Below are 115,343 nucleotides of genomic sequence, written 5' to 3'. Positions count from 1 at the left end.
GCGCAAGGTGTTGGCCGAAGAAAATGAAGTGCCGCCGTATGTGGTATTTAGCGACGCCACTTTGGTTGATATGGCGTGTAAACTGCCTACTACACGCAACACGTTATTAGAGGTAAGCGGTGTGGGCCAAACAAAATTGGAACGCTACGGTGAGGCCTTTATTCAGCTCATTGACGACTATATCAATCGCGACCATTAAAAGCTTCAGGGCCAATTAGGTCTTTATTTCCCAGTCGGCCGCAGGGTTTGCACAAAGTAAAGGTGCGCGCCTTGCGGATGAACACATTAGGCGTAAGCGTACTCACCACCCTTTTCTAACGCTGCTTTGTAAGCTTCTCTGGCATGAACACGCTTCACGTAACCCTGAATGGCAGTAAAGTCTTTCGCTCGCCCGCTGGCTACCAGCGACTCTAACGGAAATATCATTTGAACATCTGCGCCACTCGGTGCATCGCCGGCAAACCAAGTGTTCTTAGCGAGGTAAGATTCTACATAGCGCAAACTTTGAGCCAAGTTAGGACCATAATAGGCATTGAGAATACCGTCTATTAGCTTATTAGTGATGGGTTTTATGAAAAAGGGTTTAGAACCTTTCTGCCGTGCTTTTTCTAGCACCAAATTGGCCACCAATGGCGGCATTAATGAACCTTCCGCGAAGTGAAGCCAGAACCAATATTGTTGAAGTGCTTCGGGGTCTTGGGGAACAGCAAATGCGTCGGTAGCGTGATGACGAACTAGGTATTCCACAATAGCGCCAGATTCTGCAATTGCACCGTGCGGCGTAGTAAGAACAGGCGAGCGACCCAAAGGATGCACAGCCCGCAGCGAGTCAGGCGCCAGGTTCGTAGTGCTGTCTCGTTGATAAAATTCTATTTTGTACTCTACGCCTAGCTCTTCTAAAAGCCACAAAATTCGCTGTGAGCGAGAGTTATTTAAATGGTGAAGTGTTAGCATACCTCGTCCTTAATACGCTTAGTTTAACGCTATTGTTTTTGTGTTGTACTATATACACTTTTTAAACCAAGCGGGTTTACTAACGCCAATAAATTGTTAACTTCTATGCAAAAACTTACAAAAGAAGACATTCTACAACACGCCCTTGTTAACGAAGGCAGCGTAGAAATTCGCGCTGCGCTACCCGCTACCCCACTTAAAACTCAACAGTGGGTGGAACAATTTTGTGCATTATTTAATTTCAAACTTTCAGAAGCAGATTGGGGAGCTGACCGGTTTCAGGCAGTTGTCACCGCAAGTGCAAGCGACACAGATTTGCAGTGTATGCTTTGTATAGAATGGCTTTGCGAAGCGATATGGCTGGAGCCTATTGGTACGCAGCAGTCGCCATCGGTAATTTTTAATTACCTTTTGCAAGCATAACCCGTAAATTATCACTATACGTTGAGTTTGGCTTTTCGTTAAAACTAGTATTATTCTAAGGGTAGCATCCAAAGGATAAGAGGGCTTAACAACACATATTTCGCCTTTATAAACATCCTCTTACTATGTGGTTCAAGGAATTAACGAGTGGTAATAGCCCGGCTATTTAAGTACGTATCAGCTTTGCTCATCAGTTGGATGTTGCTAAGCCTAAACGTTTCGGCTAACAGTCAGCTTACTGTCAATGAGTCCTTTGAGCGGGAGATTATTAATCTCCATGCGCGTTTGTCTGTCGCCCCCACTAGCGCCACATATTTTGATGTTTTAAATGGCAACACTAAGGATACTTCAGCCAACGCCTCTTTTACCGATGAACGCATATGGTATTCCACCGAACTAATTCATACAGGCTATAGCCCTATCCCATTAGTACTCAATGTTGACCGCCTGAATGTGGACGATTTACAGATATTTCTTCTTGATAGTAGCGAGCGAATCATCAAGTCCTATCGGTACCAAGCAGGAAAAGGTGATTATTCTTTAAAGCAGCCACTTCCTAATATTAGGCTTGCATTTACTCTTCAGCCTTATCAAGACGCTCGCTTACTCATTGCGGTAAAAGACGAAGGGCTTAAGTACTTCCCTATCACCTTGTGGGAAAGAGACTTACTCGCACAGCATGACACCAATATGCTTACTTTGCTTGGAGCGATAACGGGGATCATGGCGCTAATTGCGCTCTATTTTTTGTTTTCTTACTTGTATCAGCGCATTGCCACTCGGTTTTGGCTTACCATGTCGTCGCTTGTACTTATCGCACTATTGTTTATAACAGCAGGAGGATTGGCAATTTGGCCAAGCTTAACTAACGGCAGCGAGCACTTCTATGCTGTATGTTTTTGCATGTTATTGTTGTGCATTGCCAAAGTAACACACCATCTTTTCACCCGTATTCCCATTGCTCTGCGGTCCCTAAGTTATCTTGTACCCGTCGTCGCTACCGCCTACTGCTTTATTGTGAATACCTATATAGCGTCTATCACACTTCTACTGTTAACCGCGGGCATGGGGCTTTATCACGTTTTACTAGCACTCGTATTTAAAGATAAAGGGAGTCGTGCAGTAAGTATCACTTATACACTTGCTTGGCTTTCCTTTTTCGCATTTTATGCACTGGTAACGCAAAACCTATTTAGTAATCTGGTTTATACCGTAGACGTTGCTATTGGAATGCTGTTCTTTCTTACACTCGGCTTTATGTGTTTTGGCTTTGCTGTCATCGCTAAAGAAGACGTGTTAAATCAGCGACAGCTTTCAACGCAAGCAGAAACAATATCAAGCTTAAATCACTTCTATGACTTATTTAGGCACTCAGCGGAAGGGCACTACACCTCAACATTGGATGGAAAGCTTATTTCCGTTAATCCGGCCATGTGTAACGTATTCGGCTATGAAAACGAAGAGAAGATGCTTGCCGAAGCAGAGAACACAAAAGTGTTTTACGCCAGTGCGGAAGACAGGCAGGTTTTACTCGGTGAAATATCACAAAACGGTCATGTAACCGGTAAGGAAATTAGAGGTCGGCGACGAGACGGAAGCGAGTTTTGGTTCTCCCTATCCTGTCAAATCCGAAAAAATGGCGAAGGCGACTTTCTCTACGGCTCTATTGTGGATATAACCGAAAAGAAGCAGTCAGACTTAAGCCTGCAATATTTAGCTACCCATGACTCGCTAACTGGCGTTTATAACCGACGCCAGTTTGAATCTATGTTTAAAGATAAAGCAGTGAACGCAAACGACACACCAGTATGTTTACTGTTTTTAGATCTAGACAGGTTTAAAGTAGTTAACGATACCTGTGGCCATAAAGCTGGCGATGTACTTATTAAGGATATTGCCCGTTTGATTGAGAACACCTTGCTTTCGGGCGCACAATTGGGCCGCCTTGGTGGCGATGAGTTTGGCATTATTTATTCAGGTATTGATGCCGACGCCGTTTATGTAAATGCGGTAAAAATCCTAAACGCCGTGCAGGCTTATCGCTTTATGTGGGACAACCGCATTTTCAACTTAGGCGTGAGCATAGGTATGGTGGTATGCGACGATACCGATGTCGACCCGGGCCAGTATTTAAGTATGGCCGATGCCGCATGTTACTTCGCTAAAGAGCAAGGCAGAAATCAGGTTCATAGATACAACAAAAATGACGAAAGTATGCAGCGCTACCAGCGCGAACTTGATTGGGTATCCTCTATTAACAACGCGTTAGAAGAAGGTCGCTTCGAGCTTTTTTATCAATCGCTAAGGCCATTAAGTAAAACCAGCGACGGGCACTACTACGAAGTTCTGCTGCGTCTTAGGGAAAAAGACGGGCAACTTGTCGAGCCTGCCAACTTTTTACCCACGGCTGAGAGATTTGAGATGAATGTCAGTGTTGATAAATGGGTAGTAACAAATACCTTCAAATGGCTATCTGAAAACCCTGAGCACCTTGCACAATTGAAACGATGCAGCATCAACCTTAACTGCCACTCACTGGCAGATAGAGATTTTACCTTGTTTATTCTCAATGCATTCGAAACCTTTAATATCCCGTACAACAAAATATGTTTTGAGGTTATTGAGTCAGTAGCCATCATTAAAATGGAAGTCACTCTTGCCTTTATGCGTACCTTTAACCGTCTCGGGTGTTCTTTTGCCCTCGACGACTTTGGCAGTGGCTTCTCTTCTTATAATTATCTTAAAAGCTTACCTGTGAGCCAGGTAAAAATTGACGGTATGTTTATTAAAGATATGCTAAACGACAGCGTAGATACGGCTATGGTTGCCTCTATTAACGATGTTGCCAAAGCCATGGGTATGCAAACTGTTGGCGAATTTGTAGAAGATGAAGGCATCATGGCACAGCTAGGCAAAATGGGCGTTGATTTCGCCCAGGGCTACGGTGTTGCTAAGCCCGCGCCTTTACGAGAATTTAAGCCCCTCTGATAACTATCCTTGATACACCCTTTGCGAAAAAAGTGATAGCACAAGCGTCAACTCGCGTATAATAAAATGGTAGACTTGCAAAAATAGAAGTCGTCCCCACTTATTGCCCACTGTCCAAAGTGTAGAAGTAACATGAGTAGCAAACAGCCTAAATACGAATATGTCAGTACCGCAAAATTACCCACAAGAATGGGTGATTTTAAAATACACGGCTTTGTTGAAGCCAGTGGTCAGGAGCACGTTGCCCTTTCTTACGGAGAGTGGAAAGAAGATGACGTAGTGCCTATTCGTATTCATTCAGAATGTTTAACCGGTGATTCTTTATTTAGTACCCGCTGCGACTGTGGTTTTCAGTTAGAAAAAGCAATGCAAAATATTGTAGATAACGGTCACGGTGTATTGCTTTACTTGCGCCAAGAAGGCCGAGGTATTGGTCTTTTAAACAAGATTCGCGCTTATAACCTTCAAGATAGCGGCATGGACACCGTTGAAGCGAACGAACACCTTGGTTTCGACGCAGACCTTAGAAGTTACGACATTTGCAAGCTAATGTTAGACACACTCAATGTTAAACACGTGGAGCTAATGACAAACAACCCTAAGAAGCTTGCTGCATTAAAAGCTCTGGGAATAGATGTTGTAGCAAGAAAGCCGATAGATCACGGTATTACGAAAGACAACAAACACTACCTTAAAACGAAGACAGAGAAGCTCGGTCACGCCTTCGACCCGCATGTTTTCAAATAGCTAGAGACATTGGCAAAGCCCATACAAACTAGCATTCATTATCTTCTAAAAGCGCCCACTACAACAATGTGGGCGTTTTCTATTCAGCTTCGGTTAATTATCGTTCGAGCATAATGTATACAGACTTACCACATTGCGCGTAAAAAGCAGCAGCTTTGTAACATAGCAATGTAAGGAGAATGTATGAAAAACATAGCCTTATCGATAGTTATAGCGCTGTCCAGTGCGCAGGCGCTGCCTGTACTTGCTCAGTCGAATACAAGCCTTGCTCAGGCTTCGTCTTCAGTTCAGCAATATTCTGATGCCGAATTAGATAGTGCACTTGCGCCCATTGCCCTTTACCCCGATACACTGCTTACCCATATTTTAATTGCTTCTACCTACCCTTTAGACGTAGTTTCAGCCGACCGCTGGCGTCAAAGCAATAAGCATCTAACGCCTGAACAAGTAGAGGGTGTGTTAGATGGCGTAAGTTGGGACCCGAGCGTAAAAGCACTCGCGCCATTCACCGAGCTACTTAACACCTTGGCCACTGATCTTGAGTGGTTACAGCAGCTTGGCGACAATGTGCTTATTGACCAAAGTCGAGTGTTAGATCGTGTTCAAGTGCTTAGGCAGCATGCTCATAACACAGGTAACTTGGTAACTAACGACTACATTGAAGTTGAAAGAGAACGAGAAAGCAGTCGAGAAATTATTTACATAGAGCCGCGCCAGAGAGAGGTGGTTTATGTGCCATATTACGACCCACATGTTGTATATGGTAACTGGTGGCACCCAATTTCGCCAATTCGCTGGAGACACCATGTAAGCTACCATCACCATAGCAATGTATACTGGTCTCCAAGCGTTCGCCTTTCTACCTTCTTCTTCTTTGGCAGCGTGCATTGGCATAACCGTCACGTAGTCATTCACCGCGAGCCCGTGCGCCGCTATTATCACGGTAGCCCACGTAAACGCGTGGTAAGTCGTGACTATCGCCGTTGGGAGCACAATACAGTGCATCGCCGGGCACGTTATTCTAATCGCGTGGTTCACAGTGCGCCTGCGCGCTATGAGCATGCAGGTGTAACGCGCGCAAAACGTGTTTCCAATAAACATATTAGAACGGCCAATCGCCCAGCGCATAACGACAATAAGCGCTCAGTAAGCTCTGTGACACGTACCAATAATGCTAAACCGATAAAGCGGACGATTGAGCCTAAACAAGTAACGCCGCTTAGAGAACCCCGTATGTCGAACAAGCAGAACTCTGTGAAGCGCAAACAATCGATAGAGCATGCGCTGAAACGCAATCAATCGGTGGCTAAAAATGAAAAACCAACGCGGAACAACACACTTAAAGCCTTGAAGCGTGACAAGCCAACTAGAACAGCCTCCTCGCCACAGTCTAGGAAGTATGCAAACAGGAATGGTGCGCAACATGGTTCAGTGAAGCAAAACGTAAATCGTCAACGGATTGAAAGGACGAGTCCACAACACCGTTCAGTTGCCCGTGAAAGTAGTAAACCTAAGCGTGTAGAACGAACATCTAGCCATAGATCGGTAAAACAGTCTCAGCGAGAAAGACCACAAAGGCAAATATCTCGGGTGGAACGCAGCGTTTCGAAAGGAAATAGCTTAAAGCGCTGATTTTAAGGGCTAGTTTTAAACGCTCGCCTTTAAATAAATACGGACAAGAACGGTTAGTTAAATAGCGGCTTGCAGATTCAGAGTGTGCACGCCGCTTTTTTTTACTGCGCTGACGCGTGGAATTTCAATAAAGCCTCTACAAAGCGAAGCGGAGACTGGGGGTCAAGGTTGAAATACAACGAGGGTTCAATGAGTTCAAGCTCCATTATCGCCCAGTGATTACTCTGTCTCACCAAATCAACCCGCGCATACAATGCATCACACGGCATAGCTGCCATTGCTTTTTCAGCGATAGCCAGTTGTTCAGTATCTACGGCGATAGAGTGTAAACTCCCGCCATGCTCTTCTTGTACGCGAAAGTCGCCTTTTTGTGGCACTTTCTTAATAGCATGGCTGAACTCCCCACCGAAATAAAATAATGAATACTCCCCTTCATCAACAACACTACTCAAGAACGGTTGAATCATAAAATCCCGCTGGTGAAATGTATCGTAAAGTACTTTCTGATTTACATGCCCCTCACGCCAGTCGGCAGCAGAAAGCTTGAAAGTATCATCAGCGTTAGCACTCAGCGTGGGTTTAATCACCACAGTGTCACAGCCAAATTGCGCAAACGCTTCCTCTATAACATTGTTATTAAACTCGCTTCCCCACATTGTTTCGACAATAGGAACCCCGTTGCTCCGCAAGTCTTTAAGGTAGTGCTTTTCAATATTCCACTTCATCAAGGATATCGGGTTTAATAACACCGCACTCGACGCCTCAATGCCTTCTAAACAAGCTAAAAATTTTTCAGCGTGCTGCTGATAATCCCACGTGCTGCGAACAATAACATAGTCAAACTTATCCCAATTCGGCGAGGCGCTATGCCAAGAGACAGTTTTTACAGTCCACCCGCGTTGTTCGAAAAACGGTATTAATAATTCATCATAGACGAAAAAATCTTCAAGATTATCGGTCGATAAAAAAGCGATAGCAGGCATAACTGAGTCCTCAATTTACACGGGCTTCGGCGCATTAAAGTTTTGTAATAATTTAAGTATCTATACCAAAGTCAAATAGCGTAGACACCGCAATCTGCGTAGACTGCAGCGAAATTAGCACACCTATAATTTTTAACCTACACTTAATCTAAATAACCATCGGAGATCGGCATGCAGTACCCTTGGCTCCTTGAAGGTCACAAAATTTTTCGCGTTGTGATTGTTATACAATTACTCATTGCTGTAGCTATTGGTGTGTATACAGGTGAACTTTTACCTGCGTTTATCTTAGGTGTTCCTATTGCAGCTTTGCCACTTGTACTCAGCCTTCAAAACCCTTACTCGGCGATAAGCCGCCATGCTATGGCAATCGGCGTTCAATTGCTAACTGCGCTTCATATTCATCAATCTTTCGGTTTAATCGAAGTCCACTTCGAAATTTTTGTACTTCTTGCCTTTCTTTCTTATTTCAGAGACTGGAAAGTGGTTGCAACAGGGACTGCGGTTGTAGCCGTTCATCATATTTCGTTCTTTTTTCTGCAGGCAGGCGGCGCGCCAGTAATGATTTTTGAAGAAGGTCATGTTGCCTTTACTATCTTGCTCATGCACGCAGCTTTTGCATTAACAGAAGGTGGCGTATTGATGTACATGGCTAAGCAAGCCCATCATGAAGGTGCAGGCGCCGCCGAGCTACGCCTGGCCATTGAAACCATGCAACAGACTGATGGCAAGCTTGATTTGTCCGTTGAGCTAAATCGCGGCAATAAAATAGTCAGGCCTTTCGCTGAACTTATTGATCAAGTGAAATCTCTCATCGAGCTTGCTTCTAACTTGACTGATGAAGTGGTAAAAGGGGCTTCAAATATGGAGTTAGCGGCTAATAACATGTTTGAAATTAGCAGAAATACTGACCAAGAACTTGCCATGGTGTCGGCATCGTCAGAAGAAATCGCACAAACCATGCAGCTTTCAACAGAGCAAACTACCCTTGCTAGTGATAAAGCGTCGGCAGCGCAAAGTGCCTCCCAGTCTACCCGCGACTCTATTTCTCAATCCAGTAAAACAATAGACTCGTTGCGCAACACGCTAAATGCTGCGGCGCAGACTAACTCGGCTCTTAACGAACAATGTTCCCACATTTCTGATGCCATGCGCTCGATTACTGCGGTAGCTGAACAAACTAATTTGCTTGCACTGAATGCAGCTATAGAATCGGCCCGCGCTGGCGAACACGGCCGCGGTTTCGCCGTGGTAGCCGACGAAGTGCGCACCCTGGCGATTCGCTCAAAAGAAAGTGCAGACCAAATTACTAGCATTACTGAACAGCTAGTAGCACAAACCGCCAGTTCGGTTGATCAAATGCAAACCTGTATACAACTGGTCGATGAAGCTGTTGTTTCAAGTGATAGTGCCACATCGGCCATGTCAGAAATCATGCAGCAGATCCGCGAAGCCAGCGAAAGTATGACTGAAATTGCCACCTCTGCTGTGGAACAAGAAACCGCGTCAGCTTCCATTGCGCAAAGCACCGCGCGATTGAGTGAACTTACCTCTGAAGAGCTTGCTACCGCTGAGTCGCTTGCAGGTGAAGTTGAAGTGTTGTCACAAATTTCTCAGCGTATGCGCAGCGCAATTGAACGCTTTAAGCTTTAGTGCAGACAATAAAGCACAGTGAAAGGCGCTACGCCTTATGCAAAAAAAGACGAGCTGGTTAATACTTATACTATGGGCGGTAGGTTTACTTACCGCCTTGCTAGTATACGGCCAGCGTCAACTCACAGACTTTGACCCTAATGGTGAGTTGCTACACCGAAGCACAGCACCAAATTTTGATTCATCCCTCGTTGATGTATTAAAAAGTCAGAACATCAACCCAGGGTCAGTCATTCATGTGGGAACGCAGTCCCGCTGCTATTGCGACACGCTAACAAAACCACACCAGTCTCAGTTGCTAGCAAAGATCGGGGATGACTATCACCAAGTCAGGTTAAACGTAGAAGATGTGCCTGAACTAGCGGCTATACTTGAGGCCGTGCCGGCCCTTATCGTGATAGATAAACAAGCGCAACTTCGCTATCTAGGCCCTTACGCCACAGGCTATGGATGCTTTACTGGCAAAAACCTCGTCGAACAGGTGGTAAGCTACACCACGCTGCATCCCTATGCAGGTGCTGTTATTAATACTGATGCTACAGGTTGTTTCTGCTAAATCACTGGCATAAATTATGTACCCCTCTTTGTATCTCGTAATATCAATTTAGATAGCGGAAAAAATGGGCAAATATTGCACGCTCATACCTATCTAGTGAAAGCTTTACAAGGAGTCCACTATGTCTAAGCACGCCACCCTCTATCGCATGGTCACTCCTGAGCATATTTGCCCTTTTGGACTCAAATCAAAAGACCTGCTCGAAAGAAAAGGCTATAAAGTCGATGATCACCATTTGTCTAATCGAAGTGAAACAGACGCTTTTAAAGAAAAGTACGGTGTGAAAACGACCCCGCAGACGTTCATAGACGAGAAACGTATTGGCGGTTATGACGACTTGAGAGATTACTTCAATTTAAAACAAGAAAGTGAATTTGGATCGCGCTACACACCTATTATCGTAATTTTTTCCTTAGCGGCACTCATGGTGTTTGCCCTTATGCTAAAGGGTGGCCTACCAGCAGGATTAGAGCCTTTTATATTGAATTTTATTGGAGTGGCTATGGTGATACTTGCCCTCCAAAAGCTGCAAGACTTAGTGGCTTTCTCAAACCAGTTTATCACCTATGATTTATTGGCAATGAAGCACGTTAGATACGCGTATATTTATCCTTTCGCAGAGGCATTTGCAGGGCTTGGCATGTTAGCAGGGCTGCCAGCTTTATTGGTTTCACCGGTTTCCATTTTTATCGGCGCTATCGGTGCCGTTTCAGTTATCAAGGCAGTCTATATCGATAAGCGAGAGCTTAAATGTGCCTGTGTTGGCGGAAATTCAGACCTACCCCTTGGCTTTATTTCACTGACAGAAAACCTTGCTATGCTAGGTGCGGGTCTTTATATGCTTGCAAGATGGCTAGCCTAGTCTGAAAGATTGTTGAGGCTAGATAACCCGTCGTCCTATTGAGTGTCTTCGATAGGACGACTCATGCCTTTTAGGTGAGACACTACGCTGCGTCCCAAGGCACTTAGGTCATAGCCGCCTTCTAGCATACTTACGATACGACCTTCGCAACATGCATCAGCAACGGCGCGAAGCTGTTGGCTCACCCAGAAATAGTCATCTTCTACTAGGCGTAGATGAGCCATTGGGTCCTCAGCATGAGCATCAAAGCCTGCAGAGATAAAAATCAGTTCAGGCTGAAAGTTGCGTAATGCATCGAACCAATGCTGCACTTTTTCTCTAAAAACGTCTCCCGTAGCACCAGCTTCAAGCGGTACCGAGAGAATATTACTTGCTGAAACCGGCGAGCCACTGTGTGGATAGAAGGGATGCTGAAAACTACTGCACAACATTATGCGCTGGTCGCCGGCGACAATTTGCTCGGTTCCATTTCCGTGATGCACGTCAAAGTCGACAATGGCAACCCGTTTTAGCTCATAGTTTTGAAGCGCGTAGCGAGCAGCTATAACAATGTTATTAAAAATGCAAAACCCCATAGCACTATCGTATGTTGCGTGGTGCCCGGGTGGCCTAGTAGCACAAAAGGCTTGCCGGTCATTGCCTTCCATTACCCAGTCGACAGCATTACACCCTGCGCCCGCCGACTCTAGCGCAGCGTTTAAGCTGTGGCGCATTAAACCTGTGTCTTCATCTAACCAAGCCACGTTGTCTTTGTTTTCTGAATAGAGCGTTTTTTCGTGGTCGTTAAAGATAGATTGAGCTGCAGGCTCAAACACACTTTTCACATAATATGGGTCGTGCGCTAGTTTCAGGTAGGCTTCAGCAATGGGAGTGGCGTCAGCATGCTCACACACCATATCGAGTCCTGAAGAAAGCAACTGGTCGTCAATAGCAAATAAACGGTCTGGCGATTCAGGATGATCCTTGCCTAAATCGTGTTTGGTGCCGTGCTTGCCGCGAAATATTTTAATTGTCATGCAGAGATGCCACGTCTAGTACTAACTCTATATCACTGGGGTCGCCAGTAAATTTCCGTTTAAATTTGGCTTGTTCGAAAATAGTGATCATGGGGCTATTATCGCCACGCACATAGGCCATCATTTTCGCAATGCCTCTTATTTTTGCTACCGTGATAAGCTCATTTAACAAGCGGCTTGCCATGCCTTTTCCTTGCTGGGTCTCTCGAGTAACAAAAGCAGCTTCGCAGGTATTGTCGTTTGGGTTGTAGTAAAAGCGCCCCACTGCGTGAATAGTAATGCGCGAGCCCTCTTGCCTGACAATACACAGCGCTGCATCAGAGCTTTGATCTACCGACACCAAGTTACACGACTTTTCACGGGACATTTGTTTCGGGTCGTAGTTGTAGCGCAGCCTTAACGTTTCTTTTGTGTGGGAATAAAAGAATTCTTGCAGACGCCTTTCATCCGCCGGATTCAGAGGTCGCATGTAAAACGTCTCGCCCTGAATATTAAGCTTTTTAAGCTGAATAGCTCCCAACTCTGGAATATCTGTGGGGTACTTTTCTTGATAATGGGGCACCCAATAATGCTGACGTACTTCTTCTAACAGTGCTGCACGGAACTTAGGGTGGGCCACGCGGATAAGCTCTAGCGCACGCTCTCGAATACTCTTACCTTTAAGTGACGCTATACCGTATTCGGTTACCACATACTGCACATTACCGCGGGAAGTTACCACGCCTGCGCCTTCGCTTATACGCGGCGTAATACGTGAAATAGTTTCATTTTTTGCGGTAGAAGGAAGCGCAATAATGGCTTTACCGCCTTTACTAATAGACGCACCAGTGACGAAATCAACCTGCCCTCCTATGCCACTGTAAAAGTCATAGCCCAGTGAGTCGGCTACTACCTGCCCGGTTAAGTCCACTTCAAGGGCACTGTTTATGGCAACCATATTGTCGTTTTTAGCGATATTAGTCGGCTTGTTGACATAGCTGCTTGGGTAAAATTCAATATGCGGGTTGCTGTCGATTAAATCGTATAGCTTGCGTGTACCAATGGCAAAACTGGTAACAATTTTACCAGGGTGGAAAGTTTTCTTTTTGTTCGTAATCGCGCCAGATTCCAATAGCTCGATAATACTGTCGGTAAGCATTTCGCTGTGAATACCCAAATCTTTGTGATTACACAGATATTTCAGCGTGGCGCTGGGTATTTTTCCAATACCAAATTGGAGCGTTGCGCCATCATCCACCAGCATAGATACATACTGGCCAATACGTTCTGCGACTGTATCTATTGGCGGCGGCGTCACCTCTACTAGTGGCTCTTCCGCTTCTATACACGCCGTTATCTCGCTAATATGAATATAAGAGTGCCCTGAAGTCCTCGGCACCTGAGGGTTAATTTGAGCAATGACTTTTTTGCTTTGCCTAATGGCAGACATTGCAATATCGACCGCTGGGCCTAGCGAGCAGTATCCAAATTCATCGGGTGGACTTACGTTAACCAGCGCAGCATCAAGTGCCAGCGTGCCATCGCTGAACAAACTTGAAATTTCAGAAAGGAATACGGGGGTATAGTCGGCGCGTCCTTCATCAACTGCCTTTCGCATGGCTTCGCCGCCGATAAAAAACGTATTCGCTTTAAAAAGGTTTTTATACTCGTCTTTTACCCACCTCGTATCACCTAAGGCCAGCATATGTACCAGTTCGATGTCGCTGAACCCTTCGCTGTTATCAATAAGGTGCTGCACTAGTGCGTGCGGTACTGCTGCGTTTCCGCCGACAAAGACACGACAACCCGACTTTATCAACGACGACCATTGCGGCTCTTGAGGTAAGTTAAATGCCATTTCCACCTGCCCTGTTTTAAGCAATATCCCATCATGCCATAAATACAGGCAATTTCATGTATTAACCTGATGCAACGCTATAAGCGATTAGTCTTACCCTTACAAACTCATACGCAGATACAAAAAAGCCTACATCATCGATAGTTACCCAGGCGGTTATCGATAAGTAGGCTTCTAACAGAGTTTTTAGCTTTTAATTGCTAGGCGTTGCTTTTTGATTAGATTGCTCAGTATAGACTGCCAAGCATAGATGCCTAACGAAGCACGGTAGCCTAGCTTTAGAAAACTGAAGCTAAGCAGCCGTTGCCATGACGCTTAGTACCCTAGTAGCGGAATTTTTCCAACCAATTTCTGAAAAAAGGTGAAATAACGGACTTACTGTTCGCAAGTCGATGCCCATCGTTTAGAAGCAACAGCTGCGCCTTTTGGTGGCGAGCATACTTAAGGCTGTTCTCAATTGGCACGATATCATCGTTCCAGCCGTGCACTAGACTAACATAGCCGTCGTACGGAAAGCGTTGAACTTTATAGTTGGGTAAATAAAGCGCTGGCGCCATCAAAAATACGCCTCTGGCAGAGATCTGACTGGCAGCGGCAAGTGATACATAGCCGCCCATGCTCGAACCCACTAATACAACGTCATTACACTTTTCAGCGATAGTTTCTTTCAATCGCTCTAAGCGGGCTTCGGGGCAGTCGAGATCTTGATAATCGATACTCTCAACACCAAAGCCCATATCGTTTGCTACATTCGAAAGCGTGGTTATCTTACTGCCCCATGGCCCGCTTTCTTTACCGTGAGAAAAAACAACCGTGGTCATTACCAATATCCCTATGTAAAAAATGAAAAATTTTTTCCCACTCTAGCGTACTTACTCGTTACTTGTCTTCCTTATGGAATAGTTTTTCTACCATAACGTAAAACATGGGAACGAAAAATATGGCTAAGAAGGTCGCTGCAAACATACCGCCCATTACCGCAATACCAATTGCATTTTGGCTTGCCGCTCCTGCGCCACTGGCAAGCGCTAGTGGCGTAACACCTAAGATGAATGCCATAGACGTCATCAATATTGGACGGAAGCGCTGAGCAGCCGCATTAGATACAGCCGTCATTAGGTCTTCACCGTTTTCGTACTGCTCTTTAGCAAACTCTACAATAAGAATGGCGTTTTTCGCCGCTAAGCCTACCGTCGTTAAAAACGCTACCTGCAGATAAACGTCATTAGGTAAATTAAAGATAAAGGCTGCGGTAACCGAACCCAATATCCCTAACGGCACCACTAGCATAACTGCAAACGGTACCGACCAGCTTTCGTATAGTGCAGCTAAGCAAAGGAATACGACTAAAATTGAAAGCGCATAAAGCATAGGCGCCTGAGAGCCAGCCTCTTGTTCTTCATAAGATAAGCCTGACCATTCAATGGCAAAACCAGCAGGCAATTGCTCAACCAATTTCTTCATTTCATCCATTGCTTCGCCTGATGAAATTCCTGGTGCTGCACTACCTTGTATGTTTACCGACGATATACCGTTAAAGCGTTCTAACTTGGGCGAGCCATATACCCACTCGGTTGTTGAGAAGGTGCTGAAAGCCACCATTTCTCCGTCGCTGTTGCGCACGAACCATTTCTCAAGATCTTCTGGCGTCATACGATGAGGAAGGTCCGCCTGCATGTACACCCGCTTAATTCGCCCTTTATCAATAAAGTCGTTCACATAGCTTGAACCCCAGGCAATTTGTAGCGCACTGTTAATATCACTTAGATTTAAGCCAAGCGCAGACGCCTTTTCACTGTCAATATTAATTTTGAATTGGGGCACATCGCTTAAACCGTTAGGACGAACACCCGCCAGTTTCGGATTTTGTGCCGCCATACCTAACAGCTGATTACGCGCATTCATAAGGGCTTCGTGGCCGTTCCCACCGCGGTCCACCAGCTGCATATCAAAGCCTGTTGCGTTACCTAATTCCATAATAGGTGGTGGCACAATAGGAAATGCTGAAGCATCTTGAATCTGGCCAAATGCGCCAAAAGCTCGGTTCATTACAGCAAAGGCCGAGTTACTCTCGTCACGTACACTCCAGTCGTTGAAGTTTAAGAATGCCATACCGGCATTTTGCGCTTGTCCTGCAAAGCTAAAGCCCACTACCGCAAACATACCGTTAACCGCTTCGCTCTCTTCTTCAAGAATGTAGTCTTCCACTTGCTTAATGGATTCGAGCGTACGACCCGCGGTAGCGCCTGGTGGCGTGCTTACCAACACCATCATTCGACCTTGATCTTCATCTGGAAGGAAGGCACCAGGAAGCTGACTGAAGATAAACACCATCCCGCCAACAAGTAAGCCGTATACAACGAAATAACGCTTAAAACGCTTCGCCATGTGGTTGGTCGTTTTCTGATAGCGGTCGCGCCCTTTGTTAAACGTGCGGTTAAACCACCCAAAGAAACCTTTATTTTTATCGTGATCCTCGGAATGCTGCTTCAATAACGTGGCGCATAAAGAAGGCGAGAGTACGATAGCCACCAACACAGAGAACGCCATCGCTGAAACAATAGTTACTGAAAACTGACGATAAATAGCCCCGGCTGAACCGCTGAAGAACGCCATCGGGATAAATACCGTTGATAGCACAGCGGCAATGCCCACAAGTGCGCCAGTAATCTGTGACATAGACTTCTTTGTCGCTTCAGCAGGCGGCAAGCCTTCTTCTTCCATGATACGCTCAACGTTTTCTACAACAACGATAGCGTCATCAACAAGAAGGCCGATAGCCAGCACCATGGCAAACATGGTCAATACGTTGATACTAAAACCAAAGGCCAGTAGCACCGAGAAAGTCCCAAGTAGTACAACAGGTACGGCAATGGTGGGAATAAGCGTTGCGCGCCAGTTTTGAAGAAACAGCAGCATCACTAAGAATACCAACACAACCGCTTCAATAAGCGTATGTACTACTGACTCTATAGAAAGCTCGATGAAAGGCGAACTGTCTACGGGGTAAACCACTTTCACCGTATCAGGTAGATTCGAGCGCAGCTCTTCAACGCGAGCTTTCACTGCTTTGATGGTGTCTAGCGCGTTTGCGCCAGAAGCAAGGCTTATCGCCATACCAGACGCGGGTTTACGGTCATAGCGAACAATAACATCGTAACTTTGCGCACCCAGCTCTACTCGGGCCACATCACGGACACGCACCTGAGAACCGTCTGTGTTCACACGTAGCACGATATTTTCAAAATCTTCAACGGTTTGAAGGCGACTTTGTGCCTGAATAGTGGCGTTAATCTGCTGATTTTCGATAGCAGGTAACCCGCCCAACTGACCTGCTGAGACATCGGTATTTTGTACCTGAACTGCGGCCTGTACGTCATTTGGCGTTAGGTTGAAGCTGTACAGTTTATCTGGGTCTAGCCAAATACGCATAGAGCGCTGCGCACCGAACACCCTTACGTTACCTACACCGTTTACTCGGGAAATAGGGTCTTGAAAGTTAGAGACGAGCATGTCACTCAGGTCATACTGCGTTATCGAATCGTCTTCAGAATAGAAGCCTACGGCTAATGCAAATGCACTATTTGCCTTGGTAACGGTAACCCCTTGCTGCTGAACCTGCGTTGGCAGTAAAGGTAACGCGCCCTGCACCTTATTCTGAGTCTGGACCTGGGCAATATCAGGGTCGGCACCTGGCTCAAACGTCAGGGTTATTGACATGCTGCTGTTAGAGCTACTTGCCGAAAAATAACGGAGATTATCGATACCCGTTAAGCTTTGCTCAATGACCTGCGTTACCGAGTTTTCAACGGTTTCTGCTGAAGCACCAGGATACGTTGCCGAGATAGTGACCGACGGTGGCGCAACTTTAGGGTATTGTTCAATGGGGAGTGAGGTTATCGCCAACACACCTGCCATCATTGTGATAATTGCCAGCACCCATGCAAACACGGGCCTGTCTATGAAAAAACGAGCCATATTACTTAAATCCCTTGTTTGCTATCGTGAGCCGCGTGAAGATGGTTGCCATTCTGACGGGTTAACTTTCGCCCCAGGCTTTACCTTTTGATAACCAGTTACGATGACTTTTTCGCCTTCATTTACGCCGCTTATTACCACGTACTGATCACGGTATATCTTGCCGATTTCTAAGTTTCGGCCTTCTACCTCGTTGCTCTGGTTCACTACGTAAACCGAAAGCGAACCGTCTGGCTGGCGAGTCGTCGCGCGCTGAGGAACCAAAAGCGCATTTTCACGACCGGTAATGACATGGCCCTTTACAAACAAGCCGGGAAGCAACACACCATCAGGGTTTGGCATTTCGGCGCGAAGGGTAACCGAGCCCGTAGATTCATCTACGGTCACTTCTGAAAATTTCACGCTGCCTGTTTTTTCGTAACGCTTGCCAGTAACTTCGTCTACAGTCAGCTCAACATCCATTGAGCCTTGCTTACGCATAGATTGACGAAGTGTAATAATAGAAGCGCCAGATTCCTGCATATCAATATAAACCGGGTCTAACTGAGTAATAGTGGCTAACTGCTGGGCTTGGTTCGTGGTAACCAATGTACCTTCGGTAACATATGAACGGCTAATTCGTCCGCTTATAGGCGCGTATACCTTGGTGTAGCCCATGTTTACCTTTGCCACATCAACTGCCGCTTCGGCTACGCTGATAGCGGCTTGCGCTTGGTCTTTTTGCGCAATTACATCGTCGTACTCCTGCTTACTTACTGCATTTTGTGCAACAAGGTCGTCGTAACGTCGCGCCTTAGCTTCCAAGGTCTTTAGATTTGCTTGAACGCTTTTCAGATCCGCTTTTACGCTGTTTAATTGGGCAAGGTAACGTGCCTCATCAATTTGATACAGCTGCTGCCCTTTTTCCACATGAGCGCCTTCTTCAAACAAGCGCTCAGTGATAACACCATCCACCTGAGGTCGTACTTGCGATTGGCGCGACGGGCTTACTCGCCCTGGTAACACCATTTCATGTACTACAGGTTGCTGTTTCAGCGTAACTACCGACACCGATGGTGCAGGCATACCTTGCTGAGCACCTTGCTGTGCTTGCTCGCCTTCATTCGAACACCCAGTAACACCTAATAGTGTTATTAGTGCTGCAGTAACATAAAAAATGCGACTCATAAATTTTCTATTTCCCAATAACTTTCACATAGAACGCGATTTGCGTTCTATACGGATAAATTAAACGTAAGTTTTGCTTCCAATGCGCCGATTCATCCTGCTCCTGTAACTTGGACATGAGGACAATCGGAAAAGACGTGGCATAGTTAAGCGATCATTGATACGAATCTACGCTCTTATAGGTCATATTGTGCGCATTTATCACATACAAGAAAAGTCAATGAAGCTGAAGTTACCGATGTTGTCGGTCAATTACCGAAGCCTGTATACATTATGCGAATAATACGAAGTTGAACGCCAATACACATTCTATTTAAACGAATAATAGCGGCTAAGAGTTTGATAGGCGTGAATGACCGCTTGAGCATCTTGCTGTGTTCCACCTTTGTCAGGGTGCGCCGATTGCAGCGAGCGTTTGTAGATACGTTTTAACTGCAGCAGCGTGACAGGCTCGTTCAGGGAAAGACCAAGTACAGCATGCGCTTTTTCAATATCACCTTGCTTATAGCTGACAGTATCTCCCTTCAGCATCCTTTCCCAAAACGCGTTTAGCAGGTTATCGACCGTATCGCGATCAGCCTTTTCAAAATTTCCCCAGTCGAGATAATACGTTGCAAGTGGGTCAGGGTTTTCTAGAGTCGTCACACCTAAACCATCATTGCTTTGCGTCAAATGACGCTCGTTAAACAGGTTTAACTTTATGCCAAGTGCGTGAATCTCTAACACACCTTCGTTTTGTTCTATCCAATACTGCCTCAATTGATACAGTGCATGAAACAGAATAAAGTGCGTTTTAAAAAGCATGAGCGGGTCTCGCAAAGCATCTTCTTCGAAAAGCTGATAAGGCGGCTTTTTTAACATATCGATAAGCGCATATTCAGTAATACCCTTAATGAACTGGCTTTTTTGCGTCGATAAGATATCAACGAGAAGTTCAGCTTGCATTGCGTACGTGTGGCTAGCGTCCGGTTGTGTATACAAAACCTGGTACCTATAACTTGATGCCGATAAAAAAGACAGGACCAGTGTACAAAGATGTTGCACGCGGGCCTAGTCGAATTTTTCTTTAACGAAAGTAAACCAATTTGCCGCTTTCGCTGTTAAAGTAGGTTGGTCAAACTAAAAAGAATAACTTTGGAGTTCCCTTGAAAGCACTCATTGCCCTTACCAGTATTGTTGGTTTTTTGATGGTGGTGTTACCCGGACCACTGTATCAGTATGCTGGTGTTAGTTTAGGCACCGCATTTACGTCACTTCGCTTTGGTGTATACGTAGGTGGTGCAGCGTTAATACTGATTATTTTACAAGTATTGATTAATCGTAAGAACGTAAGTTGGGGAAGCACATTTGTATGTGCTGTTCTTGCTCTAGTAGCCGTTGGCATGCCCGTTAGCATGATGAGTAAAGCTAGCGCCGTACCGCCAATTCACGATATCACCACTGATGTTACAAACCCGCCTGAATTTGTTGCCATTGCACCGCTTAGAGAAGGTGCGCCAAATTCTATTGCCTATGAAGGCGGTGATGTAACGAAGCAACAGCTTGAAGCATACCCTGAGATTAAAACTCAGCTGCTTCCTCAACCTATAAATCAAGTTTATATGGCTGCCGAAAAAGCCATAGAAGTTCTGGGTTGGGAGCGTGTAAATGAGGGCGCACTGCCAAACACACTAGAAGCCACAGATACAACGGCGTGGTTCGGGTTTAAGGATGATGTGGTCATTCGCTTGACAGTTAAAAGCGACGATACCCTTGTTGATATTCGCAGTAAGTCGCGCGTAGGTAAAAGTGACTTGGGCAAAAATGCTGAACGCATCGAAACCTTTATGGCAGAGCTACGAAACCAGCTAGGTTATCAATAAGCTCACCTAGAAAATCAAACGCAAAATAAAAAGCCCGACAGTGAATCACTGTCGGGCTTTTTACTTTATCAATCTATCAAACGGACTAAACACAGCCGTTAAAATCAGAACTCGGTTTTGTCGTACTAGTGCGCGAGTTTGAGTACCACAACGCCGGCCACAATAAGCGCCACGCCAAAGTAACGCGCTAGTGACGAAGGGTCGCCGTAAAACATCACGCCTACTAAAAACGTGCCAGCGGCACCTATCCCTGTCCATACAGCATACGCTGTACCTATGGGTATTTGCTTTTGTGCCATCCAAAGACAAAAACCACTGGCTGCCATGAAACCTATGGCTAGCAGAATTCCCATAATGCGGGTTTCCGCCTCTTGCGACATCTTAAGTCCTACGGGCCATCCAATTTCCAGTAAGCCCGCAACAATCAAATAAATCCAGCTCACTTATGTATCCTTCAAAACAGCAGGTTTGGCTTATTTGTAAAAGTATACTTATTCGTTGAAAGCAAGATACTCAACGCACCTTAGTATTTTGCTATTCAGCGTTTTTTCACTAAAGGCTCGCCAGCTGGATACTTACCATCCCCAAAACCGCAGCATTTAAACGGTTAAACCAACGCCAAAAATTGGGCCGCTGCATATGATGGGCAAAACGTGCTGTAAGCGTACTTAAACCGATAAACCACACAATAGACGCACCTATCGCACCACCCACAAACCACCATTTATTTTCCTGCCACTGGCTCGCCAGATTCCCCATTAGCAGCAATGTATCCAAATAAAAGTGTGGATTTAGCCAAGTTACGGCTAGCGCAATAAGTAGCGCTTTTTTAAACGACAGCTGCTTTTGTGCCATCTCTAATACAAGGGCATCATTAGCCAGCGAAGACTTTATTTTGTTAAACGCTATCCACAACAAAAAGGCTACGCCAGCCCATTTGGTTACCGTAACTAGCATTGGGTACTCTTGCAGCAATAAGCCGAATCCCATAGCGCCTAAGCTAATCGAAATAGCATCGCTTAGAATAAACAGTAAGACAAATAGTGTGGTCCACTGTTTTTTCATGGACTGCTCAATCAGAAAGCTGTTTTGCGCACCTACTGCGATGATAAGGGTGCCGCCCATTACAAAACCACTCGTTGCTGCCGCTAACATGCCAAATGCCTCTTAAAATAATAAATTGAAAGTACGGTTCTATTGCTCGATCTTTCGTTGCTTGGCTTTATGGTGCCTAACGTTAGGTGTAGCCGGCCAAACAAGAATTTGAAGTGGCGCTATTTTATACAGCTTGCGATACTTAATTAAATTAATGATAATTGTATTCAATAAGTAAAATTAATAACTTTAACTTTCCTTTCACAGGTTCTAAAAAATGCTCGATTACGATGCCCTTCGATGCTTTCATGAAGTACTGCGCTATGGTGGCTTTGAAAAAGGCGCTCAGGCGCTAAACCTTACGCAGTCTGCGGTGTCGCAAAAAATTAAACGTCTTGAACAAAGCGTGGGCGGGCCTGTTATGGTGCGAACAAAGCCCCTTCGTGCTACACCGTTAGGGCAAGAATTGCTAGCGCATATACAAAAAGTGAGTGTGCTAGAAGAAGCGCTGAATATAAAAAGTGGTTTAGAAGCCTCGGCGGTACCTATCAGCGTAGCGGTGAATAACGATGTGCTCGCTACTTGGTTTTCGCAAGTTATGGCAGCATTCAGCGATAAGCGGGCCAACCCAGTTCACATTGTTAACGCGGATCAAACCCAAACACGAGACATTCTTCAGCAAGGTCGCGTTATGGCATGTATTAGTCAAACAGGTACACCGGTTACTGGCGGGCAATCGGTAAGACTGGGCACCATGCGCTATCAACTTTATGCGTCACCACGGTTTATTGAGCGATATCTTCACAAGGGCATAACGCCTGAAAACGTGATGAATACGCCAGGCCTTTTATATGATGAATACGATGTTACGTTACTTACTGACTATCAAAGGGAATGTTTAAATATTTCGCCTACTTTTACCACGTGTCACTGGTATCCCTCGTCTCATGGTTTTGTAAAAATGGCGCTGGACGGCGTGGTATGGGCCCTACTCCCGACTCTTCAGGTGGCACAAGAAGTGAAAGAAGGCGAGCTTATTGCGCTTTTCCCAGACAAAGCGCTAGCTGTACCTCTTTTTTGGCACTATGCAACGCTCGAGTCGGCTGCGCTTGCCGACCTCACTAAAGCTGTAAAACAGGTCGCGAAGGGACAATTAAGGTAACGCCACATCAAGAGCTAGTAGCAAACACCGCGTTTTTACGCTTTTCTTTGACGCTATACATCAATTTGTCGGCTTTGTTTAGCAAACTCGGCAAGTCTTTGTAGCGTTCTTTTGTGATGTAAGCACCTACACTCGCCGTGGTGTTTATCACCACATTTTCTGTTCTGATATCACGCTCGGATAAGCTTTCCTCAATGCGGGCGGCCAATCGCTCAGACTGACCTTCACTATAGCAGTGACTTAATACCACAAACTCATCGCCTCCTAGGCGCCCCACGGCGTCTTGCTCGCGACAGCGACTCATTAAAATTTTTGCCACCACCTGCAAGACCTTATCTCCTGCGTGGTGTCCGTATTGGTCATTAATCTCTTTAAATTTATCAATATCAATGAAAAGCAGTGTTAAGTAGCCACCCTCTTTGTTGAAATTATTCAGCAGCGTCTGCGCTACGCCTTCCCAACCGGCGCGGTTTAACACATCACATAAAGAATCTGTAGATGCGCGTTTAAATGCACTAAGCCTGTCGTCATTAAGCTTTTTCACTTTTCTTGACGTTGCAATGGCAAAAATAAAGGCCTCGATAGTTATCCCTAATACAAGGGAGTATCGATATAAAAATGGCGATACTTCTGTAAAAACCAAACGGAAAAGCATGGACAAAACCATCACTGCAATCCCAAGCATGACCAAATTTGCACAATGCACCTTACGATAGGCAGCATAAACACAACTTGATAGCGTGCACGTCATAGTAATAAGTGTAATCAGACTCAACATGCTGTTAATTTTCATGGCATCTGAGCCTGGAAGAATCAACTGAACGACAGAAAGCGCGAGTGCTGCACATGCCATTCCAAGCATAAATTGGCGCTGCCAACCTTTTAGAAGCGTTTTAAAATCAAGTAGCTGATCTAAGAATTTCACACCTGCAAAAAGGGTAATTCCAGCAAATAGTAAATGCAGTTGGAAATTCGCAAGCAAAGCGACTTGCGGAAATACAATGTTCAACAGCCCTTCTTGGAGCAAAAAGAATACGCCAGCACTGAAAACGTAGAAGCTATACGAATACAGGCCATAGTTGCGCATACTTGCCCCCAGCATGCCTACGTATAGAGTAAGTGCCAAACAAAAGCCAATAAATAAGCTCATTGTGAGAGTGTGAATAGAAGCAAATTTATGAAAATCACCAAGCGGCGTCACCTTGACCGATACGCGGCGTTCCACCTGTGCGTTGATATCTAAATAAAAGCGGTTGTTTGAATTGTTGATTATGTATGCTTCAAAGGCACTAGGTAATCTTTCAACTTTGCGCATTTTGCTATCGTATAGCTGGTTGTAATTAATATAATTACGCGGGAAATACAGAACATACTGCGCATCGACATTACAGGTTAGCGCAAGTCGCTGATCACCCGCTTTAAGAAGAAAGGTTGTTGAAGTGGGTGCATCAATTTCGTTTTCGAAGTTACATTTAGCAAGCGAGTGGGAACTTGCTGCACATAAAACAAGCCCTATTAATAAGCGAATAAAATTACGTGACACACACCATGTCATAGATTTGCTTCCTACTGGTACCGCAGCCAAATCCATGTAGCAAAAATATCCCTGTACGGCTATTACACTAAGATAAGTTATGCTCGGTTATATTTAGGTATAAAAACCAACACATATTAAGCTTAGTTTATAAATTTAAGTTCGCTCGAAAAATTTTACTTTTATTTAACGTCGTTCAATGGCGGGTATGGCAAAGTAAGCATCTAAGTCTGACTCTTTTAATGCATCGAGTTTGCGCTTTCTCTGCGCTCTTTCATTAATGGTTTCCCCAAATACTTCCATGTGCAAATCGGCTATAAGGGCCTTACCTTCTTCTTTGCTGATTAAGCCTATGACTTCACCGGCGTGCATGAATCCTTGCACGCGATACTTTTCTGCCTCTACTTTTTTCCCATCTTTACTTGCCTTGTAAAGGCTTACCAATTGCGCTTTACAGGCGTCTAAAAATAGTTGTTTTTCAGTCTCGTTTTGCATTTTCGCATCCCTTTTATTTGCCTCTATACCTTAGCGGTATTTGCTAGTTTTAGATAGCGCCATCAAAGTTAGCTTAACGTCGCGTTGCCCTCGCTCTTAGTACTATCGATAACTGCAACTAAAGTTCATTGGTGAGAACGCCATATACCACCTACGCTTTATCAAGTGCTGGAAGTTAAACTTTCCAGGAAGTCACAGACAAACGTAAGCGAGCATCACTATGCGAGTAAAAATAGCCTTGGGAATGATAACAGTCTTGGCGTTTGCTCCCCTTGTTACAGCTAAGGGGGCAGCAAAAGGAAATGCTCATCATTGGGAAACGTCCCCTCACCACTTGTCTGCTCTTATGGGTACAACCTACACGAAAGAGTGTGGCAACGCGTTTACGTTGGGTATTGATTATGAATACCGGCTTAGTGACTTTCTTGGTGTGGGGTTTGTTGCTGAATACGCGTTTGAAGACCTAGACGCCTATACTTATTTATTTGTTGCCGACCTTCACATCACCAACAATTTTATCGCGCAAATAGGCCCTGGCGTTGAGTTTCACGGTAGCCATAAGATGGAAGTAGCCCGAGTGGGCTTATTGTACGAGTTTGAAATGTCGGGTTTTACCGTATCGCCCCAGCTTCATTACGATTACCACAGAAACCACAAAAGCGCCGTTGTTGCTGGGTTAGCAATTGGTATGTCGTTTTAAACCACCTGCCCTGCTGCCCAACCGCTACTCCACGCCCATTGGAAGTTAAAGCCACCGAGCCAGCCAGTAACGTCAACTACCTCACCAATGAAGTACAAGCCTTCTACGTTTTTAGCCATCATGGTTTTTGACGAAAGTTCGTTGGTGTCTACGCCACCAATGGTAACTTCTGCTGTTCGGTAGCCTTCGGTGCCATTAGGCTTTATTTGCCAATTTTCTAATGTGTCAGCAATAGCATCGCATTCGCTGTGAGTTAGCTGTTTTACCGGTACATTGCGCCAGTTATGATAATCAATAAAGCTTTGCACCATGCGTTTGGGGAATACTTTATTTAAGCAGGTAGCAAGCAGTGCATCTGGCGTTTCGGTGCGAGCAGTTTGTATAAGTGCCGTGGCATCATCATTAGGCAGCGTATTAATGCTTAAGCTGTCACCTGCCTCCCAATAACTTGAAATTTGCAGCATAGCCGGGCCGCTCAACCCACGATGGGTAAAGAGCATCGCTTCTTTAAACGTAGTGTCGTTACAGCTAGCGTACACGTCAACGGCTATACCGCTAAGCTCTGCCAGCGTCTCTTTGTCTTTATCGTGTAAGGTAAAGGGCACAAGAGCGGCCCGCGTGGGTAATACGTTCAGGCCGAATTGCTGCGCAATTTTATAACCGAATGGCGTTGCCCCCAGCTTCGGCATACTTAAACCACCGGTCGCGATTACTAAAGACTCACAGCTATATTCGCCATTGGAAGTAGTTAGTAAGTACCCACCCTCAACTTTTTCTACGCTTGAGATTTCACAGCGAGTGGTTATGGTGACACCTGCTTTTTTACACTCGTTAAGTAATAAGTCGACGATGTCTTTTGCGCTGTCATCACAAAATAGCTGACCTAAGGTTTTTTCGTGATAGGCAATACCATGTTCGGCAACCAAACCGATAAAGTCCCACTGGGTATAGCGGCTTAATGCCGACTTACAAAAGTGCGGGTTTTGCGATAAAAAATTGGCAGGTTCAGCATACATGTTGGTGAAATTACAACGACCACCACCTGACATAAGGATCTTACGGCCAACTTTTTTGGCATGATCGAGTACTTCTACGCTGCGTCCGCGCGCGCCTGCCTGTGCCGCGCAGAAAAGCCCTGCTGCACCTGCTCCAATTACAATAACATCGCGCTTAATCACTCTGTATTCACCTTACATCAAGCTAAAAATACTCACGCTCATTTAAGCGTAGGTTAAGAGTTCGGGATTATACGTAATAAGCCTTGCTGCACAACGCAAAGCCCAATCTTACTGTAAATTTAATCTAGTTCTTTAGTAGAAAATCATGGGTTTTAATACTTTTTAACAATACTAAAAGATTTTTAATTCGCCTATAACTACGCACCAGAATTGAGGTGCAACTCAATTTGAACGAACAAACGAACAAAACAAGCAGTAACTACTTCACAAATTACAGAGGATTGTATCCATGGAAGAGTTCTTAGCATCACTCGATATTAATGAGTACCTGCCTGCCGCATTAGCTTGGGCTATCAATATACTTCTAGCCTTGGCCATTCTAATTATTGGTCTTTGGGTAGCGAGTAAGGTGTATAACGCTATCGTCGCCATTGCGAATAGCCACCCTCAACTTGATGACACCCTTTTTAAGTTCTTTGGTAGCGTAGCGCGCTATACCATTCTTGCTTTTGTTGGCATAGCGGTACTTAATCGCTTTGGTGTACAAACAGCATCTATTATTGCGCTGTTAGGTGCCGCAGGTTTAGCGATAGGCTTAGCACTTCAAGGTACACTATCTAACTTGGCTGCAGGCGTCATGCTACTTATCTTCCGCCCCTATAAAGTAAATGACTTTGTCGATGCTGCGGGTAAGTTCGGTAAAGTAACTGAAATCGACTTATTTACTACTATTTTGCAAACCTTCGATAATAAGCAAATTATCATTCCAAACAGCCAAATTTGGGGCGAGCAAATTGTTAATCACTCTCATCATGAAATTCGCGGTGTAGATATGACCTTTGGTATTGCCTATAACGAAAACATTGATGCCGCTCGTGCCGTTATCGATAAAGTGTTGGCAGACCACCCGCACGTACTTAAAGACCCAGCACCATTTGTTGAAGTGTCTACTCTTAACGATAGCTCAGTAGACTTTATTGTGCGTCCATTCTGTCACGGTGAACACTACTTCGACATCCTGTTCTCAGTGCCAGAGCAGGTTAAGAAAGCGCTAGATGAAGCGAATATCGAGATTCCGTTCCCGCACCGTAAAGTGATTGTGGTAAACGAAAACGCATAGCGCGCAGGTAACAAATAACGTCCTAATAAGCAAAAGGGCAGCCAATTGGCTGCCCTTTTTATGTTCTGGTTTTAGTCAGTTATGAACCGACTTATGCCTTATCTTTTTTAGGAAACACCGCCAAGGGGTGCGTAGTAATTAACTGAACGAACGCTCGAGTATTTGGCTTAATGGCATTTTCATGACTTACTCGTACTTTAAGTTCATCGCCGCTGTCTAGCATAACTGCATAAAGTCTGCTTTCGCCCTCATAGCGCACCCACTCTACCGTACAGTTAGTTTCGCTGTGAGCTGCATCTAAACTTAAATCGTCAGGGCGTACGAGCAAATCTACATTGCCGTTAGCACCTTGAAGCGGCGTTCCAGGCACCTTGCCAATTTCAGTAACGACCGTTTTGTCTGTATTTACTTCGCTAGCATCAAAGGTTGCACTTAAGAAGCTTGCTTCACCCATAAAGCGCGCCACAAATCGGCTAGCTGGCGAAGAGTAGCAGGCTTCAGGTGTGTCTAGTTGCTCCAACACGCCTTTGTTTAATATGCCCACTCTATCACCAACACTTAACGCTTCTTCCTGATCGTGGGTTACCCAAATTGCAGGCACGCCCGCCTTTTTAAGCGCATCGCGAATTTCCCAACGCAAGCTGTCTTTTAGTGCTGCATCTAGATTTGAAAGGGGCTCGTCTAGCAGGACAAAAGAAGGTTCGTGCGCAAGGGTTCTTGCTAGCGCAACACGCTGCTTTTGCCCACCGGAAAGACGTGCAGGTTTAGCATCGCGGAAATTATCTAGGCCTAATAATTTAAGCCAATGGTCGGCAAGCTTAGTGTCTTTTAATCGAAAGCATACGTTTTGCTGAACAGTAAGATGGGGAAACAGCGCGAAGTCTTGGAACACCATGCCCACGTTACGCTTTTCAGGCGGCACGTGTTTGCTTGCTGTACTTTCCCAATTACCTAGGCTCATTGCGCCTTCTGAAATAGGGATAAGCCCTGCCAATGCCTGCAAAATAGTCGTTTTACCGCAGCCAGTTGGCCCCACCAACATCAGGATTTCGTCTTGCCCAAGCTCAAGATTTAACTTGTCGACAACGCGGGTAGACCCATAATTCACTGACAAATTACTTACACTAAGCATTACGAACGATCATCCTCGGTAACGGTAAACTGGGCTTTTCTTTCGCCCGACAGCATGAGAATTAATCCCACACCAGATAATAAAACAAGTAGAAGGCCAGGTACGGCAGCACGTCCAAAGTAACCCGCCTCGTAAACACGCCACATGTAAGTGGCTAAGGTTTCAAAACCTGTAGGCCCCAACATCAGCGTGGCAGGCAGCTCACGCATGGCTTCTAAAAATACTAAAGCAGCCCCTGCAATCATACCACGAAGGGTAAGCGGCAGCGTAACCCGTATAAAGGCTTCCCTTGGGCTAGCACCAAGTACGCGGGCAGCTTTAACCAACCCCGAATCTATATTCTCGGCGGTACTTCTAACACTTCCCACCGCAAGAGGAATAAAACGCAGTACATAGGCCATAACCAATAAACTTAAAGTTTGATACAGCGCAGGTAAGTACTTAAGGCCCACGTACACCAGCGCTGTTCCCATAACTATACCTGGTACACCAAAGCCGAAATAAGTAATACGCTCCATAAAGCGGCCAGCTTTGCCTGCAATAGCCGCGTGAGCAACCGGAATGGCAAGAAGCACGGCCACAATCGCGGCAATAAATGACGCATGGGCTGAATTCCATGCATAGCTTAATTCAAAGCCACCTGTGCCCTCTCGCACTAACCACAGCGTGAAAATAGCTAGGGGAAGTACAATAGCCATAAATACAACGGGCATGGTCGCAAGCAACATTAGGTTGCGCTGCCAGCGTGCAGGAAATAAAGATAAGTGCTTTCCTGGGCGCTCTTGTGCCCCACCTATTCGGCTTTCTATAAACAGAATAAGCCCAACAATCACCATAAGCTGCAGACTTAGCATGGCCGCCTGGCTCAAACCAAAAGCGTTATATTCAACAAAGATAACGCGGGTAAAGGTGTCGAAGCCCATTATTGCGGGTGTGCCAAAATCAGATAACGCGTAAAGCGCAGCAAGAAGTGCCCCCGCAGCAACGCTGTTTACTACGCGCGGTAGCACCACACGCCATAAGCTAGCACCTAACGACAGACCTAGCGTACGCGCCGCGTTAACTAAGCTTGCATCTAAACTCAACAGGCTCGAGCGTGTTGTCATCATTACAAAGGGATAGGTGTATAGGCTCATGACCAACGCCGAGCCCCACAAGCCGCTAATAGGGGGTGTGCTAATTCCTAGAACGTTTTCAATCTCTCCACCAATACCAAATGAGAAGTACATGGCGAATGCGCCAATATAGCTAGGCAACGCCAGTGGCGCAGCCAACAAGATAAGCCAGAACCGCTTGAACGGCATTTGCACATAGGCGGTTAAAAAGGCAAGGGGTACACCAATAAGCACCGAACCAATGATGGTAAGTACTACCAATGAAATAGTATTGCCTAGTACACGAAGGTTATGGGTATCGAAAAGCTGGGCACTATCTTGAGCTAAAGAAAACAAAACGCCGACGGGCAATAAAGCCATCAGCGCAATAAGTAGTGCCAGTGGATACGACTTTGGCCAGTTTGTCACAGTACGCCAACTTCCCTCATAAGGTTAAGTGTTGGGCGTAAATCAGCCAGTTTACGAAGGTCCATTTCAGGTGGCGAAAGCGTGCTTAAATCCGCCAAGCCTTGTGGTGGTTCAACCCCTTGAACCAAAGGTATTTCATATGCCTCGCGAGCAAGGTAAGACTGTACTTCGTGCGACAGCAGATACCGGATAAAGTTAACCGGTAAGTCACCGTCGCTTAATGCCACAATGCCAGACGCATTAACCAAGCAACCTGCATCGCCTTTGCTGTAAGCAAGGGCCACATTTGCGTTTGGTTTACCCGATTTAAGGCGAAGAGTGTAGTAGTGATTGGCAAAACCAATATCTACTTCGCCACGTTCAACGCCCATCACTACACCAAGTTCACCCGCATACTTTTTCGAATGCTTATTAATGCCTTTAAGCCATGATTTAGTGGCTTTATCGCCTTCCAAAATACGCATGGCGGTGACGAAAGACTGAAATGATGAATAAGCCGGTGCCCAGCCCACTTTCAAATCGCTATCAGCTAACGCCATCACGCTTTCCGGAATTTGTTCGGGCTTAACGCGCTCTGTGTTATACGGCAGTGTACGCACTCGCCCAGTTACCGGTGACCAGCTAGGGTACTGAAAATCTTCGCGAAGCTGCGAACGCAAGTCATCAGGCAATGGCTTTGCAGCGCCAGCATCAGTAACAACGCCAATAGAACCGGTGTCTACAGCCCAAAACAAATCAGCGCGTTTAACGCCCGCTCTTGTTTCAGCAACAATGGTATTTGCCAGTGCTGCTGAGCCGCCGCGTCTAACTTTTAGGTTCAACTTGGGGTTGCGCTTTTCAATGGCTTTTAGAACATTCTCATACAGACCGCCTTCGCCACGCCCTAAATAGAGTGTGAGATCACCTTCTAATTTAGGCAAAGACTCTACTGACACACTGCCAGTTTGGGTCATAGCGTGGGCAAAACTAAACGGCAAACCAGTTAATGCACCGGCTGCAGCTAAGCCTTGTAAGAATGTTCTACGTTGCATACCCCTTCCTTAAAATACGTCTTTACGACTTTGTTCTACTTCAACTAGCAGTGTACGAGCGCGATCAAGTTTAGCCTGCATAGACTCTACTACTTTGCGTACTGCATCTACGCCAGTATCTTTCGAAATGGCTTGCGGAAGCGTTACGTTAAAATCTTTTTCTAGGTCTTCAACCAAGGCTGCGTCTTTTGCAATCAAGTCACCCTCTACACCTTCAAAACGTTGAAGGTAGGTGTCGTGCACTAGTGTTGTTGCAACCTCGTGAAGCTGCTCTGCATATTTAGCAACAACGCGATCAAGACGTGTTTTGATATCGTCGATAACTTCAGGCCCTGTAGTCGGCTCTTTTTCAGTGGTTTGAACCTTGCCTACCAGACCTTTCTTCTGATATTGAGACGCAAGTTTAACTGCGCCTAGCGCCTGCCACAAGGCATGATTTAGCTTCTCTTGCTCTACGCGCACGTCAGAAACTGGCTTACCTTCATCAATAGCTACCTTTACACCATAAATACCTTGCCAAATAGAAGCATAGATAGGCACGTACTGGGTTTCGATAGCTGAGTGGAAGTCTACTTCTTCCCAATACTCAATTAGCGCGTCGGTTTTAAGCGATTTATCTTTTGCTTCATACGCATCAACAACACTGCCAAATTTACTTTCTAACCAATGTACTTCTTCGGTGTATTCACCAATATGCGCATGCAAGTTGTTTACGTGATCACCAATGGCACCGTTAGCAAGCGCCTGTGAAGAAAACATCGAAAAAGTAACGGCCGAAGCCATTACTAAAGCACTTATTTTTTTCAGTGTTATTGTCATATTTTTTCCTAAAACGTTTGTCTTTTCTCGCAAATGATACTTATTATCATTAATCAAGTAAAGGTAACTAAACGAGGCTACACGCTAAGTAACGCAGTACATGAACCTTTAATTTCACTGCATTTTCAACGCACAATGATGCAATTAAGTTCATTAACCCTCGCTGAACACTTTGATATTCAACGCAATTTGCAAAACGCTAGATCATAATTGGGTTACATTTTAATGAAAATAGCGACCAAGTATACGCATATATAAATTAATGAATATTCACAAAAGACTAAACGAAAAAAGCCCGCAACAATTGTTGCGGGCTTTGAGTATTTAACGCCTTTTAAAAATTAAAGGCTATCTAACATGGTTTGGGCATCGCTTACATCGAAACGACCAGGGTCTTCAACGTTTAGCTTTTTAACTTCGCCATCTTCTACAAGCATAGAATAACGAAGCGAACGTAAGCCACCGAAGTTACCTGTACTCATGTCTAAGCCAATTTGCTTGGTAAAGAAACCATTACCGTCGGCTAGCATGGTAATTTCTTCTGCATTGTTTGCTTTACCCCACGCATCCATAACGAATGCATCGTTCACACTTAGGCAAATAATACTATCAACACCTTTTGCCTTAAGCTTATCAGCAAGCGCTACATAGCCTGGCAAATGTGCTTGTGAGCAAGTAGGTGTAAAAGCGCCGGGTACAGCGAATAGTACAACGCGCTTTTCTGAAAACAGTTCGTTCGTTCCTGGGTTAGTTATTTCGCCATTTACTAAAAGGCTAAAATCTACTTCAGGCAAAGTGCCCCCAACTTGTATCATGCTACTCTCCTAGATTTTTTTGACACAAATACACATCAAATCTGTGTTTTTTGCTTTCAATAGCCATTGATGCTTTTATTCCTGCCAGCACATCTGCACTGTTTGGGCGTTTAACCACTACCCGGTGCGTAGCTAGCTCTAGTGCTGGCGGTAACAGCGCATCTGCGTCTGGGTCATGACCAAGCAGTTGCTGAAACAGCCGCATTTCCTTTTTCACCAAGGCTGACTTCTTTTTATGTGGGAACATGGGATCTAGATAAATAGCGTTCACATTCTCACCAGTGAAGTATTGCATTACCTCAGCGCTATTTCCATGTTGAAGCGACATTTTAGCTGCAAGTTCTGGAAAACTAAGTGCTAATCTGCGAATACCATCTTCAAGTAAGGCGGCAACCACAGGCGATCGCTCTATCATTGTGACCTTGCAGCCAACGCTTACCAAAACAAAGGCATCACGACCTAGCCCAGGCGTTGCATCTACCACATGCCACGCTTCATTACCTTTAAGGCCAATGGCTTTGACAATAGGCTCTTTGCGCCCGCCACCGTGCTGTTTGCGATACAAACTAGCTGGCGAAGCAAAATCTACCTCTACAGGGTTCAGTTTTTTCTCGCCCGCGTCAGCAAGACCCAGCACACCATTTTGCACCTGTAAGTACAAGCCTTCGACGGGCTTTTCACTGCTACTAACAACAGGAAAGCCCCATTTTTCGCTAATTGCGCTAATTAGCCCAGCGTCTTCACTATTTGCGTTAGCGCTGTTGCCGTTATCGCAATCAATCAAAGGCACACTTTTAAGCATGACCGTATTGCTCCTTATGCCCTATCCATCTATTGATGATTGCTTGGGCGTGAGACGGGTATTTGTCCCAAAGGGTATAGGCAATTTCCTGAACCTTAGGGATAAGCGCAGCGTCGCGAACCAAATCTGCTATTTTAAGCTCCGCCATTCCGGTTTGTTTCGTCCCCATAAATTCACCTGGGCCACGAATTTCTAAATCACGCTGTGCAATATAAAAACCGTCGTTAGACTCACGCAATACGCCTAGGCGCTGAGTAGCGGTTTTCGATAGCGGGCTTTGGTACATAAGTACACACTGACTTTCTACCGCACCACGCCCTACTCGGCCTCTTAGCTGGTGAAGCTGTGCTAATCCCAATCGTTCAGGGTTTTCAATGATCATGATGCTGGCATTAGGTACGTCTACGCCTACTTCAATAACGGTAGTCGCTACCAGTAAGTCCAGCTTACCGTCTTTGAAGTCAGCCATAACCTGCGCTTTTTCCGCAGGTTTTAACCGCCCGTGTACCAAACCAACGTGTAAGTCTGGCAATGCGGTACGCAGGGTAACTGCGGCATCTTCTGCTGCCTGACATTCCAACACTTCCGACTCATCAATAAGCGTACACACCCAATAGGCCTGTCTGCCGTTGTCTTTACAGGCCTGACGCACTCGCTCTATCACATCGGCCCTGCGTGTATCTGGTAGCACAACAGTTTGTACCGGTGTTCTGCCCGGCGGCAGTTCGTCTATGACCGAGGTGTCTAAATCGGCATAGGCTGTCATGGCCAGCGTTCTTGGAATAGGCGTAGCCGTCATGATCAGCTGATGAGGATAGCGACCTTGCTGTTCACCCTTATCACGAAGGGCCAAGCGCTGATGTACACCAAAGCGGTGCTGCTCATCCACAATAACCAACGCTAGCTGCTGGTAGTTCACGCTCTCTTGGAAAATAGCGTGAGTACCCACCAACATTTGAATGTCTCCGGCTTCTAAGCGAGCTAAAACTTCATTGCGGGCTTTACCCTTTAGCTTTCCCGCAAGCCAGCCGACTTCAATACCAAGTGGTTCCAACCAACCACGAAAGTTATTCGCGTGCTGTTCTGCCAACAGCTCAGTAGGTGCCATTAATGCTACTTGATGCCCTGCACCAATGGCTGATAGCGCTGCCAGTGCAGCAACCAAGGTTTTGCCCGAGCCTACGTCCCCTTGTACAAGGCGCATCATAGGCCGAGGGTGCTGCATATCTTTTTGAATGTCTTGTACTACTCTAGCCTGTGCACCCGTTGGTGAAAACGGCAGCTGAGCGAGCATTTTATCGATAAGCGGCTGATTCACACTAATAGGAATACCTGGCTGTGCGTCAGATAGCTTGCGTACTTTAAGCACGCTTAGGTGATGTGACAGAAGCTCTTCTAATATCAAACGATACTGAGCAGGATGGAGCCCTTCTTCCATTTCGTGTACATCTACATCGGGTGGCGGGCGGTGCACCAAATGAAGGGCTTCGTTTAAGCTAATTTGCTCGTGGTAAATACCCTCTGGCAGTAGGTCGGCCAGCGCACCTTTATCTAGAAGTTTTAAGGCCTGGTCGGTCAAGTTGCGGAGGGTTAACTGTTTTACACCGTCTGTGGTGGGGTAAACCGGCGTCAATGATTCTTCTGTGGGCGGCGCGTCTTCGTCCACTAGCTTAAATTCAGGGTGCATCATTTCAATGCCCCACTTGCCAGTACGCACTTCACCGAAACAGCGTACCGTGTTGCCCGGTGTCATAATTGACCGCTGTACGGCGCCAAAGTGGAAAAAGCGTAGGGTTATAGTACCTGTGCCATCACTCAGCTTCACCACTAGCATGCGTTTTTTGCCGTACTGAATGTCGGCGCTCATTACCTCGCCCTGCACGCTTACATGGGTAAACGGGCGGCACTCAGCCACACTGTAAATACGGGTTCTGTCTTCGTAGCGATGAGGAAGGTGAAACAGTATATCTTGAAGGGTAAACAAGCCTATTTTATTAAGTTTTTCTGCCACCTTTGCACCCACGCCTTTAAGCGCAGTTATGGGTGTAGTGGCCAGTGCTTGCATCAAACGACATCCTTCTTTTTAAACATAAATGGCTTAACCTTTAAAAAGGCACAAGCTGGTGTTATTCAACATGTTATAGGAAAAGAAGTGTAAAGGATTGTTGAGAGGTTGGCGAGTACGCTTTAGGCCAGTTTTTTACGCTGGCCTATACAAAGGAGACAGTAAAAGCAAAACTTGTACATTAGTTCTTAGTCGGCTTCTAGCGCGTTAGCTTCCGCCTTAGTAATTTGCATTTCTCGCCACCAACTATCGTCAGCATCCACTTCACCTATAGCGTTAATAGCAGGCAGTGGCAAACCTTTGCGTTGGCATAGTTTGTACAAGCGAGGATAACCGTTTTGAAATGCCAAAGCCTGACATTCTTCTTCCGGCAACTGCTGTGTATTGTACATACCCGCAATAGTGCGCTGGCGCTGTGCTTCATAAAGAACCAAAGCTGCGGCTACCGATACATTTAGCGACTGCACCATGCCCATCATGGGAATAACGATGTCTTGATCGGCAATGGCTTTCGCCTCATCAGAGGCACCATACTTTTCCTGACCAAACAAAATTGCGGTAGGTTTGGTGTAATCGACATCACGAAAATCGACCGCGGTGTCAGATAAATGGGTAACCAACACCTGCATGCCTTGGCCTTTTAATTCAGCCATCGCATCACTAATACCATCGTGGTTGGTTTGGCGCACCCATTGCTGGCTGCCCATAGCCGTACCACGGCGAAACTGGTATTTCTTTTCCCACACGGTGTGAACGCGATGAATGCCTACTGCGTCACAAGTTCTTACTATTGCCGAAACATTATGAGGCTTGTGTACATTTTCAAGGCATACCGTTAAATCGGTTTGTCTTTTTTCCAACACATCTCTAATGCGCTGGTAACGCTCAGGTGACATGGCTTACTCCGGCAGTTCCATTACACCATCAATTTCAATTTGTGCACCTTTAGGCAATGCAGACACCTGAACGGCAGCGCGCGCTGGGTAAGGCTTATTGAAGTAACGGCTCATAATTTCATTCACCGTTGCAAAGTGACCTAGGTCAATAAGAAAGATGTTCACTTTCACCAGGTCGTTTGTGGTGCCGCCAGCAGCGTCACACACCGCTTTAATGTTTTCAAAAACTTGTACCGCTTGAGCTTCAAAGTCGTCAGAAACCATTTCCATGGTTTCAGCAACCAATGGAATTTGGCCTGAAAGATAAACAGTAGTACCTGCTTTAACCGCTTGGCTGTAAGTACCAATAGCAGCAGGAGCCTTATCGGTCTGAATAATAGACTTAGACATAGTAGTTCCTAAATATTTGAGTAATTAGTGTCGTGATTGACTATGACGAGACACTTTTTGAACTTCCGGCATGGTGCGTATTTTCTTCATTACTCGCGCCAAGTGCACACGGTTGTGCGTGGTAAGTTCTAGGTCGATAAAGTAGATATTACTCTCTTTTTCTTCAGTTTGCAGACCAATGATGTTGGAATCGCACCCTGAAATAGTGTTCGTTAATGTTGCCAGTGTGCCCTGATGGTTTATCAGTTCTATACGCAGAGACGCTTTGAATTCACCTTGCGGGTTGTCATCCCATTGCATGGGTAGCACGCGCTGAGGCTCTTCACGGGTAAGCTTGCGAATATTGTTACAGCCAGTTTGGTGAATGGTCATACCGCGGCCTGGGCTTAATACCGCTACAATCTCATCATCAGGTATAGGGTGACAACAGCGAGAATAGTGAACAAGCAGGCCTTCTGTGCCACGAATGGCTACATTACCTTTCTTATCTGATAAGTCTGTTGTGCTCTCACCTAACAAACGGCGAGCCACGATAGCACTTAGTTCGTTACCTAAGCCGATATCTACTAACAAATCGTCAAAATTTGCGTGCTTGGTTTCTGCCACCACACGTTCAATATCTGCATTAGGAATATCATCTAACTTCACTGCACCTAATGCATGACGAAGTAGACGGTTACCCATGTTCACGGCTTCTTGAGAATGCTGCTTACGCAGATACTGACGAATACGGGTACGTGCGCGAGCACTCACTACAAAGTTCAGCCAGTTCGCATTCGGCTTCGCTTTTGGCGAGGTAATAATTTCTACGGTTTGGCCGTTTTCAAGGGGCTTGCTTAAGCTAAAGTTTCTGCGCTCTACGCGCACACCTACGCAGGTATTGCCTACATCAGAGTGCACAGCATACGCAAAGTCGACAGCGGTTGCGCCCATTGGCAATTCGATAATTCGCCCGTCTGGTGTAAACACGTAAATTTCATCAGGGAACAGGTCAGTCTTAACCGATTCTATGAATTCAAAGGATGAACTGGCTGACTGCTGAAGTTCAAGCAAGCTTTGCATCCACTTGCGTGCACGTAGCTGTGCAGTAGTGCCGTTATCGCCTGGCTCTTTATAAAGCCAGTGGGCAGCCACCCCTTTATCTGCCATTTGGTCCATTTCCTGGGTACGAATTTGAATTTCAACAGGAATGCCGTGCGGGCCAATTAATGACGTATGTAAAGACTGATAACCGTTGGTGCGCGGAATAGCAATATAGTCTTTAAAACGATTTTCAATTGGCTTGTATAAACCATGCATAGCGCCAAGCGCGCGATAGCAGTTATCTACTGATTTAACCACGATACGAAACGCATAAATATCCATTACCTCGTTGAACATGAGTTCTTTGTTTTTCATTTTTCGGTAAATGGAATACAGGTGCTTCTCGCGGCCTAGTACATCAGATTCTATCTCGTAGGCATCAAGGCGCGTGTTAAGCTCTTCGCGAATATTCTCGATGATTTCTTTACGATTGCCACGTGCCTGACGTACGGCAGATTTCAATGCGCGATGGCGCATCGGGTACATGGCCTGGAAACCTAAATCTTCAAGCTCATTTTTAATATCGTGAATACCCAAACGGTGGGCAATAGGTGCATATATTTCTAGCGTTTCGCGTGCGATACGACGGCGCTTATCTGGTCGAAGCGAGCCCAGCGTGCGCATATTGTGAGTGCGGTCGGCAAGTTTAATAAGAATAACCCTGATGTCTTGCACCATGGCCATCATCATTTTGCGGAAGTTTTCCGCCTGCGCTTCTTGTTTAGTGCTAAAGGCAAGTTTATCTAGCTTACTAACACCTTCAACCAGTTCGGCAACAGTTTCACCAAACGCTTCAGCCAAATCTTCTTTGCTGTAATGGGTATCTTCAATAACATCGTGAAGAAGCGCCGCCATGATCGTTTCATGATCAAGGTGCATGTCGGCAAGAATACCCGCAACGGCAACAGGGTGAGTAATGTACGGGTCGCCGCTTGAACGCATTTGCCCATCGTGAGCATCTTGAGCTAGCACAAAAGAATCCTGAACCAACTGAACACGCTCTGCTGGCAAGTACTCTACAACTTTCTGCTTTAAACCTTCAAACAAATACACAGTGAAGCGTTACCCTTATATACCTAGACACCTTAAGAATACGTTTAATTGTGCAATAAGCCAATACACCAAAAGCAAAGCGCCAGTGCTTTTTTCAAAGCACTGGCGCCAAAATATCGATAAAACCGTTAAAAAGAGGTCTTATTGATCAGATAAAATATTTGCTACTGATGCAAATTCAGCATGTTCTTGTTGTTCTTGAGCTTGAAGTTCTGCTTGTTCAAGCGTTGCAGCAGTTACAAAACCTTCTTCAATTTCACGAAGTGCTGTAACAGTTGGCTTGTCGTTTTGAACGTCAACCATAGGATCTTTGCCTTCAGTGGCAATTTGACGTGCACGGCGTGCAGCAACAAGCACTAGGTCAAAGCGGTTACCAATTTTATCTACGGCATCTTCTACAGTTACGCGAGCCATGTATTTCTCCGAAAATTAGGTTGAGCAAGTTATTCAAAAAACGGCCGCGTAGTATACACAGATACGTAGCGCGATCCTAGCATTTTGTTTGAAATTAAAGCACTCAGATCGTGCAAGATATACAGCGATCGGGATCAGTTTTAAACAAAACGCTTATTGTTTGGTTAAGCTTACGCGCTACCGAGCAATTCGTCCAATAGCACTTGATGACGCATTTGCTGTTTTACTGTTCGTAAACGCTGCGCTGTCACAATGGCTTCTAAGTCACTCAATGCAGTCGCAAAATCATCGTTAATGATCACGCTATCAAACTCACTAAAGTGAGACATCTCTGCTACTGCTTGTGCCATACGCCCCGCAATGACTTCTTCACTGTCCTGACCGCGGTTGTTTAAGCGCTGCTCTAATACATCGAGTGACGGTGGAAGAATGAAAATGCCGCATGTGTCTGGCATAAGCTTTTTGACTTGGCGAGCGCCCTGCCAGTCAATATCTAAAAACACATCAATACCGCGATGCAATGTTTGCTCGATAGTCACACGGGATGTACCGTAATAATTGCCAAACACTTCTGCGTACTCAAAAAATACGCCTTGTTCGATAAGTGCTTCAAACTGTTCTCGGCTTACAAAATGGTAATGCACACCGTCGACTTCACCCGGCCGCGGTTGACGTGTGGTATGAGACACAGACACCTGCATAGGCGTGGCTGCATTGCCTTCATACTTTTCCATTAGTGCCTTGATAAGGCTTGATTTTCCTGCTCCTGAAGGAGCAGCAAGAATAAATAAATTACCGAGTAGTGAAGCCATAGGATATTAAAATTCTATCAAAATGTGGTGATTTCAAGCGGCAATGATAGCATATGAAGCCATTGCGCCGTAACTGCGATTATCTGGTTTATCCATTGATGGTACATACTCTTTAGTCGCAGACCGGTGTTAGTAAAATAAATAACAATAATAATTTTCCAAGAGTTATGGGGTCAGAGTCGTGACTCTGACCCCACCATTCTTGGGAAGACAGAGATTGCCCGTGAGAAAGGATAACCATTGGTGATAAAGCAACAACAAAACTAGGAAATAAAGAATGACTCAGCAACTTCTGCCGTGCGTAGAGATAAACCCATCCACTACGCCTGATGCCTGCGTTATCTGGCTACATGGTTTAGGCGATTCCGGCCACGGGTTTGCGCCTATCGTGCCTGAACTTAAACTTCCCGAATCAATGGCGGTCAAATTTCTCTTTCCCCATGCACCTGAGCGCCCCGTAACCATTAACGGTGGCATGCGTATGCGAGCATGGTACGACATCAAATCATTAGACTTTGAAAGTCGTGCCGATTTAGAAGGCGTGAAAGAGTCTGCTGCACAAGTAGAAGCACTTATTGAAGCGCAAATTGAAAGTGGTATTCCCAGTGAACGCATAGTGCTTGCTGGATTTTCTCAAGGCGGTGTTATTGCGCTTCACTTAGCGCCTCGATATGACCGTAAGTTTGCTGGCGTTATCGCGCTATCAACCTACATGTGTGAGCCATCGCTACTTGCAAGTGAGGCAACAGACACCAACCGTGAAACGCCTATTATGATGGCCCACGGTGACCAGGACGAAGTGGTACCGGTATTTATGGGCAACGCGGCATTTAAAACGATAAATGAGAGCGGTTTTAACGCTACTTGGCAGACGTATACAATGCAGCATAATGTCTGCATGCAAGAACTAAACGATATCAGCGCTTGGCTTCAGAAGGTTTTAAACTAACTTTTACGATGCCTTACTCAACAATGCCATACCCAGTGTGATAGCTAGCTACAGGGCTAATTATCGCACTGCGTCAAGCAGCTTTTCGGCTATTACCATTAGATTTACTCGTCTCCGCTATACTTGGCATTAAGACAAAAAGCAGAAACTCTCATACGTAGCGCTATTCAGCAACGCGGTTTCTGCCCCCATTTTTTGCTTTATATAGGTTGTCGTCAGCCTGCTTTAAGCTAGCGTGTAGTTTGTCATCGGTAAGTGCGGTAGCTACACCAAAACTGGCAGTAATCTTGTGATTGATATCCCCTTCTATAAATGGGCTTTCTTCAACAACCGTTCTCATTTTTTCCGCAAGTTTTACGCCTTGGCTCAACGGCGCCAAAGGAAAGAGGACTAAAAACTCTTCACCACCGGTGCGCGCAATGACATCAGATGCTCTAACTGCACCTTTGATAACGGTAGTGAAGTGGATTAGTACCTCATCACCGATATCATGCCCATAGGAGTCGTTTATTTTTTTGAAGTGGTCTATATCGACAACCACTGCGGTAAGGGGGAAATAGGCACCAGGGTCTTTCATGGCACGTTCAAAAAAGACAGTTTCTAAAAATCGTCTATTCGGTAACTTGGTGAGTGGATCAGTATTTGCCTGTTTCATCCGCTCTAAGTTTTCACGCAGCATTTCTTTTCGACTTTTGTGCCAAAAATTTTCGCCAATAAAAGCAACGCAAATAAAACAGAATGTAGCGATCAAGAACCGTGAAACATGCTCATCAGGGTATTTAGCAACAATAGTGTCTTGGTTGTAGAGCATATAAATCGACAGCACCATGGTGACAGCAACATAGACCATGGCAGGCTTGAATCGCACCACTATTATTTGTACGAAAAGCAAAGGAAAAATGAAGTACAGTCCAGTGTTATTCAGCCCGCCGGTATAAATCAAGGCATTGATGGTAAAAAGAACAATAAGCCCTGCAAAATAATAGAACACATCACTTTTGGGGAAAATATGTGAAAGCGCAACGTTAAGGTAAATAACGGTTGCGGATGTAGCTAATACACTAACCAACAATGGGTTGTTGGTACCAAAATTGAGCCACGCCATAAATGCGATTATGGTGCCACCAACATAGGAAATAAAATACAACGTCAGTTTGCGTCTTTTTACTTCAGCTTCGTCTTGTTGTGCGTTTCTTAGTAATTGACCAATTGGCGTGTTGTCCATCTAACAACTCTACTCCCCGAATTTATAAGCAGACACTTCATCCAACTACAGCATAGACGTATATGTGCACAAAAACCAAATAGAAAACTGCGCCTAATTTCAAACATTAACCCAGAAAATGCGTATACTACGAAGTATCTCGTATAACGTTGTGTTACAGCGTTTAAGTTTCTTTTTTTACAGAGTTTGGAATAGCCATGAGTCACCTCAACACTACCCGCACCGTTCGAATTGCTACTAGAAAAAGCGCGCTAGCGCTTTGGCAAGCAGAGTATGTGAAGGCAAAATTAATGGAGCATTATCCATCAATGACCGTTGAGCTTGTGCCTATGAGTACCCAGGGCGATAAAATTTTAGACACGCCATTGGCGAAAATTGGTGGTAAAGGATTGTTCATCAAAGAACTTGAAATAGCTATGCTGGAAGGCCGTGCTGATATCGCGGTTCACTCAATGAAAGATGTCCCGGTAGAGTTTCCTGAAGGTTTTGGTCTGCACGCTATTTGTGAACGCGAAAACCCGTTTGACGCCTTTGTTTCTAATAACCACGATAGCCTAGATGCGTTACCACAAGGCGCAGTTGTCGGCACATCTAGCCTTCGCAGACAGTGCCAAATTCGCAAATATCGTCCGGATCTTGTCATAAAAGACCTGCGCGGTAACGTCAACACCCGCCTAGCCAAGCTCGACGCTGGTGAGTACGACGCTATTATCTTGGCTTCCGCTGGTCTTATTCGCCTTGAAATGGAATCTCGTATTCGCATGGCATTACCTGCCGACATTTCGCTGCCGGCTGTAGGCCAAGGCGCTGTAGGAATTGAATGCCGTAATGACGATAAAGAGCTAATTAACTTGCTACAAGCGTTAAATCATAACGATACCAACACCCGTGTTACCGCAGAGCGCGCCATGAATGAGAGATTGGAAGGCGGCTGCCAAGTACCTATTGGTAGTTTTGCTACCCTAGACGGCGACGTACTAACCTTAACGGGTATGGTTGGCAAACCAGATGGCTCTGAGCTGCTGTTTGCATCGGCTACCGCGTCACGCGAGAAAGCGACTGATATCGGTATTGAAGTGGCGGAAGCCCTCTTAGAGCAAGGTGCCGGAGAAATTCTTAAAGCACTTTATAACTAAGTTATATTTAGTAGAAGCGCGCATTTCTATAGGCAAATAGGAATGCGCAGCAGACTTAAAAGGATGAGAGTTAAATAAAATGCTTCTGTTCACGCGCCCACTGCCAAAATTAAAAGCGAGTGCTTCGGCTTTCGAACAAGCGGGCATTAATGCGGTCGGGATCGCCACTTCTGACATTATTAACATCTCTTCTGAACAAAAAGCCGCGGCAGAGTATTTAGCCCTAAATACAGTAAACGCAATTATTGTTACCAGCGTATACGCTGTGAATAGTGTTATTTCGGGGCTGCGTGACACAGCCACCCCACTCCCTTTGATTATTGCCGTTGGCGATGCCACTGCGCGCAAACTGCAGGCTGGCCTTGAAACGTTTTCTTCGGCGAATGTTGTTACTCCAAAGGTCCATACATCCGAAGGTATACTGGCAATGCATCAGCTTAATGAGGCAAACTGTAAGCATGTCGTTATTATTAAAGGTGAAGGTGGACGAGAAGCCATAGCAAAAGGATTAGACGAAAAAGGTATTTTAGTAAATAGCTTTTGCGTTTATAAAAGGGAGCAACTTACACGCCCAGTTTGCACAAAACGTTGGAAAATGGGCGAAGTTAGCGGCATTATCGCTACAAGCGAAGCAATGGCACTGCAACTGATAGAACAATTTGGTAACGCTTTGTTAGCCTTTAAATGGTTAACAGTGAGTGACCGAGTCGCCCAAACCCTTAACAGTAAAGGTGTTAAAGAGGTAGCGGTATGTCAGCGAGCCACCGATCAGGCACTCATCGCCTGGGTAAAGGATAACTGGGAGTATTGAATGGCCAACAATAATGAAAATAGCCCACAAAAAGAGGAACTCGTAAAAGTGGAAGCTGAAAAAGAAGTAATTGAGTCTTCTGCCACGCAGAGTGAATCGACTGAGACTGGCGCTAAGAAGAAGAAATCATCAGGCAATGGCCTGCTATGGTTCGTTGTAATCATTTTGCTCTTAGCCGTAATAGGCATGGCTGGCGCGGGCTACTGGTATTACATGCAGCAGCAATCGGCTAGCGCAGATTCTACCAACGCACAGCAAAGCAACACGGCAAAGTTAAACAATATCGAACGCGAGCGTAGTGACATCTTAGCGACGCTAGAAGACGTGTCGCGAACGAATAAAGCCTTACAAGATACGGTAGATGAACTTAAGTCCGAGAACGAGAAACTTAGCTTACAGGCCGAGTCTACCCTTCAACAGCTTAATAATATGGAAGGTCGCCGCCCTGCCGACTGGCTAATTGCAGAAGCTGACTATTTAGTTCGTATGGCGGGCAGAAAGCTTTGGCTGGAGAACGATGTTCGCACAGCAATCTTACTGCTAGTTAATGCGGATAAACGCTTAAAGTCTTTGGCCGACCCGTCGGTGCTACCCGTTCGCGCTACGCTAGCTGAAGATATTCAAACCCTTCAACAGCTAAACCCGGTGTCGCAAAGCTCAGTGGCGCTTGCGCTTACCGGCATGATTGCACAAATTGATAAGCTTCCCCTTGATACTTTTGAGAAGCCTGAAGACGCTAACGCAGAAGACACCACCTTGTCTGAGTCGGCTGACGACTGGCAGGACAACCTTGCGAAGGTGTGGCGTTCGTTGGTAAATGATTTTCTTACCGTTAAAACTATTGAAGGCCCGGTTGAGCCAGTACTTTCATTAGAAGCGCAGTTCTTGGCAAAAGAGCAGCTTCGTCTGCAGCTTATGCACGCACAAACCGCCGCACTTCAAGGCGATGCTGGCCTTTACAGCCAATCACTTCAATATGCACAAACGCTGCTTACAGAAAAATACGATACTGAAAAAAGCCAAGTAACCGGCTTTGTGGATGCACTTCAAAACCTAATGGCTACCGATGTATCGCGTCCAATACCTACAGAGCTAGCGTCACAAAAACCGCTAGAGCGTCTACTGGATAGCCGCGTTAAGCAAGTGTTCGGACAAGGAGCAAGTGCACTATGAAATGGTTAGCTATTGCCCTTGCGGTATTAGCCGCATTCGTTGTTGCGCTTATTGTTGGTCCAATGATTCTTGGCGATAAAGGTTACGTACTTATTTCCCTAGGCAGCACAGCTATTGAAATGACCGTGATCAGCTTTTGTATTTTGGTCATTGGTGCCGTTATTGCCTGGTATGTGTTATCCCGTTTTGTTTTGTGGGCATTAAGCTTAATTACAGGCTCACATAAATGGTTCGGCACCTTAGGTGAACGTAAGCGCAAGCGCGCGTTTTACGATGGCTTGCACGCCATGGCCGCAGGTGATTTTGATTCGGCACAAAAAGCGTTAGGCAAAACCACCAATGGTGATTTTGAAGGCGTAAACTATTTAGCCTCAGCGCAAATTGCCTTTGCCAACGACGACCTAGCCAAAGCTCGTTACTTTCTGGTTCAAGCCACCGACTTTCCGAAAGCGAAAGTAGCTGCAACGGTAATGCATGCACGCATTGATGTAGCTGAAGAAAAGTTTGAGGCTGCACTCGAAAAGCTTAACGAACTAGACGAGCAAGATCGTGACAACAAGCAGGTTGTGCAGCTAAAAGCGCAAATTCTTGCCAAGCTAGGTAAGTGGCAGGTGCTTCAAGAGAATTTATCTGGCTGGCGTAAAGCCTTGCCTAAAGCTGACTACACCGCGTGGAGCCAGCGTATTGCTAAAGGTAAGTTTGCAGAAATTGCCAGTAAGCAAGGTGCAGTTGAGCTTAAATCATACTGGGACACCCTGCCTCGTAAATTACGTCATGACGACGCTTATCGCGCCGCTTACATTCAACAACTTCTTGACCAAGGTATGCATGCCGACGCTCAAGGTTTGTTAGTTGAATGGCAAAAACGTGGCCCGAACAGCGCGCTATTCCCGCTGTTCACACAGCTTAATATTCCTGATGCATCGCCATCATTACGTTTACTTGAAAGCTGGATAAAGCAGGACGAAGAAAACGTTGAGCTTTATTCCACGCTAGGCCAAGTGGCGTTCAACTCTGGCGACGATGTGTTGGCGGAAAAAGCATTGCTTAAAGCCACTAAAATGCAGTCGCGCAAAGAAGATTTATTACTTTTGTCTGCAATTAGCGAACGCAAGCACGACACAGCCACTGCACTTCAGCTTTATAAGGAAGGCCAGCAACTAGCGAGCTAAATGAATATTCGTTTAGCTTTCTGGTAGTACTTGTATTCCTACTAAAGTTGAAGATATAGTAAAAGGGAATTCTCAATTCGGGCTGCTTAAATAAAAAACAGCCCGAACTGAAACAAACAACTTGTCGGAGTGCTTCACTGTTAACCCAGTAAGCTGAGACCGCGAAAGTGGGATCCGTAGAACCTGATCAGGCTAATACCTGCGAAGGGAACAAGAAAATACAATGTGCACAATGTTAAACCGAGGTTTAGCGTTGTGAAGCGAAGTTGTTTTGCTGTTGATGATACAGACACACCCATTACGGTGTGGCTAGTTACTCAAGGTAAACTGCTCAAGTTTATCATCAAGTGAATATCAACGGTGTAAAGGGCTGTAATCACCAGTACCTTCACCAACAATCTCGCTAAAGTAACGGGCTTATCCCCTTCTACACTTACACACTGTATTCTCCTTCACTCCTGACAAGCATTTTTAGAACCTAAATTTAAAAGGTAAAATGCTATGTCGAACAGACGCGAACAACGCCAACAAGCTCAGCAATTCATAAATGAACTAGCCGGCGAAGCTTACCCCAATTCCACACGCTACTACGAGTGTGGTAGCCGCAACGATATCCGCGTAGCCATGCGCCTTATCCACCAGCACGATAGCCTAATCGGTGGCACCGAAGAAAACCCTATCTTAGAGCCGAACCCACCTATTCCAGTGTATGACACCTCAGGGCCCTACGGCGACCCGCAAGAAAACATAGATGTACATAAAGGTTTAAGCCCGCTTCGACAAAAGTGGATTGAAGAACGCAGTGATACGTTCGAGCTAGAAGGCGTATCATCAAGCTTTGCAAAAGAACGTGAAAACGACATTTTTACTGAAGATTTCCGCTTTATTCGCAGCCGCAAACCTCTAAAAGCAAAAGCAGGAAAAAACGTCACTCAGCTTCACTACGCAAGACAGGGCATTATTACCCCTGAAATGGAATACATTGCCATTCGTGAAAACATGGGCCGCCAAGCTATTAAAGATGCGGAGCTAACGCAGCAGCACAAAGGCGAGCACTTTGGCGCGAATTTGCCCAATACCATCACGCCAGAATTTGTACGTCAGGAAGTGGCAGCAGGCCGCGCCATTATTCCCTGTAACATTAACCACCCCGAACTAGAGCCAATGATTATTGGCCGTAACTTCTTGGTGAAAATTAACGCGAATATTGGTAATTCAGCAGTCACCTCGTCTATCGAAGAAGAAGTAGAAAAGCTGGTGTGGTCAACGCGCTGGGGCGCCGATACCATCATGGACTTATCTACCGGCAGAAATATTCACGAAACCCGCGAGTGGCTGCTGCGAAATAGCCCGGTACCTCTTGGCACCGTACCTATCTACCAAGCGCTGGAAAAAGTAAACGGTGTGGCTGAAGACTTAACCTGGGAGATGTTTAAAGACACCCTAATTGAGCAGGCCGAGCAAGGGGTAGACTACTTCACTATTCACGCTGGCGTATTGCTAGAGTACGTGCACCTTACCGCAAAGCGGGTTACTGGAATTGTATCTCGCGGCGGTTCAATCATGGCGAAGTGGTGCTTAAGCCACCACCAGCAAAGCTTTTTGTACGAACACTTCCACGATATTTGCGAAATATGCGCGAAATACGATGTAGCACTATCGCTAGGTGACGGTTTGCGCCCTGGTAGCGTGGCCGATGCCAACGACGGCGCGCAATTCTCTGAGTTACGTACCCTCGGTGAGCTGACTAAAATTGCCTGGAAATACGATGTTCAGGTAATGATTGAAGGCCCAGGGCATGTGCCAATGCATATGATTAAAGCGAACATGGAAGAGCAGCTTAAGCACTGTCACGAAGCGCCGTTTTATACCCTTGGCCCGCTTACCACAGACATTGCACCTGGCTACGATCACTTCACCTCAGGTATTGGTGCCGCCATGATTGGTTGGTACGGCTGCGCAATGCTGTGCTACGTAACGCCTAAAGAGCATTTGGGTTTACCTAACAAAGAAGACGTAAAGCAAGGGCTTATTACCTACAAAATAGCGGCCCACGCTGCTGACTTGGCAAAAGGCCACCCCGGTGCGCAAATACGCGACAATGCTATGTCGAAAGCGCGCTTCGAGTTTAGATGGGAAGATCAGTTTAACTTAGCACTTGACCCTCACACTGCCCGTGCCTATCACGATGAAACCTTGCCGCAGGCTTCTGGTAAAGTTGCGCACTTTTGCTCTATGTGCGGCCCAAAATTCTGCAGCATGAAAATTTCTCAGGAAGTACGTGACGTCGCTAAACAAGCAGAGCAACAAAAGTTTGAGAAAGAAAAAGGCATGAAAGACATGGCTGATGCGTTTAATCAATCGGGCGCTGAGCTTTATCACACTACAGATAGCAAGGTAGAGCTGCCATGACAAACAGCCACCTAACCACACCCATACTAGAGCCACCTAGCGCAAGGCTGCCGGTGGTATGGTGTATAGGCGGCGTTGATTCAAGCGGTGGCGCGGGTATAACCCGCGACGCCATCACGCTTGCCGATTTAAGCGTTCATGCCTGTGTGCTCACCACACAACTTACTGTGCAATCAAACCAGCATCTGCTTAGTACAGAAAGCATGAGTGCATCTGCTTTAAACCAGCAGTGGCAAGTGCTTTACGAAGATACGCCACCACGCGCTATTAAAATTGGCGCGATCGCAAACGATGAGCAAGCGCTTTTACTTTGCGCACGTATTCAGTCGTTAATAAAGCCTCGCCCGTTTGTGATATGGGACCCTGTGCAGTCTTCTTCATCTGGCGGCATGTTAAGCGATTTAAGCGAAAGCGTTGTTGACGAGTTGCTGAACACAGTAGATTTGGTTACCCCAAATATCGACGAGCTCGCTTGGCTGTCTAATTTGCTGGTAAACGACGATACCAGCCTAGCGTCAGCAATAAACCGGCTTATTGGAAAAGGGGCGAAGAGTGTTTACGTTAAAGGCGGCCACGCCGAATGGCAGACTCAGGCATATGACACCTTTGTTTGTGCCTCGCACACCCTTCACTTTAGTCAGCCGATAATCAATAACGGTAAACTTCGGGGCACTGGCTGCATGTTAGCAAGTGCAATTGCAGCATTTATCGTTCACGACTATTGCATAGAAGATGCCCTCACCCTAGCAAATGCTTATGTGTGTGAAGTAAGGCGAAAGACCCTTTGCGAGTCTGATACGGACAGCACTGAGGCGCATAATAATGGGGCTAATTTGCCCACGTACTTCCCGCGAACTAACAGTTTCCCCGCCCACGCCGTAAGCTTTCCAAAGGTAAACTTTCACCAAGGTAGCGCTGTTTTTCACAATAAAGATTTGTGCCTAGAGAATTTGTCGAACAGCGACCTCCCCTCAGAAAGTGTGCTAGGTAATGTAGCCCGTTTCCCTACACTCACTCAGTCGAACCTAGGCATATACCCCGTAGTAGACAGCGTTCAGTGGATAGCTCGGCTTTGGCCAACGGGCGTAAAAATCATTCAACTGAGGGTAAAGGAAGGGTCAGAACAAGACATTCGCCAACAGATAAAAGAGGCCATTGAGTTAGTGGAACACACCAACTGTCAGTTATTTATTAACGACTATTGGGAGTTAGCCATAGAGCTAGGAGCTTACGGCGTGCATTTGGGCCAAGAAGATCTTGATACTGCAGATTTAAACGCTATTCGAAGCGCCGGGCTAAGACTGGGCATTTCAACTCATGGTTTCGCTGAGATTCAGCGTGTTCGCGCTTTAAACCCGTCTTACATTGCCCTTGGTCATATATTTCCAACCAATACCAAAGACATGCCCTCTAAACCCCAAGGTGTAGAGCGCTTGGCAAAATATGTGAAGCTGTGTGAAGGCATACCCACAGTTGCCATTGGCGGTATTAATTTATCGCGCATTAGAGACGTGGCTAAAACTGGCGTTGACGGTATTGCCGTGGTTAGTGCCATTACACATGCGGAGCATCCGCTTAAAGCCTACCAAGCATTGGTTCAGGAGGCAGGTTTTGCTTGAGCACCAAGACATACAGCGTTACAGCAGGCAGCTCTTGCTCGACTGTATCGACCACGACGGCCAGCTTAATTTAGCAAACGCACACGCCGTTGTTATTGGGCTGGGCGGTCTAGGAAGCTTAACCGCCCGCTATCTTGCTGGCGCAGGTGTTGGCAATATTACTTTGATAGATGGCGATACTGTCGATATCAGTAACTTGCAGCGCCAGGTTAGCTACAACGAAATGCACCTAGGCAAACTTAAAGCTAAGTCGCTGTATAACGAACTTCGCAAAGTTAACTCTCATCTAAATATTCAATTTAGAAGTAAGTTTGTTGATAGTAATAACTTACCAACCTTAATTTCATCGGCCACCTGTGTGCTGGATTGCACCGATAACATTAGGGTAAGGCGCCAGATTAATGCTGCGACCTACTGCGCCTCTATTCCGCTTTTTATCGCAGCCGCCAGTGGCCTTACATGGCAAGCACTGAACTTGCCACAAAACTCTACTTCCTGTGGTTGTTACGAGTGCTTAGTAAATAAGGTTTCTGTGCGCGAAGACTGCCTGAGCAAAGGCGTACTTGGCCCTGTTGTTGGTATGGCTGCTTGTCATCAGGCAACACAGGCTTTGTTGTTTTTAGCAAAAGGATTTAAAGCCGACATTAAGTGGGGGCACTACCTAACTGGGAATGCAGGCCTAGGTTCCCTACAAAGCTTTGCATTGCCCCCCTCTTCCACCTGCGAGGTTTGCAATGACGCAAATTAAAGTAAACGTAAACAATCAACCTATGAACGTGATCTCGCCCATCTCACTTAGCGAGTTAATCGCCCTTAAACAACTGAATGACGACGGTACCGCCATTGCTAGGAATGCTGCCATAGTAAGTAAAACAGAATGGCCGACCACTTATCTTAAAGATAACGACACCGTTGATATCTTCACCCTAGTTGCAGGAGGCTAATATGCTAACGCTTGCAAACCACACTTTTTCATCACGTCTTTTAACCGGTACAGGAAAGTTCAGCAACGCCGCCACTATGAAAGACGCGGTGGCCGCTGCACAAAGTAACATTGTTACCCTGGCAATGAAGCGCGTGTCGACTAATAGCAAGCAGGACGAAACGCTAACGGCGCTTCGAGAGTTAGGAGTTACCCTGCTGCCTAATACATCGGGAGCTAAAAATGCCCAAGAAGCGATATTTGCCGCAGAACTTTCTTATGAAGCGCTAGGTAGCCCATGGATAAAGTTGGAAATTCACCCCGACCAGCGCTACCTGTTGCCTGACCCAATCGAAACCCTTCAGGCCGCCGAGGCTTTGGTAAAAAAAGGGTTTAATGTGCTGCCTTACTGTGGCGCAGACCCCGTTTTGTGTAAACGCCTAGAAGAAGTAGGCTGCGCTGCTGTTATGCCGTTAGGTGCACCCATTGGTAGCAATCAGGGCTTACAAACTAAGCCTTTCTTACAAATTATTGTTGAACAAGCCTCTATTCCGGTCATTGTAGATGCAGGTATTGGCAAGCCTAGTGAAGCCATGGCGGCAATGGAAATGGGCGTAGATGGGGTGTTGGTGAATACGGCTATTGCCACTGCCCAAAACCCTGTTGCCATGGCAGAGGCCTTTGCAAGCGCTGTAGAAACAGGCCGAAAAGCCTATGAAGCAGGACTAGGGATTACAAGCAATTTTGCACAGGCCTCTAGCCCACTAACTGCCTTTTTGGAGCCAGCGGTATGAAGGTAGCACAGGCGCTAATGCAGCAAGACTTAGCTCATCTCGCTATGTCAATTAACAGTAAAACTGCGCGTGACGTAGAGCGCGCATTAGGTAAAGAATCACTCTCACTCGATGACTTTATGGCGCTAATCTCTCCGGCAGGCGCAAGCTACTTAGAAGCCATGGCAAGTCGCGCGCAAGCACTCACCCGCCACCGGTTTGGCAATACCATGCAACTATTTGTGCCTTTGTACCTGTCGAACCTGTGTGCCAACGAGTGTACCTATTGCGGCTTTACCATGAGTAACAAAATCAAGCGCAAAACCTTATCTATAAGTGAAGTGCTTACCGAGATTGAAGCTATTAAAGATATGGGCTTTTCTCAGGTATTGCTGGTAACTGGCGAACATGAAACCAAAGTGGGCATAGACTATTTTGAGCAAACCCTTAGCGCCATTCGCGACAAGGTAAGCTACCTTATGATGGAAGTGCAACCGCTTAAATGGGAACAATACCAAACGTTAAAACATCTGGGATTAGATGCTGTGCTGGTATATCAAGAAACCTATTCGCCCCAGCACTACGCCAGCTACCACACCAGAGGTAAAAAGCAGGATTTCTTATGGCGATTAGAAGCCAGCGACCGTATTGGGAAAGCGGGGATCGATAAAATAGGCATAGGTGCGTTACTTGGTTTAGGTGACTGGAGAGTTGATAGCGCTATGACCGCACTTCACGGCAAATTAATCCAGCAGCATTATTGGCAAAGCCGTGTATCTATTGCCTTCCCGCGTCTTCGAAGCTGTGAAGGTAATAGCAATGGCGGCAACGCTCTTACCAATAACAAACTACCTAACGAACGTGATCTGCTGCAGCTGATATGTGCTCATCGCTTGTTTAACCCGCAAGCGGAATTATCTCTGTCGACCCGCGAGTCGGCAGTATTTAGAGACGGCGTAATGCCGCTTGGGATAACATCAATGAGTGCTGCATCTCAAACTCAGCCAGGCGGTTACAGCGAACCCTCACAGGCTTTAAACCAGTTTGATATTGATGATAGTCGCTCGGTGCCAGAAGTGGTAAACGCAATTGCTAGAAAAGGCCTAGAACCTGTTTGGAAGGATTGGATGCCATTTGAAGTACGAGCATAAATGTTTCCGTTGAAGCGGCATTTAAACGCTGCTTTATCACGCATTAAAAGATTAGTTTTTTTAGGGCAAAACAAATAAAAAATTTGTTTTGCTTTCATGTAAAACCCTCCGTAGAATCCGCCCAAATTTTAGCCAGATGCTATTTTGAAGTGTCTGGCTTTTTCGTCTTATTTATCCCATATTACATTTATCAGAAGTTAAGGAATTGGCGTTGGATACTTTTGAATTTATTCAAATTCGAAAATTTATTGTGAAGCTTGGAAAAATGCTTCACAAATACGGTACGCCTGCATTTCGGCTAGAGGCCTACCTTGGCGATGTGGCAGAGTATTTAGGTGTACATGCTTCTTTTATCTCTACTCCAACCTCGCTCACTTTTGTTATCTGGAGTGACCGTCACGAAGACGAATACAACCACTCGGCGCGATTGCAGCCAGGCGATTTAGATATGAACGCGCTGTCGCTAACCGATGAATTAGCCAGCGAGCTACTATCGGGAAACCTTTCGCTAGCAGAAGCCGATAAGCGCCTAAATGAAATAGATGCGATGGGCAGCCCCTATGGTAAATTATCTACCGGTACGGCATTTGCCATGGCCACCGGTGCATTCGCTATGCTAATGGGTGCAAGCTGGAGCGAAATAGGTTGGTCTGCTGCGCTGGGAATTGTGGCCTATTTGTGGACGTTATGGGCAGAGCGCTCGAAGCGCGTAAACCTAATGCTAGAGCCTGTTACCGCATTTGTAGGCGGCATTTTAACCTGTGCCATAAGCCAGTACGTTGACCCGGGCATTAATATTCCCTTGGTTGTGCTTTCATCAGTGATTGTATTTGTGCCTGGGCTTGCGCTGACGATGGGCTTAGCCGAGCTTTCATCGCGAAATATGGTGTCGGGAACCGCTCGCACAATGGACGCCATTATGCAACTATTTAAACTGTATTTCGGTGCATTCTTAGGTGTTTCGGTAGGTTTTAGCGTGTTTGGTGAAAACGTGTATACCCCTGCTGAATCCCTGCCCTATTGGGCAACTTGGCTTGCCGTGTTCTTACTGTGTATTGCGCTAGTTGCTATATTTAGAACCCGTATTAAGCACATACCTTGGGCACTGGCAGCTGCGTTTATTGCTTATAGCGCTACCGCGTGGAGCTCTGATTACATGAGCCCGGGGCTTGGTGCATTCGTAGGCGCATTTGCGCTAGGCATTTTTGCTAATGCGTTCACCCGCATTGCCGATCAGCCCGCCACCATTGTTGCAATGCACGGGCTTATTGTTCTGGTGCCGGGTTCTAAAACCTATATTGGCTTGAACTCGTTTATGACCGGCCAAGACTTTGTAAAGGCCGACCATTTGGGCCAAGAAGTGTTTCTGATCTTTATGTCGCTAGTGGCTGGGCTTATCTTTGCTAATGTGGTTATGCCCACCAAAAAGGCGCTATAACGTTAATGCAGTAACCTGAGGGTTTCGCGTTAGAGCGCGGCTGGTACCATTAGGCTGCGCACAATTGCAAGCGCAGCCTAACAAGTGGGCGAGACGTGCTATTTAAGCAACTTGATTAACGCTCGCCCTAAACGAGCGTTAAGCGCGCCAGCGGCAATGGCTTCAGCCGAGTTTTCCATAAACTTGGCCGACAAACTGCCACCAATTTGATTGGCTACTTCGTCGGTAGCCAAGTCGAACACGCCCTGTGCCGCAATGTTTTGTGCCAGTACTTTTAACAGCTTCCAGTTACCCGCTGTGCTCGGCCTTAACCCGTATACTCGCGCCATACGGCGAATAGTGCGAAAGCTAATCCATATTACTGCAAAGGTTTGAATAAGGTTGTTTGGGCTAATAAACGCCAGGCTTCCTGCGGTCACCGACTCTTTACTTAGTACCTTATGTGCTTTTTCTTGAACGGGCTTTAGCACCGTATCTTCGTACAGGCCAAGGCGTTCTGGCCCCGTCATATCGTCTTGACGCTGCTGCTTGTAACGGTCGAAACAATGGGCCGCGTAAGACCCTCTAGAAAAGCGTTTGCCGTGCTGACTTAACACGCGGTCTATTTGTTGCGGCGATGTTTCACTTCCTTTATTAGCCAGTAGTTCCCGGATAACACCAGCATCTTCCATCGCTGTATTTACTTGCTTATAGCCACGCCACTCTTTAAAACTTAAAAAGCTGAAACAGCTAACAAACCCCACCAGCAGCGCACCCAAAACGCCTGTACCAATGGGGTGCTCGGAAAGGTTAGCCGCAAGGGTGGTATAGGCTTCAAATACAAAAAAGCCAATTAACGACACTACACCAAAGCCCAAGGTGGCGGCACCTAACGAAAAACCGTCTTTCTTAGCTTCAACTTCCCACACATCTTCACCAACCTGCTGCGGAAGCTTGGTTTCAGGTTGCGCAATATCTAAGGTTTGCGTTTTAACCTTGGTTTTATACTGTGGCTTGTTCACCGCACTATTTTGTTGGTCTTCCTGAAACGCTGTTTGAGAATGCGTGTCTGCATTATCTTGCTGATCGCTATTCGCGCCATAAAGCGCGTCACTTCTAGAAACGGACGAACTGGGCGAATTACTAATATCGGACGAGCTAGACGGCTCTGTGCTTTCATCAAATGTATAAGGTTTATCGCTCATTCTTGTTCTCCTTTGCCCAGTAAAAACTGAAGCAATCTGTCTACGCCCTTACCTGCTAAAATACGCGCTTTAAAATCGCTGGGCACACTCACATTAGGTACTGGGAAATGACTGCCCTCTTCCATATCTTTTAGTGTGCTGGGTATGGGTTCAAACGTAGATTCTACATAGCGGCCTTCGCTGTCTTTATAGCGAATAGCGTCTTCATTGCTGCCGTCGTCTGTGACTTGCATGCTAGACACTAAGAAATGTTCAAACTGAATAGGTTTACCGTCGAACCGTGCTCGTGCCCCTTCGGTAATCTGGGTAAGCAAATTAAGTAAATTACCGCGCTGACTTACCGGCACCAAGTCAGACTTAGTGGCGACAAACGCCACCTTGCCTATTTGTTCTTTTTTCAGCACATTGCGCGAAAACCAATTGCTTTGCCCGTACACGAAAGTATCGGCCAAATGGCTTAGGGTTTCCTTTAGCTGATACAAATGCTGTCTGCTATGGTTAAGCCCTTCAAACAAATCTACCAAAATAATTTGCTTATCGGTTTCTTTGAAAATGGACTGTTTTAACGGCGTTAACCACCCGCTTTGAAACTTCGAAAAATGCTTATCAAATATTTTAAACCACGGGTGCGACACGTCGCTGGTAATGCTAGACGGTAGCGGCGTAAAGCCAAAAGCCTGCCAATCAAAGTCGCTCGACTCCAATAAGAAACTGCCCGGCTGCAGCAAAGATATACCGTTCGCTTTAGCTTCAACCAAATAATCACGGTAGGCGTTAACTAACAGCTGAATGCGCTGTTCTGTAGGTTCTTGCTCAAAGTCGAACTGATTAACAAAAGCTTTCCACTGGCTGGCAAAGTATTGTTGCGGCCCGCTGCTAAGCTGCGCCCATGCAGAGTCTGACCAGTGAGCATAGGTTTTACTTAACATAGGAATGTCAGTAACCCACTCTCCGGGGTAATCAATAAATTCAAACACCACTTCGCTATGGGGCAAAACATGGCGCTTTAGCGAAGCCGTTTCTTTTAAACGTACCACTAACTTAAAACCAAACGCTTCTTCAGTCGCTTTAGGCCACTGACCGTTTTCAAGATCACCAATGTTCTGCAAGTGCGGAAAAGGTTTATAGCCTTCAATGGACTCTATGCGCATATCAAGCACATGGGAAGGCGGCAAATATCGCAACAAAGGCAAACATGCATAACCCTCTTCACTACGGCTTTTCAGCATGGTGATAAGGCTGGTAAATAACATGGACTTACCGCTTCGACTCAGCCCAGTAATAGTGAATCGGTGCGTTTCTTTGTTAAACGCACTACTTAGTTTGTCGCCGGTTAGCGACGCTAATTCCCGAGTTTTGTCAAAAAGCGTAGCGATATTTTTCTGCATTATTGTTTTATATTCTGCCTTTGCAGCTCCTATACCTTTGAGCCTATCTCAACAAACACAATGTGCCGAGAGGGGCTGCACTTACTTTAATATAAAGTTCGCGATACAAGAGTAATGAGGTTTTGTACGTTTAAAAGCAAGGGCAGTGCCATTTAAACACGCCACTTAGCAGGCAAAGCCAGGTTTCCCTTGGCCTGCAAGTTAATGCTCGCGAGTTTGATTGAAGAGCTTTTTCTTTATACGATTTTTGCTGGAGTGCCAGTGGTTCTTAGGTTTGCGAGGTGCATTCTCGATAACATGCTCAAAATCAATATCCGACTTTTTCGTTGGCGGTACATGTGCACAAAAGAATGTATCAATTTGTGACTGCGCCAGCTTTTTTAAGCTTTCACGGTATTGATTCGGGTGACACAACGGATACGGTGGAACGAGTTCGCCCTTTACCTGCACTAGCACGTCAGCAATGTAGGCCTGCTGCGTAGGAATGTGCGCAAGGGTTAGGTCATGATCGGTATGACCTGGCGTGTACATTACTTGCCAATCGGGAAAACCCGGCAACCGCTGATTGTCGGCAAGCGTGATATCTGGTGCTAATATTGGATTATACCAAATAGGCATTCTAGGCTTGCCAATGCGGTTTGCCACCCACCAGGTTAGCAGCAAATCAATGCCGTGAGCCGTACGCCCGGCAAAGCCCGCATACCACTTAATCGCCTTAGGGTGCGATGCAACCTGTGCCCCTGTGCGCTTGCGCAATTTAATGGCGCCACCGGCATGATCGGGGTGCATGTGGGTAACCACAACAAGCTTTAAGTCGGTTAACGGGCGGCCTAGGGTTTGGGTAATGTATTTGCATACATTGTCTACATCGGCCCGGCTACAGCCATCAAGCAATAGTATGCCGTTGCTGTCTTCAACAAGATAAATGTGCTGTATATAGCCTGCTAATGTGTGAATTTTCATTACCGCTTCCTTTTCACCCGAACCTGCAACGCTTGCTAAAAGTACTGCCTAACAAGTTTAAGCACTTACTTCTAGTTACCCACGTATTACCCATATATCTTGGCGCTTTTTACTGTGAAAGTTGCCAGCCATTACTACGTAAAACCTTATGCTAATACCCGTGTGTCACCAGCATTGATTGGGTTAAATCCTATCAGAATCTATCTGGTAAGACCAGATTCAGCGAACAAGTGTAGCATTAAATCCCGCAGCCACATCAACCCCGGCTCGCCTTCTTGCTGGCTATGCCAGTAAAGGTGTGTTTCCAATGCGGGTATTTGATAAGGCAGCTTAGTGCTTATCAGGTTATCGTCGCTTACTGCATCGGCTACAGAACCCGGCAAGGTTAACAAAGCCTCGGTATTAGCAACCACATCTGCTGCCGCGCGATAGTTTTGGCAGCGCCACAAGGAAGGCCGGCTTACTCCCAACTGTTGCAGGGCAATCTCTTCCACTGACGCCCCTTTAGCGCGGTTAGAAACCGTAATATGACGGGCTGCCACGTACTTTTTCTTATCTAAATTCTGGGCCAAGGGGTTTTGCTTATTCATAAGCACTTTGTAGGTATCGCGACGCAATAACGAGTGTGAAATAGGCGCAGCAACTGCACGGCCAATATCAATGACCAAATGAAGGTTCCGGTTGGTCAAGTCAGCTAGCATAGTGTCTCGGTGTAAGCGAGTGCTTACTATTTCAATATTAGGCGCTTGCTTTTCTAAGGTTGAAAGTAGTACGGGCAAAACCCCTAACTCTAGCGACTCTTGCATGGCAACAACAAAGCGTTGATGACTGTGTAGCGGGTTGAAATCGGCAAACTCGCCTAGCGCCTTTCGAATATCGCTCAAGGCTTTTAAGATGGCTGGCGCTAATCTTTCACAAGCAGCGGTAGGCAACATGCTTTGCTTTTCTTTTACAAAAAGCGGGTCGCCTAAAATATCCCGGAATCGGCGCATGGCATGGCTAACTGCAGACGGTGTAATATGCAGCGCTTCAGCCACACGGGTCATGTTTCTATGCTGCCATAGCGCTTCGAAAACCTTGAGTAGGTTCAAATCTAGCTTTTCAAATTGCCTGTTTTCTAACACACGCACCACCATGAATGAAATTCACACCATCTAAGGATTATATTTCATTTCATTCACTGAGCAAGTTTCTCTAGTATGAAGTTAACGAAGCACTTTCGCACACCTTAGGCGATATCTAAGGCATATGAATTTAGTGCGCACTTAACAAGTAGGCTAATCATGTGATGCAAAGCCTTAATACGCTGCTTGCAAGCATTACAAACTAAAGCGAACAATTAAAAAATAAAGGTACCCTATGGATTTTTCACATAACGACAAAACCAAAGCCTTATTAGAAAAGCTGGATAACTTCATTGCTGAGCATATTGCGCCAATTGAAAATGAGGTTTACGACTTTCATCATAAAGAGAATAACCACGGCGACTGGAAAAGCTGGAAGCTGCATCCTGGCACCGAGGCACTAAAAGCCAAAGCACGCGAAGCTGGCTTAGCGAACTTGTTTCTGCCCGATGCTGAACTAGGCCAGGGTCTTACCACACTAGAATATGCGCCAATGGCTGAGCGCATGGGTAAATACTTGTTTGCCCCTGAAATATTCAACTGTAATGCGCCAGACACCGGCAACATGGAAGTGCTTTATCATTTCGGCAACGATGCACAAAAAGAACAGTGGCTAACACCCTTACTGGCTGGCGAAATTCGTTCAGTGTTTGGCATGACCGAACCTGATGTTGCCTCGTCAGACGCTACCAACATGGCGGCAACCATCATTGAAGATGGTGACGACGTCGTTATTAACGGCAAAAAGTGGTGGTCGACAGGCTTAGGGCACCCTAACGCAGCATTTACCATCTTCATGGGTTTATCGAACCCCGACAACGACAAGCACAGCCGCCACAGCATGGTGATAGTTCCTCTAGACACACCCGGAATTACCATTAAGCGCATGCTAGATGCCTACGGCGATTACGATGCGCCTTACGGCCATGGCGAAATGCACTTCGACAATGTACGCGTAAGCAAAGACAACATTATCATGGGTTTAGGCAAAGGGTTTGCTATAGCACAAGGTCGCTTAGGCCCTGGCCGTATTCACCACTGTATGCGCGCTATCGGTATGGCAGAAAAAGCGTTAGAACTTGCGCTTAAACGCGGTCACGAGCGCGTAGCCTTTGGTAAACCTATCATCCGCTTGGGCGGCAACTTAGAACGTGTGGCTGATGCTCGCATGACTATTGAGCAAGCGCGACTGCTTACCCTTCACGCGGCGTGGAAGATAGATAACCTTGGCGTGAAACACGCTATGACAGAGATCTCGGCTATCAAAGTGGTAGTGCCTAATATGCTTCAAAGTGTAGTAGATATGGCGCTACAAATTCACGGTGGCGCAGGCATGTGTAGCGACTTCCCACTAGCACGCTTTGCGGCTGGCGCAAGAGCCCTTCGCTTAGCTGATGGCCCTGACGAAGTGCACAAGGGTATGGTGTCTAGGTTAGAACTTAAAAAATATCAATAAGCTTTCTACAAGGGCGTTTGAAAACAAAGCAAGCTTGATAGAAGCCTACTTATAAGGCGCCCAATTTAGGGCCAGAAACAAAAATGCCGTTTCAATGAAACGGCATTTTTTATTGCTTTAAGGCTTAGTAAGTATAGCGCGCCTGCACGTACCACATACCACCATTGAAACCAAACGGGCTAGCTTCTGAGTAAAGCTGACCTAAGCTTCCTGCGCTTGGGTTTTCTTCTGGGTATTCGTCGAACAGGTTATTTACACCAACAACAAGATCAAGGTTTTCGCTATAAGAGTACTTGGCTTCTACGTCTATCAAAATAGCCGCATCAATACCATCTACACCATTGCCTGTGTCGTCCCAACCACCGTAGTAGTTAGCGCGAACTAGAGTGCGAAGTGCGCCTTGTGTGTGTGTCCAAGAAATATTACCGCGAAGGTTTGGCAGTAAGTCTTCAATTGCAGCAACACGGCCTTCGCCAATTGGGTTAAGTGTGCCTACATCGTCCACTTCGGTTTCGTTGTAGTTCGCAGCTAACGTAATACGTGAATTACCTTCCCATAAATCGAAGCTGTAGTTACCTACAATATCGATACCGCGTGTAGTGGTGTCGAAGCTGTTAGAGAAGAAACGGAACTGTGATAGGTCGTCTAGACCGATAAAGTCTGAACGGTCGATAATGCCCGATGCATCAAGCTCGGTCAGCGCTTCAGATACAGTTGCGTAGTCGGTACCGCCACCAGCGAAGTTAAGCGCATCTAGGAAGTTTACGTTGGCACCTAGTGCTACACGATTTTCCATTTCAATGTTGTAGAAGTCGATGGTCCAGCTCATATCTGCCACATCAATTGATGCACCGAATGAGAAGTTAACCGCTTCCTCTGGCCCTAGCTCTGGACGACCGTTGCCTTGACTTTCAATGAAATCAGCCGCTAGCTGACCTGCCGCCGATGATAATGGCAGTGTACCTTGGTCAATTAGCACACCATTCACGTTTTGCGTGGTAACGTTAGTAATGCTTGCCTGCCCCGCTGTTGGCGCGTGGAAACCGGTTGAGTATGCACCGCGTAAACGGAAGTCGTCCGTTACGTGGAAAATACCGGCCAGTTTAAAGTCGGTAGTATCACCAAATTCACTGAAGTCTTCACGACGCAGCGCTGCTTGCAAGGTTAGTTGGTCTGTTACGTCAGCTTCCAAGTCAATATAGACCGCGTTACTGTCTTGTGACGAGCTAGTATCACGAGGAAAACCACCAAAACCGTTCGAGCTAGACGAGAAGCCTTGGCTTGCTAGCGGACCAAGCGCATAAGACGCTTCATCACCGGCAAATAGATCGAACTCTTCTTTACGGTATTCAGCACCAAACGCAACGTTTAGGTCAGATGCTAAGCCAACATCAACACCGTACACAAAGTTAAGGTTAACTAGTGTTTCGGTTTGCTCTTGGCCACCTGGCACAAAGTCGCGAGGCGTATCTGGGCCTAACGAAGCGTTGATAGTGTTCTTAATAAAGAAATCTGTGCGGTTAGAGCCACGCTGCGCGCTGAAGTCGTAACCTAAGCCGTTACCAATTTCTAAATCACCACGTACACCTACGGTAAACGCCATGTCTTCGTTGTCACCACCAAAGCGAGGTACAAAGCCCGTTGGAATAGTTTCAATGAACGAGAAACAGTTATCGTCAGCCTGTACTTGGGCTAGGAAAGTTGGATCTGGGAATACATTGCCCTCACCGCCAATAGGAATACCATCGATACAGCTTCCACCTACGCCAACACCGTCAAGGTCACCAACTAGTACTGAGTGTACGCCGTCTGGGTCGGCTAAACCTGTTAGTGGGTCAACCAATGGACCTGCGTATACACCGCCGCGCTGGCTACCTTCCGTTACCGGGTTACGGTAGAAGAAGCCACCAGTAACCGTACGTTTACCGTAGTTACCAAATAGGTAAAGCTCGGCTTTGTCGTTTAGCTCGTACGCTGAGTTAATAAAAACTTTATAGTCGTCTTCTACGTCTGGCTGGCCCCAATACTGTGGCACTTCATTGGTATAAGTGTTGATGGTAGAAAAATCTGACTGGGCTAAATAGCCAGCATCAACCATACCTTGTACGTCGTCACGTACAATTGAGCGTACAGTACCTTCAACATCACGAATTTCACCTGTGATGTTCACAAAGCCGTCGGCACCTAGCGAGAAACCAGCGTTAGCAGAAATAGTGTAGTTGTCGCCATCACCTTCATAAGTAGAACCATAGTTAGCGCGGAACTCAAAACCTTCATCGTCGTCGCGAAGCAAGAAGTTAAGTACCCCTGCGATAGCGTCTGAACCGTACTGAGACGATGCACCGTCACGCAGTACTTCAACTTGTTTTAGCGCAAGCGAAGGGATTGCTGAAATATCCACACCCTGCGCACCGTCAGAAATACCACCACCTAAGAAAGAGATAATAGAGCCGCGGTGACGGCGTTTACCGTTTACCAACACCAACACGTTATCAGGTGACAGACCGCGCATGTTAGCCGGACGTACTATGGTAGCCGCATCACTGATTGGCTGGGTGTTTACATCGAACGACGGTACATTCGTACGCAACATATCTTGCACGTCGCTAGACGAGTTTTGGCGGAATTCATCACCCGTAATTACGTCTACAGGTACCGGGGAATCAGCCGCAGAGCGGTTGCTCATGCGCGTACCGGTTACAATGATATTTTCAACATCTTCTGCTTTTTCTTCTGCTTCTTGTGCAAAAGTAGGCGCTGACATTGCCGCAAAAAACGGTAACGAACTAGCAATAATGGCTGAGGTTATTCGATTAAGTTTTTTCCCCTTAGGGAAGTTACCTTGATCCAATGTGTTTCTCCTTCAAGACTTGTTGTTTTTTAAGCGTTTTAAGGTTTTTGATTATTTTTATTATTGGTGTAGGCAACACTTATTAGCGGTTGTTGAATAGAATGTGGTACAACCAAACTAATATGCATCTTTAAATTAGAATAAATTAACTAAAAAATATACCTTATTGAGATAATTATCACTCATTAGACGAATATTATATTAGCCTTTAGGATAAAAGAACGCTTTGTTATTAAGAGGAGCGCAGAAAGCGCCACACGCAACAGCATGAAGCGCTTATAAGAACAGATTAATTATTGGTAAGATTTTGAAAGACTACCTTGCCGTTTACCACCGTCATTACAACGTTGGCCTTCAAAATATCGCTAGGTTCTGCTGTCATAAAATTAGTGTCGAAAACAGAAAAGTCGGCATACTTGCCCACTTCAATAGAGCCTAAAATATCTTCTTGAAACGACGCATAGGCAGGCCATAGGGTGAACATGCGAAGCGCATCTTCCCGAGATAACGACAATTCTGGGTGCCATCCTTTATCTTGCGTACCGTTAAGCCTGCTACGGGTAATAGCTGCGTAAAACTCAATGCGTGGGTCGCCCACTTCAACTGGCGCGTCTGATCCCCCTACCAAGATCACACCTTTATCAACCAGTGATTTCCATGGGTAAGCGTATTCTAAGCGGCTGTAGCCCAAACGGCTTGGTGCAAAGTTTAAATCACCTATGGCATGACTTGGCTGCATTGATGCCACAATGTTCATGTCTGCCAGTCTGACTTGCTGTTTAGGTGGAATAATTTGCGCGTGCTCTAAGCGCCAGCGTAAGTCTTCGGTTTTCCACTTCGTTTTTGGTAGCCCATTCCATGCTTCTTCATACCAATTAAGCGTGGAATATAAAGCGCGATCGCCAATAACGTGGGTCATCACTTGGAAACCCTGCTTTAAGGCCTGTTCCAATACGGGCATAAGTTCAGCTTTTGTGGTGCGGTTCATAAAACCGCTATGATCGGCATCGCTATAGGGCGCAAGAAGCGCAGCACCACGAGAACCTAAGGTGCCGTCGATAAACACCTTTATCCCATTTAAATAAAACAGCCCTTGTGCGAGTGTTTCTGTGCCATTTTGAAAAAGCTTATCAGACTCGCTAATAGGTATAGCAATATAAACTCGGTGCAGCATCTCGTCATTGTTGGCCAGTTGCTTTAGCTGCTGAACTTCTCGCCACTTCATTCCAGCGTCGTGGGTTGCCGTCCACCCTTGCGACACATTTACCTGCATACCGCGCTTTAAATTATCTTGTATATATTGGTCGGACTCGGGCGGTAAAATATTTCTAAAGAAGTCCATTGCCGTTGCCAAAACATAACCGGTGGGCGTGCCATCGTCATAGCGTTCAAACTTACCGCCTTCAGGGTCGGGGGTGTTTTTGGTGACACCCGCAAGGGCCAACGCTTTTGAGTTTACCACGGCTGAAACACCGTCGGCGCGGGGCATAAACAGCGGCTTATTTTCAGTGAATGGGTCTAGGTCGGCAGCACTAAGAAAACGCTGTTCATCTTGCCACTCACGCTCTATCCATCCACGGCCTAATACCCATTCACCGTCTGGCACGGTTTGAGCGAAGGCTTTAATTTCAGCCACTGTGGCCTTTAACGTAGGTATACCGAACAAACTGAGGGTGCGGGTGCGTTTTCCTATGCCTTCAAGATGCTGATGGCTGTCGGTAAAACCTGGAAAAAGCGTGCTGCCTTTCAAATCAATACGCTTTTCAGCACCGCAGTACCAAGGCGCTGCGTCGGCCTCTTTCCCAACAAACACTATGCGACCGGTTTCAACTGCTACCACTTCGGCCTGCCAGTTTTTATCGTCAGCGGTATATATAACACCGTTATAAAACACTATATCTGGGCTGTTACAGGGTTCAGAGGTTTGTGCCAAAACAACATGAGATACAAAGGCTACGGTGGTGATAACGCCATTTAGCATTGAGCGCGATAACACGGTTGAAAACATTGAGTTCACCTACTTTATTGTTATTCGCTTTCATTGGTAAAAAAGCGAGAAGCGGCCAGTTAAATGAACCCATGTTTGTTTCAACATACGTTTTTAAAAGTCCATTTTTTATGCCGATTAAACACACTAGCAACTGCCCTAATTTTAATCAAGGCAGTGGCTTGGTGTTATAAGAGTAAGAATTACTGAAGGGTAGTTTTCAGGATTGTCGTCAGTGCTGCGCGCCTTTATACATTCATGAAGCGCGTTTAATTAAAAGCTATACGAAGCACTTAGCTGGGCGTTAATACCTGCGCCGTAGTAACCCACAGTGTGTAGGCTGTTAATGTACTTCTTATCGAAGATGTTATTGATGTTCATGCGAACGGTAAGATCTTCAGTAAACGCGCGTGATGCGTACACATTACCCAAGAAATACGCACCTTGTTCAACGTTATAATCCACATTGCTTATTTCAGACTGCCAGCGACCACCAAAGCCTACTTCCACCTCTGGTGCTTGTGGCACTGTGTACGCTAGCTGGAACGTTACTACGTCACGGGGCGCCCATAAGTTAGCATCATTGCCCTGCTCATCCTCTACTTCGATAGCAGTATAAGACGCATTAACACGCAGTGCATCGGTGACCTGCCCGGCTACTTCAATTTCAAAACCATCAGACTCTACTGAAACGCCTTTGTAGTAGTACTGAAGCGTGTCTGGGTTAGTGCCTGCGTAGGCCGCCAAATTATCTTGCTCTGCAGTAAAGTAAGCGAACGTGGTTAATAAACGGTCGTCAAACCATTGGGCTTTCACGCCCGCTTCAAAGTTTTGACCTTTAGTTGGGTCTAGGTACTGGCCGTTAATGTCGTACTGTTCTTGCGGCTGGTACACGTCTGAATAACTTACGTACGCGTTCACATCTTCAGTGATTGCGTAAGTAGCACCAACATAAGGGCTGGCTTCGCTTTCAGAGTTATCGATAACCGCGCCAGCGTTTTGCCCTGTTCGCTCAAAATCGATGGCGTTAAAGCCAGCAATAACATGCATTTCATCAGTAACGCTAAAACGAGCTGAGCCAAAGTAACGGGTTAGGTTTTGCTCAATGTTTGAGTACTCGGCAGCTGCTAGCCAATCTGGCTCGGCAATGGCATCTAGCGCATAAGGGAACGCAGGCGTTGGGCCATAGGCAGGAGTTGCAGCGTAATCAAATGCGTGAACAAAAGACACATCGTCGCTGGTAGCGTGGCTTACCCCAAAGTTCACTTCGTGATTACGGCCAAATAGGGAAAAGTCACCAAATACACGGCCTTCAACAAGATGAGAATCGCGCTCTGAGTCATAACGACCCGGCCAGCCAACTAGGCCTAATCCCGTATCTTTATCAATAGCGCCGTAGGCGTAAAACAGTTTGCTTTGATCTTCAAAGTCGCGGTAGTTATAGCTAAGTAGTAACTGCCAATCGTTATCGAACACGTAGTCTAGCTCTACAAACGCATTGGTAGTTTCGGTATCCCATTTCGACCACTCTTGTGCTGTGGTATCACTAATGTCCCACTCGGCTTGGGTGCCATCGGTATAGTTAAATACTAGCCCGCCCCAGGTGTTGCCGTCGGTATTCGCATCTTGATAAGACAACCCAAAGGTTACGGTAGCGTTGTCGGTTAACTGGCCGTCGATTACACCGTACACAAAGCTGCGATCGTTTTCCAGGCCGTCTAGGTGCGACTCTTTATCTTCAACGCTAGCTACTACACGGGCGGCCCAGCTGCCGTCTTCGGTAAGCAGCATTGAATAGTCGCCCTGTACGCGCTTAAAGTTGTACGAGCCAATGCTTGCGCCAATTTCACCACCCTCTTCATTGGTTGGGCGCTTGCGCACATAGTTAATGGTACCCGACGCATTACCCACACCGGTTAGCAGGCCATTGGCACCACGAATAACTTCAATTTCTTCATAACCGTAAGCTTCAACAGAGCCGGTAACAATGCCCCAGTCGTTCGGCAGGCCTACACCGTCTATTTGCGTGTTTTTAATTTCAAAACCACGGGCTGTATAGTTGGTACGGTTAGTTTCCCACTCTTCTACATTAATACCCGGCGCAAGCTTTAGCGCATCATTAATATTAAACGCACCGAACGACTGCATTAAGTCTTCAGAAAGAATACTAATAGATTGCGGCGTTTCGCTAATTTCCATGGTTAAGCCCGTTGCACCGCGGCTAACGCGATTTTGACGAACGCCAACAATACGAATTTTTTCAACGTCTGCTTCTTTAACTTCTACCGTATCGCTTTGCGTAGTTTGCGCATTTACCGACAATGCAAACGCGATAGGCGTTAGTGCAAATAAACTGCTTAATTTCATGGTTTTCTCTGTTATTGGTTTTGAAGGGTTTGTATGTTTTCGGGGCAGGAGTATAAAACACCTTAAACTTAATTTAAATGATAATTATTGCCATTTACAATTAAACAAAAAGTGAAATCGCTAAACGCTGGCTGCGCTGAGGGTAATGCGATAATCTGTAATTTAGATCAGGGAGGCATCTACGTTTTGACCAGCAGTACAAAAAACACCGTTACGCATTACAGCGAAAAAGCGCAGCACTATTACGATTTGTATAATTCGGTAAACGCCGAAACAGTGCACGGCGATTGGAAAGCGTTTCTACAAAATGCCAAAGCAGGCACCGCGCTAGATGTAGGCGCAGGCAGTGGCCGTGATGCCAACTGGCTAGCCGAGCAAGGGTGGAAAGTAACAGCCGCAGAGCCTGCCGATAAGCTAAGAAACCTTGCACAAGCCAATTCACATAACAGCGTTACATGGTGTAACGCCAGCCTACCCGCGCTTACCGCCCTACCCCAACAGCCAAAAACATACGACCTAATACTGCTTTCAGCGGTATGGATGCACTTGCCGGAAGCGGAACGACCACCTGCGTTAAAACGGTTAGCTGAATTACTTTCAGAAAACGGAAAAATGTACATAAGCCTTCGGTTCGGCCCAAATGATGAAGCACGGCCTATGCACTCTGTAAGCTATGAGGAAGTGGCAACCTTGGCGAAAAATAATGGACTAACTGCACGCAATTTAAACCCTGTTCCAAGTCAGGATGGTTTGAGTCGAGATGATGTAAAGTGGGTTACGGTTGAAGTGTGTCAACATGACTAATGATTAAACTTTATCATTTGTACTTTAGCGATATTGATGATTCCACATTCATAAAATTCCTTTCTAATTATTCCTTTAAAGAGTTCTGTAATGAGGTAAAGAAGAATGTCTGACTTTTCGATTAATAATAAACATTATCAGTATATTTCAGCTCCACACTTAACTGGTGATATTGATTGGCATGATGCATACATCGAGAAGATAAAAAGAATTTTAAATGGAAAAGGTCTTCAAGGAGATCCAATTTCAGTACCAGCCTATCCTTTAGTTGAGTATCGAGACCAATCTGAAGCCGTTTTCGAGTTCGGAAGTTATTGGGAAGGTGCCATTTATTATTTGAACACGGTTTTAGATGCGACCACAACGTCGATGCAACTCGCTATAGTTAAGCGTTGTATAAATGAGGAATATACCTCTGACAATGAAACACTATTCTCAAAAATTTGGGATAGTCATGGCCAATTAACCTTCCTTAAAGCTTTTTTGATAAGAGAGTTTTATAGGTACCAAGAGGGGTATGAGGACAGTTGGGAATGGGAAAAAAGACCAAACATGATCCCACGAGGAATTAGTGACGATTTAGAGTGGCTACGGGACTTTATATTTAGTTATAGCAACGAACGTAAGAAACATCCGAATCCTTTCTTTGGTGGTGATAACCCTCTTCATTTAAGATTAATCTCACTTAGAAATGGAATAAATAAAAGTGAATAAGTTCTATGAAATCAACCCAACTAATGAAAATTATTGGAGAGCAATTATATTGTTTGGAAGGAACGTTGCCTCTTATAAATTCGCTCTCGCTAAAGCCCTCTATGACTTTCGAAATACTAAAAATGAGATAATAAGTATTGAAGAACTTGCTCCTAGGTTTTCTGCTCATATATGCTCTCACTTAAAAGAAAACGATAAGCAAACAACCACCAGTTCGAGTAGGTACTTGGATTATTGTAGACAGTATAATCGTGAAGAGATTTCGCTAAACGAGCTCATAGAGGCTACAGCAAGATTTGGTTTTAATCATGTATTTGGGGCATTTCACAATGTCCATAATAAAAATATAAATAATCGTTTTTTCTATGACGAAAGAAAATCCATGGGAGGGCTTCTACTAACCGACAACTTTTTTAAAATTGCAGAATCCGCTAGCTTTGATGATCTTAATCAAGAAACTGATTCTAGGTGGAGACTTGTCGAAACAGCTTGGTCGCTTGGAATCTCAAAAAACGTTGTTCAAATAGCGTTCGACCAAGAAACTGATTTACTTCATACCCAAAACAATAATATGAAGAGAGTAGATATAACTTCCAGTCGCAGCGCACTCAACGGATATCAAAAAGGAAAGTGCTTTTATTGCTTTCGAAAAATATCACTTAAAAAATACTCCTTTGAAATAGCAGAAGTCGATCATTTCTTTCCGCACCGACTAAAGGACTGTGCCGACAAAAAGGTTATTGATGGTATAGCGAACTTAGTTTTAGCATGTAAAGAATGTAATCGTGGCACTAATGGTAAATTTGACCGTATCCCTACTATAAACTTACTGGAAAGGCTACATCTACGAAATGAATATTTAATAAAAAGTCACCATCCTTTAAGAGAAACACTGATGCTACAAACTGGCGTTACTGAAAAACAACGTATTGGTTTCTTGCAAGATGCATATACCTGCTCCAGCCTCTCTATAATACATAAGTGGGAGCCAGAGAGGGCCGGAGCTTTAGGATTCTAGTATATAGCGGTGGGGGCTAATACTAATACCAATATCTCATCGTTTCAGGAATTTCTTCTAAAAAATATGTTTCAAATGATACTATATTTCTTTTATTAATTAAGTGAGCTTCATTTTTTACATTTTGATGAACTACTATGATTACGTTGTGTCTTCCCATTTGCTCTGCTTTTGAACTACTTATGTTATCATCCATTGTAAGTAAATGTATGCATGGTAAACCGGTTCGCTGAAGTTCTTCTATAACTTCTTGCCACCGCTCTCTTAAAGTTGTTTTCATCGTTCCAATAATAACTTTGTCACGTCTTTGATCAAAAGCTTCAATATTGGGTAATAGCGAATCGACTATTTTTCCAAGACCTTTATCTTTAAAAGCTATTTTACCTATTTGTTTTTGGGAGGAGAACTCGTAGTCATATGTTTCATATAGTTTGTAAATAATCGCTTCAAAGGTTTTTCCTGCCCTAGATCTTCGCGATTGAGTATTACTCAAACATAATTCATATATATATGGACTAATACGGCCAGCGTACTCACCACATAAACGCTGTATTTGTTCCACAACCTTCTTAGGCTGCGCTTGGAAATCTATTGTTTCGTGTAAAATAGTATCGAAGATGTCGGCAGGTGTACTAAGGTTACTAGTGATGTGTCTCAATATTGCAACGTTAAACTCAGCTTCTTCTGCCAAAAAGTACTTGTAAGCAGTTTCACGAAGAAAGTGTATTAATTCTGAGATTTCGTTTGTTTTCTTCACAAGCTCGATTTTTGGGCGATGCTCTTCAAATACCTGCTCGACAGTAAGCGATGGGGGGCTAATAAGTTGCTTCCGGTACTTTTTTATTAAGCTCTTGAACTCAGCCTTCTCTTGTTCGGGTATACTTATAATCTTATTCAAATCTTTGTATTTCATAATCATTCCATTGTTACGTGCAGCTAAAGTATAGTCACCTTAAATTGTGAATCCAAGACAATTGGTATTACACGTTGGCAAACAATATTTGAATGATGTAAAATCCGGGTCAAAAACCGGATAAAATTTGCGATGAATAAGAACATGCCAGATATCGAAATAGCTGATTTTGTTAAACTGACAAGAGTTAATTTAGGGCTTGGTAGAACCGAGTTTGCTAACCTACTAGGTATGAATGCGACTGGTGAGCGGACTGTCCGAGGTTGGGAAACAGGCGAACATAAACCTTCTAAAAGAAAACTAGAAGACATAGCCTGTTTAGAAGAGCGACTTCGTAGTATAAGAGACTGTGCCCCATTCAGTGCAAGCGAAGCAAATTTTGATTTCACTTTCGTTGATTTGTTTGCAGGGATAGGTGGCATTCGAATACCTTTTCAGGAGGAAGGTGGAAAATGTATTTTTACGTCCGAGTGGGATAAGTTTGCACAGAAAACTTATATCGCTAACTTTGGTGAAGTTCCTAAAGGGGATATAACGAAAATTTCATCCACAGATATACCTGAGCATGACGTTTTATTAGGGGGATTTCCCTGCCAAGCTTTTTCACAAGCAGGGTTAAAGCGTGGCTTTAATGATACTCGAGGCACTATGTTCTTCGAGATTCAAAGAATTCTCTCTGAAAAACGACCTAAGGCATTTTTACTAGAAAATGTAAAGCAGCTTGTGGGGCATGACAAAGGCAGAACGCTAAAGACAATTCTTTCGATACTAAGAGGGGAGCACTCGCAAGACATACCAGCTGATGTGCCTATGTCTAAAGAAGCAAGAAAAGCGTTAACTCAAAAGCTCAATTACTGGGTTGACTTCAAAGTTATAAGGGCCAAGGACTTTGGCGTCCCGCAAAATCGAGAGCGAGTCTTCATTATAGGGTTTGATAAAGATTATTTTTCTAGTAAAACGCATTTTGAAAACATCTTCAACTGGCCATCCCCCGAAGGAAAAGAAACAAAAGTAGGGGATATCTTAGAAGACATAACAATCATGAAAGAGGATAGCTATACCATCTCAGACACCTTATGGGCGGGCCACAAAAAGCGCAAGGAAGCCCACAAGAAAAAAGGGAATGGGTTTGGCTACTCTCTTTTCAACGCCGAAAGTGAGTACACAAACACTTTAAGTGCTCGATATTACAAGGATGGTTCCGAAATATTAATTGACCAAAAGAATATAGGAAAGAACCCTAGAAAACTCACACCGCGAGAATGTGCACGATTGCAGGGCTTCCCCGAAAATTTTGTCGTAGATGCTGTATCGCCCACTCAAATTTATAAACAATTTGGCAACTCTGTTTGCGTTTCTGTTGTAAGGGCGTTAGCCCGAGAGTTAGTAAAAACCTTAAAATCAGCAGAGCAAGCGCGCCAGTTTTAAAGGCAGAATTGTTACCTTCGAAAGAGACAATATATGTAAACTGTAACTTCAAAAAGCCCAAAGGTCCGCACAACCGCTACCTATCGAACAATTTTATCGGCGTAGGCCATTGATTATAATAAAGATGTTGAGTGGTAATAAAATAAATGCGACTATAGTAGAATCAAAATTGTATATCAGGGAGGATTTCAATTGAAATCAGAGTTCATTGATGCACGTCGTCAGCTAGTTGATTATTTTAGGGCTCAACTTATTGGCCCAGTTAATGGCCCTCAAGAGCTTCTCAAAGACGATATACCGCATAAACGTTACTTGATGGGTACGCTATTTCCCATCTCTGCACTCCGCGACGAGACAGATGAAACTGAAGATACTAAGTCGAGCACCGAAGCTCTCAGTAACGATTTTAAGCCATCATCTATGTCGCTGTCGTTTGCTGTAGAAGAAAATTCCTGTCTACAAGTTACTATCTCCTGTGGCCGATACACCAAAGGCGATTCAAGCGAATGGCGACGCGAGCCACTTGAGCTTACCATTCCACTCCAAGTAAATAAAAACCTAAAGTTGTGTGAAGAAATCTTTGGGAATTACGGTCGTCTTGACGTAAATACTAAAAGTTTTGCGAAATCAAAAATCGTAACTTTAGCTTTAACGAATAACATTAAGTCTGGCGATACATTAAAACCCGAAGAGTGTCTTTATCAATGTGGCATCGAGATAAATGTTACAAAAGGTAAACTTAGAGAGTACCCGACCAGCGATAGATTTAAACTTGACGAGGAGCAGCAAGACCTCGCTCTTATATATAGAAATCTTAAACCATGGGCTGTCGGCCATGGCATTTCCGTCGAATGGGATGAAAACACGACTCCGCCTAAAAAGCTAGTAACATCCCCAATGCCTTGTCATGAAATTAAAGGCTTTACAACCGATTTGGACAAGCAGCAAGCAAAAAAACTAAATACGAATATTCTATCTATAACTCGTATAGCAGACGAGAATGAAGCTAGCGCCACCGAACTTTTAGCCGGCTACGAAGAGCTGATAGATTTGTATACTGACTGGATTGATAGTTTAGACAATGAAAAACTACCATCGCAATATAAAGAGGCTAAAGAAAGAGTTATTGGACGGCTACGAATAAACGCTGACCGTATGTATGATGGCATTGAACGTTTGCGCAATAACTCTAAAGCTCTTCTCGCTTTTCGTTTAGCGAATCGTGCTATGTTAATGCAAATGGTTCATAGTTCGTTAACAAATACTGCGAAAGCAAGGAATTGGGGATATACTAAACAAGACTACTTTACAGAAGACATCAGAGCTAACTTCACTTGGCGACCTTTCCAGTTAGCGTTTCAGCTATTGGCATTAGAATCAATGATACCAGATGCAGAAGGTAAGCTCTCTTGCACTCACGACGATGTCGACCTTCTTTGGTTTCCCACGGGAGGCGGAAAAACTGAAGCATATTTAGCTGTTGCCGCTTGGGAAATGCTTTACCGCAGATTAGCAGAAGGTATGAGTGGTGGTGGAACCGCAGTAATAAAACGGTACACATTAAGACTTCTCACATCTCAGCAATTTCAGCGAGCAGGATCATTAATTTGTGCTTTGGAACAAATACGCCAGTCTGAAAGCGCACTTCTAGGCAGTGAACGGTTCACCCTTGGTTTGTGGGTTGGTAGCGCTAGTGCGCCCAACGATTTTCAAACTGCTTATACACTTTTTAAAACGCAGCGCAATGCACAACAACCCGAGAACCCCTTTCAACTTCAATCTTGCCCATGGTGCGGTACGACAATTTTCCCAACACGTCATAGTGAGCTTTGCGAAGATTATGGAGTAAAAAGCACAAAGACTAGCTTCCAGTTTTACTGTCCAAGTGACCATTGTGAATTTCACGACGGCCTACCAATTCAGGTTGTCGATGAGGCCATGTATGCTTCACCTCCAACCCTTTTAATTGGCACTATAGATAAATTTGCAAGGCTGACTTGGAAGGCCGAAGCTAGTGCTTTCTTTGGTAATGGTGCGAAACTTCCACCCAGCCTAGTTATACAAGATGAGCTTCATCTTATTTCAGGACCCCTCGGTACTATAGCTGGTATATATGAAGCAGGCTTTGACACAGTTTTCGACCTAATGGGAAGAAGGCCAAAAGTAATAGCTGCAACAGCAACCATTAGAAGCGCGGCACAGCAAGTAAATAGGTTATTCGGACGCAAAGTAAACATATTCCCCCCATCGGGAACAGATCAAGCTGACTCCTTCTTTTCTAAAGAAGATAAAGTTAACCCCGGTAGGCTCTACATTGGAATGATGCCAGCAGGGCATACCAGCCAGACCGCTATGGTCCAAATTGGCGCGGCAATGCTACAAGCGCCAGTTGAACTAGGGCTAGACGGGCAAATATTAGACAGCTATTGGACGCTCCCTATTTATCACAACTCGCGTAGAGAATTAGGTAAAACAATGACGCTGGCGCAAGATGATATTCCAGCACGTATCAAAGTAATTTCTAAGAATCAGAATGATCTTAGAGAAGTTGAAAACGTTGAAGAATTAAGCGCGAACGTCAAAGGTTCAAGAATTCCTGAAGTGTTGGCAAAGGTAGAGCAAACTGTGGGAAATGATGCTGTTGATGCCCTGCCTTGTACAAATATGATCTCTGTCGGTGTAGACATTGGGCGTCTCGGATTAATGTTAATCGCAGGTCAGCCAAAAGCTACAGCTGAGTATATTCAGGCGTCTAGTAGAGTTGGACGCTCTAAAAAGCGGCCTCCGGGCCTTGTGGTAACTGCATATTCAGCTTCAAAGCCACGCGATCGTTCCCATTACGAAACCTTTAAAACCTATCATCAAGCGCTTTATCGCTATGTCGAGCCCACTAGTGTTACACCTTGGGCAATGCCTGCCATTGAAAGAGCGCTGCACGCAGCGTTAATAGCAGCTGTGCGTATATCTGGATATTTAAGAGACAATGAAAGTGCTGTGTATTTTGATAAAGCGTCATCAGAGTTTATTACAATTAAACAGAAACTTGAGGCTAGGCTATTACTAGCCATGAATGGGGTCTCTAAACGAGAAAAGGACGCAGTTTTCAAACACCTTAACGCGTTAATCGATGACTGGCACGATAGAGCAACAAGAGACGAAAACCCAATTAACAGATACTTCTCTAATTCGGTTCAATTTAGACCGCTATTCAAATCTTTTGAAAGCGATAAACACGAAGAAGCATGGAAAACACTCAACTCGATGCGAAATGTTGATACTGAAACTTCGATTCTTGTTCGAGGCGAATACAATGACTGATATTTCACGAAGCTACCGCAGTTCCCAATTGATTTCACCGTTTGGCCCAGGCGCAATCGTCGATATAGGGGATGAGTCACTGTTAATGATCGATATTAATCAATGGCCAAAGAAACTTGAACATATTAAGTTGGAGCGCCTTACCAAAGCGATAGGTATTCGGGCACTCAAGAAGCCTCCTGTAATAAAAGACTGGCACACAGAGAAACACGCCGAAAACTCACTGATGTCATATCGTTTTCCAAGGTGGTTATTTTGCCCTAGGTGTCGCCACCTGCGAAGATGGAAGTCAGACGATAAAACTAACGACCTTGGCGCCCCTATTTGTAAAAATAGTTCATGTCAGGGCCGAACGATGATGCCAATGCGCTTTGTCGTAGCTTGTGAATCTGGGCATTTACAAGACGTTCCTTGGGATCGGTGGGCACATATGAATGAAAAATCCATGTGTGAAAAGCCGGAGAGTAACCTTTATTTTGAAGCCAAGGCTGAATCGGGAAGCGGTTTAGGATCTTTACAAATACGTTGTAAAAACCCTAATTGCGGTGCAAGTAATAACCTTGCCAATATTATGCAGAAAGGGGCACTAAAAGTTCGCTGTTCAGGCAAACAACCTTGGGAATACCAAGCGAACAATGAATCTACCTGTGATGAACAAGAGCTTCATGTATTACAACGTGGCGCTAGCAACTTGTATTACCCCATTATTCGTTCAGCACTTGATATTCCAGCAACTTCTAAGCAGGCAAATGGCTCAATACTTGATATTTTCAAAGGCTCCGATGATTATGAAGACCTGATGAACGCCCTTGCTAGAGGGAAGAGACCGCGAGCTCGATTGATAGCTGATGAAATCGCTGAAGATTTTGGCATTGAAGGCGGCGCTGATGCAGTCTTGGAAGCCGTAGAAGCTTCCGCTGCAAAGGGGGAAAAATTCACTATCCCTTCAGACGAGGGATTGAGAGTCGCAGAATGGCAAATTCTAACTTCGGGGAATTTACAAGCCTTACTCTCGAATACTTTTCAAGCGCGCGTAGCAAGCACGGAAGGTGCAGACACTTTTAATTGTGAAAGATTAATAAAAAGAACCGTATTAATTGACAAGTTGCGAGAAGTTCGTGCTTTTTTAGGATTTAACCGCGTCAAACCTAATGAAGAAAAAGCGGTTATTATGAATGATAACCGCACTGAGTATAGCTGGCTACCCGCTATAGAAGTTTTTGGAGAGGGTATTTTTATAGAATTCAACCAAGATGAGCTTGAAAGTTGGAAACTAGATAACCAAGCTTTTGTGCAGTTACGAAGAAAAAATGCACAAACAATCTGGGAGTCACTAGTCAATCACTACCTTCCAGAGCCGACGGCCAAGCTTATCGTTCTTCACACGTTTGCACACCTACTCATCAGACAACTAAGCTTTGAGAGCGGTTATTCTAGTGGTGCGCTTCGAGAGCGCATCTATGCAAGTGAAGGTCAAGCTGGCGTACTAATATATACAGCGGACGGCGATTCAGAGGGTAGCCTCGGTGGACTTATTCAACAAGGGGAAGCTAACCGACTATATCCTGCAATTATTGCAGCTTTAGAAGCAGCCAGTTGGTGCTCTAACGATCCTGTATGTAGTGAGTCAGAGTCACTAGGGATTACTGGGCTAAATAGAGCAGCATGTCATTCATGCTCTTTAGTTTCCGAAACAAGCTGCGAGTTCAACAACCTACTGCTAGATCGTAAGCTCCTCATTGGTGATCACAATGGCGCTGGCCTATTTTCTGAAGTGTTAAAGAAAGCGGCGGAGGGTGATGACTAATGCGAATGCCTAACTCTCGCCAAATTTCAGAAGAGCAACAGGATGTATTTGAAGATGCACCTATAGATGGTACCGTACTTGTTACAGGACCTCCCGGTACCGGAAAAACTGTAATAGCTTTTCTCAGAGCTAATGCGGTAGCACGAAAAAAATCCAAAGCTGCTGTTTTAATGTATAACCGTGTATTAAGGCGTTATACAGAAAATGTGGCCAAACAAATGGAAGGAAACATATCGTCAAAAACCTTCCATAGTTGGCTTTGTGAGTGGTGGCAATCGCTAAAAATTGCTCAAGTTAGCGGTGAAAGCGAAGAAAGCACAGCAACCGAAAAGGTATATTACGATGTACCTTTTCAAGAAAAAGAAGATTTTAAGTCGCTTGGTGGCAAATGGGACAGCGCTCGACAACAGTGGTATGTAGAGAAAAATGCTGGCACGGCTAACCCTAAAGCGTTAGAACAATGGCAAGAAGTTGATTTCATGGTTGTTAACTGTTCATATTCTGACCGCCAACTGGTTAAAGCAGCAGGTGCGCGTTGGGATGGTCCAGCCAAAAAATGGTTAGTATCCAGTAAAACTTTTAACGAAGATCCTGAAAAATTCGCTAGATGGCGCTGTGAGAAAGAACAAAAGGTAGGGGGATCCAAAAAAAATAAAAATTACCGCCCTCCAGAACTAAAACAATGGTTGTACGACTGGGATACTATGATAGACCAGTTTTTAGAAATTGACGAAAAACAAAAAAAAGATTGGGGTTACCTAATTATCGACGAAGCACAAGATTTCAGCCCTGAAATGTTTCGATTTTTGAGACTGGCCGCAAGAGAGCTCCCTGAAGGCGGGATTACTATTTTGGCAGACGAAAATCAAAGGTTACAGGAAGGCCAAAATTCTAGCATCGCTGAGATTAGTAGCGCGTTGAAAATTAAGGACGAAAACAAATTCCAGTTAACAAAAAACTTTAGAAACACTCGTCAAATTTCTGATCTAGCTTCTTTCTTTTTCGTTGGGCTAGATACTGGCAAGCCCCTACCACCTTCTAGAGTCGGTAATGTACCGAAGCTATTTAAGCTGCCTGATGCAAAGTCACAAGCAATTGAAATTTCGAAGCAGTTGAAGTTTAGAGGAGCTTTAGAGGTTGGCGTAATAGTTGATTCAGAGGAAGATCGAAAATTTTTTAAAGATCATCTTACCGAATCACTACCGTCATATCGCGTTCAAACCTATACGAGCAAATCATCAAAGGGTAGTGATAAGCTGGTTTTTGACGACACGCGGCAAGGTGTAATTACCGTACTCAATCGCAGAAGCTGTAAAGGCCTTGAGTTTGATACTGTATTTATACCATGTATGGAAAACTTTAAATTTGACGATAGTAACCTTGATGTCTTTAAGATGAATATGTATGTAATGTGCTCGCGAGCGCGCACTGAGCTAATACTAATGATTTCTGCAAATGATACGTGCGACACTTCTGTGCTCGATCATTTACCTTCTAAAGATACAGGTTTGATAGAATATCAATAGTTGAACTGGTGACCAAAAGCTTATGAACTCAAAATTTATTATTCTCAACCGAAAAGCATTTACAAGACTAGTGTTGGCATTCGAAATCTTGCCCTCTTCAATAGCCTTCAGCATCGAAGGACGTAAATTGCTTGAAGAAGCTGAAGTTCAAGCTTTAGTGGGCCTCAAGGCTATAAATAATCAGCATATTATAATTCAGCTCGCAACATCAATTACGCAGCCTTATTGGCCCATAAAGCTTATCCAAAAGGTTATGTTTGTGGATGAAGAAGCACTTGAGAATTTTAAGCTGAGAGCATATAGCAATTACAATGTTGAGACACTCGAACTAGGTTTGATAGAACCCACTGAGAGCCACAAAATTACTGGCCAATTTTTAGAGCCTGAGGTTGACTATAATACGGCCAAGACCGGAGAGTTACTGGAAGTCGATGCGTTTTGTGGTCTTATCTTCGAGGAATTTTGCAAAGGTTCACTAAGTGAGGATGAGGTGCTCAAAATATATAGGGAAGATAAATTTCCTGAGATCGAAATCCTAGGGATAGATGGTAGCGATGAGCTGCAAGTATTTGTAGCTCAGTGCATTTTGCATAGTTGCTTAAAATTCAACAATGACGCAGGTTGGAATGCTCACGAAATTATAAACGATATAATTAAGACTAGAAGTGAAAAGTTAAGTGAGCTTACGCAATGGCTCGCTACAGCTGAGCTAGCGCTGACAGGCGACTTATCTAATGCACCGTTCGTTGATGGTGGAAAACCAGCTCTCCGTGCTGCAATTTTAGTTTTACTTAATCCCGAACCTCGCCAAATAAAAGCGCTGAGGGCAAATAATTCCATTGAGGTCGGTGACGAAGTAGAGCGCCTTGCTATGAAGTTTGCAACCCTTAGATTTGGTTTCAGTTATCTTGACCATAGTAAGAGAGCTCAAAACCCATCTGCACGTTCTTTTTTGGATGATTTCAGAGCAAGTATTCTTAATAAAAATTTGCACTCATCGTTTAGTGTCACTTCATTAAATGAATTAGAAGCCAATCAAAAAGCGAATTCACTTGAAGCATCAGATTTAAAAGAGTCTGAACTAGGCTTACTACCTTTAGAAGAAAAAGACTGCTTATCATGGTTATATGCGGACAACACTAAATCAAGCGAGACTATAAAAGTGTATCGTATATCAGGGCTTAACCCTAGAGCAGGTTGCGACTTGTCACTCCATGTAGATGCTGAGAAAAACTTAAAGCTAATGATAGTAGATGCTTCGCGGCCTAAGGCAAAAATGGTCGGGCCTAGTGCAGCGTTCAAACTTTTGAAGCTTCAGGCAAGCTTGCCCGCAGACTCTAGGTTCGAAGCAGATGATAGTAATTTATGGTGGGTCGCACCAGAAGGGTGGTGGGAAGCGAATGACATGAAAGAAGGCCTTGTTAGGGTCATAAAAACAATAAACGACGTTGAAAGAGTTGCAAATAAGTCCCCATTCTTATCTTAATTTTTATAAAAATTGGAATACGGGACTTAAGCCACAGTTTGGCTTGAGAGTTTTAGAGCTGCAATGAATACAGAAAAACTTTCGAATGGGATGAGTGCATGGATGTAAAGGTAGCAATTTCTTCTGAATGCCTAAGTGCGTTTGCTAAAATTCCTAGAAAAGCGCAGAGCGGGGTTTTAAAGTTTTTTACAAAATTTCAGAATGACCCCAAGTCTCCTGGTATTAACTATGAAAAAATTATTGATGCGGCAGACAAAGCATATCGTTCAGTTCGAATTGATCAAAATTTCCGAGGCATTGTCCGAAAGCCTGAACAAGGGTCCACATTCCTCTTACTATATGTAGCTAAACATGACGATGCTTATAACTGGGCCAGGCGCAAAAAGTGTCAAATAAACACCTATAATGGTGCTATGCAGGTATTCGAAACTGTAGATAAAAAAAGTGACTTTGACTCAAACGTCATAAAAGTTAGTGACCAACGCCGTTTATCGCAACTCACCATTACGTTAAGTGAAAAACAGCTTCTTAAACTTGGTGTTCCAGAAGAGTACATCGACATCGTTCAAGCCATCACAAATGAGCAAGAACTTGAAAAGCTTCAGGATAAATTGCCTGTAGAAGCTTTTGAAGCTATTTATTTGGCAGCAATGGGCGAGAGCTGGGAACAGCTAGAGGCAGAATACTGTAAATCTACTAAAGATAAAGTTGACCCTAACGACATTGAAAAAGCACTATTGCGTAATGCCTCCAAGCGCATATTTAAAGTAGTAGAGGGTGAAGAAGAATTACGAACTATGCTTGACCGCCCGCTAGAGCACTGGCGTATTTTTTTACATTCTTCACAAAGGAAGTTAGTAGAAAAATATTGGAACGGACCAGCTCGCGTTTTAGGGGGAGCCGGAACAGGTAAAACAGTAGTAGCGATGCACAGGGCTAAATGGCTTGTGAACAATGTACTTAAAGACGATGAAAAACTACTATTTACTACCTATACATCTAACTTATCTGTCGATATATATCAAAACTTAAAAAAAATCTGCTCTCTCGAAGAGTTACAAAGAATAGAGGTAAAGAATATAGATAAATGGATTGCTCAGACGCTAAAAGAGGCTAGGTACAGCTTTAAACTGCTATATAAAACGATGAGTAATTATGATTTTTTCTGGCAGCGAGCACTTAAGCAAATTTCACCTGATGTTACATTGCCGAAAAGCTTTTATCAGGAAGAACTAGATAGGGTAATTATTCCGCAGCAAATCAACACTATAAACGAATATTTACGAGCTGCTAGAGTAGGAAGAGGCGTTAGATTGCCAAGAACGACACGGAAAAAAGTCTGGCCAGTTTTCGAAACTTTTAAGAACTTACTTGAGGAAAAAAGCTATAAACTATTCAATCAAGCTACGCTCGATCTTGCAAATCTAATAAGCAAGGGAAAGCTAAACTGCAAGTATAGAGCAGTTATAGTTGATGAGGCGCAAGACATGAGCACTGAAACGTTAAAAATGTTAAGGGTATTAGTGCCGAGCCAGAATAATGATTTATTTTTAGTTGGGGACGGGCACCAGAGAATTTACGCAAACCAAGCTGCTTTAAGTAAATCTGGGATAAATATCAAAGGCCGTGGCAACAAACTTAAAATTAATTATCGTACAACAGAACAAATTGAACGCTACGCAAAATTAATTCTCGAAGGCATTCAAATAGATGATTTAGATGGCAGCCTTGATAGTAATACGAACAACTATTCTTTGACACAGGGAATTGAGCCAACAATCGGACTGTTTAAAGACACTACCGAAGAGTTTAATTGGATATACACAAATATTAAGGCCCTTCTTGAAAATGGAGTTGAGCTAGCAGATATTTGTGTAGTAACAAGAACTATAGGGTTACGTGATAAAATAGCTGCATATTTGAAGCAGGCAGGTTTAACAATAGTCGAATTAAAGCAGAACGGCGATGAGAGGACACTTCCAGGTGTACGTTTAGCAACGATGCACCGTGTAAAAGGCCTTGAATTTCGGTATGTCTTCATCTCATCGATTAACGAAGGGGTAGTTCCACTTAAACAAGCACTCACTTCAACTGACGACCACATTGAAAAACAAGCCCGCGAACTAAATGAAAGAGCACTACTGCATGTAGCAGCAACACGCGCGATTAAGCAGTTATACTTATCTAGTAGTGGGACACCGAGCAGTTATTTATCTTACATCGTTTGACGTCTGCCTTAAGATTAGGTGCAGAGCGTACGTAAAATCTTAAATTACCACGCTACATCTAACTTGATAAAAATAGTGGGTTAACTCCAATTATCCACAATCTTGTTGCTAGCGAGGATAAAAATCACGCTTTCCAAAGTTGTTATCACATCTTCAAAAGGTACAGCAAAACTCTTGTAGTCTTCGCTTTTTAAGGCAAGCAAGTTTGAAAGCAATACCTCTGCTCTGTCTAGTTGTAAGTTTTTTCTATATATTAATTGATATAACTCATTTACTGACATCTGGTTCATAGAACTAACCTTTAAATCATTTTATGAGAAGATATCAACTTTTTACAGTTAGGATAACTGTACCTAGGTACCATAATGTTATTCAAACTTTCAGCCACACACGAATCACTGGAAGTTCCAATGTTTAAACTCCCATAAATAGCCTCAGCTCTTGATAGGAAAAGGCACTAAAAGCTTATATAGAATGGGAAGTTAGAGTCACTTATGAAGGTGTACTAAAGTTTGATATAATCGATATCCTGCAGCAAGAAGGAGTAACAAAGAGAAGAACAAAAGAGAAGAAGAAAAAACTAATATAAGTTGAGAAGTTGTTCCAGTTGTGAACAGTCCAATCCCTGCTACTATTGCACTCACAAAAAAAGCTAAAGCGGTAAAAGATAAGCTATCAATTAATACCTTCATGTGGCCCGTTTTACTCATTTCTTTAACTAGCTTGCTACCAGAAATAGAGATTAAAATTGCCAATGCTGCAATCATGATACTCATAATAGTCACGGAATTAGTTGCAACGGCACCAAGAAGACTACTAATTTTGTTTTTATCAAACCCATCGATTGCGAAAAAAACTATACATGCAATCATAGACGACATCACGACCCTTATGTACGGCCAATATCTATATTTTTGTTTCTTTTCTGCCATACCTATTTTCCAATTAAGACCTTTCGAATATGAACCTCATGCTCCTCTCTTACTTTGTCTAACGAAGTAAGGATATCTTTTTCCAAAGGGTACCTGCCGTACATAGCTATCGCGCAAGTTTTTCCTCTTATTCTGTCGGCAACTAAATCTATAGGGTCAGAGCCATCCTCAAACCATACTTTCCCAACTCGTACTTTTATGTCGTCTGTGTTCGTAAAGGCTAGCATTCCTGCTTTTACGGTATCAGCTAATACTTGGCCTAAGCCTCGCCCTTGGTTATTTGCAGATATTGTCAAGGATAGCGAAACCCCCTCAGTCGATGTCAACAGCCGCATAACATTGTTTGAAAAATCATTACTGTTATACAGTTGAGGGTTCTTAGGCGCAGCTACACTTAACGCAAGCTTCTTGGCTCGCAAATCATTGTTTAATAAGCGTTCTGCCGCATCTAACGTAAGTATAGGATTGAACATTACAGTCTCCCCCAGCAACGCTGTGAATAGCTGTGCAACTTGGTGAATATTACAGGCCGATGAGTTGACTTGGAATGTAATTACGTTCAGCCGAAGATCATATATAAAGTAGTTTTTTTCAATTAAGCCTTCCCCTTCCATTAACATTATATTTTTTTCTTGAAGGGAAGTCCTGCTTCCGATATGAGGGAGGTCGTTTTCTCGAAACTTAACAAAAACACCGTGAAGAATATTTTCGTTCCTTACGACGTTTTTGATTTGAAATACGTATTGACCGAGTTTATGTTCTCTAATTAATGATGTCTTTGCACACTCAATTAATAAGCCAGATACGCTCACATCCCTTTCATTATCCCCCAATATTGCAGGGGCGTAAAAATCAACAATATAAGATTTTGTGAGTGTAGCCAAAGGTGAGTCCTTTCAGTTATATGTACGCAATGAATATTACATTGTTGTCGTTATGAGTTATAGCTTTTGCGGCGGTCAATATTAACACAGCCCACACAAACACCAAATAGCCCTATCAAAGCTTTCACCATGGTCAAAATAAGGTTAGCTTAGTAAGCTTTCCTTTTTTTATAGATAGCGCAGGCACAGGCTAGAATTTCTCTAAAGCCATTTAACTCTCCTTCGAATACTTTAAACATATCTCGCTATGAATTTGCCACCCGCTTTTTTAATACGGTAATTATTGGCGCTAATTGAGTTTATAATAGCTGTTAAACCGTTTTTGAATTACATCGACCAACGTGAGTAAAACATGGCCCATAAAGTACGTTATAAGTTTAAAGGTGTGGCGAAAGAGATAAATTTTTCTTACAGCCGCCATCAAAATATGCATGAAGCTGTGGCCGATGCCGAGGGAATAGACCTTTCCCAGTTTCTGCAAACTGAACAGCAACTTGCTGCTATCAGCAAAGACAAAAAAACCGTAAGAAACTTCAGAGATACCGAATTTGCAAAGATGGGGTTTTCTGATTTGTACTTCTTAAAGAACGTTCAAGAATAATGGTGGGCCGATAGGGTTCGAACCTCTGACTACGGAGCACAAAACCATCAGTTAAATTGTCAGGGTCTACCCTCAACCAACTCATGAAAAGCCTCAATCGCCCTATCAAAGCTTTCATCGTTGTCGAAATATAACTGACTTAGTCGGCTCTTCTTTATTTTGTAAGTAGCGCTGGCAAAGGCTAGCGCTTCTTTAAAACTGCTAAATTCTTCATCGAATACTTTGAACACCTCGCGCTGTGGTTTTGCCACCCGCGTTATGCTGCCGTTTACTTCATAGTCGAACCCAGCAAATTGAAGGCGTGAAAGGGTTTCTTTGCCTAGTCGCATGCCGCCTTTTAGGCTTATTTGAAATGCCGCGTCCATTTCTTCTATTTCTTCCATGCTCCAGTGGTTATATACCCTCACGGCCTTTTTGTATTTTTCTGCCAATCGCTTTTTTAAGGTGTTTATTCTGGGTTCTAGGGTGCCGTTGTTTTCATTTTTTAATAGGTCGAAGCATTCGTTGCATGAAGGTACAGAGATGAAATCAGCCTGCAGGTTCCCGCTTTGCCAGTCGTGAATGAATTTTATGGGCGGGATAAAGTCTTGGCGTGCAGTTTCGCAGCCGCAATAAAAACAGCACCCGAAGTCTTCTGAATTCACGGCTCTTAGTGGCTGGTAGAATTTTTGGTAATTCTTTACTGACATGCTGCCATTTGCTTGAACGTTGTTGCTAAAAAATAGGGCTATTTGAAGTGGCTACGTTAACACAGCACGCCTTTTGTGAAAGTTAATTGTGGCGCGTTAAAATGAAAAAAGCGCCACCTTTTGGTAGCGCTTTGCTTTATAACTTAATCACTTTTTATAAGTTAACACTTATTTATGACCTGTTCGGTAAAGCCTACAGTCGCGATGGCTTACTGTGCGGGTCGCCTTCAATATGGTCTTTCGGCCCGCGCGGTTTGGGTTTTGCGGCAATGGGCACGTCTTCTTCGGCCTCCTCACCTTCCTCGTCAATGTCCCAACTGCCCTCTTCGCTCCATGGGTCGTCGTCTGGGAACTCACCAATGTTGATTTCTTTTACCGAATAGTCGGGCTGGTAACGCATGTCGTAGTTTGCGGCCCGTACAATGGCAACACACAACATAAAGGCCACAGCTAATAGCGGTACGCCCCCGATTATTGATGCGGTTTGCAGGGTTTCTAACCCACCCACAAACATAAGCACTATAGGCATGAAAGATAGCGCAAAGGCCCAGAATAAACGGTTCCAGCGCAGTGGCTCTTCGTCTACTTCTTTTTGTACTACGGCAGCCAAAATGTAAGAAATGGAATCGAACGTAGTGGCGGTAAAGATTAGTGCCAGTAGCGTGAATACAGAAATAACTAAATAGTCGAGCGGCAGCGTATGCAGCATGGCAAAAATAGCGGCTGTTGGGCTTTCTTGATTCAGTATGGTAACTACGTCTAGTTCACCCGATAGCTGTAAATACAGGCCGTAGTTCCCCATTACCATGAAGAATAAAAAGCAGCCCATGGTGCCGAAGAACATAGAGCCTGCCACCATAGTACGAATAGTACGGCCCCTTGAAATACGGGCAATGAATAAGCCTACGCTTGGCGCGAACACCAGCCACCAAGCCCAGTAGAATATAGTCCAGTCTTGTGGGAAGTGGGTGTCTTCAAAGCCGTTGAATTCGGCGAAGGGCTCTAGCCATGTGGCCATTTTAATGATGTTACTCATTACCCGGCCAAGGGCGTCTAAGCCGGTATTGGCCATAAATAGCGTGGGCCCAACAATGAAGATAAATAGCAGTAACCCTACGGCCAGCCAAAAGTTAATGTCTGACAGCAGCTTAATGCCTTTTTTAAGGCCAACATACGCGCTGTACCCGAATATGGCGGTACAGGTTATTAGCACCACCACCTGCGTAGTTAGCGATTTAGGTACACCGAATAGTTCGTGCACCCCTTCGTTTATCATAGGTGCCGCCAAGCCTAACGTGGTGGCCCCGCCGCCTAGCATGCCGAAGATAAAGCTGATATCGATAATTTTACCTAGCCAGCCGTGAGCCATTTTCTCGCCTATTACCGGCATTAGGGCTTCGGATATTTTAAGTACGCTGTGATTACGTACGTAGTAGAAGTAGGCAATGGGTACCGCAGGAATAAGGTAGATAGCCCAGGCTAACGGCCCCCAGTGGAATATGCCGTAGGCCGCGGCCCATTTTGCGGCTTCTGGAGTCTCGCCTTCTATATGAAACGGCGGCGCTTGGTAGTAGTACACCCACTCAATCATTGACCAGTATAAGATAGACGCCCCAATGCCGGCGCAAAACAGCATGGCGGCCCAGGATACGGGCGAGAACTCAGGCTTTTCTTCAGGCTCGCCCAGTTTTATTTGGCCGATATCGCTGAACATGATGTACACCATAAAACCACCTGCACCCACACCGAGTAACAGGTATAAAACGCCAAGCTTACTGGTAACAAACTCTTTGGCCGTGGCTACCCACTGTGCGCCTTGGTCGGGCCAAATGATAAGGGGGATGGTGACGGAAAGAAGAAGAATAAGAGAGCCAAAAAACGTAGGCTTATCAATTACGCTAAACGCGGTTTCCTGTTCAGTGCCAGCCTTTGATGAGGCTGCATTTCGGGTATTACTACTCATACACGATCCTTTGTTTTATTTTTATAGACGCCATTATGCTGTACCGCTTTAAACGGGCATTCTTTTAAAATAGTTTAACAGAATAGTGTGAAATGAGGTGGGCAATGATTTTTTAGCGCGCATGCGCGTTGTTCACAAAGAGTTTTAAAAAAGGATTATTAACGAAGAGTTTGCACGTAAGTGCTTTAGCCCAAATCAGTTGGGCTAAAGCGTTTTCATGTAGACCATACGTTATTTATTCACGTGCTGAGTTTCGGGCTTAGCCAGCCACTCTCTGCCTTTTAGCATGCCTTCCCAATAAATGGGAGGAAGCAACTTTTCTTTTAAATACCATGCTAGACGCGACGGCTTCGTGCCATCCAATACCCACGCCGGCATGCTGTTAAGAATTTTGCCGCCGTAGCCAAATTCGGCCAATATCACTTTGCCTCGCTCTACAGTAAGTGGGCAGCTACCATAACCGTTGTAGATGGCTTTATCTGTTTTCACACCACGCTCGTAAAGTAAGTTGTTGGCAACCACTGGCGCTTGCATACGCGCCGCCGCGGCAGTTTTAGCATTAGGCGCGTTTATGGCGTCGCCAAGAGCAAAGATATTTTCAAACGATTTGTGCTGTAGCGTTGATTGGTCGACATCAATCCAACCATTGCCATCAACAAGGGGGCTGACTTTGATAAAATCTGGCGGGGACTGGGGCGGAACCGCATGCAGCATGTCGAACTCAGTTTCAACGAGCGGGGCGTCTGGGTTTGCTACGCTCTTAAATGAAGCCACTTTTGCTTTGCCATCAACCTTTACCAGCTGATGTTCAAAGTTAAGGTTTGCGTGGTACTTCTTAATGTATTCCATAAGTGCCGGCACGTATTCTTTTACCCCAAAGAGTACGGCGCCCGTGTTGTAGAACTCTACGTTAATGTCATCTAGCACGCCTTCTTTAAACCAGTGGTCACAAGACATATACATGGCTTTTTGCGGCGCGCCTGCACACTTAATAGGCATTGGCGGCTGTGTAAATACTGCCTTTCCTTTTTTAAGGTTTTTCACCAATTCCCATGTGTAGGGCGCTAAGTCAAAACGGTAGTTTGACGTCACACCATTTTCACCTAGGGTTTCGCTTAAGCCTTCCACTTTATTCCAATCTAGCTTAATGCCGGGGCAAACCACCAAGTGTTCATATTTAATGGTGCGGCAGCCGTCTACCACAATCATGTTTTCTTTTGGCGCGAAGGCCGCTACGCCGGCTTTTATCCATTTAACATTGTCAGGAATAACAGAGGCCACAGTGCGCACGGTGTCGTTGGCGTTAAATACGCCCCCGCCTACTAGCGTCCAGCCTGGCTGGTAGTAGTGCACTTCATTGGGCTCTACTATGGCGATATCTAAAACTGGGCATCGCGACTTCAAACTAGATGCAACAGCAACACCGCCCGCGCCCGCCCCTACAATGACTACCGCATGAGAGTGATCGGCATGGTCGCTGGGCGTTTCACCGCCGTTTTTTAGGCGTCGCACTACCCCGCTTAGGTCATAGCCGGCCTTCTGCGACAAACAGAGTATGTCTTCATAAGAAAGTGTTTTAGTTGCGGTCATGGCCCATAGCGTAATAGAGCGAGTACCTGTTCGGCAGTAGGCAAATACGGGGCCTTCTAACTTCTGTAAGTTGGCTTCAAATGTTATTGCGTCTTGCTGAGTTACTTTACCGCTTACTACTGGCTGATATACGCAGGGTAAACCCAGCGACGATGCTTTTGCCTCTATTTCCGCAAAGGTAGGCTGATCTGCCCCTTCACCATCAGGGCGGTTACAGATAATAGATTTAAACCCTGCTGCTTTTATTGCCTCCAGATCATCCACTGAAATTTGAGGGCAGACAGATAGCTGTTGTGTTACGTTGGCATATTGCATAACCCACCCCTTTAAATGGCATTCACAGGAATTTTAATGAACTGCTTACCGCCTTCAGATTTTTCGCCAAACTGGCCGTTGCGAAGGTTTGCTTGAATAGCGGGTAACAGTAATTTGGGTACCGCAAGGGTTGCATCTCTTGCCTCGCGTTTTTCCACATATTCCTGAAGGGTTACGTCTGGGCGAATTTGCTTGTTCGTTTCTTTGGCTTCTTTGATAGATACTGTTGATAGCGGAGCTGCACCATCTTTAGGGTAGTCGTGACCAAGGTAAACAGTAGTATCGTCAGGCAGGGTGAAGAAGCGCTGGATAGTGTTGTAAAGTTGCTCGGCACTGCCACCCGGGAAGTCGCAGCGCGCCGTTCCTAAGTTAGGGGCGAACATGGTGTCGCCTACAAATATTTTGCCGTCTACCAAGAAGCTTGCGCAGGCTGGGGTATGGCCCGGTGTATGCCATACTTTTACTTCATATTCACCGATATTGAAGGTGTCGCCTTCTTCGAACAGCACATCAAACTGACTGCCATCGCTCGGCGTATCGTTGGCCGTCTCAAATACGTCTAACCAGGTATCTAACACTGTTTTAATACCTGAGCCAATACCAATTTTGCCGCCAATTTTAGACTTCAAATAGTGCGCCGCCGTAATGTGGTCGGCGTGCACGTGGGTTTCTAAAATCCATTTATTCTTAAGCTGGTTTTGATTGACGAAGTCGATAACTTTGTCGGCGCTTTCCATTGACGCGCGCCCCGAAAAGATATCGTAATCGGCAACCGAATCTATCACGCCACACTCTTTGGAAGCGGGGTCGAATAGCACGTAAGTAAATGTGGCCGTTTTGTTATCGTAAAATGTTTCAACGTTCATGGATGTTCTCCTAAAGAAGTTCTTTGGTCATGATGAAAACGGCAATAACTAGAGTGAAGAATGCAAAGAACTTCTGCAAAGCTGCACCGTCTAGTTTTCCCGCTACCTTCGTGGAGACAGCCATCCCAATAAACGTGGCTACCAGCATAAGCGGCAGCAAAGGCATCTCCAATTGAATTCCGGTTTGTAGGTCGCCAATGAAGCCAAGTAACGACTTTAAGGCGATAATGAATAGCGACGCGCCCACTGCATTCTTCATGGGCATGCCTAAAATAAGTACCAAGGCAGGTATGATGAGGAAGCCCCCACCCGCGCCGAGTATGCCGGTAACAACACCAACTACGGCGCCTTCAACAATTATCAGCCCAACGTTGGGTTGTTTATTCTCAACAACCTGGGTTGCTGGCGCCGATTTGCTGTAAGCCTTTTTCAACATCATGGCGGCCGAGGCCAACATCAGCATGGCGAACAGCACCATGATGCCCAGATTTTTATCTATGGTTAGCGATTGAAAAGCGATAGTTTCGGGAATGGCGGGCATGAGAAAGGCCCGTGTTAGATAAACAGCAATGATGGAAGGCACAGCAAATAAAATAGACGCTTTAACGTCAACAAGACCTTCTTTGAAATACCTTACTGCGCCAAATGCGGCCGTGGCACCAACAATAAGCAATGAATAGCCGGTGGCGACATCTGGCGTAACGCCCATTAAGTAAACAAGGATAGGCACGGTAAGGATAGAGCCCCCTCCGCCTATTACGCCTAAAACCATTCCCATAAGAACAGCAGCGATGTAGCCAAGAATAATCATATCGACACCTTATTTCATTTTGTTATATCATAGAACAAAATATATAATAATGTACATCTCAAATATATATTTAATTTTCGTGCTGCTGTAATATCAAGAAAGTTGAACTTAGCGTTTATGATAAATCCCATGAAAATCAATACTTTTACTAATTTAGCGTTTCGCGTTTTGATCTATCTTGCGCTGCGAAAAAATCATCTTGTGAAGACAAGCGATATTGCAGATGCGTATTTCGTGTCTTTCAATCACTTAAAAAAAGTCATTACGCTGCTTATTGAGCAGGGGTATGTCACTGGCACAAAAGGTCGCGGTGGTGGTATTACGCTGGCCAAGGAAGCAGAAGAAATTAATTTAGGCGATGTTTTTCGCCTCACCGTAGAAGACGTGGCATTGGCAGAATGCTTTGCATCACCAACGAATAAATGCGTGATCTCGCCCGCGTGTCGCTTGAAGTCAATTCTTCAAGACGCGGCTGATAAATTCATCAGCGAGCTTGACCAATTTACGCTGCATGATTTGGTAAAAGACAGAGAGGGAGCACTCGCCATGCACCTTGCCATCGATTTTATAGAAGTTGAATAGCAGGCCTTATTTAGGCTGCTGTTTATAATATGTTTTATATAAAAATGCTTTTTGAATAAGGCATTACACAAGTAAGTTTAGGAGAGAAAATTGGAAAACTGGACATCAACGCCCTTCGAGCCGTTTGCCGGTTTGGCAGGTGGGCTGCTGATAGGTTTATCAGTGGTTTTATTACTGCTTACCCTAGGCCGTATTGCGGGCATTTCAGGTATTGCCGCAGGCGCGATGACACAGCGCGGCATTGAACGCTACTGGCGCTTGGCGTTTTTAATAGGGGTTGTTTTATCTGCCGTGCTTTACATGGTGTTTGTTGGCGATTTACAGGTTCAAACGCAAATGAGCTCAGCGTGGTTGGTTGTGGCCGGCTTACTCGTAGGCTTTGGTACACGCCTTGGCTCTGGGTGTACATCGGGCCATGGTGTGGCTGGCCTTTCACGGTTATCTCCCCGCTCTATTGTTGCCACGCTCACGTTTATGGGTGCGGCTGTACTTACCACCACAATTATCAGGCACCTGTAAATCACCGAGGAGAGAATATTATGAGAGCAATTATCGCCTCGCTACTTTGTGGGCTGTTGTTTGGCTTAGGCCTGCTAATTTCAGGTATGAGTAACCCTGCCCGTGTACTTAACTTTTTAGATTTAAGCGCCAACTGGGATGCCACGTTAGCGTTCGTAATGGGCGGTGCTATTTTAGTAGCTGCGCCAGGTATGTACTGGGTGCGCAAGCGCAACAAGCCGATGTTTGCGAACAAGTTCGATATACCAACTAGCAAAACTATTGATGCTAAATTGATATTGGGCTCTGCCGCTTTTGGCATTGGCTGGGGCATTAGCGGTTTTTGCCCCGGCCCTGCCGTAGTTGCCATTGCGTCGCTTCAAACTGATGTGCTGATGTTTGTTGGCGCGATGATCGTTGGTATGTTGGCGCAGCATTGGCTGAAGCCTAAATCGGCTTAAAACATAACACCACTATCCTTGCGGCTTTATCCTCTAGAGGGGATAAAGTCGTAATTATCCCCTCTAGAGGATAAACCGTGGCAGCCACTTACAGAAAGTGCAAATGGCTCTCTTAACGATTTGCGGCTTTCGCTTTCAATAAACTTCCCCCCCATGCAGCCATAATAACGGCAATAACGCCAAAACAAAGCAGTGACTGAGCAAAACTGGGGCTACGCAAAGATTGAGGCGACGTTAGTGACACGTGGGTACGCTTAAAAGTGAAGTAGTGAATTTCAGTATAACGACTTTGCGATGTGTTGTGATCAAGAAAAGAGCGTTAGTCATTACCTACTCAGGTTTGCCTTTCTGCCGAGGAGCATTTTGAAAAGATTGTCGATAACAACCCGCCGTCATGCCTATGTGTTTTTTGAAGAACCTTGAGAAGTAGGGGTAATCCTTAAAACCAAGGCTGTAGCATAGGTCTTGTATTGGTTGTTGGGTGTAAACCAATTTCCGTTTCGCTTCGTCAATTAATCGCCTTTGAATAATGTTTTTGGGTGACTCTCCTAAATTTTTATTACATAGGCGATTTAAGCTAGACATAGAAACAAATAGTTCGCTGGCATATTTGGATAAGGGCCAGTGCTCTAGGTAATGCTCTTCTATTAGCCTTTTAAATTTGGTCAATATGCGCGCTTCGTGTGGCCCAGCACTGTATTCAAGCTGCTGCTCAGCTGCTAGTCGTTGAAGGGTTAGCAACACAAGCTTTGTTAACAACAGCAATGATTGGTCTTGATTTTGTAGGGCACGCTTTAGCTCGTCGCGAATATCAATGAAGTATCGCGTTAACCTATTAAACTGCTGACTGTCTTCTTGAAACACATGAGCAGAATGGAAAAGGTTGTTTATGGCGGTGTCTTGCGCACTTTGCATTTCTTCACCCAAGATAGCGCTTGTAACAGACAGTACAAAACCTTTAATGTTTGGCTGAAACGTAAAGCCATGTACTACCCCCATAGGAATAGTTACTGCGCATTTCCCCCTTATGCTGAATGTTTTTTTGTTTAACGTAACGTTTGCCTGCCCATCTAAAATGTACAACACTTGAAATAAATGTGCATGTCTGTGCGGTTTTATTACCCAGTCCAGGCTTTCACTTCGCGTGGAGATATCTTCCAAATGCACCGCTCCCGGCCTTTCTATAAGCCCACTTTCCCCATATAGGTCGTAGTTTGGATATTGATAAATTTGCGATGTCATTCTAAAAGCCATATTAAACACAATTATTAACTTGATTGAAAAGTACAATAGAATGAGAGAAAAGTTAATAATTTGTTACCACATTTAACTTCACACTATTTGCACAATATTCGCAAAGGTAGTGAAGATGAAAACATTAACAACACAAGTAGCTATTGTTGGCTCTGGCCCTTCTGGTTTATTGCTTGGTCAACTCTTAGCTAAGCAAGGCATAGATAACATTGTTATAGATAGAGCAAACAAAGATTATATTTTAAGTCGTATTAGAGCGGGCATTTTGGAACAGGGATTTACCGAGCTTGTGCGAGAGGCCGGCGTTGGTGCTCGCATGGACAAAGAAGGTGAAGTGCATGATGGTTTCGAGATTGCCATTGATGATAAAACGGTCCATATCGATTTAAAAGCGTTGGCAGACGGCAAAGCTGTGATGTGTTACGGCCAAACCGAGATCACTAAAGATCTTATGGAAGCACGCGAGGCCGCAAAGTTAACCAGCTTCTACGAAGTTGAAGATGTGACTTTGAACGACATTGATACCGCATCGCCCAATGTGGTTTTCAAAAAAGGGGACGATGTTTACAAGCTAAATTGCGACTATATCGCTGGATGTGATGGTTTTCACGGTGTTTCTCGTAAAACTATTCCTGAGTCGGAAAGAACAGAGCACGAGCGAGTTTACCCATTTGGCTGGTTAGGAGTGCTTAGCGATACGCCGCCTGTTAGTGAAGAACTTATTTATTGCAAAAGCCAACGGGGCTTCGCTTTAGCAAGCAGACGTTCTTCTACGCGTTCGCGCTATTACCTTCAGGTGCCTGCCACTGACGCGGTAGAAAACTGGACAGACGAAATGTTCTGGGATGAGCTTAAAAAGCGCTTACCTGCAGAGGTTGCCCAAAAGCTCATAACTGGGCCAAGCATTGAAAAAAGTATTGCTCCTTTGCGTTCTTTTGTTTGCGAACCTATGCAATACGGTGCACTTTTTCTTGTTGGAGACGCTGCACATATTGTTCCCCCAACAGGCGCAAAAGGCTTAAATTTAGCAGCATCCGATGTGGCAACTTTGTACAAAATACTTTGTCGCGTTTATCTTGAAGACGACAACTCACATATTGAAGACTATTCAAAAATTGCATTACGAAGGGTATGGCACGGCGAACGATTTTCGTGGTGGCTCTCGAACATGCTGCATAATTTCGATAATGAGCATGTCAACGATATGGGCCCAGAGACATTTCAGCGATTCATGAACTCTGAGCTGGATTACTACACGTCTACCGAGGAAGGGAAAAAGGTTATTGCCAACCAGTATGTAGGCATGCCCTATGAAAACTTAAGTAATTAGTCGCAGACGTTCAGTTACGTTTATATTCATCTAGCACTTCAAGGAAGCGTCTTTGAAGTGCTGTTGGCTGCCAATCGCGTCGTAGTGTGTAGCCTATTTCTCGACAGCTATCTGGCAAGGGGTTGGGGCTTACATAAAGCAAACCAGCATCGACCTCGTCTTGAACTTGCCTTGCAGATAACAAGGTTACTCTGTCGCTTTTTAACAAGATCCCGCGGATCGCCATCATAGTACTGCATTCGATAATATCTTTGGGTACCGGCATAGCTTCAAGCTCGAACATGCGATTAAAAACCTTTCGCGTTGGCGTACCGGCTTTGGGAATAACCCATTGCCATTTACTTATGTTGGAAGCGTAAGTCCCCTCTTCTATGGCCGCTAAAGAAGGATGGTGCTTGCGCGCTACAAGGTGCAGTTTATCGTCGAACAATTTGTGCTGCGAGATTGTGTTATCAAGGTTGGGGGCACGCAATGCCCCTACAATGATATCAACTTGCCCTTGCAGCAAGCCAACAAGTTGTTCCTCATATGGGCCGTCAACGATACTCACTTCCGCTTGGGGATATTCCTCTAATAACCGCAACACCGCCATAGGTACTATGTTTGCCCTTGCCAGCGGCAAACTGCCTATACGTATTTTGCCAGAGCGCTGCCCAACGAACTCGTTGACTTCCTGCTGCCCTTGTTCAATTTCAGCTACAAATAAATGAGCAAGACGAGCAAGCTGCTTTGCTCTCCACGTTGGTTCAACACCAGTGGGAATTCGACGAAATAACTTTTGTTCAAGCGTAAATTCAAGGTCTTTGATCGTTTTACCCAGCGTTGGCTGTGTTAAACCCAGCTTTGTCGCTGCGTTGGTGTAATTTCCGGTATCTACAACCGTAATTAATGCAATAAGTTGACGGGTTGTAATAAGCCGTAAAAAACCTTCCTTTCTCTTCGCACTTTTTTCAAACACGTTATTGGCAAAAGACAGTAAGTAGTCGAACGCTCTTGTTACCCGCTTCAAAAAAACATCGCCTACATCTGTTGTAAACATACCTGACTGGGTGCGTTCGAAAATTGTGTGGCCAAGCTGAGACTCCAGCTTGTTGATACCTTGCGTTAAGGCCGATTGTGATAAATGAATATGCTGAGACGTTTCGGTTAGCGTACCGAACTCTCTAACTTTCATAGCACTAAGCAAGTGACGCGTATTAAAAATCAACGTATGCCCCTAATGTTTTTTAGTCATTATAGAAAAAATTAATAGCAAAGGGCAGCAATCTAACGTTCTTTTCAGCGCCGAGTTATCCATAATCGAGAGACTTCAATATTAAAGGAATATCCTAATGGCTATTTGCGTAACAGACTGCCCACGACCTTCCCTGTCAACCATTGAAAAATATCAGGGGTCGGAGGTTGCTACCGTTCACGAAGCGCAGGGTAGAAAGGGGCTTTTAGCGCAAGATATGCGCCCTATTTACCGACCTGCTCAAATAGCCGGCCCTGCGGTTACATGCCAAGTAGCGCCAGGAGACAACTGGATGATTCATGTCGCGGTTGAGCAGTGTCAGCCGGGAGATGTATTGGTTGTTACGCCAACCAGCCCTTGTTCAGATGGCTTTTTTGGTGACCTGTTGGCTACATCGTTAAAAGCAAGAGGGGTAAGAGGGCTGATTATTGATGCTGGTGTTCGCGATATCGCTACCTTAACTGACATGAAATTCCCCGTGTGGTCTAAAGCCGTGTTTGCGCAAGGCACCGTAAAAGAGACGATTGCTAGTGTTAATGTACCTGTTGTTTGTGCAGGTGCTTTGATAAACCCTGGGGATATTGTTGTTGCTGATGATGATGGCGTTGTGGTGGTTAAACAAGAAGAAGCAGATGACACGTTTGAAAAGGTTAAGCTGCGCGTAGAAAACGAAGAGTCGAAACGCAAACGTCTTGAACAAGGTGAGCTTGGTCTGGATATTTATAATATGCGCGAACGCCTGGCAGCTAAAGGCCTTCGCTATGTAAAGCACGGTGAGCAATAGCACTTATGAAAGCCGTAACTGCGTGCCTAATGAGGGGCGGAACCTCTAAAGGACTCTATTTTTTAGCCAAAGATTTACCCCTTGATGTTCATCGTAGAAATGCCTTTTTATTGTCGGCTATGGGCTCTCCCGATAGCCGGCAAATAGACGGTGTGGGCGGTGGTCACCCGCTAACAAGTAAGGTGGCCGTTGTAAACCCGTCGTCTAATCCAGCAGCCGACGTTGACTACTTATTTTTACAGGTAGCGGTTGATAAAGCCCAGGTCAGCGATACGCAAAACTGCGGAAACATTCTTGCTGGCGTGGGTGCGTTTGCTATTGAGCAGGGGCTAGTAAAAGCGCAGGACACGACAACCGATGTACGTATTCGCATGGTGAATACCAACACGTTCGCTGTAGTAAGAGTTCAAACGCCTAACGGCGTGGTCAATTACGAAGGTAGTGCGAGTATTGACGGCGTACCTAATACCGCCGCCCCTGTTTATATTGACTTTTTAGATGTTGCAGGCTCTTCCTGTGGGAGCTTATTCCCCACTGGAGCTGCTCAAAATACCGTAGAAGAAATTAACATTACGTGTATAGATAATGGTATGCCGGTCGTGCTTATTGATGCTCACTCGCTGGGACTTAAGGGAAGCGAAACACCAGAACAATTAGAAAGTAATGCCGCCTTAAAACAAAAAGTAGAAGCTATCAGGCTTAAGGCTGGCGAAATGATGCAGTTAGGCGATGTCACGGCCAAAACGGTCCCTAAGATGACGATCATTTCTGCCCCTCTAAATGGCGGAGATATCAATACTCGTACCTTTATTCCACACAGAGTACACGACGCTATTGGCGTTTTAGGCTCAGTTAGCGTTGCGACGGCTTGCTTGGCAAAAGGCACCGTTGCCTACGACCTTTATCGCCGCCATTGCGCTAAACGTGATAACGAATTGCAATCTGCTGTGCCCCTTGCAATTGAGCATCCAACGGGAGCGTTCAAGGTAGATATGGAGGTCGCAAATGCTGATGCATTCGAAACATTTGAAGTGAAGCGCGCCGCTTTACTGCGCACAGCCAGACTGCTCATGCAGGGAACGGTGTTTGCTCCCGACTCTGACCCTACACTAGCTCATGAATAAAAACGATAAAGAGGACCGAAAATGATCATTGATTGCCACGGACATTACACCACTGCACCCGAGCCACTACAGCTTTTCAGAGAGGCGCAAATTAAAGCGTTTAAAGACGGCAAGGCGCTGCCTGAAGTTCCTTATATTAGCGATGACCAAATTCGAGAAAGTATTGAGAAAAACCAGCTTAAGTTACTAAAAGAGCGTGGTTCAGACATGACAATATTTTCTCCGCGCGCATCTGCGATGGCGCACCACGTTGGCGATGAAGCAGTTTCAAAGCAGTGGACCAGCGCATGCAATGACCTGATTAAGCGCGTTGTCGATTTATACCCTCAACACTTTATTGGTGTGTGTCAATTACCCCAGTCACCCGGTGTTCCAATCAAAAACTCTATAGATGAGCTAGAGCGCTGTGTTAATGAGCTGGGCTTTGTAGGCTGCAACTTAAATCCAGACCCCTCCGGTGGCCATTGGACATCAGCGCCTTTAACGGACAAAAGCTGGTATCCGTTCTATGAAAAAATGGTAGAACTAGATGTACCAGCCATGATCCACGTGTCGGGCTCGTGTAACGCGAACTTCCACGCTACGGGTGCTCATTATATGAATGCAGATACCACGGCATTCATGCAATTTTTGCAGGGTAATTTATTTAAGGACTTCCCCGAACTGCGCATTATTATTCCACACGGCGGCGGCGCCGTACCTTATCACTGGGGGCGTTATCGTGGCTTAGCTGATATGCTAAAGCAGCCTCCACTCGATGAACATGTAATGCAAAACGTGTATTTTGACACCTGTGTTTACCATCAACCCGGGATAGACCTGTTATTCGATGTTATTGACATTAAAAACATTCTATTCGGCTCAGAAATGATTGGCGCAGTGCGAGGTATTGACCCTCAAACGGGTAATTATTTTGATGACACAAAACGCTATATTGATGCGTTGGATATTCCAACAGAAGATAAGCAGTTAATATTTTCTGGCAATGCTCGTAGGGTATACCCTCGACTAGATGCCAAACTAAAAGGAATGGGGCTATGAGCAAATTTACCGTTGATCCAGATTGGTTACACTGGCACCCATCACCGTCGAAACCACAGTTTACATTACCGCAAGGCGCGGTAGATGCGCACTGCCATGTGTTTGGCCCTGGTGAACAATTTCCTTTTGCTGCTGAGCGAAAATACACACCATGTGACGCATCTAAGTGGCAGTTGTGGGCGCTGCGTGATTATTTAGGTTTTAGCCGAAATGTTATTGTGCAGGCGACATGTCACGGTGCCGACAACCGTGCATTAGTTGATGCGCTAAACAACTCTCAGGGACTTGCGCGAGGCGTTGCCACCGTAAAACCTGATATTTCAGATGAAGAGTTGTATGCACTACACGAAGCTGGCGTACGAGGCGTGCGCTTTAACTTTGTTAAACGTTTAGTCGATGCCCTGCCGTTTGATGCATTAAATACAGTAGCGCACCGCATTAAAGAACTTGGCTGGCACATTGTTATTTACTTTGAAGCCCAAGAACTACCAGAGCTTTATTCGTTTTTTACCGCACTGCCTACCACGGTTGTTGTTGATCACATGGGTCGTCCCGACGTGAGTAAACCGGTAGACGGTGAAGAGTTTGGGTTATTTCTAAAACTAATGACAGAGAACACCAATTTTTGGTCGAAGGTGAGTTGCCCAGAGCGAATCTCACTGGCTGGGCCGAGTAACGGTTACCACGATGTCATCCCTTTCGCCAGAGAAGTGGTTGAACGCTTTCCAGACCGTGTTATTTGGGGCACAGATTGGCCTCACCCGAATATGAAAAGTCACATGCCGGATGACGGAAAGCTGGTTGATTTCATTCCGCTTATTGCCTCTACAGAAAGATTACAGCGCAAACTTTTGGTTGATAACCCAATGAAGCTTTATTGGTCTTAAGGCTCGATACTGCTTTTTGAAATTGAGGAAGATTTTATGAAAATTATAGTTGTAGGTCCTGGCGCTTTTGGCATAAAGCACTTAGATGCATTGAGCAAAATTGATGATGCTGAGGTTGTCGGTTTAGTGGGCCGAAACCCGCAAAAAACGCAAGCGGTTGCCGATGAGTACAAGATTCCCCATGTGTACACTACACTTGAAGAGGCACTAACCTCTGATGCCGATGCCGTTATTCTTTGCACCCCCACCCAGATGCATGCCGAGCAGTCTATTTTATGCATGCAGGCGGGCAAACACGTACAAGTTGAGATACCACTCGCCGACAGTTGGGAAGACTCTCAAGCCGTTATGGATGCACAACTAGCGTCTAATTTGGTGTGCATGGTGGGTCATACTCGCCGCTTTAACCCGTCTCATCAATGGCTAAATAAGCGTTTGCGCAAGGGTGAATTGAATATTCAGCAAATGGACGTTCAAACCTATTTCTTTCGTCGCAAAAACATTAATGCGAAAGGTGAGCCTCGTTCTTGGACAGACCATTTGCTTTGGCACCACGCTGCTCATACGGTTGATTTATTTGCCTACCAAGCGGGCTCGCCTATTGTAAAAGCGAACGCCGTACAGGGGCCGATTCACCCTGAACTTGGTATTGCTATGGATATGTCAATTCAGCTTCAAGCTGAAAATGGCGCCATTTGTACCCTTTCACTATCTTTCAATAATGATGGACCGTTAGGTACATTCTTCCGATACATCTGCGACAACGGCACTTATATCGCAAGATACGACGACCTTGTTAACGGCCATGAAGAACCAATTGATGTGTCTAACGTTGATGTATCATTAAATGGTATTGAGCTACAAGACCGCGAATTTATTAGCGCGATAAAAGAAGGCCGCCAACCCAATGCTAGCGTAGCGAGCGTATTGGGCTGCTATAAAGTGCTTCATGACCTTGAGCAACAGCTAGCGTAATTGGAGGCGATTATTAAAACGCGTAATCTTTTGGGTAAACAGGTGGGTGAGATTGGCTTTGGTTGTATGAACTTTAGCCATGCCTATTCTGGCAAACTCAGCGAAAATGATGCTATCGATTTACTACACAAGGCTTATGATTTAGGCGTCGATCATTTTGATACTGCGGCATTATATGGCTTCGGAGAAAATGAGCGCATTGTCGGAAAAGGGATAAAACCCTTTAGAGACAAGATTTTGCTGGCCAGTAAGTGCGGGATGACTGGCGTGAACGGCAAGCGCACTATTGATGGCTCGCCTAAAGCTATAGAGGCTACGCTTAATAACGCGTTAAAAAGCTTACAAACCGACTTTATCGACTTGTACTATTTGCACAGGATTGACCCTAACGTGCCGGTAGAAGACAGTGTTGGCGCGTTGGCAAATGCGGTTAAAGCAGGCAAGATTGGCGCGATTGGTTTATCTGAAGCGTCTGCCGAAACGCTTGTTAAAGCGCACGCCATTCATCCAATAGCCGCGATGCAAACAGAATATTCACTGTGGACACGTAATGCAGAAATTGCAGTTCTGAAAAAATGCGAAGAACTAGACGTTGCTTTCGTTGGCTTTAGCCCTTTAGCACGTGGATATTTAAGTAATACATTTGCTCATATTGATGACTTAGATAGTGGTGATATTAGGCGGGGAATGCCTCGGTTCCAAGGTGAAAACTGGGTGCAAAACCGACGTATATTTACCCAATTTGCAGCCTTAGCAAATGAAGCTGAATGTACACCCGCGCAACTGGCCATTCATTGGGTTTTGAAACAAGCAGACTATATACACGCTTTACCCGGCACCCGCTTTATCACTCATTTAGAGGAGAATTTGCGGGCGAGCGAATTAACCATTGATAGCAATATATTAGTGCGCGCCGGTCAGTTAATTAATCAAGAAACGGTGCAAGGCCCAAGATATCCGGCCGCTGCACAGGCTGATATAGACACAGAAGAATTTTAATACTGCTAAATAAAAAGCGGCGAGTACTTCACATGTACTCGCCGCTTTTTTGTTTTACGCTATGCTTACGGCGTTATGTACGCCGCGTTATCTTAGCGGTTATCTAAAACCAACACACCTGCGCCCGTATTTGAAATAGGTGCATGGTAGTGCTTGTGTATCACGTTAACATCGTCTTTTAGCGCACCGCGCATGACCAGCCACATTATGGTTTCAATACCTTCTGTTCCCGCTCGTTCCATAATTTCAGCATTGGAGAACTGCGTCATCCATTCAGGTTCTTCAGCTATCTTATCCATGCACTCAAGATCAAAGTCGACGTCTATAATACCGGCTCGTTCGCCTTGAAGCTGGTGCGACATGCCGCCCGTACCCAATATCACAACTTTATGGTCTTCAGGATATGACTCCAGTGCTTTACCCAACGCCTTGCCTAGTTTTAAACAACGGGCGGCCGTTGGTACTGGGTGCTGTACTGTATTTACAGCAAGCGGAATAGCTTCTACCGGCCACTCTTCGCAATCGCCAAACAACGCGCGAATAGGATTAACGAAACCATGATCGACTTTCATTTCTTGGCAAGTGCAGATATCTATTTCTTGTTCAATAAGCGACTCTGCGATATGCCAAGAAAGTGGTGCATTACCCTTAAACGGGTTAACCGGCTTTAAACCCCACCCTTCATCAGCATTGTGATACTCATCTGCACACCCTAAAGCAAAGGTCGGAACGGTATCTAAGAAAAAGTTTAAGCCATGGTCGTTGTATACAACAATAACCAGGTCTGGCTTTACTTCATTTAACCAGTCTTTCGCAGGCCCGTACCCGTCAAAAAACCTTTTCCAATAAGGCTCTTGCTGAAGACCTTCAGTAATAGCGTTACCAACGGCAGGTATGTGCGAACTGGTTATTCCACCAATGATTTTAGCCATTCCAGTAGTCTCCTTTTTTCTTAATTTTTTCTATAAGACCGTCGCTTTTGGCCACCAAGTTCTGCTTAAATTCTTCCGTTGTAATACCTTGAAAAGCGGCACCTGCGTCTTGTACAGACACACCGCGAGGAATAGCCATTTTTGCCATGAAGTATATGTTGGCGCCTAATCGAAGCATTTGTAGAAAATCAGAATTTACCACGACGTCTTTATACTCACCTTTAACCCCATACTTGTCACAATATGCTGCAGGGTCTTTATCAAATTCCGTTCTGTTTTCTTCATTGTTAAAAGAAAACAGTAGCTTATTGAGAGCATAAGCAGGGTGAGCGCGCTTTCCATCGAACACATAGGTACCAGGAATGTCCTCGTAATCTTTTTTCTGCCAAGTCATTAGACGTATTCCAAATTAAAACGTACCTTTATTATATAAATGCGCCCTGCTTTTATAATGGCGAAAGCGCATCAATATTTGTACATTTCATAGATTTTTGTCGAAGGTGAGTAAACGCATGGTTTTGGTACAAATACAGCACTAACCATTATGGGACAACGGTTAACGCTGTATTGAGAAAGCCCCAACGGCTTGAGGGGGTAGGCAGCAGTAATACTAGGTCGCAGAGCCTTTTTTTTAACCTTTTAGGGCCTATGTTTAAGAATTTGTTCTCGCAGCCACTTGTGTAGCGGGTCGTTATTTAAACTTGGGTGCCACATCATAGACTCATTCAACTGTGGCGTTTTAAACGGAATATCATAAATCTTTATAGGGAGATGTTTTGCGTTAATTTCAGCAAGACGCTTTGGTGCTAGGGCCACCCTTTCGGTATTTATCACTGTAAAAAACATACTAGAAAAATCGTTGACGATGACTTCTACGCGGCGGTTAACTTCATCTGAGTCTACCATCCATTTCTCTATGCTCAATTGACTCGCTTTTTCATAGCCAATGGTTACATGGCCAATGTCTGAGAATTGTTCTAGGGTAATTTGGCCATTTAGCTTGCTGTTGTTTTCATCGGCTATACAAACGAACTCATCATCTAAAACTTCTTGGGATGAATAGCCATCGAGCATGAAAGCAGAAGGGGCAATAATAAGGTCAGCGCCTTGTTTTGCGAGGCTGTCTAAATCACCAGCAAAAGTAGACATAAATTCAAATGTTATGTTCGGCGCTATTTTCGTGACGTAGGCCAATAAATCAGCCAGCACCACCTGCATTACATAGTCTGACGCAATAATTTTGAAATTGCGATTTGATAATTCTGGTGTGTTTATTTTCTTATCTATAATGCGGTTTCTAATAGTGCTTAGCACTTCGCTGACTGGCTGCTGCATTTCAGCGGCAAGTGGCGTGATGTGCATTTGCTTACCCATTTGTACAAGCAAATCATCATCAAAATAGTCCCTCAAACGAGATAAAATACCACTTGTTGCCGACTGCGAAAGGTGCAGTCGATAAGCGCTTTTCGTAATGTTTTTTTCTTCTAGCAAAACTTCTAACGCCACCAGCAGGTTTAAGTCTAGTTTTTCGTACCGCATTTCTACCCCGAGAACTTATCTACCTATTTTGTACCAACGGTTTTTGAGATATCACGTATCGGCACAAACGATTTTTGCTTAGTAACTCTGAATACTACCATCTTCTGTTAACAATAATTAAAACTTTTAATTACGAAGAGACTTTATTCAATGAAGTTAGCGTCACTCAAAAGCAATGGGCCTGATGGCAAGCTAGTACTTGTTTCTAAGGACCATAGTTTGTGTACAGAGGTTAGTGATATTGCCCCTACTATGCAGTTTGCACTGGATAATTGGGATGCGTGTTATGACAAGCTTAACGAGCGATATCAGTTACTTAATAATGGGAACGCGAATAATGCGTCTCACTTTAAGCCCGAGCAATGTTTAGCGCCCCTACCCCGCGCTTGGAGCTGGCTTGACGGCTCTTGCTATTTAAATCACGGGCACTTAATGCAAAGAGCCTTCAACTTAGATCCTATTGAAGGCGCCGACAAATACCCTTTGGTTTACCAAGGCTCTGGCATTTCGTTCAGGGGTCCACGCGAACCGCTTTTTGCTGCAAAAGAAGAACACGGTATCGATTTTGAAGGTGAGTTCGGCGTCATAACCGGCCATGTTCCTGTAGGCGCATCACAAGAAGAGGCCAAGCAGAGCATTCGCTTGGTCGTCATGTTAAATGACGTCAGTTTCCGTGCCCTAGCCCCTCGCGAAATGAAGACGGGATTTGGCTTTGTACAAGCAAAAGGCGACACAGCCTTCGCACCTATTGCCGTTACGCCAGATGAACTTGGTGAGCATTGGCAAGACTCAAAAGTCTGTGCACCTTTAGAAATCCACCGAAACAACGAGTGGTTTGGTGCACCAGATGGCGCAAAAATGTTCTTTGGGTTTGACCAACTCATTGCGCATATAACTGTAGCACGAAGCCTTCCACCTGGCTCAGTCATTGGTTCGGGCACGGTATCTGATAGCACTCCTAACAAAGGCCAAGCCTGTCTGTCAGAACTCCGCGCGAAAGAACTTGTTCAATTTGGCGAGCCCAAGACGCCTTTCTTAAAAGTGGGCGAAACAATAACGATGCGAGCGCTGGATAAAAATGGCTCCAGCTTGTTTGGCGACATTATCCAAAACGTAGAGTTGGAGACCTCAAATGTTTAACCCAAGAGAATACGAAATTATCGATTTGTCGGTGACGTTAGACAATAACCCCCACACCGACCCACCGCCTTTATTGCCCAAAATCGATTATATGGACCACCAGGAAGGCTGGCCCGAAATGGCGTCAATGTTTCCGGGGCTGACCCTCGACCAGTTACCAGGCAACGAATCATGGGCGGCAGAAAGACTTGCAATAACCACCCATAGCGGCACCCATATGGATGCGCCTTGGCACTATGCATCGACTACTGATGGCGGTAAGCCTGCATTCGGTATTGATGAATTGCCCCTGGAGTGGTGTTTCCAACCGGGCGTTAAGCTGGACTTTCGCGACTTTGAAGACGGTTACATTATTACTGCCAGCGATGTGGAAAAAGAGTTGCAACGCATTAATCACGATTTACAGCCGCTGGACATTGTTGTGGTTAACACCCGTGCAGGCAAGATATTTGGTGAACCAGGTTACTTAGACGCAGGGGTCGGCATGGGCCGCGAAGCCACAATGTATTTGCTTGAAAGAGGCGTAAAAGTGGTGGGCACTGACGCCTGGAGTTGGGACGCTCCCTTCAAATACACACGTGAACGCTTTGCCGAGACCGGCGATGCCTCCTTAATTTGGGAAGGCCATAAAGCAGGTCGGGATATTGGTTACGGTCAAATGGAAAAATTGAGCAACCTTGAAGCGTTACCCGCAACTGGATTTTTGATCTCTTGTTTTCCTTACAAAATTAAACACGCTTCTGCAGGCTTTGTTCGCGCAGTCGCATTTATAAAAAAATAAATTATCAGAGCTAACTTGGCGCATTTGCGCCGCAGAAAAATCAGGAAACTACAATGTTTAAATATTTCCCGACAAACTATGTTTGGAACCTGTCAGTCGACCTGGCCATAGAAATGGGTGCACGTATTGGCGAAATTGAAGAAATGTGTGCGCCATTAAAAGAAGCGGCAAAACAACCCGACAAAGAAGGTGTGCAGGCATTTCGTGATACCTGGGCAAAAATGGCAAATAAACTCGTCGGGCTTGCTGAAGAAGATGAAAGCCGAGGCCGGTTGTTTTCAGCGGCTGAAAAATACAACCGTGCTTCCTCGTACTTAATTACGTGCGAACGCCTACAAGCCCACAAAGCGCCAGGACGCCTTGAGTTGTATAAGCATCAGCTCGAGCTTTTTCAAAAATCTATTACCCTGGGCAAAGAAAACTGCGAGCGCGTGGAAATTCCTTATGAAGGCAAACACATATCAGCACTGTATGTTAGAGCCGAAAATGTAGAAGGCCCTGCCCCAGTATTAATCCAAGTTAACGGCTTAGACTCAACCAAAGAAATGAAATATCGCGTTGGCTTACCGGGTTGGCTTGCCAAGCGTGGGGTTTCTTCGTTGATTTTAGATCAGCCTGGAACAGGTGAAGCGTTAAGACTGCAAGACCTTCACGCCCGTTACGACAGCGAGCACTGGACGTCTCCAGCTGTTGATTGGCTTGAACAACGCGAAGAGATAGACAGCAATCGCATTGGCATGGAAGGCGTATCGTTAGGCGGTTATTTCTGCCCTCGCGCCGTCGCTAACGAGCCACGTTTAGCCTTGGGTGTGTGCTGGGGTGCAAACCATGACTGGCGTGATGTTCAGAAGCGCCGCTTAGAAAAAGAAGGTGACTTCCCGGTACCGCATTATTGGGCACACGTAAAATGGGTATGGGGTGCAGAAACCATGGAAGAATTCATGGAAATCGCCGAGAAAGTTCACTTAGACGGGCAAATTGAAAAGATCAAAGTGCCATTTTTGGTCACCCATGGTTCGAAGGACTCACAAATCCCTCTTAAATGGGCAGAAAGAACCTATGAGCAGCTTGTAAACAGCCCGAAACGCGAACTTAAGATTTTTACCGAGCGAGAAGGTGGTGTTCAACACTCGAGTTTCGATAACAGTGCTAACGCGGGTCAATACATCGCGGACTGGGTTGCTGAAACCTTTAACGCGCGTACTGCCTAGAAGGAAAAAACGATGAATATTATTGGCTTAGACAAGCTAGTCTTTGGTGTAGATGACACAAACGCAACAACACAATTCGTTTTGGATTATGGGCTTAAACAAGTAGATGAGCACAATTTTGTTGCTCAAGACGGTACCGGCCTAGAAATTCGGTTGAAAGACGACCCTTCGTTACCTGCGCCGTTAGAAACCGGCGCTAGCATTAGAAAAACGGTTTACGGTGTTCCGGATCAAGCGAGTTTAGATGCCATTAACGCTGAATTGTCTAAAGACAGAGAAGTAAAAGTACTTTCTGACGGAAGTATTGAAGCTGTCGACGATTTAGGCTTTGTATTAGGTTTTCAAATTACCCTTCGCAACACAACAGACTTACGGTCAGAAAAAATAAATGCGCCGGGCGATATTAACCGTGGCGTGAATGTGAACGGAGTCGACGAATCAACGCCACCGAAGATCCACTCATTATCTCACGTTGTATATTTTGTGCCTGACTCAGCCGCTATGGAACAGTTTTACGAGCAGCGCCTGGGCTTTAAAACCACTGACCGATTTAACGGTGTTGGGGCGTTTATGCGCCCAGCAGGGACAACAGACCATCACACGTTATTCTTTATCAAAACCCCACCCCATATGAAAGGTATTGAGCACTTTACGTTCCATCTTGGCGGCCCGACAGATGTTGTCAGGGCGGGTACTAACATGGTGAACAAAGGTTATCAGAGCTTTTGGGGGCCCGGTCGCCACATTTATGGATCGAATTGGTTTTGGTATTTCAAAAGTCCGTTTGGATGCAATATGGAATTTGATGCCGATATGGACCAGCATGACGATACGTGGCAAGAGCGCGCAGCGAATATGGGGCCAGACTACTCTCAAATCTTTTTGTTAGAGCATAGAGAGAAGTGGGCACCTTCAGGTGGACCACCTGCTAAATAGACTGCCGTTATGGACGAACACTTAGTGTGCAGTACCCAAGAGATTCAGGAAGGGAAGGCAAAAGGGTTCAAGATAGGCGAAAATGGTAAAGATACGTTCTTCGTTACTCGAAAAAACAACCAGTTTTTCGCTTATTTAGATGTTTGCCCTCACTACAACAGTACTACACTTCCATGGAAGCGACATGAGTACACTGATGTAAAAGGCGAGCATATTGTTTGTGCTGCACATGGCGCGCTGTTCGACATAGCGACGGGTGTTTGTATTCAAGGACCTTGTAAACATCAGCGAATTCAAAAAATACCCATACGGATTGAATCGAACCAACAAATTTGGATTTCAAAAAAAACAATAAAGGCCTTTAAATTATGAAATCAAGTGTGAGCAATGTTTTAATAATTGGGGGCGGTTTTTCAGGTATGACCGCCGCTATCGAATTAAGAAAGCGCAATATAGAAACAGACTTAGTAGAGATAGATGAAAACTGGCGTACAGACGGCGCGGGTATCAGCATTGGCGGTGCAACCTTACGAGCATTCAAAACGATTGGGATATTGGATGAATTTTTAGAGCAAGGCCATGCACATAACGGATTGGATGTATTTGCGCCGCACGGCTTGCATTTAGCGCATGTCCCTACGCCCTCTGTTGCCAACGCTGAGGGCATACCAGGCGCAGGTGCAATTATGCGACCTACCCTTGCAAAGATCCTTGCCGAGAAAACCCTGGCGTCTGGCGCGAATGTGCGCTTAGGCTGTACCTATAAAGAAATGGTTAATACCGACGAGGGCGTAGAAGTCAGTTTTACCGACGGTACGACCAAAACCTACGACCTAGTTATCGGTGCAGACGGCGTGCACTCGCAAGTACGTAAAGACGTATTTCCTGAAGTTGAAGCACCAAAATATATCGGCCAAGGTGTGTGGCGCGCTGTGCTGCCAAAACTTCCTGAAGTAAAAAATACAATGATGTGGGTAGGTCCGCACTTGAAAATTGGTGTTAACCCTATGTCTAAAGATGAAATGTACCTGTTTTTGACAGAAGACAAAAAGGAAAGACCTAAATACGACCCTGCCACTTACGTTGACAAACTGAAAGAATTAATGGGTACCTTCCCTGCCCCCATGGTTAATCAGTTTAAAGATATGCTGAACGAAAATTCACTTATCGATTTTCGAGCTCTGGGTAACCTTTTAGTACCTGCCCCCTGGCATAGAAAAAGAGTGGTGTTGATTGGTGATACTGTGGCCGCAACCACCCCGCATTTAGCTTCAGGGGCGTGCATAGGCATTGAAAGCGCCATCGTTTTAGCTGAAGAGTTAGCAAAGGATGTTTCAGTTGAACAGGCACTCAATTCGTTCTTAGAAAGACGCTGGGAGCGCTGTAGAATGGTCGTCGAAAATTCTGCTCGCTTATGTCAGATAGAAATAGAAGGTGGCGATAAAGAAGAGCATACTCAAATTATGCGCGAATCTATTATTGCTTTAGCACAGCCTATCTAAACTTTTAAAGTGCTTATAAAATAAAAGCTAGCAGTTTACTGCTAGCTTTTTTGCTTTAAATATAAAAAACTAAAACCTGTTAAAGTTAAAGATCCAATACCAGCTTTGTGCCTTTTGCTCGAGAACAACACGGTGTCATCAAGGCGCCATCCGCTCTTTCTTCTTCGTTTAAAAACACATCACGATGCTCGACGTCACCTTCCAGAACTTTAGTTACGCACGTACCGCAGACCCCTTCTTCACACGCAACAGGAAGAAAAATGCCGCTGTCTTCTAATGTGGTAAGAATGGTTTCATCAGCAGGAACGTGAATTATTTGACCGGTACTTTTTATCTCGACATCAAAAGCTTTATCTTCGTCACTTTCAAGACTGCTTTTATCGATTGAAAAGTACTCTCGGTTTATTAGCGTGTGATTCCAACCAAGCGCAAGTGCACTTTCTATAACGTCGTCAATAAATCGCTGAGGGCCGCACACATAAATAGGCATATGGGTAGATTTACTTTTCAAATAGTCCTTTACGCTAAGTCGAGACGACTGAGTATCGTTAGAAAAGTAGAACTTCGTATTTGGCAAATGCCTTATTCTGTCGCCGTAGGGCATTGCAGAAGCATTAGTTGCACACACACTAAATTCAAAGGGTTGCCCTTTTTCCTCACATAACTCTGCCATTGGCAAAATGGGGGTTATGCCAATTCCTGCGGCAAGAAATAGTACTGTAGTATCCTTAGCGGGCAGGGTAAACGGGAAGTGATTTTTGGGTTCACTAATTTGTAGCTCATGACCTGCTTCCAACTCATCGTGAATAAACGATGAGCCGCCACGGCTATTGCTTTCACGCAGAATTGCAATTTCATAGTCGCTATTGTTAGAAGCGCCACACAAGGAGTATTGTCTGAGTAACCCATTAGCTAAATGCAGTTCTATGTGTGCACCGGGTTCCCATGGCGCCAGACTTGTACCATCAACGGCACTTAGTTTAAGCCTTGTAATGTTATCGGTGAGCTTTTCTTTAAGTGTTATCTTAACGTTTTGCATAAGCTTTATCTCCCGTGACTTAACGGCTTTCAGCTTTGATAGCGCGGGTTATCATTCTTCTGGCCATAACACCGCCAGAATCGATATCCAGCATGAGAAGCTGCCTATCGGGATATAAGTTTAAGTTCTTCTGTTGCTCTTCTAAGATTTCTTGATCTTCAGCAAATACCGCTCCCTGCTGCTGCTTAATTTGCTCAGTTAGTGCTGTATCATCAACTTTGAAATCTCGCGCCATGCCCCAAAAATAATGTATGGATTGGTCAGATTCTGGCGTAATAAAGTCGACAACGATACTGCCAGCCCTTTTATCTGGTGCCGCATTGATACCGCCTTCTCCCGCCACAGCAACACCCACTTCAATCATAATGTGGCTGGGTAAGTCGAAGCGACAAACTTGCCATCGGTCTACGCTTCCTTCTTTAGGTAAATCATTAGCTTCCAAAGCCGCTTGCCAAAATGGAGGGGCTACAATATTTTCCATAAAGCGTGAGGTCACAACCTGTGCACCCTCAACTTTTGTATTTACTGGTGCTTCTTCTATTTCTGATTGCCCGATACTTGTTGAGTGCACGTAGGTTTCGTGGGTGAGATCCATCAGGTTATCTACCATTAACCGATAATCGCAATTAATGTGATACAGCCCACCACCATAAGCCCAGTCAGGGCTATCAGCCCAAAATAGATTAGGTAACGCATCTTCATCTGCAAGGTCTTGTTCGCCCGGCCACAGCCAGATAAAGCCGTACTTTTCGACGACTTTGAACGCTTTGATGCATGGAAATTTGTCTACCCGCTGCTTGGGCATTGCGTCGGTTTTACCTTCTCTCCCCATCACTAGGCCATGATAGCCACACACCAACTTTCCATTTTCAACATAGCCTAGCGAAAGAGGTGCGCCGCGGTGGGGACAAAAATCTTCAACCGCAGCAACGGTTTTATTGCTATCGCGGAAAAAAACCAGTGGCACATCGCAAATTGTACGTGCTAATGGTTTGTCAGAATTTACTTCATGTGAATAACACGCTACATACCAGGTGTTTAGCGGATAAATTTTTTCTTTCATATTGTTGTCCCCATCCAGAATTGGATCCAATATATGCCATAACACGTTAAAATCAAGTTATTTAAACGTAAATTGGATCCAATAATTAAATAACGTGTCCTTTAAGGTCCTAAGCACCCTTGATAATCGCCAATTAGCAGGAAACAGGGCTTGAGTTGCACTGATTAAAGACGGTAAATTGGATCCAATTTCGATGTATGTAAGTGAATTATGAGCGAGACAAAAACGAACCCAGCCGTAGTAAGTATTCTTCGAGAGAAAATATTGATGGGTGAATTCCCTGCTGGGAAGCGTCTGGCAGAAACGCAAGCTGCTGAAGCCTTGGGAGTATCAAGAACCCCGGTTCGTATTGCGCTGCGCTCTTTAGCGCAGGAAGGACTTCTTGAAAAGCTTCCTGCTAGAGGCTATCGAGTAAAAGAAGTCACCGTCACAGAAATTACGAATTCGGTAGAAGTGCGCGGTGTACTTGAAGGGCTAGCAGCCAGACAAGCGGTTGAGATAGGATGCAGCGAGCACACAATTGAACAGCTAAAAACGTGCTTGGCACAAGGAGATGCACTATTTGTTGATGGCAGCATTGATGAGGCTGGCATAGAAGCATATCAACAGATGAACGAAACATTTCACGATATTATTATCAACGCAAGCGGAAACACGTCGATTAAAAGTGCGTTGCAGCTAAATGAACATTTTCCTTTCGCCTCGGTAAGTGCCATTGCATACGACCCGAACCAATTAGACAGAGAGTTTCATCGCCTCAAATACGCTCATACCCAACATCATGCTATTGCAGATGCCATGATCAAAGGCCAAGGTGCGCGTGTGGAGGCTTTATTAAAAGAGCATTCTCTTGCCACTATCAATCATATCGACTTATTTAATTCCAATACGTATAAGCTATACAAGCCTAGAAAAATGTAGGCCCTAGGTGCATGAGGGCCCGCAGAGAATCTTAATTATCGGCTATTTTGCAACAAGCGGCTGCGCATGCTTTGTTTTTACAAGCGCTAGTAGCGCGGCCAAAAACGCTAACGTCGCAAATAGCATCAATACGTTGTACAGACCACCAAACTCTACCTGAAGTAAGGTAACCAGAATTGGCGCACTAAATTGCCCAAGGAAAAATGCGCCAGTCCACAGTCCAGTGCCTTTTCCTCGAACATTTACTGGTAGCACTTTCAATACCCAGTTGAGTGTGGTGGGTAATAGCAAGCCAAAGCCCAAGCAGGCTATTACCACAGATACAGAAGTCATAACCAA

The 115,343-nt window shown here is 45.0% G+C and carries 103 protein-coding genes and 1 riboswitch (2 of these 104 cut by a window edge); of the genes, 52 read left to right on the top strand and 51 right to left on the bottom strand.

Annotation, left to right across the window (positions count from 1 at the left end; genetic code table 11):
- Positions 1-199, top strand: the 3' end of a protein-coding gene (recQ, locus tag ACXAGK_RS17960; RefSeq protein WP_474857291.1) for a DNA helicase RecQ. Its footprint begins 1,643 nt before the window's first position; 199 of the gene's 1,842 nt are visible here — the last part of the coding sequence; its start codon lies off the left edge, out of view; it ends in the stop codon at positions 197-199.
- Between the two features lie 86 nt (positions 200-285).
- Here recQ and ACXAGK_RS17955 read toward each other — a convergent pair whose 3' ends face one another.
- A complete protein-coding gene (locus ACXAGK_RS17955) occupies positions 286-954 on the bottom strand; it encodes a glutathione S-transferase (protein WP_474857290.1) in 669 nt (222 codons plus the stop codon).
- Positions 955-1,059: 105 nt separating this feature from the next.
- On the opposite strand from ACXAGK_RS17955, the gene ACXAGK_RS17950 reads away from it, so the two are divergent.
- The 4 genes from ACXAGK_RS17950 (at position 1,060) to ACXAGK_RS17935 (ending at position 6,744) form a co-directional block, all read left to right on the top strand.
- Positions 1,060-1,377, top strand: coding sequence for a hypothetical protein (locus ACXAGK_RS17950; RefSeq protein WP_474857289.1), 318 nt, complete (start codon positions 1,060-1,062; stop codon positions 1,375-1,377).
- A 198-nt stretch (positions 1,378-1,575) separates the two neighbouring features.
- On the top strand, positions 1,576-4,365 hold the full coding sequence (locus ACXAGK_RS17945; protein ID WP_474857389.1) for an EAL domain-containing protein: 2,790 nt from the start codon (positions 1,576-1,578) through the stop codon (positions 4,363-4,365).
- Positions 4,366-4,497: 132 nt separating this feature from the next.
- A complete protein-coding gene (gene ribA / locus ACXAGK_RS17940; protein WP_014947836.1) occupies positions 4,498-5,112 on the top strand; it encodes a GTP cyclohydrolase II in 615 nt (204 codons plus the stop codon).
- 183 nt (positions 5,113-5,295) lie between these two features.
- Positions 5,296-6,744 (top strand): DUF3300 domain-containing protein, encoded by a 1,449-nt coding sequence (locus ACXAGK_RS17935; protein WP_474857288.1) that lies wholly within the window; start codon positions 5,296-5,298, stop codon positions 6,742-6,744.
- Positions 6,745-6,845: 101 nt separating this feature from the next.
- Here ACXAGK_RS17935 and ACXAGK_RS17930 read toward each other — a convergent pair whose 3' ends face one another.
- Positions 6,846-7,727 (bottom strand): ATP-grasp domain-containing protein, encoded by an 882-nt coding sequence (locus tag ACXAGK_RS17930; protein ID WP_474857287.1) that lies wholly within the window; start codon positions 7,725-7,727, stop codon positions 6,846-6,848.
- A 171-nt stretch (positions 7,728-7,898) separates the two neighbouring features.
- Between ACXAGK_RS17930 and ACXAGK_RS17925 the strand changes: the two genes are divergently transcribed.
- The 3 genes from ACXAGK_RS17925 (at position 7,899) to ACXAGK_RS17915 (ending at position 10,798) form a co-directional block, all read left to right on the top strand.
- A complete protein-coding gene (locus ACXAGK_RS17925; RefSeq protein WP_474857286.1) occupies positions 7,899-9,380 on the top strand; it encodes a methyl-accepting chemotaxis protein in 1,482 nt (493 codons plus the stop codon).
- Between the two features lie 37 nt (positions 9,381-9,417).
- Positions 9,418-9,936, top strand: coding sequence for a DUF6436 domain-containing protein (locus ACXAGK_RS17920; protein ID WP_474857285.1), 519 nt, complete (start codon positions 9,418-9,420; stop codon positions 9,934-9,936).
- Positions 9,937-10,057: 121 nt separating this feature from the next.
- On the top strand, positions 10,058-10,798 hold the full coding sequence (locus ACXAGK_RS17915) for a MauE/DoxX family redox-associated membrane protein (RefSeq protein WP_474857284.1): 741 nt from the start codon (positions 10,058-10,060) through the stop codon (positions 10,796-10,798).
- Between the two features lie 35 nt (positions 10,799-10,833).
- On the opposite strand, the gene ACXAGK_RS17910 is transcribed toward ACXAGK_RS17915, so the two are convergent.
- The 6 genes from ACXAGK_RS17910 to ACXAGK_RS17885 all read right to left on the bottom strand — a co-directional run bounded on the left by ACXAGK_RS17910 (position 10,834) and on the right by ACXAGK_RS17885 (position 19,777).
- The gene (locus tag ACXAGK_RS17910) at positions 10,834-11,814 is read right to left on the bottom strand and encodes a histone deacetylase family protein (RefSeq protein ID WP_474857283.1); all 981 of its coding nucleotides are present in this window, start codon (positions 11,812-11,814) and stop codon (positions 10,834-10,836) included.
- On the bottom strand, positions 11,804-13,651 hold the full coding sequence (locus ACXAGK_RS17905) for a GNAT family N-acetyltransferase (protein WP_474802935.1): 1,848 nt from the start codon (positions 13,649-13,651) through the stop codon (positions 11,804-11,806). Before ACXAGK_RS17905 ends, ACXAGK_RS17910 begins: the two co-directional genes overlap by 11 nt.
- Positions 13,652-13,974: 323 nt before the next feature.
- Complete coding sequence (locus tag ACXAGK_RS17900) at positions 13,975-14,472, bottom strand: alpha/beta hydrolase (RefSeq protein ID WP_118490741.1); 498 nt, start codon at positions 14,470-14,472, stop codon at positions 13,975-13,977.
- Between the two features lie 58 nt (positions 14,473-14,530).
- Positions 14,531-17,629: an efflux RND transporter permease subunit gene (locus tag ACXAGK_RS17895; protein WP_474857282.1), complete on the bottom strand. Its 3,099-nt coding sequence runs from the start codon at positions 17,627-17,629 to the stop codon at positions 14,531-14,533.
- Positions 17,630-17,650: 21 nt separating this feature from the next.
- Entirely contained in the window at positions 17,651-18,796 is a 1,146-nt protein-coding gene (locus ACXAGK_RS17890) for an efflux RND transporter periplasmic adaptor subunit (protein ID WP_474857281.1), read from the bottom strand.
- 309 nt (positions 18,797-19,105) lie between these two features.
- Positions 19,106-19,777 (bottom strand): DNA-J related domain-containing protein, encoded by a 672-nt coding sequence (locus ACXAGK_RS17885; protein WP_474857280.1) that lies wholly within the window; start codon positions 19,775-19,777, stop codon positions 19,106-19,108.
- A gap of 164 nt (positions 19,778-19,941) precedes the next feature.
- Between ACXAGK_RS17885 and ACXAGK_RS17880 the strand changes: the two genes are divergently transcribed.
- Positions 19,942-20,658, top strand: coding sequence for a DUF1499 domain-containing protein (locus ACXAGK_RS17880; protein ID WP_474857279.1), 717 nt, complete (start codon positions 19,942-19,944; stop codon positions 20,656-20,658).
- A gap of 125 nt (positions 20,659-20,783) precedes the next feature.
- On the opposite strand, the gene ACXAGK_RS17875 is transcribed toward ACXAGK_RS17880, so the two are convergent.
- Together ACXAGK_RS17875 and ACXAGK_RS17870 are read right to left on the bottom strand one after the other, a co-directional pair.
- Positions 20,784-21,101: a DMT family transporter gene (locus ACXAGK_RS17875; RefSeq protein ID WP_118490751.1), complete on the bottom strand. Its 318-nt coding sequence runs from the start codon at positions 21,099-21,101 to the stop codon at positions 20,784-20,786.
- A 109-nt stretch (positions 21,102-21,210) separates the two neighbouring features.
- Entirely contained in the window at positions 21,211-21,813 is a 603-nt protein-coding gene (locus ACXAGK_RS17870; RefSeq protein WP_179981984.1) for a LysE/ArgO family amino acid transporter, read from the bottom strand.
- A gap of 217 nt (positions 21,814-22,030) precedes the next feature.
- Between ACXAGK_RS17870 and ACXAGK_RS17865 the strand changes: the two genes are divergently transcribed.
- Positions 22,031-22,915 carry an ArgP/LysG family DNA-binding transcriptional regulator gene (locus ACXAGK_RS17865; RefSeq protein WP_474857278.1) on the top strand — a complete coding sequence of 295 codons (885 nt, stop codon included), beginning with the start codon at positions 22,031-22,033 and terminating at the stop codon, positions 22,913-22,915.
- Between the two features lie 7 nt (positions 22,916-22,922).
- Here the strand turns inward: ACXAGK_RS17865 and ACXAGK_RS17860 are convergent, their stop codons facing one another.
- Together ACXAGK_RS17860 and ACXAGK_RS17855 are read right to left on the bottom strand one after the other, a co-directional pair.
- Positions 22,923-24,506 (bottom strand): diguanylate cyclase, encoded by a 1,584-nt coding sequence (locus ACXAGK_RS17860; RefSeq protein WP_474857277.1) that lies wholly within the window; start codon positions 24,504-24,506, stop codon positions 22,923-22,925.
- 129 nt (positions 24,507-24,635) lie between these two features.
- The gene (locus ACXAGK_RS17855) at positions 24,636-24,944 is read right to left on the bottom strand and encodes a hypothetical protein (RefSeq protein ID WP_474857276.1); all 309 of its coding nucleotides are present in this window, start codon (positions 24,942-24,944) and stop codon (positions 24,636-24,638) included.
- A 220-nt stretch (positions 24,945-25,164) separates the two neighbouring features.
- On the opposite strand from ACXAGK_RS17855, the gene ACXAGK_RS17850 reads away from it, so the two are divergent.
- Positions 25,165-25,644 (top strand): hypothetical protein, encoded by a 480-nt coding sequence (locus ACXAGK_RS17850; RefSeq protein WP_474857275.1) that lies wholly within the window; start codon positions 25,165-25,167, stop codon positions 25,642-25,644.
- Here ACXAGK_RS17850 and ACXAGK_RS17845 read toward each other — a convergent pair.
- The gene (locus ACXAGK_RS17845; protein WP_474857274.1) at positions 25,641-26,822 is read right to left on the bottom strand and encodes a BaiN/RdsA family NAD(P)/FAD-dependent oxidoreductase; all 1,182 of its coding nucleotides are present in this window, start codon (positions 26,820-26,822) and stop codon (positions 25,641-25,643) included. The genes ACXAGK_RS17850 and ACXAGK_RS17845 overlap by 4 nt on opposite strands.
- A gap of 289 nt (positions 26,823-27,111) precedes the next feature.
- Here ACXAGK_RS17845 and ACXAGK_RS17840 point away from each other — a divergent pair, with 289 nt between their 5' ends.
- Positions 27,112-27,942, top strand: a complete 831-nt coding sequence (locus ACXAGK_RS17840; protein WP_474857273.1) for a mechanosensitive ion channel family protein — start codon at positions 27,112-27,114, stop codon at positions 27,940-27,942.
- A 91-nt stretch (positions 27,943-28,033) separates the two neighbouring features.
- Here the strand turns inward: ACXAGK_RS17840 and ACXAGK_RS17835 are convergent, their stop codons facing one another.
- The 12 genes from ACXAGK_RS17835 to gmk all read right to left on the bottom strand — a co-directional run bounded on the left by ACXAGK_RS17835 (position 28,034) and on the right by gmk (position 40,777).
- Positions 28,034-29,074 (bottom strand): ABC transporter ATP-binding protein, encoded by a 1,041-nt coding sequence (locus tag ACXAGK_RS17835; RefSeq protein ID WP_474802959.1) that lies wholly within the window; start codon positions 29,072-29,074, stop codon positions 28,034-28,036.
- The gene (locus ACXAGK_RS17830; protein WP_474802961.1) at positions 29,074-30,597 is read right to left on the bottom strand and encodes an ABC transporter permease; all 1,524 of its coding nucleotides are present in this window, start codon (positions 30,595-30,597) and stop codon (positions 29,074-29,076) included. The genes ACXAGK_RS17835 and ACXAGK_RS17830 overlap by 1 nt, the downstream gene beginning before the upstream one ends.
- Positions 30,594-31,628 carry an extracellular solute-binding protein gene (locus ACXAGK_RS17825; protein WP_474857272.1) on the bottom strand — a complete coding sequence of 345 codons (1,035 nt, stop codon included), beginning with the start codon at positions 31,626-31,628 and terminating at the stop codon, positions 30,594-30,596. The genes ACXAGK_RS17830 and ACXAGK_RS17825 overlap by 4 nt, the downstream gene beginning before the upstream one ends.
- A gap of 9 nt (positions 31,629-31,637) precedes the next feature.
- On the bottom strand, positions 31,638-32,447 hold the full coding sequence (locus tag ACXAGK_RS17820) for a hypothetical protein (RefSeq protein WP_474802966.1): 810 nt from the start codon (positions 32,445-32,447) through the stop codon (positions 31,638-31,640).
- 341 nt (positions 32,448-32,788) lie between these two features.
- A complete protein-coding gene (locus ACXAGK_RS17815; RefSeq protein WP_269917564.1) occupies positions 32,789-33,262 on the bottom strand; it encodes a peroxiredoxin in 474 nt (157 codons plus the stop codon).
- 1 nt (position 33,263) lies between these two features.
- A complete protein-coding gene (locus ACXAGK_RS17810; RefSeq protein WP_474857271.1) occupies positions 33,264-34,064 on the bottom strand; it encodes a class I SAM-dependent methyltransferase in 801 nt (266 codons plus the stop codon).
- Entirely contained in the window at positions 34,057-36,129 is a 2,073-nt protein-coding gene (gene recG / locus ACXAGK_RS17805; RefSeq protein WP_474857270.1) for an ATP-dependent DNA helicase RecG, read from the bottom strand. The genes ACXAGK_RS17810 and recG overlap by 8 nt, the downstream gene beginning before the upstream one ends.
- A gap of 188 nt (positions 36,130-36,317) precedes the next feature.
- Positions 36,318-37,025 carry a tRNA (guanosine(18)-2'-O)-methyltransferase TrmH gene (gene trmH, locus ACXAGK_RS17800; RefSeq protein WP_474857269.1) on the bottom strand — a complete coding sequence of 236 codons (708 nt, stop codon included), beginning with the start codon at positions 37,023-37,025 and terminating at the stop codon, positions 36,318-36,320.
- Between the two features lie 3 nt (positions 37,026-37,028).
- A complete protein-coding gene (locus tag ACXAGK_RS17795; protein WP_025257011.1) occupies positions 37,029-37,415 on the bottom strand; it encodes a RidA family protein in 387 nt (128 codons plus the stop codon).
- A 24-nt stretch (positions 37,416-37,439) separates the two neighbouring features.
- Positions 37,440-39,551: a bifunctional GTP diphosphokinase/guanosine-3',5'-bis pyrophosphate 3'-pyrophosphohydrolase gene (gene spoT, locus ACXAGK_RS17790; protein WP_474857268.1), complete on the bottom strand. Its 2,112-nt coding sequence runs from the start codon at positions 39,549-39,551 to the stop codon at positions 37,440-37,442.
- Between the two features lie 141 nt (positions 39,552-39,692).
- Positions 39,693-39,965, bottom strand: a complete 273-nt coding sequence (gene rpoZ, locus ACXAGK_RS17785; RefSeq protein WP_015065914.1) for a DNA-directed RNA polymerase subunit omega — start codon at positions 39,963-39,965, stop codon at positions 39,693-39,695.
- A 170-nt stretch (positions 39,966-40,135) separates the two neighbouring features.
- Positions 40,136-40,777 carry a guanylate kinase gene (gene gmk / locus ACXAGK_RS17780; protein ID WP_179981966.1) on the bottom strand — a complete coding sequence of 214 codons (642 nt, stop codon included), beginning with the start codon at positions 40,775-40,777 and terminating at the stop codon, positions 40,136-40,138.
- Positions 40,778-41,054: 277 nt separating this feature from the next.
- Here gmk and ACXAGK_RS17775 point away from each other — a divergent pair, with 277 nt between their 5' ends.
- Positions 41,055-41,726 (top strand): alpha/beta hydrolase, encoded by a 672-nt coding sequence (locus ACXAGK_RS17775; protein ID WP_474857267.1) that lies wholly within the window; start codon positions 41,055-41,057, stop codon positions 41,724-41,726.
- Positions 41,727-41,889: 163 nt separating this feature from the next.
- Here the strand turns inward: ACXAGK_RS17775 and ACXAGK_RS17770 are convergent, their stop codons facing one another.
- Complete coding sequence (locus tag ACXAGK_RS17770) at positions 41,890-42,951, bottom strand: GGDEF domain-containing protein (protein ID WP_474857266.1); 1,062 nt, start codon at positions 42,949-42,951, stop codon at positions 41,890-41,892.
- Positions 42,952-43,148: 197 nt separating this feature from the next.
- Between ACXAGK_RS17770 and hemC the strand changes: the two genes are divergently transcribed.
- The 11 genes from hemC (at position 43,149) to ACXAGK_RS17715 (ending at position 55,558) form a co-directional block, all read left to right on the top strand.
- Positions 43,149-44,087 (top strand): hydroxymethylbilane synthase, encoded by a 939-nt coding sequence (hemC, locus tag ACXAGK_RS17765; RefSeq protein ID WP_474857265.1) that lies wholly within the window; start codon positions 43,149-43,151, stop codon positions 44,085-44,087.
- Positions 44,088-44,166: 79 nt separating this feature from the next.
- A complete protein-coding gene (locus ACXAGK_RS17760; protein WP_474857264.1) occupies positions 44,167-44,898 on the top strand; it encodes a uroporphyrinogen-III synthase in 732 nt (243 codons plus the stop codon).
- Positions 44,899-46,071: a uroporphyrinogen-III C-methyltransferase gene (locus tag ACXAGK_RS17755; protein ID WP_474802990.1), complete on the top strand. Its 1,173-nt coding sequence runs from the start codon at positions 44,899-44,901 to the stop codon at positions 46,069-46,071. It abuts the gene before it with no gap.
- Positions 46,068-47,243 (top strand): heme biosynthesis HemY N-terminal domain-containing protein, encoded by a 1,176-nt coding sequence (locus tag ACXAGK_RS17750; RefSeq protein WP_474857263.1) that lies wholly within the window; start codon positions 46,068-46,070, stop codon positions 47,241-47,243. The genes ACXAGK_RS17755 and ACXAGK_RS17750 overlap by 4 nt, the downstream gene beginning before the upstream one ends.
- Positions 47,244-47,358: 115 nt before the next feature.
- Positions 47,359-47,470: riboswitch (TPP riboswitch) on the top strand.
- A 274-nt stretch (positions 47,471-47,744) separates the two neighbouring features.
- Positions 47,745-49,655, top strand: a complete 1,911-nt coding sequence (thiC, locus tag ACXAGK_RS17745) for a phosphomethylpyrimidine synthase ThiC (RefSeq protein WP_474857262.1) — start codon at positions 47,745-47,747, stop codon at positions 49,653-49,655.
- Positions 49,652-51,274, top strand: coding sequence for a thiamine phosphate synthase (gene thiE, locus ACXAGK_RS17740; protein WP_474857261.1), 1,623 nt, complete (start codon positions 49,652-49,654; stop codon positions 51,272-51,274). Before thiC ends, thiE begins: the two co-directional genes overlap by 4 nt.
- Positions 51,267-52,022: a HesA/MoeB/ThiF family protein gene (locus ACXAGK_RS17735; RefSeq protein ID WP_474857260.1), complete on the top strand. Its 756-nt coding sequence runs from the start codon at positions 51,267-51,269 to the stop codon at positions 52,020-52,022. Before thiE ends, ACXAGK_RS17735 begins: the two co-directional genes overlap by 8 nt.
- Complete coding sequence (thiS, locus tag ACXAGK_RS17730) at positions 52,009-52,218, top strand: sulfur carrier protein ThiS (RefSeq protein WP_474802998.1); 210 nt, start codon at positions 52,009-52,011, stop codon at positions 52,216-52,218. The genes ACXAGK_RS17735 and thiS overlap by 14 nt, the downstream gene beginning before the upstream one ends.
- 1 nt (position 52,219) lies before the next feature.
- Positions 52,220-52,990, top strand: coding sequence for a thiazole synthase (locus tag ACXAGK_RS17725; RefSeq protein ID WP_474857259.1), 771 nt, complete (start codon positions 52,220-52,222; stop codon positions 52,988-52,990).
- Positions 52,987-54,120: a 2-iminoacetate synthase ThiH gene (gene thiH, locus ACXAGK_RS17720; RefSeq protein WP_474857258.1), complete on the top strand. Its 1,134-nt coding sequence runs from the start codon at positions 52,987-52,989 to the stop codon at positions 54,118-54,120. Before ACXAGK_RS17725 ends, thiH begins: the two co-directional genes overlap by 4 nt.
- 211 nt (positions 54,121-54,331) lie before the next feature.
- Positions 54,332-55,558, top strand: a complete 1,227-nt coding sequence (locus ACXAGK_RS17715; RefSeq protein ID WP_474857257.1) for a threonine/serine exporter family protein — start codon at positions 54,332-54,334, stop codon at positions 55,556-55,558.
- Between the two features lie 98 nt (positions 55,559-55,656).
- On the opposite strand, the gene ACXAGK_RS17710 is transcribed toward ACXAGK_RS17715, so the two are convergent.
- From ACXAGK_RS17710 to ACXAGK_RS17695, 4 genes are all read right to left on the bottom strand, one after another.
- Complete coding sequence (locus ACXAGK_RS17710; protein WP_474857256.1) at positions 55,657-56,742, bottom strand: DUF697 domain-containing protein; 1,086 nt, start codon at positions 56,740-56,742, stop codon at positions 55,657-55,659.
- Positions 56,739-58,130, bottom strand: coding sequence for a YcjX family protein (locus tag ACXAGK_RS17705; RefSeq protein WP_474857255.1), 1,392 nt, complete (start codon positions 58,128-58,130; stop codon positions 56,739-56,741). The genes ACXAGK_RS17710 and ACXAGK_RS17705 overlap by 4 nt, the downstream gene beginning before the upstream one ends.
- 201 nt (positions 58,131-58,331) lie before the next feature.
- Positions 58,332-59,093 carry an MBL fold metallo-hydrolase gene (locus ACXAGK_RS17700; RefSeq protein ID WP_474857254.1) on the bottom strand — a complete coding sequence of 254 codons (762 nt, stop codon included), beginning with the start codon at positions 59,091-59,093 and terminating at the stop codon, positions 58,332-58,334.
- Positions 59,094-59,293: 200 nt separating this feature from the next.
- Positions 59,294-60,229: a LysR family transcriptional regulator gene (locus ACXAGK_RS17695; RefSeq protein ID WP_474857253.1), complete on the bottom strand. Its 936-nt coding sequence runs from the start codon at positions 60,227-60,229 to the stop codon at positions 59,294-59,296.
- Between the two features lie 223 nt (positions 60,230-60,452).
- Here ACXAGK_RS17695 and ACXAGK_RS17690 point away from each other — a divergent pair, with 223 nt between their 5' ends.
- Complete coding sequence (locus ACXAGK_RS17690) at positions 60,453-61,673, top strand: acyl-CoA dehydrogenase family protein (protein ID WP_474857252.1); 1,221 nt, start codon at positions 60,453-60,455, stop codon at positions 61,671-61,673.
- Positions 61,674-61,797: 124 nt separating this feature from the next.
- Here the strand turns inward: ACXAGK_RS17690 and ACXAGK_RS17685 are convergent, their stop codons facing one another.
- The 3 genes from ACXAGK_RS17685 to ACXAGK_RS17675 all read right to left on the bottom strand — a co-directional run bounded on the left by ACXAGK_RS17685 (position 61,798) and on the right by ACXAGK_RS17675 (position 68,878).
- Positions 61,798-64,524, bottom strand: a complete 2,727-nt coding sequence (locus tag ACXAGK_RS17685; RefSeq protein WP_474857251.1) for a TonB-dependent receptor plug domain-containing protein — start codon at positions 64,522-64,524, stop codon at positions 61,798-61,800.
- Positions 64,525-64,813: 289 nt separating this feature from the next.
- Positions 64,814-66,532 (bottom strand): amidohydrolase, encoded by a 1,719-nt coding sequence (locus ACXAGK_RS17680; RefSeq protein WP_474857250.1) that lies wholly within the window; start codon positions 66,530-66,532, stop codon positions 64,814-64,816.
- A 252-nt stretch (positions 66,533-66,784) separates the two neighbouring features.
- Positions 66,785-68,878: a TonB-dependent siderophore receptor gene (locus ACXAGK_RS17675; RefSeq protein ID WP_474857249.1), complete on the bottom strand. Its 2,094-nt coding sequence runs from the start codon at positions 68,876-68,878 to the stop codon at positions 66,785-66,787.
- Positions 68,879-69,064: 186 nt separating this feature from the next.
- Here ACXAGK_RS17675 and ACXAGK_RS17670 point away from each other — a divergent pair, with 186 nt between their 5' ends.
- The 3 genes from ACXAGK_RS17670 to ACXAGK_RS17660 all read left to right on the top strand — a co-directional run bounded on the left by ACXAGK_RS17670 (position 69,065) and on the right by ACXAGK_RS17660 (position 71,414).
- Positions 69,065-69,682, top strand: a complete 618-nt coding sequence (locus tag ACXAGK_RS17670; RefSeq protein WP_474857248.1) for a class I SAM-dependent methyltransferase — start codon at positions 69,065-69,067, stop codon at positions 69,680-69,682.
- A gap of 105 nt (positions 69,683-69,787) precedes the next feature.
- The gene (locus tag ACXAGK_RS17665; protein WP_474857247.1) at positions 69,788-70,396 is read left to right on the top strand and encodes a hypothetical protein; all 609 of its coding nucleotides are present in this window, start codon (positions 69,788-69,790) and stop codon (positions 70,394-70,396) included.
- Positions 70,389-71,414: an HNH endonuclease family protein gene (locus ACXAGK_RS17660; RefSeq protein WP_474857246.1), complete on the top strand. Its 1,026-nt coding sequence runs from the start codon at positions 70,389-70,391 to the stop codon at positions 71,412-71,414. The genes ACXAGK_RS17665 and ACXAGK_RS17660 overlap by 8 nt, the downstream gene beginning before the upstream one ends.
- A gap of 22 nt (positions 71,415-71,436) precedes the next feature.
- Here the strand turns inward: ACXAGK_RS17660 and ACXAGK_RS17655 are convergent, their stop codons facing one another.
- Positions 71,437-72,327, bottom strand: coding sequence for a type II restriction endonuclease (locus ACXAGK_RS17655; protein ID WP_474857245.1), 891 nt, complete (start codon positions 72,325-72,327; stop codon positions 71,437-71,439).
- 144 nt (positions 72,328-72,471) lie between these two features.
- On the opposite strand from ACXAGK_RS17655, the gene dcm reads away from it, so the two are divergent.
- The 6 genes from dcm (at position 72,472) to ACXAGK_RS17625 (ending at position 84,120) form a co-directional block, all read left to right on the top strand.
- A complete protein-coding gene (dcm, locus tag ACXAGK_RS17650) occupies positions 72,472-73,755 on the top strand; it encodes a DNA (cytosine-5-)-methyltransferase (protein ID WP_474857244.1) in 1,284 nt (427 codons plus the stop codon).
- 192 nt (positions 73,756-73,947) lie between these two features.
- Positions 73,948-77,073 carry a helicase-related protein gene (locus ACXAGK_RS17645; protein WP_474857243.1) on the top strand — a complete coding sequence of 1,042 codons (3,126 nt, stop codon included), beginning with the start codon at positions 73,948-73,950 and terminating at the stop codon, positions 77,071-77,073.
- Complete coding sequence (drmB, locus tag ACXAGK_RS17640) at positions 77,066-78,880, top strand: DrmB family protein (RefSeq protein WP_474857242.1); 1,815 nt, start codon at positions 77,066-77,068, stop codon at positions 78,878-78,880. Before ACXAGK_RS17645 ends, drmB begins: the two co-directional genes overlap by 8 nt.
- Positions 78,880-80,406 carry a DUF5710 domain-containing protein gene (locus ACXAGK_RS17635; RefSeq protein WP_474857241.1) on the top strand — a complete coding sequence of 509 codons (1,527 nt, stop codon included), beginning with the start codon at positions 78,880-78,882 and terminating at the stop codon, positions 80,404-80,406. Before drmB ends, ACXAGK_RS17635 begins: the two co-directional genes overlap by 1 nt.
- Positions 80,407-80,428: 22 nt before the next feature.
- Positions 80,429-81,892 carry a hypothetical protein gene (locus tag ACXAGK_RS17630; RefSeq protein WP_474857240.1) on the top strand — a complete coding sequence of 488 codons (1,464 nt, stop codon included), beginning with the start codon at positions 80,429-80,431 and terminating at the stop codon, positions 81,890-81,892.
- Between the two features lie 98 nt (positions 81,893-81,990).
- The gene (locus ACXAGK_RS17625; protein WP_474857239.1) at positions 81,991-84,120 is read left to right on the top strand and encodes a 3'-5' exonuclease; all 2,130 of its coding nucleotides are present in this window, start codon (positions 81,991-81,993) and stop codon (positions 84,118-84,120) included.
- Between the two features lie 80 nt (positions 84,121-84,200).
- Here the strand turns inward: ACXAGK_RS17625 and ACXAGK_RS17620 are convergent, their stop codons facing one another.
- From ACXAGK_RS17620 to ACXAGK_RS17610, 3 genes are all read right to left on the bottom strand, one after another.
- Positions 84,201-84,410, bottom strand: coding sequence for a hypothetical protein (locus ACXAGK_RS17620; protein WP_474857238.1), 210 nt, complete (start codon positions 84,408-84,410; stop codon positions 84,201-84,203).
- A 198-nt stretch (positions 84,411-84,608) separates the two neighbouring features.
- On the bottom strand, positions 84,609-85,052 hold the full coding sequence (locus tag ACXAGK_RS17615; protein WP_474857237.1) for a hypothetical protein: 444 nt from the start codon (positions 85,050-85,052) through the stop codon (positions 84,609-84,611).
- A gap of 2 nt (positions 85,053-85,054) precedes the next feature.
- Positions 85,055-85,936 carry a DUF6731 family protein gene (locus ACXAGK_RS17610; protein WP_474857236.1) on the bottom strand — a complete coding sequence of 294 codons (882 nt, stop codon included), beginning with the start codon at positions 85,934-85,936 and terminating at the stop codon, positions 85,055-85,057.
- Between the two features lie 352 nt (positions 85,937-86,288).
- On the opposite strand from ACXAGK_RS17610, the gene ACXAGK_RS17605 reads away from it, so the two are divergent.
- A complete protein-coding gene (locus ACXAGK_RS17605) occupies positions 86,289-86,537 on the top strand; it encodes a DUF2960 family protein (protein WP_474857235.1) in 249 nt (82 codons plus the stop codon).
- A gap of 59 nt (positions 86,538-86,596) precedes the next feature.
- Here the strand turns inward: ACXAGK_RS17605 and ACXAGK_RS17600 are convergent, their stop codons facing one another.
- The 5 genes from ACXAGK_RS17600 to ACXAGK_RS17580 all read right to left on the bottom strand — a co-directional run bounded on the left by ACXAGK_RS17600 (position 86,597) and on the right by ACXAGK_RS17580 (position 92,771).
- Positions 86,597-87,226: a hypothetical protein gene (locus ACXAGK_RS17600; protein ID WP_474857234.1), complete on the bottom strand. Its 630-nt coding sequence runs from the start codon at positions 87,224-87,226 to the stop codon at positions 86,597-86,599.
- A gap of 193 nt (positions 87,227-87,419) precedes the next feature.
- Entirely contained in the window at positions 87,420-89,189 is a 1,770-nt protein-coding gene (locus tag ACXAGK_RS17595) for a BCCT family transporter (protein ID WP_474857233.1), read from the bottom strand.
- A 231-nt stretch (positions 89,190-89,420) separates the two neighbouring features.
- Positions 89,421-91,094: a bifunctional protein tyrosine phosphatase family protein/NAD(P)/FAD-dependent oxidoreductase gene (locus ACXAGK_RS17590; RefSeq protein ID WP_474857232.1), complete on the bottom strand. Its 1,674-nt coding sequence runs from the start codon at positions 91,092-91,094 to the stop codon at positions 89,421-89,423.
- Between the two features lie 11 nt (positions 91,095-91,105).
- Positions 91,106-91,960, bottom strand: coding sequence for an MBL fold metallo-hydrolase (locus tag ACXAGK_RS17585; RefSeq protein ID WP_474857231.1), 855 nt, complete (start codon positions 91,958-91,960; stop codon positions 91,106-91,108).
- 10 nt (positions 91,961-91,970) lie between these two features.
- On the bottom strand, positions 91,971-92,771 hold the full coding sequence (locus ACXAGK_RS17580; RefSeq protein WP_474857230.1) for a sulfite exporter TauE/SafE family protein: 801 nt from the start codon (positions 92,769-92,771) through the stop codon (positions 91,971-91,973).
- A 129-nt stretch (positions 92,772-92,900) separates the two neighbouring features.
- Between ACXAGK_RS17580 and ACXAGK_RS17575 the strand changes: the two genes are divergently transcribed.
- From ACXAGK_RS17575 to ACXAGK_RS17565, 3 genes are all read left to right on the top strand, one after another.
- Positions 92,901-93,353: an RrF2 family transcriptional regulator gene (locus tag ACXAGK_RS17575; RefSeq protein ID WP_474805553.1), complete on the top strand. Its 453-nt coding sequence runs from the start codon at positions 92,901-92,903 to the stop codon at positions 93,351-93,353.
- 90 nt (positions 93,354-93,443) lie between these two features.
- Positions 93,444-93,872 carry a YeeE/YedE family protein gene (locus ACXAGK_RS17570; protein ID WP_474857228.1) on the top strand — a complete coding sequence of 143 codons (429 nt, stop codon included), beginning with the start codon at positions 93,444-93,446 and terminating at the stop codon, positions 93,870-93,872.
- Between the two features lie 20 nt (positions 93,873-93,892).
- Positions 93,893-94,312 (top strand): DUF6691 family protein, encoded by a 420-nt coding sequence (locus ACXAGK_RS17565; RefSeq protein WP_474857226.1) that lies wholly within the window; start codon positions 93,893-93,895, stop codon positions 94,310-94,312.
- A gap of 112 nt (positions 94,313-94,424) precedes the next feature.
- On the opposite strand, the gene ACXAGK_RS17560 is transcribed toward ACXAGK_RS17565, so the two are convergent.
- On the bottom strand, positions 94,425-94,556 hold the full coding sequence (locus ACXAGK_RS17560) for a hypothetical protein (RefSeq protein ID WP_474857225.1): 132 nt from the start codon (positions 94,554-94,556) through the stop codon (positions 94,425-94,427).
- A gap of 86 nt (positions 94,557-94,642) precedes the next feature.
- Complete coding sequence (locus ACXAGK_RS17555; protein WP_474857224.1) at positions 94,643-95,554, bottom strand: helix-turn-helix domain-containing protein; 912 nt, start codon at positions 95,552-95,554, stop codon at positions 94,643-94,645.
- 127 nt (positions 95,555-95,681) lie between these two features.
- Between ACXAGK_RS17555 and pobA the strand changes: the two genes are divergently transcribed.
- Positions 95,682-96,896 (top strand): 4-hydroxybenzoate 3-monooxygenase, encoded by a 1,215-nt coding sequence (gene pobA, locus ACXAGK_RS17550; protein WP_474857223.1) that lies wholly within the window; start codon positions 95,682-95,684, stop codon positions 96,894-96,896.
- A gap of 10 nt (positions 96,897-96,906) precedes the next feature.
- Here pobA and ACXAGK_RS17545 read toward each other — a convergent pair whose 3' ends face one another.
- Positions 96,907-98,103 (bottom strand): LysR family transcriptional regulator, encoded by a 1,197-nt coding sequence (locus ACXAGK_RS17545; protein WP_474857222.1) that lies wholly within the window; start codon positions 98,101-98,103, stop codon positions 96,907-96,909.
- A gap of 124 nt (positions 98,104-98,227) precedes the next feature.
- On the opposite strand from ACXAGK_RS17545, the gene ACXAGK_RS17540 reads away from it, so the two are divergent.
- From ACXAGK_RS17540 to ACXAGK_RS17515, 6 genes are read left to right on the top strand one after another with little or no spacing between them, the layout of a single operon-like run.
- Positions 98,228-98,914 (top strand): 4-carboxy-4-hydroxy-2-oxoadipate aldolase/oxaloacetate decarboxylase, encoded by a 687-nt coding sequence (locus ACXAGK_RS17540; RefSeq protein WP_474803073.1) that lies wholly within the window; start codon positions 98,228-98,230, stop codon positions 98,912-98,914.
- Positions 98,915-98,919: 5 nt separating this feature from the next.
- On the top strand, positions 98,920-100,038 hold the full coding sequence (locus tag ACXAGK_RS17535; protein WP_474857221.1) for a 4-oxalomesaconate tautomerase: 1,119 nt from the start codon (positions 98,920-98,922) through the stop codon (positions 100,036-100,038).
- A 21-nt stretch (positions 100,039-100,059) separates the two neighbouring features.
- Positions 100,060-101,079 carry an amidohydrolase family protein gene (locus ACXAGK_RS17530; RefSeq protein WP_474857220.1) on the top strand — a complete coding sequence of 340 codons (1,020 nt, stop codon included), beginning with the start codon at positions 100,060-100,062 and terminating at the stop codon, positions 101,077-101,079.
- A complete protein-coding gene (locus ACXAGK_RS17525) occupies positions 101,076-101,966 on the top strand; it encodes an amidohydrolase family protein (protein WP_474803082.1) in 891 nt (296 codons plus the stop codon). Before ACXAGK_RS17530 ends, ACXAGK_RS17525 begins: the two co-directional genes overlap by 4 nt.
- Before the next feature lie 36 nt (positions 101,967-102,002).
- Entirely contained in the window at positions 102,003-102,941 is a 939-nt protein-coding gene (locus tag ACXAGK_RS17520; RefSeq protein WP_474857219.1) for a Gfo/Idh/MocA family oxidoreductase, read from the top strand.
- A gap of 30 nt (positions 102,942-102,971) precedes the next feature.
- A complete protein-coding gene (locus ACXAGK_RS17515; protein WP_474857218.1) occupies positions 102,972-103,940 on the top strand; it encodes an aldo/keto reductase in 969 nt (322 codons plus the stop codon).
- Positions 103,941-104,032: 92 nt separating this feature from the next.
- Here ACXAGK_RS17515 and ACXAGK_RS17510 read toward each other — a convergent pair whose 3' ends face one another.
- From ACXAGK_RS17510 to ACXAGK_RS17500, 3 genes are all read right to left on the bottom strand, one after another.
- On the bottom strand, positions 104,033-104,872 hold the full coding sequence (locus ACXAGK_RS17510) for a class III extradiol dioxygenase family protein (RefSeq protein WP_474803091.1): 840 nt from the start codon (positions 104,870-104,872) through the stop codon (positions 104,033-104,035).
- Positions 104,865-105,266: a protocatechuate 4,5-dioxygenase subunit alpha gene (locus ACXAGK_RS17505; RefSeq protein ID WP_474803094.1), complete on the bottom strand. Its 402-nt coding sequence runs from the start codon at positions 105,264-105,266 to the stop codon at positions 104,865-104,867. Before ACXAGK_RS17505 ends, ACXAGK_RS17510 begins: the two co-directional genes overlap by 8 nt.
- 245 nt (positions 105,267-105,511) lie before the next feature.
- Complete coding sequence (locus ACXAGK_RS17500) at positions 105,512-106,411, bottom strand: LysR family transcriptional regulator (RefSeq protein WP_474857217.1); 900 nt, start codon at positions 106,409-106,411, stop codon at positions 105,512-105,514.
- 150 nt (positions 106,412-106,561) lie between these two features.
- On the opposite strand from ACXAGK_RS17500, the gene ACXAGK_RS17495 reads away from it, so the two are divergent.
- From ACXAGK_RS17495 to ACXAGK_RS17470, 6 genes are read left to right on the top strand one after another with little or no spacing between them, the layout of a single operon-like run.
- The gene (locus ACXAGK_RS17495; RefSeq protein ID WP_474857216.1) at positions 106,562-107,551 is read left to right on the top strand and encodes a fumarylacetoacetate hydrolase family protein; all 990 of its coding nucleotides are present in this window, start codon (positions 106,562-106,564) and stop codon (positions 107,549-107,551) included.
- On the top strand, positions 107,544-108,332 hold the full coding sequence (locus ACXAGK_RS17490; RefSeq protein ID WP_474834255.1) for a cyclase family protein: 789 nt from the start codon (positions 107,544-107,546) through the stop codon (positions 108,330-108,332). Before ACXAGK_RS17495 ends, ACXAGK_RS17490 begins: the two co-directional genes overlap by 8 nt.
- A 53-nt stretch (positions 108,333-108,385) precedes the next feature.
- Complete coding sequence (locus tag ACXAGK_RS17485; RefSeq protein ID WP_474857215.1) at positions 108,386-109,543, top strand: alpha/beta hydrolase family protein; 1,158 nt, start codon at positions 108,386-108,388, stop codon at positions 109,541-109,543.
- A gap of 12 nt (positions 109,544-109,555) precedes the next feature.
- Complete coding sequence (locus tag ACXAGK_RS17480) at positions 109,556-110,479, top strand: VOC family protein (RefSeq protein ID WP_474805522.1); 924 nt, start codon at positions 109,556-109,558, stop codon at positions 110,477-110,479.
- Positions 110,480-110,488: 9 nt separating this feature from the next.
- Positions 110,489-110,851: a Rieske (2Fe-2S) protein gene (locus ACXAGK_RS17475; protein WP_474857214.1), complete on the top strand. Its 363-nt coding sequence runs from the start codon at positions 110,489-110,491 to the stop codon at positions 110,849-110,851.
- Positions 110,848-111,981, top strand: a complete 1,134-nt coding sequence (locus ACXAGK_RS17470; protein ID WP_474857213.1) for an FAD-dependent oxidoreductase — start codon at positions 110,848-110,850, stop codon at positions 111,979-111,981. The genes ACXAGK_RS17475 and ACXAGK_RS17470 overlap by 4 nt, the downstream gene beginning before the upstream one ends.
- Positions 111,982-112,066: 85 nt before the next feature.
- Here the strand turns inward: ACXAGK_RS17470 and ACXAGK_RS17465 are convergent, their stop codons facing one another.
- The gene (locus tag ACXAGK_RS17465; RefSeq protein ID WP_474857212.1) at positions 112,067-113,020 is read right to left on the bottom strand and encodes a PDR/VanB family oxidoreductase; all 954 of its coding nucleotides are present in this window, start codon (positions 113,018-113,020) and stop codon (positions 112,067-112,069) included.
- Positions 113,021-113,039: 19 nt separating this feature from the next.
- Positions 113,040-114,083: a Rieske 2Fe-2S domain-containing protein gene (locus ACXAGK_RS17460; protein ID WP_474805514.1), complete on the bottom strand. Its 1,044-nt coding sequence runs from the start codon at positions 114,081-114,083 to the stop codon at positions 113,040-113,042.
- Positions 114,084-114,293: 210 nt separating this feature from the next.
- Here ACXAGK_RS17460 and ACXAGK_RS17455 point away from each other — a divergent pair, with 210 nt between their 5' ends.
- Complete coding sequence (locus tag ACXAGK_RS17455) at positions 114,294-115,004, top strand: GntR family transcriptional regulator (protein ID WP_474834267.1); 711 nt, start codon at positions 114,294-114,296, stop codon at positions 115,002-115,004.
- Between the two features lie 42 nt (positions 115,005-115,046).
- Here ACXAGK_RS17455 and ACXAGK_RS17450 read toward each other — a convergent pair whose 3' ends face one another.
- Positions 115,047-115,343 carry the end of an MFS transporter gene (locus ACXAGK_RS17450; RefSeq protein ID WP_474857211.1) on the bottom strand. It continues 888 nt past the right edge of the window, so the window shows 297 of its 1,185 coding nt (coding positions 889-1,185); its start codon lies beyond the right edge, outside the window; the stop codon is at positions 115,047-115,049.

This window comes from Alteromonas sp. ABM1_013 (assembly GCF_056160505.1).
Note: the sequence above shows the minus strand (reverse complement) of the source record. Positions and strands in the feature narration are given on the sequence as shown.

What these genes read in the sequence shown, in the direction of transcription:
- ACXAGK_RS17890 (WP_474857281.1), bottom strand. Translation starts at nt 18,796, where the DNA reads ATGAGTCGCATTTTTTATGTTACTGCAGCACTAATAACACTATTAGGT.
- ACXAGK_RS17770 (WP_474857266.1), bottom strand. Translation starts at nt 42,951, where the DNA reads ATGGACAACACGCCAATTGGTCAATTACTAAGAAACGCACAACAAGAC.
- ACXAGK_RS17945 (WP_474857389.1), top strand. Translation starts at nt 1,576, where the DNA reads ATGTTGCTAAGCCTAAACGTTTCGGCTAACAGTCAGCTTACTGTCAAT.
- ACXAGK_RS17705 (WP_474857255.1), bottom strand. Translation starts at nt 58,130, where the DNA reads ATGCAGAAAAATATCGCTACGCTTTTTGACAAAACTCGGGAATTAGCG.
- ACXAGK_RS17855 (WP_474857276.1), bottom strand. Translation starts at nt 24,944, where the DNA reads ATGCAAAACGAGACTGAAAAACAACTATTTTTAGACGCCTGTAAAGCG.
- thiC (WP_474857262.1), top strand. Translation starts at nt 47,745, where the DNA reads ATGTCGAACAGACGCGAACAACGCCAACAAGCTCAGCAATTCATAAAT.
- ACXAGK_RS17690 (WP_474857252.1), top strand. Translation starts at nt 60,453, where the DNA reads ATGGATTTTTCACATAACGACAAAACCAAAGCCTTATTAGAAAAGCTG.
- ACXAGK_RS17520 (WP_474857219.1), top strand. Translation starts at nt 102,003, where the DNA reads ATGAAAATTATAGTTGTAGGTCCTGGCGCTTTTGGCATAAAGCACTTA.
- ACXAGK_RS17920 (WP_474857285.1), top strand. Translation starts at nt 9,418, where the DNA reads ATGCAAAAAAAGACGAGCTGGTTAATACTTATACTATGGGCGGTAGGT.
- dcm (WP_474857244.1), top strand. Translation starts at nt 72,472, where the DNA reads ATGCCAGATATCGAAATAGCTGATTTTGTTAAACTGACAAGAGTTAAT.
- ACXAGK_RS17860 (WP_474857277.1), bottom strand. Translation starts at nt 24,506, where the DNA reads ATGGATTTGGCTGCGGTACCAGTAGGAAGCAAATCTATGACATGGTGT.
- ACXAGK_RS17600 (WP_474857234.1), bottom strand. Translation starts at nt 87,226, where the DNA reads ATGTCAGTAAAGAATTACCAAAAATTCTACCAGCCACTAAGAGCCGTG.
- ACXAGK_RS17850 (WP_474857275.1), top strand. Translation starts at nt 25,165, where the DNA reads ATGCGAGTAAAAATAGCCTTGGGAATGATAACAGTCTTGGCGTTTGCT.
- ACXAGK_RS17910 (WP_474857283.1), bottom strand. Translation starts at nt 11,814, where the DNA reads ATGACAATTAAAATATTTCGCGGCAAGCACGGCACCAAACACGATTTA.
- ACXAGK_RS17525 (WP_474803082.1), top strand. Translation starts at nt 101,076, where the DNA reads ATGAGCAAATTTACCGTTGATCCAGATTGGTTACACTGGCACCCATCA.
- ACXAGK_RS17870 (WP_179981984.1), bottom strand. Translation starts at nt 21,813, where the DNA reads ATGTTAGCGGCAGCAACGAGTGGTTTTGTAATGGGCGGCACCCTTATC.
- ACXAGK_RS17455 (WP_474834267.1), top strand. Translation starts at nt 114,294, where the DNA reads ATGAGCGAGACAAAAACGAACCCAGCCGTAGTAAGTATTCTTCGAGAG.
- ACXAGK_RS17795 (WP_025257011.1), bottom strand. Translation starts at nt 37,415, where the DNA reads ATGTCTAAGTCTATTATTCAGACCGATAAGGCTCCTGCTGCTATTGGT.
- ACXAGK_RS17495 (WP_474857216.1), top strand. Translation starts at nt 106,562, where the DNA reads ATGAAGTTAGCGTCACTCAAAAGCAATGGGCCTGATGGCAAGCTAGTA.
- pobA (WP_474857223.1), top strand. Translation starts at nt 95,682, where the DNA reads ATGAAAACATTAACAACACAAGTAGCTATTGTTGGCTCTGGCCCTTCT.
- gmk (WP_179981966.1), bottom strand. Translation starts at nt 40,777, where the DNA reads ATGGCTTCACTACTCGGTAATTTATTTATTCTTGCTGCTCCTTCAGGA.
- ACXAGK_RS17755 (WP_474802990.1), top strand. Translation starts at nt 44,899, where the DNA reads ATGGCCAACAATAATGAAAATAGCCCACAAAAAGAGGAACTCGTAAAA.
- ACXAGK_RS17825 (WP_474857272.1), bottom strand. Translation starts at nt 31,628, where the DNA reads ATGCAACGTAGAACATTCTTACAAGGCTTAGCTGCAGCCGGTGCATTA.
- ACXAGK_RS17490 (WP_474834255.1), top strand. Translation starts at nt 107,544, where the DNA reads ATGTTTAACCCAAGAGAATACGAAATTATCGATTTGTCGGTGACGTTA.
- rpoZ (WP_015065914.1), bottom strand. Translation starts at nt 39,965, where the DNA reads ATGGCTCGCGTAACTGTAGAAGATGCCGTAGATAAAATTGGTAACCGC.
- ACXAGK_RS17950 (WP_474857289.1), top strand. Translation starts at nt 1,060, where the DNA reads ATGCAAAAACTTACAAAAGAAGACATTCTACAACACGCCCTTGTTAAC.
- ACXAGK_RS17540 (WP_474803073.1), top strand. Translation starts at nt 98,228, where the DNA reads ATGGCTATTTGCGTAACAGACTGCCCACGACCTTCCCTGTCAACCATT.
- ACXAGK_RS17925 (WP_474857286.1), top strand. Translation starts at nt 7,899, where the DNA reads ATGCAGTACCCTTGGCTCCTTGAAGGTCACAAAATTTTTCGCGTTGTG.
- ACXAGK_RS17905 (WP_474802935.1), bottom strand. Translation starts at nt 13,651, where the DNA reads ATGGCATTTAACTTACCTCAAGAGCCGCAATGGTCGTCGTTGATAAAG.
- thiE (WP_474857261.1), top strand. Translation starts at nt 49,652, where the DNA reads ATGACAAACAGCCACCTAACCACACCCATACTAGAGCCACCTAGCGCA.
- ACXAGK_RS17955 (WP_474857290.1), bottom strand. Translation starts at nt 954, where the DNA reads ATGCTAACACTTCACCATTTAAATAACTCTCGCTCACAGCGAATTTTG.
- ACXAGK_RS17635 (WP_474857241.1), top strand. Translation starts at nt 78,880, where the DNA reads ATGCGAATGCCTAACTCTCGCCAAATTTCAGAAGAGCAACAGGATGTA.
- hemC (WP_474857265.1), top strand. Translation starts at nt 43,149, where the DNA reads ATGAGTCACCTCAACACTACCCGCACCGTTCGAATTGCTACTAGAAAA.
- ACXAGK_RS17575 (WP_474805553.1), top strand. Translation starts at nt 92,901, where the DNA reads ATGAAAATCAATACTTTTACTAATTTAGCGTTTCGCGTTTTGATCTAT.
- ACXAGK_RS17630 (WP_474857240.1), top strand. Translation starts at nt 80,429, where the DNA reads ATGAACTCAAAATTTATTATTCTCAACCGAAAAGCATTTACAAGACTA.
- ACXAGK_RS17810 (WP_474857271.1), bottom strand. Translation starts at nt 34,064, where the DNA reads ATGCTTAAAAGTGTGCCTTTGATTGATTGCGATAACGGCAACAGCGCT.
- drmB (WP_474857242.1), top strand. Translation starts at nt 77,066, where the DNA reads ATGACTGATATTTCACGAAGCTACCGCAGTTCCCAATTGATTTCACCG.
- ACXAGK_RS17935 (WP_474857288.1), top strand. Translation starts at nt 5,296, where the DNA reads ATGAAAAACATAGCCTTATCGATAGTTATAGCGCTGTCCAGTGCGCAG.
- ACXAGK_RS17620 (WP_474857238.1), bottom strand. Translation starts at nt 84,410, where the DNA reads ATGAACCAGATGTCAGTAAATGAGTTATATCAATTAATATATAGAAAA.
- ACXAGK_RS17625 (WP_474857239.1), top strand. Translation starts at nt 81,991, where the DNA reads ATGGATGTAAAGGTAGCAATTTCTTCTGAATGCCTAAGTGCGTTTGCT.
- ACXAGK_RS17680 (WP_474857250.1), bottom strand. Translation starts at nt 66,532, where the DNA reads ATGTTTTCAACCGTGTTATCGCGCTCAATGCTAAATGGCGTTATCACC.
- thiH (WP_474857258.1), top strand. Translation starts at nt 52,987, where the DNA reads ATGAAGGTAGCACAGGCGCTAATGCAGCAAGACTTAGCTCATCTCGCT.
- ACXAGK_RS17605 (WP_474857235.1), top strand. Translation starts at nt 86,289, where the DNA reads ATGGCCCATAAAGTACGTTATAAGTTTAAAGGTGTGGCGAAAGAGATA.
- ACXAGK_RS17865 (WP_474857278.1), top strand. Translation starts at nt 22,031, where the DNA reads ATGCTCGATTACGATGCCCTTCGATGCTTTCATGAAGTACTGCGCTAT.
- ribA (WP_014947836.1), top strand. Translation starts at nt 4,498, where the DNA reads ATGAGTAGCAAACAGCCTAAATACGAATATGTCAGTACCGCAAAATTA.
- recG (WP_474857270.1), bottom strand. Translation starts at nt 36,129, where the DNA reads ATGCAAGCACTGGCCACTACACCCATAACTGCGCTTAAAGGCGTGGGT.
- ACXAGK_RS17665 (WP_474857247.1), top strand. Translation starts at nt 69,788, where the DNA reads ATGTCTGACTTTTCGATTAATAATAAACATTATCAGTATATTTCAGCT.
- ACXAGK_RS17505 (WP_474803094.1), bottom strand. Translation starts at nt 105,266, where the DNA reads ATGACTTGGCAGAAAAAAGATTACGAGGACATTCCTGGTACCTATGTG.
- ACXAGK_RS17595 (WP_474857233.1), bottom strand. Translation starts at nt 89,189, where the DNA reads ATGAGTAGTAATACCCGAAATGCAGCCTCATCAAAGGCTGGCACTGAA.
- ACXAGK_RS17835 (WP_474802959.1), bottom strand. Translation starts at nt 29,074, where the DNA reads ATGCTTAGTGTAAGTAATTTGTCAGTGAATTATGGGTCTACCCGCGTT.
- ACXAGK_RS17725 (WP_474857259.1), top strand. Translation starts at nt 52,220, where the DNA reads ATGCTAACGCTTGCAAACCACACTTTTTCATCACGTCTTTTAACCGGT.
- ACXAGK_RS17815 (WP_269917564.1), bottom strand. Translation starts at nt 33,262, where the DNA reads ATGATACAAGTTGGGGGCACTTTGCCTGAAGTAGATTTTAGCCTTTTA.
- ACXAGK_RS17760 (WP_474857264.1), top strand. Translation starts at nt 44,167, where the DNA reads ATGCTTCTGTTCACGCGCCCACTGCCAAAATTAAAAGCGAGTGCTTCG.
- ACXAGK_RS17840 (WP_474857273.1), top strand. Translation starts at nt 27,112, where the DNA reads ATGGAAGAGTTCTTAGCATCACTCGATATTAATGAGTACCTGCCTGCC.
- ACXAGK_RS17475 (WP_474857214.1), top strand. Translation starts at nt 110,489, where the DNA reads ATGGACGAACACTTAGTGTGCAGTACCCAAGAGATTCAGGAAGGGAAG.
- ACXAGK_RS17460 (WP_474805514.1), bottom strand. Translation starts at nt 114,083, where the DNA reads ATGAAAGAAAAAATTTATCCGCTAAACACCTGGTATGTAGCGTGTTAT.
- ACXAGK_RS17510 (WP_474803091.1), bottom strand. Translation starts at nt 104,872, where the DNA reads ATGGCTAAAATCATTGGTGGAATAACCAGTTCGCACATACCTGCCGTT.
- ACXAGK_RS17500 (WP_474857217.1), bottom strand. Translation starts at nt 106,411, where the DNA reads ATGCGGTACGAAAAACTAGACTTAAACCTGCTGGTGGCGTTAGAAGTT.
- ACXAGK_RS17710 (WP_474857256.1), bottom strand. Translation starts at nt 56,742, where the DNA reads ATGAGCGATAAACCTTATACATTTGATGAAAGCACAGAGCCGTCTAGC.
- ACXAGK_RS17555 (WP_474857224.1), bottom strand. Translation starts at nt 95,554, where the DNA reads ATGACATCGCAAATTTATCAATATCCAAACTACGACCTATATGGGGAA.
- ACXAGK_RS17470 (WP_474857213.1), top strand. Translation starts at nt 110,848, where the DNA reads ATGAAATCAAGTGTGAGCAATGTTTTAATAATTGGGGGCGGTTTTTCA.
- ACXAGK_RS17915 (WP_474857284.1), top strand. Translation starts at nt 10,058, where the DNA reads ATGTCTAAGCACGCCACCCTCTATCGCATGGTCACTCCTGAGCATATT.
- ACXAGK_RS17480 (WP_474805522.1), top strand. Translation starts at nt 109,556, where the DNA reads ATGAATATTATTGGCTTAGACAAGCTAGTCTTTGGTGTAGATGACACA.
- ACXAGK_RS17820 (WP_474802966.1), bottom strand. Translation starts at nt 32,447, where the DNA reads ATGACAATAACACTGAAAAAAATAAGTGCTTTAGTAATGGCTTCGGCC.
- ACXAGK_RS17675 (WP_474857249.1), bottom strand. Translation starts at nt 68,878, where the DNA reads ATGAAATTAAGCAGTTTATTTGCACTAACGCCTATCGCGTTTGCATTG.
- ACXAGK_RS17930 (WP_474857287.1), bottom strand. Translation starts at nt 7,727, where the DNA reads ATGCCTGCTATCGCTTTTTTATCGACCGATAATCTTGAAGATTTTTTC.
- ACXAGK_RS17695 (WP_474857253.1), bottom strand. Translation starts at nt 60,229, where the DNA reads ATGGTGGTGCGTGTGTTAGAAAACAGGCAATTTGAAAAGCTAGATTTG.
- ACXAGK_RS17580 (WP_474857230.1), bottom strand. Translation starts at nt 92,771, where the DNA reads ATGATTATTCTTGGCTACATCGCTGCTGTTCTTATGGGAATGGTTTTA.
- ACXAGK_RS17700 (WP_474857254.1), bottom strand. Translation starts at nt 59,093, where the DNA reads ATGAAAATTCACACATTAGCAGGCTATATACAGCACATTTATCTTGTT.
- ACXAGK_RS17585 (WP_474857231.1), bottom strand. Translation starts at nt 91,960, where the DNA reads ATGAACGTTGAAACATTTTACGATAACAAAACGGCCACATTTACTTAC.
- ACXAGK_RS17530 (WP_474857220.1), top strand. Translation starts at nt 100,060, where the DNA reads ATGATCATTGATTGCCACGGACATTACACCACTGCACCCGAGCCACTA.
- ACXAGK_RS17750 (WP_474857263.1), top strand. Translation starts at nt 46,068, where the DNA reads ATGAAATGGTTAGCTATTGCCCTTGCGGTATTAGCCGCATTCGTTGTT.
- thiS (WP_474802998.1), top strand. Translation starts at nt 52,009, where the DNA reads ATGACGCAAATTAAAGTAAACGTAAACAATCAACCTATGAACGTGATC.
- ACXAGK_RS17775 (WP_474857267.1), top strand. Translation starts at nt 41,055, where the DNA reads ATGACTCAGCAACTTCTGCCGTGCGTAGAGATAAACCCATCCACTACG.
- ACXAGK_RS17565 (WP_474857226.1), top strand. Translation starts at nt 93,893, where the DNA reads ATGAGAGCAATTATCGCCTCGCTACTTTGTGGGCTGTTGTTTGGCTTA.
- ACXAGK_RS17900 (WP_118490741.1), bottom strand. Translation starts at nt 14,472, where the DNA reads ATGACCACGGTTGTTTTTTCTCACGGTAAAGAAAGCGGGCCATGGGGC.
- ACXAGK_RS17535 (WP_474857221.1), top strand. Translation starts at nt 98,920, where the DNA reads ATGAAAGCCGTAACTGCGTGCCTAATGAGGGGCGGAACCTCTAAAGGA.
- ACXAGK_RS17590 (WP_474857232.1), bottom strand. Translation starts at nt 91,094, where the DNA reads ATGCAATATGCCAACGTAACACAACAGCTATCTGTCTGCCCTCAAATT.
- ACXAGK_RS17615 (WP_474857237.1), bottom strand. Translation starts at nt 85,052, where the DNA reads ATGGCAGAAAAGAAACAAAAATATAGATATTGGCCGTACATAAGGGTC.
- ACXAGK_RS17895 (WP_474857282.1), bottom strand. Translation starts at nt 17,629, where the DNA reads ATGGCTCGTTTTTTCATAGACAGGCCCGTGTTTGCATGGGTGCTGGCA.
- ACXAGK_RS17655 (WP_474857245.1), bottom strand. Translation starts at nt 72,327, where the DNA reads ATGAAATACAAAGATTTGAATAAGATTATAAGTATACCCGAACAAGAG.
- trmH (WP_474857269.1), bottom strand. Translation starts at nt 37,025, where the DNA reads ATGTCACCTGAGCGTTACCAGCGCATTAGAGATGTGTTGGAAAAAAGA.
- ACXAGK_RS17465 (WP_474857212.1), bottom strand. Translation starts at nt 113,020, where the DNA reads ATGCAAAACGTTAAGATAACACTTAAAGAAAAGCTCACCGATAACATT.
- ACXAGK_RS17485 (WP_474857215.1), top strand. Translation starts at nt 108,386, where the DNA reads ATGTTTAAATATTTCCCGACAAACTATGTTTGGAACCTGTCAGTCGAC.